Here is a 115,343-nt window from a genome sequence, read left to right as displayed (position 1 = left end):
ATGCTAAGAAGAAAAAGGGTTACCGGGTTCTCATCGAGAATCTAATAGTTTGACCATAAGGATGAGTGCGAAATGGGCAATAGCGAATAAATTTATGTGATAGTGGTTGCATAAGTCATGTGATTCCCGGCTCGAAGGTTCGCAAACGACCCTAAGCTGCCAGCTACATTAGATCTTGATGTTTCCTCGGACACATCTATAATGGATACACAAATGTGTTACCAATGTATGTCCAATGCCGAAATCATCCAACTACCGAATTAGGGTCGAACCGGACCTCCATCAGGAATTCTTGGTTGCTTGCAAGGCCGAGAATAGGCCTGCCGCGCAGATCATTAGAGAGTTCATGAGAGATTACGTAAACCAACATAGGAGTGCCCAACAGGCAGATCTTTTTGTTCCTGAAAAACGTCAACATTATAAAAGTGAAGCGAAATGAGCAAACGGCAGATAATCTCAATGACTGGCAATCAGAACCTCACAATGGTTGATTTATTTGCCGGGGCGGGCGGTCTTTCAGAGGGATTGCGGGAAGCTGGCTTTAAAGCTCTTTATGCTAATGAAATTCAGTCTAGGTATGCTGAAACTTTTGCTCTCAACCACCCCGACGTTCTTGTAGACCAGAGGGACATACGAAAGGTTGATGCCAGGAAGATCAGAAGCAAGCTTGGAGTCAAAAAAGGCGAGCTAGACCTTCTTGCGGGCGGGCCTCCATGCCAGGGCTTTTCTATTAATGCGCCAGTGCGTTCTAAGAAAGATGAAAGAAACCATCTGTTCAAAGAATTTCTGCGGTTTGTTGATGAGTTTTACCCAAGTGCCGTATTGATTGAAAATGTTCCGGGGTTGGTGTCTTTTGAAGAAGGTGGCACTCTAGATGCAATTCTGACCGCACTCCAAAAGCATGGATATACTGCCGATGTGAGAATACTTTATGCTCCCCATTATGGAGTCCCTCAAACGCGATGGCGAACTATCATTATTGGATTAAGGGATGGAGGCAACATTCAAGAAGCATTTCCTGAACCTATTTGCCATGCCCCGCTCAGGGTGAATTTCACTTCAAGGTTCGCTGGCCGCAATATTGTATCTCTTCCACAATCAGTTGAACTGCCTTCTTTTGTGTCTGTAAAGGATGCCATTGATGACTTGCCAGTACTAATTAATGGTGAGCTTGGCCGAGACCTAAAACTATATAGAGTATCTCCTCAAAACGAATTTCAGAGAATCATGCGCGCTGGGTCGGAGGGTGTTGCTAACCACCAAGCGGCCCGCTTGAGCAAGATCAACTTAGAGCGCTTGGCCCATATACCTGCGGGAGGGAATTGGACAGATATTCCGTTTGATTTATTGCCGAAAGGGATGCAAAGAGCTCGTCGCTCGGATCATACAAAGCGTTATGGGAGAGTTGACCCAGAGGGACTCGCTTCGACAATCCTTACTAAATGTGACCCTCATTGGGGGGCATATTTCCACTACAACCAAGATCGTGCATTCACCGTTCGAGAAGCTGCACGTATCCAAACATTTCCAGATACATTCTGGTTTTCGGGATCGCGTGTTGAGCAGTACGAGCAAGTGGGTAATGCGGTGCCGCCATTGCTAGCGGCAGCAATAGGCAGGAGTGTCTCGAATATGCTTGGTCGAGACACCAAAGAACTGACGAGAGTAATCTAATGGCGGGTATTATATGGGAGTTCTTTGGTTTCCGTACTGATGACATATCTGATGCAGCGAAAAATGCAGCCGTAACCAAGGAATGCCCAATAATCGACGAAGAGTGCGAGAAAAGTTTCAACGACGGAGTTACTTCTGGGGTATGCTCACTAAAGCCAATGACATCGGAACCTGTTATTTGCTGCCCAATCCGAATGTATGCTGATAATTATCGGATATTACGGGATGTTTCAGATAAGGCGTTTGGCGAAGGACTTAAACTTGTGCCCGGGCGCGAGGCGTTGGAATTTACCACTTCAAATAATGAAGTTTGTGTCGCTGTCTTTGGCAGGCGATGGGGTGGAGAGCTTCGTTTACCCCAGAAGTCTGGTCGAGGCGGCTACTTTGTGGATTGGGTGCTTGCAAAACTGGATGTTTCTGGAGAATTGGAAGAGTTCGTAGCTGTTGAAGTCCAAACAATAGACACAACAGGAACTTACCGAAACGGATATGAAGCATTGATAAATGATCGAAGCACGGTCAAAACTACGGCAGGGTTAAATTGGGAAAATGTATCAAAGCGAATACTCCCCCAATTGATATACAAGGGACAGGTTCTTCAGCGCGAAAGCTTGTGCAAAAAAGGGCTTTTCTTTGTATGCCCGCATCCTGTCTATGAAAGGATTATGAATAGGTTGGGTGGACAGGACGGACTAATCCGATATTCACTTCAGCCTGCATCAATTACATTCCTTGTGTATGGCCATAATGGTAGCGAACCGAAGATAGATGGGCAGCTTGTTCCGCTAAAACAAACAGTTTCGCACTCGACGACGGTGTATAAGTTACAGGAAGCATTTAATAACGTTACTCTACCAGAAGAAAACGTCTATAAGACTGCAATCCTTAAAGCTTTAGGAAAATAATAATCAGCCTTATTCGGAATTGGCAGTTGTTTTCGAAAGAGTTCCCGAGGAAGAAATAGCGCATAACGAATTAAGAAAGCATGACGACAGGGAGAGGGAACGCTGTTTCTTTATTTATACAGACAAAAACAATGTCACTAACAACAACGTTAATCTCCTTGTCTTTTAAGGCTTGAAAATAGCATTGAAGCATTAACTGGGAGTAATTTTGGCTCTTCCGGATTTCCCGTGGTAGTTCGACAAATTAGCGACAAAGCAAATTCGTAATGATAAATTTACATTTCTTATCAATTGCTTAAATAATGTTTTCTTTTCTTGTTCGGTATCGATACGCTATTACCACGGCAAATCCGGAAGAGCCGTAATTTTCAGGTTTCCCAAGCACGCACACCAATTATATCCATTTCTTCTTTTCTTTCATTTTTTACACTTATGTCAATTAAAAACGTAACTATCGGATCGGTTCAAGAGTCTATTTCAGCCGCATTAAGCGAGCTAACAAAATCAAAAGTTAAAGTAAACATCAAGTCAATGGATATTTCAGGAGAACTAACCGGAGAAATGTTTGAAGAACAAACGGTAAATCTATCCATGAGCATGGTACTTAATAATATCGAAGAAAGAGAGTCAGAAAACCCGTTTTTTCGTAGTAAAAAGCCTAACGAATAAGACTGACCGTAAGGATTCGTGCGAAGATGAGTAATAACGGATAGACTCATGTGTTTACGGCTCGAAGGTACGCAAACGACCCTTTATTTTCGGTCACGTTTCTCCAAACCGGACAGTCAGCTAAATTCAGATTCTGCAAACTGTATGGCCAGAAAGCAGCCGTTGGTGACCTCACAATAGGCCAATTAATGTCGCTTTATACGCGATCGGAAAGCGAGGGCAACCATTGCTAACTGGATAGGTCCTAGTAAGCGAAGGACAATATCAAACCAAGATTGTGTAGTGGAAACGTTTGCGAACTTCGGGTCTGGTGTCAATAGCAAGACTTTTATTGATCGAATCGCTTGTTCTGAAAATTGTTGCATCTGAGGTAAAGTACCCGATTGTAATTCAAGGTAGAACGAAGCGGAAAAATGCAATAAATAGAGCCAAACAAGCATTCTAATTGCTGTGGCCACACTTGTACCATAGTTACTAACACTTTTGTACAGCGCATTCACACTGAAGAAATGGCGCATAAAGCCAGGAAGTTGAGCTTGAGCAGCTTCCATTTCTGCAACGTAAAAATCCGATGCGGCATTAAAGTTCCTGTTCTCCTCAAGAGCGACTCTTGCATTTCTGCATGTCTCCTCGAGAATCGGTAGGGACAAATGCCGATATGGACCATCTGTCGATAACTGTATGGAAACTTCGTCATAGAGTCCATTTCGCTTGAAGTTTGGTTGCCACCATTTAACGCCGAGAAATCTGACGCCTCGAAGATTCGTTCCACTAAAATATACTTTGGACAAATTGACCTCAGAAAACAAGGTTTGATCTGGCTTCATGAAAACAACCCCCTTGAGTTCCCCTACACCCTCAAATACCCTATAGATTTGAGTATCGGGGTCGGCTTTAGCAAATCTACGATGAAATGCCATAAGGCGCCTGTGAATATTTTTGGCGGCATTTACCGTCATATTTTTAAAGCATTGTGCGAATCGGGATATCGAGTTCCTAGTTTGCACTAATAGATGACGAATCATTTGACCAACCGACGGCTTCGATCCTACAGATATAAACCCAACCGTATTCACTGATATTAAAGATGAGGCTCTAAGGCTTACGGTTCGCCATCCTGAAAAGATCGTTGCATCGTGAAAGACTACTTCATTGAAATTGACTGATGCAAGAAAGTTTGCCCTTAGAATCGTTCGACCCAAGAAGTCAGCCCGGTAAAACGAAGCAGACTTTTTACATTGGACGTAAAGAACGTCAACAGAACTTTCAAATCGGCAGCGGTCAAATTTAACGATATCTTCAAAAATGGTACTCCTCAGTGCAAAGGCACCTTTAAAGATGGCATCCGAGAAGTCGACTGACTCTTTAAAAACAACATCTTTCAGGTCAAATGAAGCCAGCCGACACTCGCGCGCATTTACCTTAAAGGTAATTTTCTTCGGTAATTTAATTCCATGTGGAAATATAAAACCACGCCAATCACCATCATGCGTCTCTAAAACAGCTTGGAAATCAGTAGCGAAGCGTGGATTATCAAGAATCTCATCGGTTATCTTGCGATCATAGCCGAAGTGTAGAGAACAGTATTGCGAGTCTTCATTTACTGATCGAGCACATGCCTTGCCATCAGTTGTACGAAAATTACATGCCTGCAATGAGTCACCCTGAGCCAATATTTTGCGAAATGAAATAAAAGATTAAATTATATGCTCAAACTGTATTGACGTCGTCTTATCGAGCCAATCCAAGGCATTCAAAATCTGGCTGGGTTCCTATCGAACTTAGTGGCGATTTTTCGAATGGAATGCCCAATAGTTTCGAAGTTGGAACAAGTGGCTGTATTTTTCCAATACTGCGCCCCCCTCATACCTCAAAACTCTCAATAGACCTTGATCTAATGATAGAGTCACAACCCCGCTTAAAAGCCTATCAATAGACCTTTATTTGCATTATGATAGACACTCTATCACAGCACTATAAACTCTATTGAGAGAAATATGATTATCGGTTACGCCAGAACGTCGACGACTGAACAAATTGCCGGGCTTGAAGCGCAACTTCGAGAACTCGAAGCGGCTCAGTGCAAAAAAATCTTCCAGGAACAGGTTTCCTCGGTTTCCGTCCGGGCGCAGTTAGAAGCGGCCTTGGAATTTACCCGGGAAGGCGATGTCTTGGTCGTGACAAAGCTCGACCGGTTAGCTCGATCGGTGGCGGATCTCATGGCCATTATTCAGACGCTGGAACAAAAGCAGGCCGGCCTGCGCATTCTTAACCTGGGCATGGATACGCAAACGCCCACCGGCAAGCTGATGCTGACCGTCTTGGGTGGCGTCGCTCAATTCGAGCGGGAAATCATGTTGGAGAGGCAGCGGGAAGGCGTCGCCAAGGCAAAAGCCGCAGGCAAGTATAAAGGCCGAAAGCCTTTGGCCACCGGACTGCGCCAGGAAGTCGTTGAACTCGCGGCCAATGGCGTAACAAAAACGCAGATTGCAAGACAGCTTAATATTGGAGAGGCGAGCGTTTATCGGATTTTGGCGGATAATAGAAAGGGCTAAATAGGTTGACCGTAAGGATTCGTGGGAAAATGGATACCAACAGGTAAACTCATGTGACGATGCTTCTATGTTTACTTTACGGGACGAGGGTACGCAACGGCCCATTGCGGACTATCACTCAAACTGATTTTATGGCGATTCGATAATTAACGGCTATTATTACCACCTGTCACTTGATATACAGAAACTTTTTAATTATTAGTTAGGCCAAAGAAAGAGAACCGAGGTGACATGAGAGTGGGTGGGACGGAAGCTTAATCGACCTTGTCTATCAACATTCAAGCCAAGTAGAAAAAAGCAGCCGTTCGGTGAGTTCAACTCTCATCGACAGTAAGAAAATTATCGTCAAGTCAACGCAAACAGAAACCAAGGAGAAGCGTATGAAATATTCAACTTTCAAACTCAATCTGAAGGCAAAGTGGGTTGTTGGGTTGTCCGTTCTTACTTCGCTAGGTATGTGCGGTGTATTCCTCACCCAGCCTCATGTCACTTTGGCTTAACTCTGAAGTCGAGCGGACCTACGTGAAAATGGATACCAGATGGATAACTATGGCTTTATTTATAAAAGCGGAATGTGACAGTTAATGACTACGGTCAGCAGGCAAATCCTGAGCGCTAACGAGGCCATCTGTCGTAATATCGAATCGCTCGCTGACCAACGGGCATTGCTCTCGCAGAACATCCTTTCACAGCTCCGTAATTTGGTCGAGGGAGTTGCGGTCCGTCTCCACACAGGATCACCTAATGCCGAATTCAACTACACCGCAGTAGAACCTGGACTCGCCTTCGTCAAGAGCAAGGCAAGTTTCAACTTCCTCGGCAAGTTCCACAAACTGATTCAGATAAGTGCATCCCACTATACCTTGGACGGGGATGCTTCCGAGCGTTTAATGCTCAAGTACTACGAGTACCTCCACCGCATCCGCAGCTTGCTTCGAGACAGCTGTGGGGTCTCGGTGTTGGTAAACCTAGAGGACTTCCCGGTCGACCTAGACCCGTCCCTGCGGGAGTACCACGAGAAGATAGCAGCAAGAATTGTGGCGGCCAGTTCATATCGACCGGACAGCAGTTCGCGCGATAGGTACTACATTCACAAATCGCGGCCATTCTTCGTCGGCGGGCGCATCTACTACGAAGTCACCTTCTACCGAGCTGCCAACAAGGTAAGCAAGTTCGACCGCATCATCGCCTTCACCGATATTGATATGACTGACAAGTACGCGGCCATGTTGACGCTCCGGAGAGACTCGATCGAAGTACTCGACCAAAGAATGCCGATCACCATCATCCGTGAGTGGGAGGTGTCGATCCGTCCATGCGAACTCAAAAACTTTGCGCTTCTCTTGGGCATCACCGTAGAAATACAGACCAACTCGAAGGAGTATCGTTACCTGATGAGCAGGCTGACGGCGGACTCGGGCAGTCTGCTCGAACTGGTTGATATGCCCGACGACAAGTACACGATGGTGAGGGCGGCAGGGACGGCTGATGTAGCCAAGCCGCTGATATTCCCCATACTGGATGAAGCGCGCCGCATTGTTAGGTTAGCCGCCCCAGGGCACAGTATCCTCCGATATCTTTTGCTGCGGATGCAAAATCAGATACTCAAGGCACAGTATGATAGGCAAGGCTGTAATTATCTCTCCGGGATGAAGCTTCAATACGCCTGCATCCCTTTCGATACCATGCCGTTCTGTACATCTTTACCAGGGCATAATCCCCGGTACTGGGACCTTGTCGAGAGCCTCGATACGACCGGGCGTAACCACGAACTTCTGGCTCGACGCGTAAAGAACAACGTGGAGCATCACGGGATCCTCTACACGCCCGTGGTCGACCTCGAGGAATTCGGAGATATCAACGGCTTGATCTCCACTTACAATAGAAAGCTCTACCGCAAGCATACGGAGCGTCGGCTCGTACACAACAAAGGACACGTATTCATCTGCGGGTATGAGAATGACACTGTCTCCATTGTTAAGAAGCTTCAGGACTATGCATCTTCCGGGATCGCCGGGTACACCCAAGCTGTCGAGCGCTGGCTCAATGAAACTCGTCGTTGCATTGACGACCCGGCGAAGGAGGATTCGCTCAAGCAGTTGTTCAGCCAATCACGCATTGCCCTGATTTACGGGGCAGCTGGCACTGGCAAATCAACGATGGTAGAACACATTGCACACTACTTCAACGACAAGCAGAAACTCTTTCTCGCGCATACCAACCCTGCGATCGACAACCTCAAGCGTAAAGTAACCGCTCAGAACTCTGACTTCCGGACGATCAGCAGCCAGATTGGCAGGAGAGCATCCAATCTAGTAGAGTACGACCTCCTCGTTATCGATGAGTGCAGCACCGTCAGTAACGCAGACTTGATCAAGGTGCTGGAGAAGACCTCCTTCAAACTACTCGTACTCGTCGGGGACGTCTACCAGATTGAGTCAATCCAGTTCGGCAACTGGTTCGGAATCATTCGCTCATTCATTCCGAGCACGTCGGTGTTCGAGCTAACAACGCCATACAGAACCACAAATAGCTCACTCTTGGAGTTCTGGAATAAGGTTCGAGACATTGAAGACGACATCGCCGAAGTCATGGCCCGCAATAGGTATTCGACCTTGCTCGACAAGACGTTGTTCGAAACCGAAGGTCAGGACGAGATCATCCTGTGTCTGAACTACGACGGCCTATATGGTATCAACAACATCAACCGATTCCTGCAGTGTAGCAACCCCGGAGCAGCAACTACTTGGCGTGTGTCTACGTACAAAATCGGCGACCCTGTCCTTTTTTATGAGACCGAGCGTTTCCGCCCTGTGATTTATAATAATCTTAAAGGGCGTATTGTGGGCATCGATTACAAACCTGGGCAGATCCAGTTCGATGTGGAGCTTGACCGACCGCTCACAGAGTTCGACGTCGCTGGTTTATATGGGCTCAAATGGATAGAGGGCTCGATTGTGCGCTTCTCAGTTTACGAAATTGACACCAGCGATGATGATGACGACTCCCTGAATACTACTGTGCCGTTTCAGGTGGCTTATGCCGTGTCGATACACAAAGCACAGGGTCTGGAATACAATACTGTTAAAATTGTAATAACCGATGCAAATGAAGAAGACATCACACACAGTATCTTTTACACAGCCATAACCAGGGCACGTAAGAAACTGCAAGTTTTCTGGACACCAGAGACACAGCAAGGTGTTCTAAAGCGCCTCAGTCGCTGCAGCAACTCTAAGGACGTCGCTCTTCTTGCTAAGCGTTGTAACCTTACGCCGGTCAGAGAATGGGTTACAGGGACAATCAATTCCAAACGAACGAATAAGCTATTGCGGATATAAACCGGCTACTCAGAAATCAATCTCGACGGTCTCAAATTGGCCAAAATCGCCTAATCATCATTCGCCGCCTCCGGCAACATAAATACCATCGGGCCATCTCTCAAAACATCCCCCCCCAAAACCCATGGCGTCTCCATCCTCCCAGCCTTGCCGGAAAAGGTCAAACCACCGCCGCATTCCCGTACTTATTCCATCACCATACAACCCCAACCAACATAATCGCCGATACCACCAACACCTTCATCCCCAAGGCGGTCGCGCAATCCGACCGGCAATCGCCCATAATCTCGGCCACCCGGTTTCTGACCTGATCCTGCATGTGAATTTTGCGTTGCATCGCGGCTCTCCACGTTTAAAGGTTTGTTGCTAATGCGCCCGGTAACTGCGCATTTGTCCGACCAAAATGCCCTGAATTTGAACTTGTTCGGGCGCATAAATTTGGGTTGTCATCGCTGAATTGGCCGGTATCACAGCACTTTGCCCGGCGATTGCTCGATATATTTCAATGTCGCTTCGTGATTATCGATCAACGCCACGACTATTTCTCCGTTGCGTGCGTAATCGCGCTGCTCGATCACCACCCAATCCCCGTCGAAAATGCCGGCCTCTTTCATCGAATCCCCTTTGACTTGCAAGACATAACACGGCTTGTCGCTTTTCAGCAGCTCCGGAACCGGCAGGTAATGCACATCGGCCAATGCTTCGATCGGTTTGCCGGCGGCGATTTTGCCGACATAGGGCAAGGCATGTTCGCACGCGGCATAATCCCGCTGCGCCTGGGCCGTCAAACGAATGCCGGTTTGTTTGCTGCTCGCGAACGGTTCGATCAGTCCGGCGTCGATCAAGGCGCTGATGTGCTTGTGTAACGATCCGCGCGAAGCCATGCCCAAGGATTCGCAAAGCTCGTCGAGCGTAGGCGGATAGGCAAAGCGTTCGTAGTTATCGCGCAAAAACTCGAAGATTTGTCGTTGTCGGCGGGTCAGTTCAGTCATTGTGTCAACATCATTTGCTTTTGGGATGTTTGGCAGTTTAGCAAAAAGCGCCTAAAATGAGAACAAAAAGAGAACATAATAAACGCCTTTCGACTTCGCCTCGCTCTCAACCCGCTATGCTCATTATGCCAACGAATTTTTATTCCGCTGCTTCAAACCCCAAAACTGTGACCTTGCCGCTGTTTTCCGGCAAAGTCTCGGCCGGTTTCCCCTCGCCGGCCGACGATTACATCGAGAAAACCCTGGACCTGAACGAGCTGCTGGTGCAAAAGCCCGCCGCGACGTTCTTCGTCCGCGCGCAAGGCGAATCGATGCTCGGCGCCGGCATCCATCCGAACGATATTCTGGTCGTCGATCGGTCGCTGGAACCGGTGCAGGGCAGGATCGTGATTTGCGCGCTGAATGGGGAATTGGTCGTCAAGCGCTTGAAGCGCCGGGCCGGCCAGTGGGTGCTAGGCTCGGAAAACCCGGCTTATAAAGATATCGTGCTTCGTGAAGAGATGGATACGGTGATTTGGGGCGTGGTGACCAACGTCATTCACCCGCTGTAATGTCCCCGCAACGGCTGATCGCCCTGGTCGATTGCAACAACTTCTATGTGAGTTGCGAACGCGTGTTCAGGCCTGACCTGATCGGCAAGCCGGTTGCCGTACTCAGCAACAATGACGGCTGCGTCGTCGCCCGCAGTGCCGAAGTCAAGAAATTGGGCATTAAAATGGGTGTGCCGCTGTTCCGGATTCAGCAACTGGTCAACCGGCACCAAATTAAACTTTTTTCATCAAACTACACGCTGTATGCCGATATGTCGGCGAGAGTCATGGCCACTTTGGAGGAATTCGCCCCAAATCTTGAGGTGTACTCGATCGATGAAGGCTTTCTGGATTTAACCGGCGTTTACGCTTGCGGCAAAGACCCAATTGCTTATGGCCAGCTGATCAGAAAAACGGTTGTTCGAGCCACCGGCATTCCGGTTTGCGTGGGGCTAGGACCGACCAAAACACTCGCTAAACTGGCGAACTTCGCCGCCAAAAAATGGCCGCAAACCGGCGGTGTTCTGGACCTGTCCGACCCGGTGCGCCGAGAAAAACTGATGCGCATTGTGCCGGTCGGCGAGGTGTGGGGCATAGGCCCGCGCACGGCGGCCAAGCTGAACCAGCTTGGCATTCATACCGTTTGGGATTTGGCGTCCCAATCCGGCAAGCGCATTCAAGCCCAGTTCAATGTTGTGGTGGCCAGAACCGTGATGGAATTAAATGGCACGCCTTGCCTGCAACTGGAAGAAATCGCCCCGGATAAACAGCAAATTGTCTGCTCCAGAAGTTTTAGCCGCCGCTTAACCGAATACGCCGAGCTGTCGCAAGCCATGGCCGAGTTCTGCAGCCGGGCCGCCGAGAAACTCCGGAATCAAGACTCGGTGACCGGTTGCATTACAATCTTTATCCGGACCAGCCCATTCAATCCGGATGAGCCGCAATATCAACGGGCGGCCAGTAGTAAGCTGAATGCGGCTACGCAAGACACGCGGTCTATCATTGCTACCGCTAACCGCATGCTCAAAGAGATATACAGGACAGGCTATAACTATCAGAAATGCGGCGTCCAGCTAAGTCATATCCAGCCGGAAGCCACGCCAGGGCAAATGGATGTATTCGACTTGATGGTTGACGGCCTATCTACTGAAAACAGTCACTTGATGAAAGCCATTGACCGGATCAACCGGCGCTTTCCGAGTGCCGTTTCGATCGCGGCAACTGGTTTTGATAAAAGCTGGAAGCCGAAGGCGGAGCGGATTTCGCAGCGTTATACGACCGATTGGGCGGAGTTGGTGAGGGTAAAATGAGGGTTGGAAAAAAGCTTAGCGTACGATTTTTTCCGAATTCTGCGACCATGCCAAAGTAGTTTAGCAAAAACCAAGATTGCCCGGCAGTTGAACATCGGGGGAGCTATCGTCTATCGAAGACTTGCAACCGCGAAAACACCATGAATTTTACGGCAGGAGAAATTTTATCAATATTCAATAAGATACCAGAAAACTGATTGGCAATTTTGAAACCGATATTTCAGCTGCAAGCCAGTAATACCAAGGGTACCATAGGTGTGTCGGGACAAAACGTTCTTTTGGTTAATTAACCCCTTTAGCATCCCTACTGGCAAAGCTAAACACCTCCCCGCCCGCCTCGCTGGCTTCGGATAAAAACTACTACTTATTGGGTGTTTATCGTTTCGGCAATTTCAAGATTTTTCTGCCAAGGTTAGGTGTACTGTCTGGAGAGGGCTTACTATGTTTTTCAATGATTCTCTTGATTTCATAATCAAGAGCCATTTGCTCACAAGCCACCTTCTCTATCGCATCTGCCCTCGCTCTATTTATTGCTGCGCCATTAGGATGATAATGTCCATCGACATAATTTGCAGGGTTTTCCTCGGGAAAATCTTCGAAATAATCTGACCAGTCACCCATTTTTAGCTCCTTTGAAAATATAACTTGATTAATCTTATGGCTTTAACACACAGCAAACAATATAGATTTTCTCATTTTGAGACTTTCAACAATCTTCAACAAAAACAAACCATCACTTTACCCACATAAATAGAGATAGAAAACTGGGTTTGATCAATCAATAAGCCTGCACCCCAAACTTCAACAACAATCTGGAGGACCGTAAGGATTCCTTCGTAAATGAGTAACATCCTAATCAGGTATGCTTCATTTTAATAGAATGCAGACCGATGTTTTACACATTCTAAAGGAAGGGAACGGCCAAAAGAAGACTTTGATACTTTGATTCCGAGTGACGGCAATGGACTATGTAGCGGCCTTTAAATTTTTTCTCCGCTTTACTCCTAAACGCTATTTACATGGTGTCGCCGAATAGCAGTAGCCAAATTTTAGCCCGTTAAGTCTATTGCCGATGGCTTATTTTCCAGTCAAGCATCTTGCGTATGGATGCTGTACGGATTCCCCCCTGAACGGCTTTGGCTCCTTTAATCTTCTATGTGCGAAGTTCTTTGATAGCCGAAGAAATGACGCGACCTGAAGAGCGTATCAGCAGCAACACCAAACCGATCGCCACCACAATGTCGGGCCAACCGGAACCAGTCAACCAAACGGCGCCCGCTGCGACGAAAACCGATAGATTGGCCGCAATGTCGTTGCGCGAGCACTCCCAGACCGAACTCATATTGACATCTTCGTGACGATGCCGCCAAAGCAGGAAAAGACACAGACCGTTGGCAATCAAACCGAGTAGACTGAAGCCTCCCATCACTTCGAAGATAGGCATCGTCGGAACATAGAACTTGTAACCAATCTGGGCGATGACGGTGATCGAAGCCAGCCCAATGAGCGCACCCTTGAACAAGGCGACCTTGGCCTTGACGGTAGCATCTTTCGTCACCGCATAAAGGCTTAGGGCGTAGGTCAACGCATCGCCCAGATTGTCGAGGCTGTCCGCCAACAGGGATGTCGACTTGCCGTACACCGCGGCGCCGGCGATGACGAAGAACATCGCCGCATTGATGGCAAGGACGATTTGCAAGGTGCCGCGCTGACGTTCGCGCATGCGGTCTAAAGAACAATGATTATCGCAACAACCGGCCATGGATTTCTCGCTAATAATTTAACAGATAGGTTTGAACTCTCGGTAAAACGACCTTTATTACTTACGGGGCGTTATGTAATTTTACGTATTTTCCAAACGTTTGAAATTGGCTAAACAGCATTGGCCCGAAGGATTTCTGATTTCACAGGCACATTCGCCGGATTGGGTTCGTTGAATGACGAAGTTTTTGATCGACTCTCCCTGACTAGTCGTAATCGCAGATAAGTACTCTTCCGCATCGATATCGAAACAATAACATAGCTTGCCATTTTGAATCGCCTGGAAGGTTCTTAATTGTTGTTTGAGAATAATGTCGCCCGCGATGGAAAAGTAGGCGATCGGGCATTGTATCGATGGACAGAAATAATAGTTATCGGGTGCTATCAGTTGATTTTCCGGGAATCGGACCTGATGGTAAAGCGTCGCCATGCCGACTTTTATGCATGTTGAACCACACTCGGGACAAGCTTGTTTTGTTTTTACAGAGGTTTTCGAACAACAATCGGACATGGATAGATAGTTACTTGCGACAGTTATTGACGGACAATGCGCGCGGTCGCTGGATAACCGGCATCGCTGCTTGCCTTGATTAAAGCCTGAAGATCGGTTTGCTGAGGATCGAAACCGACTTCCGCCGTTTTCGAATCGAAGTCGATTGTGACGCGTTGTACGCCTTCGACGTTCTGCAAGGCCTTTTTGATGGTGAACCTGCACAGCGGGCAAGTCATGTTATGGATGTCCAGCGTCACCACTTGCGTAGCGTTTTGATGTTCAACGGCTACGCCGGCATGAAGGATAGGCACGAACAGAACGATTAATGACATACTCAACATCAACCAACAGGTTTTCATCGTCATAGTGATTTATCTCAGAACAATAATAATGGTGCAAACCAAGGAAACGCCAGCAGCAATAGAATCAGGGTGGAGCCGATCCAAAAAATGATACGTTGTCGACGCCGAACATCGGAATGACCGCAGACATGGCCCTCATTACAGCGAGAAGGGAGCCAATAGAGCCGCCGAAAACCTAGGATGATAAAAGCCAATGCCAGGGTGACAAAGAAAGGGCGAGTCGATTCCAATGACGTCAGCGTGCTCATCCAGGCGCCGCCAATACCCAAAGAGACCAGCAAAAGTGGGCCGACACAGCAGGCCGAAGCACCGATCGCGGCCAATCCGGCACCTATGCCCAGCCAAACGGAATGTTTATTGGACTTTTCAGGATTTGTTTGCATGGAGACTCGTCCTAACTGAACGTTGGCCGGCAGTCTAAACCCTGTTCTCAAGAACAGGGTCAAGCGGGAAGCGATCTTTTCTAATCGGGACTTACCGTATCGTCATCGTTAAACGCGTCAAGAATGGCGCATTGCTCCTTTGCACTTGTCTGACGACAGCTATCGACCAGCTTTTCCAGTGTCTGCTTGAGCGTCATCAACGCGTTGATTTGTTGGTCGATTTGCCGACATTTTTGCTCGGCGAGCTGTCGTACACCGGCACACTGTTTGCCATCGAGCGACAGCAGAGCAGCAATTTCTTTTAACGTAAAACCGGCCTGCTGGGCTCGTTTGATAAACCGAATCTTGGAAACAGCCCCGGCCTGATAATGGCGATAGCCATTGATCGGCTTCTCTGGTTCGTCTAACAACCCGATACGTTGATAGTGACGAATGGTTTCTATCGTGACGCCGCTTTGCTTGGCCAGTTTACCGATGGTCAGTTTCATTCGCTTTTTATGAAATCTCTGATTGTGATAATCAATCGTTGTGCAGCCGTTGAGAATAACAAAGATTCAGTCGCGGTTGTTGGATAAATCGGCGATAGTCGATTCGAAAGGGCTTCATCTTATCGGAATTTCCAACTCTTCCAATAAGAATAAAGTGCCGGAAAAACGATCAACGCGACGATCAGCGTCGACACGATTCCGCCCACCATCGGTGCCGCGATGCGTTTCATCACGTCGGCTCCTGTTCCAGTCTGCCATAAGATGGGCGTCAGGCCGATCAGCGTCGTGATACCCGTCATCAGTTTCGGGCGAATGCGGCGGGCAGCGCCTTCAACGATCGCTTCGGTAAGATCCTGCTGTGTTTGCAAGCGGTTTTCTGTTAAGCGCTTTCGATAGCTCATGTCCAGATACAGCGTCATCAGCACGCCCATTTCGGCGGCGAGCCCAGCCAGTGCGATCATGCCTACCCACACCGCGACGCTTAAATTGTAATCGAGTAGATACAGCAGCCAGACGGCGCCAATCAGCGAAAACGGAATCGTCAGCATGATAATCAAGGACTCGCCGATGGAGCCGTGGTTTAAGAACAGCATCAGAAACACGATCGCCAGCGTCAACGGCACTAGCATGCTTAATTCGGCCTTGGCCTGCTCGAAATACTTGTATTGCCCGGCCCATTCCAAGCGGACGCCTGGCGGCAACGCAACTTCGCCCTGAACGACTTGTTTCGCCAAGTCCACGTAATCGGCAATGCCGGTGTCTTTAACATCGACCAATACAAAAGAAACCATAAAACCGTCTTCGTTACGCAGCATCGGCGGTCCGCTGATAAATTCGAGGCTGGCCAACTGGCTGATCGGGATTTGCGCGCCGCCGGGCGTCGGCACCAACACTCGGCTCAAGGCTTCCGGGTTGTCGCGAAACTCGCGGGCATAGCGTAGATTAATCGCATAGCGTTCGCGCCCTTCTATAGTGCGAGACACCGTTTGTCCGCCCACTGCGGCCGTCAGCACCTGTTCCACCTCATCCACGGTCAAGCCGTAACGGGCGATTTTATCCCGATCGATGACGAAATCGATGAAATTGCCACCGGTCAGGCGTTCGCTGAAGGCGCTACGCGTGAAGGGCCGTGTGCGTTCGTCCTGCTGCAAGGCCTGTTCGATGCGCAGCGCGGTGCTTTCTATCGTTTTCAGATCGTCGCCGAACACCTTGATGCCCAGATTGGAGCGCATGCCGGTGGCCAGCATTTCGGTGCGGGTCTGGATCGGCATCCACCAGATATTGGGCATGCCCGGAAAGCGCAGGGTCTTGTCCATTTCGGCGATCAGATCGTCCCAAGTCAGGCCGGCACGCCACTCGGCTTTAGGCTTTAACGTGACGACGGCTTCCACCATCGATAACGGGGCCGGATCGGTCGGGCTGGTGGAGCGACCGATCTTGCCGAACACTCGTTCCACTTCCGGAAATGCCTTCAATTGCCGGTCCATCGCTTGCAGCACCTTGCCTGCTTCGGTGATCGACATGCCCGGCAACGTGGTGGGCATGTAGAGTAGGCTGCCTTCGTTCAGCGGCGGCATGAACTCGTTGCCGAGCTTAAAAAACACCGGTAACGAACCAAGCAGCGACAGTAGTGCAATGCCGACCACCCAGCCGCGAAAGCGAAGCACCCAACGGACCACCGGTATGTACACGGACACGATTTTTTGCGACAAGCGGTTTTGCTCTCCGTGCAGTTTGCCGCGAATCAAATACACCGCCAATGCCGGAATCAGTGTGACAGCCAGCAAAGCGGCAAAACCCATCGCATAGGTTTTGGTGTAGGCCAATGGCTTGAACAAGCGGCCTTCCGTCCCGTGCAGCGCAAACACCGGCAAAAACGAGACCGTGATGATCAACAACGCGAAGAAGATGCTGGGGCCGACCTCCTGCATGGCCTGGATGATGATGCTGCGCCGTTCCGAGTCGCCTATGTTTTCCCGGTTTTCCAGACGTTTATGAATATTTTCGATGATCGTGATTGCCGCATCGACCATTGCGCCGATGGCCACAGCGATGCCGCCCAAGGACATGATGTCCGCGGTCAGATGCTGTGCCGACATCGGTATGAAAGCCAGCAAAATGGCGACGGGCAAGGTCAGAATCGCGATCAGCGACGAACGGAAATGCCATAAAAAGCCTACGATAACCAGCGAAACCACCAGCATTTCTTCGAACAAGGTATGCTTCAAGGTGGCGATCGCACGTTCGATCAAGTCCGAGCGATCGTAGACCGTGACGATTTCGACGCCCGGTGGCAGGGAGCGTTTGATGTTGGCAAGGCGTTGTTTGACCCGATTGATGACGTCCAGCGCATCTTCTCCGTAGCGCATGATGACGATGCCGCCGACCGTTTCGCCGTGGCCGTCCAGTTCGGCTAAGCCGCGCCGCATGGCCGGTCCCAAGCTCACCTTCGCGACCTGGCCGATGGTGACCGGCGCACCGGCCGGATTGGCCACCAAGGCGATGCGTTCGATATCGGCGATGCCATGGATATAACCCCGGCCACGGATAAAATGTTCGTGGCCTGCGATTTCAAGCACCCTGCCGCCGACATCGTTGTTGGAGCGGCGGATGGCACTGGCCACCTGGTTCAGGCTAATGCCATAGCCGGCTAATTTGTCGGGATCGACCGTGACTTGGTATTCCTTCTCGAAGCCGCCGATAGCCGCCACTTCCGCCACGCCTTCGATCGACTCCAGCCAATAACGCAGTTTGAAGTCTTGCAGACTACGCAGTTCGGCTAGGTCATTGCGTCCGGAGTAATCGACCAGCGCATATTGGTACACCCAGCCCACGCCGGTGGCGTCCGGGCCCATAGTCGGCTGCACGCCGCCGGGTAATTGTGTCGCTACGGCATCCAGGTATTCGCCGACCCGGGAACGCGCCCAGTAAATATCGGTGCCTTCTTCGAAGATCACATAGACAAAACTTTGCCCCATGAAGCTTTGCCCACGCACCAGGCGCACGTTAGGCGCGGCCAGCAACGTCGTGGTCAGAGGATAGGTTATCTGATCTTCGACCAAATCGGGGCTACGTCCGGGCCAGTCGGTGTAGATAATGACCTGGGCATCGGACAAGTCGGGTATGGCGTCCAGCGGTGTGGCGAGCAGTGACCTATAACCCCAGAAAGCGCAGATCGACACGATCAGCAGGGTCACCAGGGCATTGTTGGCGCAATAGGCGATCAGCCGCTGTATCAGGCCCGGTTGATGGTTATGCGTTCCGTCTACCATTGTTCCAACCCCGATTTGAGCTTGCTTTCCGCTGCGATCAGAAAATTACCGGAGGTGACGATCTCATCGCCCTCGTCCAGCCCCTCCAGTACCTCGATGTAATCGGCATTGCGCAGCCCGGTTTTGATTTTTTTAGGCAGCAAGCGGCCTTCGCCCAAATCCACAAACACCACCCTATTTTCGCCGGCATAGATCACCGCCTGTTCCGGAACCAGCAAACGCTTGCCTAAGTCGATTTGAAGATTCATGCGGGCATAGCGGTCGGGACGCAGCTCACCGTCCGAATTCGGCAACGTCATGCGCACCCGCGCGCTACGGCTTACATGATCCAGGCTCGGTTCGATGAAATCGATAGTGCCGCAAAAACGCCTATCCGGTTGATCCTCCAGCACGACTTCGGCGCGCATGCCGGGCTTGAGCCACGGCAAGTCGGATTCGTAAACCTGAGCGTCCACCCAAACCTTGGATAAATCGGCTATGCGTAACAGCGGCATGCCGGCCTTGACGGCGGAACCGGCCACGATATGTTTTTCGACCAGGGTGCCGCTGACGGGGGACGCTATCGTCAAATATTCCAAGGCCTTACCGCGACGGGCCATGTCTTGAATCTGAGCCGGCGCGATGCCCCACAGCGTCATGCGGCGCAGCGCCGCGTCGGCCAGATTGCCTAAACGCTCGTCGCTTCGTCGCAAACTATCGAGGTATTCTTCCTGGGTAGCGACCAATTGCGGATTGTAGACGGTCAACAAGGCTTGGCCTTTTTTCACCACCTTGCCGACATAATCCGCATTAAGCTCACCGATCCAGCCGTCGAACTTGAGACTGATGTCGGTTAGGCGGGTTTCGTCATAGACGATTTGCGCCGGCGAGCGGATAGTTTTAACAAGCTGACGGTATGCGACTCGGCCGGTGGTCACGCCGATCAGTTGCCGGCGGTGCGCATCGATCGTGAACGTTGCCGGTTGCGGAACGGTTTGACCGGCGACGACTTGTCTCGGCTGATGGTCACTGGCCGTGGCGGACGTCAACTCGACACCTGCACGGTCGGTACTCATATCGAAGGTCATCCGCGCACTGCCTTTGACATCGGATTGAATGGACAGCGTCAACGGCCAGTAGCCTGCCATCGGCAGTTCATAATGACCGCGATAATGGCCGGGACTGTCCATTTTCATTTCGATCGGCACCGGCATGGCCGGCATGGAGCCCATTGCCGGCATCTCCGACACGGCCTTGATGCGGGCATCGGAAACGGGCTGCAAGTCTTTGTCTCGGATAAACAAGCTAATTGTGTTTTTGCCTACTTTAGGTTTTTCAGGGATCAGCGTGACATCTATGCCGAAAGGTCCAGCCCAATGGCTGGGCGCATTGTTGGATTTTGGTACGGTATCGCCGGTTGAATGATGGCCAGTCAACGTCATCGCACTGAATACCGCCAGCAAAACGGCAACGCCTATAAAAACAACTTTTTGCCTGGTGTTCATAGCGCTGCCCCCTGCGTTAGTTGTATGGCTGAAAAAGGCGATACGCTGCCGACCGCCTGCTCCAGTTCAGCCAGATGGCGGTGCATATCCGCCAATGCCCGTTCGCTCTTTAATTGGATTTGAATCAGATTTTTCTCGCTGCTGAGCAAGGTCAGAAAATCGCCGTCACCGCTTCGGTAATTGATCATTGCCGTTTTTAGGGTTTCGTCCGCCAACGGTAATAATTTGTCTTGATATAACTGATAGACATGCAGGCTTTCAACGGTCAGCTCGTAAGCAATCTGCACTTGTTCTCTGATCTTTGCTATACGGTCGACACGACTCCATTCCTGTTGTTTTAGACGGGCCCGCGCTTCATCTTCAGCTGCCTGGCGTTTGTCTTGGTCCAATGGCAGATTGACTTCGACACCGACGATGAAGCGTTGCTCATCTTGCCGCCAAAAGTTGTTGTAACCCGCCGAAACCTTAAAATCGGGATAAAAGTCCTTTTCGGCTAAATCGCCACGTGTTTTGGACGCTTGGATGCGAGCAGCCAGTTCTTTCAATTCCGGTCGCGATTGCAAGGCAATTTCTTGTAATGCCGCCGGTTTGGGCAGCGATAGTGCAGTGCTTAGTTTGGCTGGAGGCTGCAAAGGGGTTTCCGGCAGGCGGTTCAGTAACGTATTCAAGCGAGCCAACAGCGTTCGCCTTTCCCGCTCCAATGCGATTTTTTGGTGGTCAAGCAGGGCAATTTCGACCTCGGCCTGCAATGCATCCTGCTTGCTGGCGAGGCCTGTTGCGTAATGATTGAGAGCGATGCCGTGAAATTCGTTTAATAAGCGCCGGTTGATTTCATTTACATTGAGCGCTTGATGAATGTAATACCAATCCGCAAACAATGTCTTCGCTGTCGCCATGAGCAGCAAGCGCAACGTGCCGACGTTTTCTTTGGCCGCCTCGGCGTCGAAAGCCGCCGCCTCAGCCTGTAGTCGCCTTTTTCCAGGCCATGGGAGCTTTTGTGAGATGACGGTATTCTGTGAAAAACCGCTTTGCTGATTGCCTATCGTCAGCGGTGCAAAACTGTGCGAAACCATTGGATCATCCAAGGCGGATGCTTGCTCTGTCACACTATTTGCGGCTTGCCATATTGCCTGGACAATTTCCAATTGCGGATTTGCGGCCAGAATATCGGCGACCAATTTGATGGATGATAGGGTTTCTTGAGCTTCGTTGTCAGACGAAGCATCATTACTGAAAATGGTTGGCTCATTAGAAGGAAGGACGGCATGGGGCACGTCGGCTAAGCCGATTGTCGCCCAAGTGAAGATCACAGCCAATAATTGCCATCGGCAGTCATAAAAGCATAATTTCATGAATATTCTCTAAATGAAAATCATCACAGGTGTAAACAAGCGCATACCCGGGTGACAGGAGGCTTGTTACGTTCATACACCAAAGCTAGGTGCTTGGATTTTTATCAGTAGAGACCGGCTTATAACCGTATGCGAAGAGTACGCAGATAGACTGGCCTGTTGCCGCTTATCGGCAACGGTTCGTGCGGAAAGAGTGCAAGGATGGGGTGGGCTGGCAGGAGAGTATTCGTTTCCCAAAAGCCAACAAGCGGTGGGGGTTGCGGGCTATCCAGCAATAAGGTTAGCATTTCAACCGTGCTGGAAGCGTGTGTTATGGCCATATCGGTCAATGAATCCTGACTGATTTCACAACACTGGCTTTGAGTTGAATTTGCCTGCATCGCGCAACCCTCGGTCATTGGACACGCTTCGGGCATAGCCTCATCGCAACAACACACCATTTTCGGTTTGCCATGCATGAATTCGCAGGCAAACAACAACTGGGTATGGGACAGCAAGGTTGCACCGAGAAAGATGCAACAAAGTAAGCGCTGTAATATTAAGTTGCGGAAAATAACCATGCCGCAATTGTAGTTGAATGATCTAGGCGTTCAAAGTTTATTAAGACAAAAAGCGTTAAAAATTGTCACTTTTCATTTACCGATATCTTAATTATGTTTGCTGATCTAGGGGTCAGCTCACGAAACGGAAAAAATCGTACGCTAAGCGTAGCATGTCCGATCCAGACGGACGACTGTCCGTTGTTCCGAGGAGTCTATCGAAAGAGCTTGCGTGGTATCCACCACAGATAGAACACCATTCCGAAGAGTTCGACCAGAGACTGTAAGACAATTACCACTGCCGCCACTTCCCAGCCATCCGGCAAAGAAAACGCAAAAGGAAGGACGACAAACGAATTGCGGGTGCCCAGGCTGAATGCCAGTGTTCGCCCTTGATCGGTCGGCAGCGCCATCAATCTCGCCAGCCCTTTGGCGATCAGAGCGGCCAACACCAGAAATGCCACGAACAACGGTACGACGACTGGGAAAAGACTCAGTGCATTCCGCACCGCACTGATTTGCACTCCGGCGATCAGGAAGACGACTAGAGCCAATAGTGGCACCGGCCACCAGGCCAACCGCTCACGCAGCTTTTCCCGTGTCGGTTGAGCCTCAAACCAGCGCTCCGATACGGCTGCTGCGATCATCGGCACGATGACAACGAGCAGCGCGGGCCATATTTCGGTGAAGCTAAGGGGTGCGGCCAGTTTGGTGTCGAGCATGAGCCATAGGTAGACTGGCAGAAGCAGGAGTTCCAACAGCAGGTTAAGTGGCGTCACTGCGATGGCTCGAGGCACGTTCCCTGCGCCCAGTTGACTGAAGGTAATGAACCAGTCGGTGCAGGGCACCAACAATACCAACAGTACGCCAAGACGCACAACCGGGTCGACAGGTAGCCATTGCAGAAGTGTCCAACTCAGCAGAGGCAAGGCAATGAAATTGCCGGCCAGTATCGCGGCAACAAATCGCCGGTCGCGAAAAGCTTCACGCAGATGGAGCAACGGCACTTGTACAAAGGTTGTATATAGTAGAAGCACCAACGCCGGCCATAGCAGTTTTTCAAAGAGGTGGGTAACGTCGGGCCAGGTGCTGCCCACCAGCAAGCCGCCGATGATAGTTGACAGATAAATCCAAACCTGTCGACGTTCGAGGGTTAGACGATCCAAGGATGCGCTCCAGTTGGTTAGTGATATCGAGCATCGAGGGCCGATACGCCTGAACTGTCATTTTAAGGCATACCCAAATTTGACAAAATAGAATATAGTGCGGAATCCGGTGAACAGATTTTTTGAAGATCACTTGACCGACTATTTTATGTCAGCCATTTGAAATTTGGCATAGACCGAACTGTTGCTCTGAGAAAAATAACGGTTTCTCAATTAAGAAACATTGGTTTAGCATCTTTTGGTTTTAGTAATCTGAGTCCATTGGCCACCACCAATAAAGAGGCCCCCATATCCGCTGCAATGGCTTGCCATAATGTAGCGACTCCGGCGAAGGCTAATATTGCAAAAGCAGCTTTCAGCGACAGTGCAAAAACAATATTTTGCCGGATAATTCGCAACGTTCTTTTTGAATGCTTGATTAGCCAGGGTAATTTGGATAGATCATCACCCATCAAGGCAATATCCGCTGTTTCTATGGCCGCATCCGAGCCCATCACGCCCATGGCAATGCCCAGGCTGGCTCTGGCCAATGCCGGGGCGTCATTGATACCATCGCCGATCATGGCGACATTTCCGTATTGCTCGACCAATTGACTGACTTTTTTCACTTTGTCCGCAGGCAGTAATTCCGCGTGAACTTCATTCAGTCCGATTTGCCGGGCGATATTTTCAGCCGTGACCTGATTATCGCCGGTCAGCATCGCTAGATGTTTTATGCCGCAATGTTTCAGGGATTGTAAAATCGATTGGATGTGAGGCCGCGGTTGATCAGAGACGGCAATGAGACCACAGACATGTTGATCATTGCCGATGGCGATCACGGTTTGTCCGGTCTTTTCCAATGTCTTTGCCTGTTCACTGATTTCCTCAGTTTCCTGCCCGCGTTCCAACAGATAACGCCTGGAACCCAGCCAGAAATCCGTGTCGTTAAATAAACCCGTTACCCCTTTACCCGGCAAAACGCTTACATTATCCGCATTGGCGATTTGAATGCCCTGGCTTTCGCTATAGTTTAAAATGGCTTTGGCGAGTGGATGGTTGCTGCGCGACTCTAAGGCAGCGGCTCGGCTGAGCAGTTCTTCCTGGGTATGATGATTGAAAGGATAAAGCCCTGTCACGACAGGATCTCCAAGCGTCAAAGTGCCGGTTTTATCAAAAGCAATGGCGTTAAGGTGTGCCGGGGCTTCGATGTAAATCCCGCCTTTTACCAGGATACCCTGTCTGGCGGCACAAGCTAATGCGGCAACGATACTGACCGGAGTGGAAATGACCAGCGCGCAAGGGCAGGCAATCACCAATAACACCAGCGCTTTGTACAGCCACAGCTGCCAAATTCCCGAAAAAAATAAAACCGGAATCGCAAAAACAGCTAAGGCCAATAGCATAACAATAGGGGTGTAAATACGGGCAAATTTCTCTACCCATTGTTCCGCTTCAGCGCGTTTACTATGGGCTTCTTCAACCATCCGAATAATATGCGCCAGCGTGGTATCGGAAGCGAGTTTGCCCGCTTTGACTTCTAACACGGCTTCGCCGTTGATACTGCCTGCGAACACTTCATCACCGCTTTGTTTGCTGACAGGTACGCTCTCACCCGTAATCGGCGCCTGATTGACGGAACCCATACCGGCTACCACTTCACCGTCCAGTGGAATTTTATCGCCGGATTTAACAATAAATGTTGTACCGACCGTAACGCTTGCCGCCGGTATCTGACGCTCCTGCCCATTCATATCCTTGATGGTGACATCGGAAGGCGCTAAATCCAGCAAGGCTTCTACGGCTTGTCGGGCGCGGCCGATACTCCAGCTTTCAATGGCTAAAGATAAAGAAAATAAAAAACTGACCGCTGCCGCTTCAAACCATTCATTAATGAACATGGCGCCAATAATGGCGACCAGCATCAATAAGTTCATATCGGCACGGAGCCGTTTTAACGCATAAAAGGCTTTTACAATCACATGACGAACGCCAAAAATAATAGCCAGACCATAAGCTGCCTTTTCGGGGAACGGCATGGTTTGTGAACTATGGGCATATAACAGGCTTTTAAGATATAAGGCCAAGTCCTGCCAGGAATAAGTCCAAGTCTCAGGGACTAGCCATAATTGTTGAATATCGCTAAAACCACCGGCAATGACAATATGCATCAATATCCCTATAACAATGCACAAACCACTGACGGTTGCGTAAAAGGTCTGTGATCGTTGCCGTTGCTTGACATCGGTTGCCGTTTGTCCCGGTTTCCAGCGTGTGGCTTTCATTCCGGTTGCAGCAACCGCCTTGACGATAGCCTTTTCTGGCACCCGTTTAGTATCGCTAAGAATCGTCATCCGGCCATTAATCACATCAAAAGCCAAGTTGTCTGCGCCACCCACTAAAGGGCCGATTTCTGATTTTAAAATCGTCACTTCCTCAACACAGTCGAGCCCTTCAATTTTGAAGATCATGCCATGAGTAGGCATAGATGCGGGCGGTTGATTCTCGGTTGGCTCGTTATGACAACAACAGGGGGGTTCCAATTGATTCGACGTGCTCATAATGCTAAGACCTCAAAAAGATTAAATCGCCATTTCACCGGTATCACCCGTACTAATCCGAACCGCATCCAGTACGGGAAGTAGATAAATTTTTCCATCGCCCCCGAGCCCCGTATGCGCACTTTCCTGTATCGCGGCAATGACCTGTTCGACTCGATCGCCGCAACAGGCTATTTCCAGTTTTAAGCGGGGAACCAAGCCATATGTTTCTTCATCAAAGATGGCATCTGAAGTTTCTTTACGACTACGTCCACAGCCTTGCATTTTTAGCACGCTGATTCCTGTTAGTCCTTCGATTTTATGTAATGCCAGCATGACATTCTCAAGTTTATGGGGTTTTATATAGGCAATCACTTGTTTCATAATACTTACTCATAGTTTACTGATTTAAAAATGGATGATTGCCCGAATCAAACAGTATCCAGATTCGGGCAATATTGACTATTTTGCTTGCCTGCCTTCTGTTACAAACCATTTATACAATGCCGGTATAACTAACAAGGTCAGTAATGTTGAAGTCACAAGCCCGCCAACCACAACAGTGGCTAAAGGTTTTTGCACCTCGGAGCCTGTGCCGGATGCCAGCAATAACGGAATCAGTCCCAATGCGGTGGTGACAGCCGTCATTAACACCGGTCTGACTCTCAAACACGCCCCCTGAACAGACGCTTCATCAATCGCCACGCCATCCCGGATCAATTGGTTCAGATAAGTCACCAGCACCATGCCGTTTTCCAGGGCAATGCCGAACAGCGCGATAAATCCCACCGATGCAGGAACGGAAAGATTTTGTCCGCTGATCCACAAGGCAATCACACCGCCGACTAATGCCAATGGAATATTCAATAAGATCAGGGCGGCGTTTTTAACCGAGCCAAAACTACTGTATAGCAGCAGTGAAATAATCACTAAAGTCACCGGAATCACAATGGCCAGACGTTTATTCGCTTCCTGCTGCAACCGGAACTGTCCTCCCCAGGCAGTAAAATAACCGGGAGGCAGTTTTATTTGACTATCAATCACTTGCTGTGCCTCTTCAACAAAAGACACAATATCCCGATCAATGACATTCGCTTGAATGCTGATAAAACGCTGGTTGTTTTCCCGGGTGATTTGTCTCGGCCCTACAATTTCTTCAATACTTGCAATTTGAGCTAATGGGACTTTGATTCCATCCGGCCCACTGATCAGTAAATTACGAATCGCTTCGATATTATCCCTATCCTGCTTTTGGTAACGCACCAGAATATCAAAGCGTCGAATACCCTCAAATACTTGTCCTGCCGTCGTGCCACCAATTGCACTTTTAATGACGTCTTGAACATCAATTAAATTAAGACCATAGCGGGCAATGGCTTGGCGATCCGGCGTAATCACTAATTGAGGCGTGCCGGAGACCTGATCCACCTGCACATCGGCGGCGCCCTCAACTTTTTTGATAACGGCAGCGATTTCATCCGCTTTGCTTTTTAGTTGCTGTAAGTCATCGCCAAAGAGTTTAACGGCCAGCTCCGCCCTAACACCTTCTAATAGTTCATCAACGGTCATTTCAATGGGTTGGGTCAGGTTTGCGGTAATGCCGGGCAAGTCGGCAACCGTTTGACGGATTTCCTTTTCGATAAGCGCCTGATCCCCTGGCTCTCTCCATTCATTCTTATCTTTAAGGATGATATACATTTCCGCTGAATTGATCGGGTCGGCATGGGCGCCGACTTCGCCCCGCCCAATTCGGCTGGTGACTTCAATCACCTCAGGAATTTTCAATAAGCGTCTTTCCACAATCAATGCATTTCGTTTACTTTCATTAATGGAGATTGACGGCGCCATGGTCAAGCGCACAACGATGGTGCCTTCCTGCAACTTTGGCGTGAATTCAGAACCCAGAAAAGGAAATACCGCCATCCCCAGCAACAAAAGTCCGCCAGACAGGAAAATCGCAACCTTACGATGGTTGACGAAGTATTCAACCAAAGGTCGATAAGGTTTCAGCAAGGCATTGAGGATGCGCTCATCCAGGCTGATTTTGCCATCAGCCTGTACGGATGCGCGTCTCATGAGTACATCGGATAAAACCGGTGCAATAAAAAGCGCATACACCAATGAACCCAACATCGCCAATGCCACGGTATAGGCTAACGGCCTAAAGGTTTTGCCTTCCACCCCTTCTAAGGTAAATAGCGGTAAAAACACGATAATAATAATGGCAATGGCAAACAAAATCGGCTTTCCCACTTCGCGGCAGGCTCTACCGACAACATGTAAACGTGACTCATCGTGATTGGATTCTCTTAACATACGGTCTACATTTTCGACCATCACGATGGTGCCATCGACCATCATACCGATGGCAATCGCCAACCCGCCTAACGACATTAAATTAGCCGACATACCCAGTAAGCCCATGGCGATAAAAGCAAACATCACCGAAAAAGGTATCGAAAGCGCCACCACCAGGCTGGGGCGAAAACCGCCCATAAACACCAGTAATACCAGAGTCACCAGAATAATGCCTTGCACCAACGCACTGCTGACCGTGTTGACGGCCGCTTCAACAATATCTTTCTGCTGATAATAAGGCACAATACTGACGCCTTCCGGCAAGGTTTTATTGATGTCCTGAATTTTTTGTTCAACCCGTTCAATCACCGTAGAGGCATTGGTGCCAAACAATTTAATGACCATGCCGGCAACCACTTCACCCTCGCCATTTCGGGTCTGTAGTCCGCGCCGGATCGCGCCGCCAATTTTTATTTCAGCCAGTTCCGATAAATAGACGGGACGGCCATCCACGGTTTTAACCACAATATTTTCAATATCCGTAATGCCTTTAGCCAAGCCCACGGAACGAATAATGAACTGTTCATTGTTTTTTTCCAGGTATTGCGCGCCGACATTAAGATTATTGGCGCGAACACGTCCAATCAATTCATCCATTGAAATGTTGTAGCGCAGCAAAGCATTCTGCTGAACCACGACATGGAATTGTTTTTCAAAACCGCCGATGCCCAGAACCTCGGTCACGCCCCGTACCGTTTGCAGATTGAATTTAACGATCCAGTCCTGCATGGTGCGCAATTCCTCCAGTGAATACTTGTGCGACTCATCCTTGAGATAATAAAAAAGCACCAATCCCATACCGGTTGAGATCGGTCCCATCGCCGGTTCGCCAAAACTGGCCGGAATCTGGTCACGCGCTTCCTGCAAGCGTTCGCCGACCACTTGCCGGGCAAAATAAATGTCTATATCGTCCAGAAAATAAATATTGACCACCGACAAGCCAAAATTGGACACTGAACGAATCTTTTCTATACCGGGTAATCCGGTCATCGCCGCTTCAACCGGATAGGTCACGTACATTTCAATTTCTTCAGGCGCCAGTCCTTCAGTTATGGTGAATACTTGCACCAGATTGGGTGAGACATCCGGAAAAGCATCGACCGGCAACTTTTGGTAACTGCGATAGCCCGCTGCGATGACCAGAATGCCAAGCACAAGCATCAACAGGCGGCTGCGTAAAGATAAATTAATTATTTGATTGATCATAAATTCTCCATAATAGGATGAGCTGACGATAGGAAGCGCACCTGTGATGTGCTTCTATCTGATGCGCTTCGTGCCTCAGCGCATCCTACATTTGTTTGTACACTCGAAATCAATGATGATGTCCTTCGCCAAACTCTCCTTTTTGCAACTGTGCTTTCAAGGAAAAGGCATTCTGGCTGACGTAAGTTTGGCCAGGCTTTAAACCTTGGAGAATTTCCACATTTTTAAAATCTCTACGCCCGGTCTGAACCGGCTGGGGTTCAAAATCCCCGTCTTCATGCCGGACAAAAACCACTGTTTTTCCTTCCAGGGTTTGTAAGGCCGATAAAGGGATAACCAGCGCGGCATCGTGCTCTGCTATAACGACATTGCCGCTGACAAACATGCCCGGACGCCAGCGTCCGTCCGCATTTTCCAACACCACGCGGGCTGTTGCGCTCCGGGTTTTTTCATCAAGGGTCGGACTCATCCAGCTTAGGGTGCCGACTGCGGCCGCTTCTGTTTCAGCCCCTCCAAAACGACTGCCGACCCGTACCGGTTGGCCCAAATGAATCAAAGCCAAATCCTTTTGATAGACGGTCAGATTGACCCAAATTTCAGATAAATCGGCAATGGTAAAACTACGGGTATCGGTTGTAATCAATTCACCGTAAACAGCATGTTTGTCGATGATGACGCCGTCCGCGGGCGCGCGTAATTCATAGCGGGTTAGATCTTTATTCACATCCTGTAAAACAGCGCTGATTGACGTTTCAGACAAGCCTAACGCCAGCAGTTGTTGTTTTGCCGCCTTCCGCTTGATCGACATTTCCGCCTGTTCTTGTTTGGCTTTAAGATAATTTCGTTTCGCGGTGATATTTTCTTTATACAGCTTTGTTTCCCGTTGTAGATTGGTGTCCGCCAATCGTAATAAACTGTCAGCGGTAACGTACTGCGCTTTAGCGGCGGCAAGTTCACGGCTTGACAAAATGGCCAAAAGATCGCCGTTTTTTACCTGTTCACCGAGATGTTTATAAACCTGGCGCACCACGCCGGATACCCAGGGAACGACATGATACAAACGCTCCGGCGCGACAATCACTTCGCCGGTCAATTCCAGTGATTTGCTGATTTTTCCGGATTTCGCCTGAGCCAGCTTGATGTCAAATTCTTGCAGTTCTTCCGCCGAAAATTCTAATGCGGTTTCCTCATGGCCTTCATGCTCATGATCGCCAGCAAAAGAAGCCGGTTGAAATGAAAAACATAGCCATAACACCGCTGGTAAGAGAGGGGTTTTCAATTTGACCTGTGTCCGCAGGTTTCGCTTAATCGTTTGTTTCATGGTAATGACTCGCTACTCGTTTCGGTCGATGGATTCAGTGAACCACCGAGTAATCGTTCAATGTCGGCAACATTCAGATGATAATCCGCAAGTGACTGTAAATATTGTATTTTTACGCCAAATAATGTTCGTTGCGCATCCAATACGTCGAGAATACCGAATTCGCCCAGCCGATAGCCACGATCGGCGACCTTAAAAGCCGTTTCCGCGCCGGGTATGACGGTTTCTTGTAATGCGACAATTTCGGCATAAGCGGCATGAAGTTGTTGATAAACGGTATTCAGCTCGGTAGTCATTTGAACTTCAACATGCCGGCGTTCATCTTTTGCTTTATTCAGCTGTCGTTCGGCCGCCATAACATTGCCCTGATTGCGATTAAACAGGGGTAAAGGCATGGAAATTCCGGCATTCAGGTTGTAGTTGTCGCCGTCGAGATACTTATTGGTGCCTAAACTCACGGTAATATTTGGAATCACTTTAGATTCCTCTACACGAACCAAAGCTTGCCGTTGACTGATTTCAGTGGCCCAACGCGCTAAATTCGGATTCAGTTTTATACGTTGCAACAATTGTTGCAGGGACGGGGGTTGTCGAACGGAAGTCAATTCCCCCTGGACGGAATCAAAACGCGCTTCGGTACTGCCCCAACTGGCGGCCAGGCGTTTACGTTTCGCTTGCAGCTCTCTTTGTGCGCGGTTCCATTCAATTTTGGTTGAAGCACGCATGACTTTTGCCTTGGTTTCTTCCAATGGCGTCACGCTACCTGCTTGCACCCTGGCTGTGGCTGATTTAACCACTTGGTCGGCCAGATCGATCAGTTGTTGTGCTAGTTGTAAACGGCGCTGCGCCGCCAAAACCTCGATAAAATCTTTGGTTACCTGAGTCAGAACGGCAATCCGCTGGGTTTCATAATCCCAGTCCGCCAATTCCTTATTCAAGGCCGCCGCTTCAGTCCGGGCAGCCCTTTTACCCCCTAATTCAATAAGCTGACTGAGTTGCAAGGTCACCACATCCGCATCGGCTCCTGAAAAGGTATTGTTGGCAAAATTGGATGCTTGAACACCCAAAACCGGGTTAGGAATCAGGCTGGCCTGCAAGGTTGCCGCTTCTCGTGCGCGAATTTCATTAGAAAAGGCCGCCAATTGTGGGTTGCGAGTGAGCGCCAGCGCCAGTGCTTGCGACAGAACCATAACGCCGACAGGTTCTTGGAGTGTGCTTGCATCAGCCGGGAGTCGACTCGGTTCATCGGCTGAATTTCCGCGATTCCGCAATTCAAGCGGATGGTTAGGCCGTCGTTTGACTTCCGCAGCTAATCCAGTGTCCTGGATGGCGGCGGCACGCGTTTGAAAAAGCATTAAACAGCATGCCAAACCGGCCAATATTTGCACGCATTGCTTAAAACAACGATTACTTGTGTGTGGGTCCATTGAACCTCCGAATCTTTAATACATCGATCATCCCAGATAAAAATCTGCGATATGGAAGAGAGGAGGCGTTAGATAGTTTGGATAACTTTGTTGCTTGGCAGAAATTCACCCCATTTTGTCATTGTCGTGCATAGGGTTATTTTTACTTTATGTATCAATAACCTAAAGACACCTATGACAAGGCGGCGTTACTATTCAGGCGCTATCCGCTCGGCAGGATTTGGCAAGGAGACCATCAACCGTGAACGATGCGCTTCACTTGGGTTCCGCACATCGACCGGAATGAGCGCTTTGCTAACACGTTATGACAGGAATAGCTTGTTAGCGCTGCATATGAGCAATCGCTACAGCTCGTGTCTCCTGAAAAAGGTTATCCATCAAACGCCAAAGCGCTCAGACAATGGGAGGACGGAGTTTAGGCGATATCTTTCTGGAATACCAGAATTCGGATTGAAGGGAGAATTGATGTGTGTCTTGTGCTGGAAAGCTTTTTGCTACTAAGGAGTGTGCAGCCAGTGTCTGCCCCATGTGTCCGCCATGGTCGTAACTACAAACTCCACAGTGCGGATTGTCGTCTGTTGTAACTGTTTGAATATCAGAGTCAGGGTGAGAGTGCTGCACAGAGAAAACAGGATGAGGCTGATTAGCATCAGCTAGCGACCAATCATGGATATCGGTCACCATCCAGGTGGACATCCAAAAAGTCAAAAATGCTAAAAAGCAAATACTCACTCGTTTCATAAATTAATATTATACAAAAATCAGTTAATGAGCAATGATCTTTATTAGTCAAATTTTCATATAGTCTCTGTTTTTAAGAGAGAGAACTTGGCTCGAACCCTGGAATTATTTTTACTTCGTAACATCATTCAGTGAGAGCGGTCTGGCAGCAAGCGGGTTAATCAATATTGCTTTCAACTAATGAGTCATCTTAGAGTCTGATGTATCCCCAGAACATTTTGTTTTATATCGATATTTTCTGGGGATACATCAGTCTTAGAGTACGATTTTTTCCGTTTCGTGAGCAGACCCCATCTAAGCTAAAACAAACTGTCAAAAAACTATCGTGGAAGTCGATTTTGGATCGATAGCTACAATATTTTTCTATAATTCAATGACTGCTTTTGTCAAAAATCAATTTATCCAATGATGGATTGACCTGCCTCTTTTAACGATCCATCGCCGTTGACATACATATAAAGGGTTGTGGTCGTGATCCCAAGTCTTTTGGCCACATCGGACGCATTGGCTTTAGGGTCGGACAACGCCGACATCGCCATCATCAAGGTTGGCTTGTCCATCTTGCGTGGTCGACCGCCTTTGCGTCCCCGTGCCCTGGCCGCAGCAAGTCCGGCACGGGTGCGTTCAGCGATGAGTTCCCGCTCAAATTCGGCAAGTGCGGCAAATATCCCGAAAAACAAGCGTCCGTTCGGTGTGGTGGTGTCAATCTGAGCTCCGGCACCGGCTAACACCTTTAGGCCCACATTACGCTTTCTGAGCTCGTCAATGACCGTGACCAAATGTTTTAAATCACGTCCAAGCCGATCCAACTTCCAGATCACTAGGGTATTTCCCGGTTGCAGCGCTTTAAGGCAAGCATTCAGTCCCGGTCTGTCATCTTTGCGGCCGGAAGCCAGGTCTTCATAAATACGGTTTTCCTCAACACCGGCGACCAACAAAGCGTCCCGTTGGGGCTCCAATGTTTGGCTGCCATCACTTTTGGAAACCCGAATATAACCCACCAGCATAATGATCAACAAATAGTGCAAGAAAAGATAAAGGCAAAGGTACAATATTGCTTTGATTTTCTCAATGGGTTTTCTTGTGGTTTTCCGCCCCGATTATTGTATGATTCTATCTATCAGATAAACGGACGTTTTTCTTGTACTAAATCCATTCCCGGTTTTCAACTTTGCAACCCAGCGATACCGCCTATCCCCGATTCAAAAGCCGACTTGCCCAATCGGAATTGGAGCGTTTCTACACAGTGACGGATGCCGAACGGGCCTATTGCGATACTGCCACTCGCTCAAGCACCACGCGCTTGGGATTTGCTCTGCTTTTAAAAACCTATCAACGACTGGGTTATTTTGTAACTTCAGAGCAAGTGCCGAATGCCATTGCCGAGCATGTCGCCTCTAGCATGGGCGAACCCTATGACCGGGAGAATTTGCGGCAGTACGATGTTTCGCAGGCCAGACGCAAACACTTGTCGGCGGTGCGTGAATTTTTGGCGGTCAAACCCTTCGGCGACGATGGCAAAGAGCTGATGCGACAAACTTTTGCCGAAGCAGCACTGACCAAGGAAGATGTCATCGATATTATCAATATCGGCATTGAAACGTTGGTGCGTCATCGTTACGAGTTGCCGGCATTCGACACCTTGCTGCGCGAAGCTCGCGTCTCGCGGATTGCAACAAACCAGGCGCTGCACAGGCAAATTCACGATGCACTTGGGGATGAGGGTCGGGCTTTTCTCGATAACCTTTTCGTGGTGGGAGATGATCCGCGCCGCGTGAGTCTATGGAACGACATTAAGCAAGATGCCGCCAAGCCTACGATAGACGGCATGCGGGAGTTGGTCGAACGCTATGACCGGCTGACTGAGCTGGCTTGCTACGCAGACCTATTAAAAATCATGCCGGTCATCAAAATCAAACAATGGGCGCTGGAAGGCAATAGTCTCGATGCTGCCAGTATGATGGATATGGTGGCCGCTAAACGCTACGCCGTTGCCTTATCCTTGATTAGGCAACGGCTGGCGATTGTGACCGATGATCTGTGCAATCTCTTTTGCCGACAGATGAAGCGTGCGTTGCACAGCGCCGAAGAAGCCCTTGAAAAATATCTGGCCGACAATCAAGAAAAAACCGATGAGATTTTGCGCCGGTTTGCGATGCTGGAAACACTCCTGAATTCCAGTCAATCGGCAGACGAACAATTGAAAGGCGTTCGCCAGGCGGTGACGGCTCGCCCCGATTTGTGCGAATTCTCGCGCTTGCATGCGGAATACGGCGGGAAGAACGAATTCCGTTTTGTCTGGCAGTTCTTCAAGCCACGGCGAGCGGCGATGCTACGGATTTTGAGTAAGTTAAAGCTGGAATCCACCAGTCAGGATGCCAGTTTTGAGCGGTCTCTGGCTTTTATGCTGGAAAACAGCCATCGGCAAAGCGAGTGGCTAACGCTCAGGGACAAAGGCAAGATTGCCTTAACGGCGGACGATCTGGGCTGGATTTCCGAAAAATGGTGGAAGTTGGTGACTGGCGAAATCAAGCGCGATACTGTTCCGACTCGAATCAATCGCCGCCAGTTCGAAGCATGCGTCTGTTCGCAAATGGTTAGGGAACTGAAATCTGGCGACCTTTGCGTGATCGGCAGCGATGCATATTCTGACCACCGGAACGAGCTGGTGCCGATGGCCGAATGCGAACGTACACGCGCGGATTATGGTGAGAAAGTGGGCTTGCCAGTCGAGAGCGCAGCCTTTATCGAGCATGTTCGCACCCTACTGACCGAGGCGGCACAACAGGCTGACAAGACTTATCAGGAAAATGCATATTTCAAGATCATAAATGGCAGGCCAAAGCTGGGCCGGCAACAGAAAAAAGAGATTCCGCAAGGCTTCAAAGAGATGGATGACGCGTTAAGAAGAAAACTCGATAGCATGGGTCTTTCGTTGTTGGATGTGCTTGCCGATACCATGCAATGGCTTGGGTGGGGCAAGCATTTTGGCCCGTTGAGTGGTCACAAAGGTAAGTTACTGGAGGAAGACCGGCGTAAGATTCTGACGGTGTTCGCCTATGGCACAGGTTTAGGGCCGACACAAATTGCCAAGAACATTGCCGATGTCAGTGCTCGGCAAGTGTCATTCGTCAATCAACGCCAAGTCACGACGGAAAAGCTGGAGGCCGCTATCTGCACGACGATTAATGCGTACAATCAATTTCAACTGCCACGCTATTGGGGCGATACAAAACGCGCAGCGGCAGACGGTACGCAATGGAATCTGTATGAAAATAATCTGCTGTCGGAACGGCATATCCGTTATGGCGGCTATGGCGGCATTGCTTATTACCATGTCAGCGATACATATATTGCGCTGTTTTCGCATTTCATTCCCTGCGGTGTCTGGGAAGCCGTTTACATCCTGGATGGGCTGACAAAGAACAAGTCGGATATTCAGCCCGATACTTTACATGGCGATACCCAGGCGCAAAGCGCACCGGTTTATGGCTTGGCGTTTTTGCTGGGTATCAAGCTGATGCCACGTATTCGCAACTGGAAAGATTTGAAATGGTTCCGTCCGAGCGCCGACGAAGTGTATAAACACATTGATGACCTGTTTACCAAGGATGCGATAGATTGGGATTTGATCGCCTGTCATTTGCCGGACATGCTGCAAGTAGCGCAATCGATTCGTGCCGGGCGTATTCAACCATCGACCATCTTGCGCAAGCTCGGCACTGCAAGCCGGAAAAACAAACTGTATTTCGCCTTTCGTGAGCTGGGCCGGGTCGTCCGCACTATTTTCCTGCTGGAATATATCAGCGACGACGCGCTACGCCAGGTCATCCAAGCGGCGCAAAACAAGTGCGAAGGTTTCAACAACTTTGCGCAGTGGGCGTATTTCGGATCGGACACCATCGAGGAAAATGTGCGCGAGGATCAGTTGAAGATAATCAAGTACAATCACCTGATTGCCAATCTGATGATTTTCCACAACTGTCATACGATGACGCAGGCATTCAAAGAGTTGGAAACCGAAGGAATGAAGTTGACGCCAGAGTTGGCCGCTGTGTTTAGTCCATTTCGGACGCATCACGCCAATCGTTTTGGCACATACGAACTTCGGGATCGGGATTTGGAGCCAATTGATTACGGCGTGACGTTCCAGATGTAACCAAGCCAGGGATGTTACTCATTTACGAAGGAATCCTTACGGTCCCCCAATCTGGGCAAGATGTCATCCAGATTGAGCACTTCGTCGTCGGTCAGCTCGATCAGGTTGAAGTTGTATTTCCGGTAAATGGCTTGTTTATCCTGCTTCCTGGATAGGTATTTTAGATGATTCTATAAAATACAGCTTTCCTAACCTTCCCCATGTCGCTGATCGCTTTTTTGATGTCTCGATCCACTTGCTCCTTGTATTTCTCTATCAACTCATCCTTCCTGTGATGATCCCTGCTTTTGTTAGCGGCCGTGCGCCCGGTGACAGCGAACCATTTGTTTAATGTCAAACGGTCAATGCCTCGTCCCATCCAGCCCTTCACCAGGTTCAGCGCCAAGGTTGGTGTCAGATCCACGCCATCATCTACTTCCGCCCTTTCCAGCCAATAGAAAAGCACGGTTTGTTTATATCGTTTCGACGCAGCCGCCGCCATCGCCCTTCGCTGTTCTAAATTCTCCAGATCCATAGCAATTTCGATATCGGCCTTGTAGTGATCCAATGTGTAAAAATAGATCGATCGCCCAGATTTAGCCATTGTTATTACCAACTTTATCTAACATATATATATTTTAGTCTTGACGGAAGTTTTAGGCTAATGGAAAATCGGTTATCTATAAATATAAATTGGTATTGATCAATTTACCTCCGCTATGGACGACAACGCACTACAAAAAGCCAGAGATGAAGCCATCGCCGCTGACAGATGCTTTACCAAGAGTCGGTTGCGGGACGAATTCAGGATGAAACCAAAACCGGACGCCATTCCCATAAAGCACTACAAAAACGACTATGGTCGAGAATTCGGGGTTTATCGAATAGCCGACTGCGTGCCGATCCGGACAATCCAACAGCGTGAGCCGACAGAGAAGCAAAAACGTGCCAGAGCGATCATGTCCTTGAAAGCGAAACTCCGCAGCAATGAAGCGCTTGCCGGCGAAATCGCCTGCGCTTGGCTTGCCGAAGACCCGCTTTTCCTCGACACGGAAACCACCGGCCTCGGTTATAACGCGCAGATTATCGAGCTGGCTCTAGCGGATGCGGCCGGTCATGTGCATTTCGAAACCAAGATGAAACCGACCATCCCTATCGAGCCGGATGCATCTGCCATTCACGGCATCGATGAAGCCGCCTTGACATCGGCGCCGGCCTGGCCCGAAGTCGCCCATCAGGTCAAAGAGCTGGTCGCCGGGCGGATTGTGGTGATTTTCAATGCCGAGTTCGATTCCCGCATGGTGTATCAGACGTGTACCGCGTTCGGCGAATCCACGGACTGGTGGAAAGCGGTCGAAACCCGATGCGCGATGTACTTGGCGGCCAAGGCTTTCGGTCCCACGAACCGCTACGGCTCAATATCACTGGAAACAGCGACATCGATAGCCGGCATATCATGGACAGGTTCCGCGCATTCGGCCACGACCGACACGCTGGCCACCGTCGATCTTGTAAATTCGATTGCATCGTACCGGCGTGACATCGAGCGGCAACTGAGCGAATTGGAGGCGGCATAAAAATGTTGATCCTTAATTTACAAATGTAACTAAAATATATATATGTTAGTTAACAAATAAATAATAAGAATCCATATTCACAGGGATTAAAAGTTTTGCAGAATGCCTGGAATCCGGTTCCCAGCATCGCTACCGCTGAATTTCAGATCCACCATCGCATCCCCCGGCCGCAGCCAAAACTGCACCACCACCTCGCCCCGGATCGCGGTCAGGTTCAAATAATCCGCCAAATCCCCGGCCTTCGCGTAATGCAGCTTGACCTTAGCCCCGCTCCAGCTGGCCGGATGGTAAACCTCCAATTGCGTGACATCGACCACCTTGTCGGCGTCGATGTGCAATTCGCCGAGCAAGTAATAAGCGTGGTTCGCCTGCAGGTTATCGACCAGCCAGCGGAGCGACCGGCCTTTCATGTCGACGCGCTGGGAAATCACGCGCAGCGGCTCGCCCTCGATCAACACCGCTTCGACCGGATACAGGTTGTGATGCAATTGGCTCTTGCCGACCGAACGGGCTTGGCCTTGGTATTCGACGATCAGCCCCTTTTGCCAGGCGCCGAGCACCGGGCAGGCGCATTCAATGTGTTCCAGCGTCAAATTGTCGATCGCTTTCAGTTCCAGCGTGTGCCAGGTGAGGCCTTGGACCTTGACGAACTCGCTGTAGGCGATATCGAAATCTTTCAATATCTGATGCAAGCCGCCGCGCAGCCCAAGATTGCTCATCGGATACAGCCCGACGCAGAATACCAGCATCGCGCAGAGCACGATCATTTCCGCCTTGCTGCCGACTTCCAGCCGGTATTTGACCTTGCCGGGCATCACCACGCGCAGCGGCGACGGCCAGAACAGGTCGACGCCCCGGATATTGGCCATGTCGATCTGGATATGCGACCAATAGCCGCCGAGGATCGCCCAAAAGCCCATCGGCCAGACGAGATACAACGGCGAGGCCAGCGCCGCGAGGACGCCGACGCCGATTAGGGAATGGGTAACGGTCCGGTGGCCGAAACGCTTCTCGAGCGGCACCGATATGAAGAACAGCGGCCGGCCGACGCGCGAAGTCGGGATGTCGATATCGGGCATGAACGAAAACAAGATCGCGAGGCCCCAGGCAATCGGTTCGGTCGGGTATTCGAAGACGGCCGCGCCGCCGAGATAGAGCGCGGTCGAAAAGGCGGCGTGGGTGGCAGCTAGCATAAGGTATGAAATGATATAGTATGATATTAAGTCATATCTTTTTGAGACTACGCATTGCTAATAAACATGGGTTAAGATTTATTCAATAATTCAACGAAAAGAGGAAACATCATGCTCTTTAAAATGCTGCCTCCAGTAACGAAAGACTACGCAGAGCGCATGGGTTACGATGCGGAATTCAATGGCGCAAACACGACCAATTGCCATTTCTCGCTGTTCGGCAAGCCAGAACTGACCAAAGCGTGGGAATCAGGCAAAAGGCTCGGTGCGGAAGCAAAGCGGAAACCCATGGAACATAAAGTCATTGATTGTAATTAACATTGTCGATCCCACACTGCTAATTCACCGCCCTACCCCCTTGAAGATGAAATAGCGGAAGGTCAGGAACAGCGCGGCCCCGATTCCGCCCATGATGTACAGCGTCTTGTCCCCGGTACCCATGCCGACATAGCGCATCGACACGATCAGCGCCCCCAATACCATTACCATCGGCGTGAAGTCGAGATATTGCACGCCGGCCTCGTGGCGCATCTCCCGCACCTTGCGCTTGTCGATGATCCTTTCCTTTCCGGATTCGTCGAGCATGTCGTAGATCGCTTGCGGTACCCCGCCCGACTGCTTGACGACGTGGCTGATGTACAGCTCCGGCGATTCGATCAGGATGCCTTTGGTTTCGATGTAGCGTTTGACAATCGCCCGGATCGTGTCCGGAGGCAGCGGCTTGACCGGAATCTCGCGCATTTTCCACCACAGTTTCCGGACCCGGGCCTTTTTCTCGGAGGCGCAGCCGATCACCTGGGCATGGTCGAAAATGGCCAGCCAGAACGCCATTTGCGTCGGCGTCAAACTGGTCAGGTCGTCGACCGCGAACACCGGCTTGTCTTCGGCGCGGGCCAAAGCCGGTATCACCGCTTGCGTCAAATCCCGCATGCTCATCCGGTTGACCTGGCTTTTGATCTCTTTCCAGTCGATTTCCGATCCCGGCGTATCGTGATACTTCGCCGGCAATTCCAACTCTTGCGGCGTGACCAGATCCAGCGCCAGCATTTGCCGGGCCATGTCGACGAATTGCCCTTTCGCCTGATGATCGTGCAGCCGGATCAACAGCGGAACCTTCGCCCCGAGCCGGTCCAGCGCGGCCCTCAGCACCGCCGATTTGCCGATGCCGACCGGGCCGGTCAGAATGACGTGCTTGCCCTTCTTGATCTCGGCGACCAAATCGCCGACCACTTCTTCCCGGCCGATCAAGCCGACAATCTCATCCATCGGTGCCTCCCAAGGTTTCAGTCTTGCCCTCCAGATACGCCAACAGCGTCCGCCATTCCGGGCCGGCATAGCGGGCCAGCTTGTAGCGCTGCGTCTTGATCAGCAGCGTGTCTTTGGCCACCAGGGCGTCTTCGGCGTTGACCTTGCTGCCGATTTGCCACAGCTCGTTCATGTCCGAGGCGTAGCCTTGGTCGATGCGGTCCTTGACCCACGCGGCCTTCTCCTTGAGAAACGTGCGCTTCACTTCCGAAGCCTCCAAATCGGCTTCCAATTGCCGCAATTGCACGATATCGGCGACCACGCGCGACAGCATATCGTCAAACGCCTTGGCTTCGGCGACTTGCTTCAAGGCCGCCTCCCTTTCCTCCTTGACAGACGACAGCGGGATGTTGATCTGCAGGCCGCCGAACACAGTGTAGGGATCGTCCCGGAACTCGGTGCCGCCGATACCGACCCGGCCGGCCAGCGAAGTGTTCTGCAACGCCCAGGTCAAGGCGTCCGGCTTGGCATAGGCCTTGGTGACGTTTTGCTGCGCCAGAAGGGTCGGATTGACCCGGCCGATGAACGACAACACGGCGTCGTCATCCCAGGCCGCTACCCGGAAAGGCAAGAATAAGGCTACAATAAAGGCTATTCGCACGATCATGGATTCACTTTTATCATACAAAAGTGTAATTTTGTTTTAACTTAGTCTAGCTTTTGTAGCCGCAAAAGTGAATATGAATATTAAAGAAGCCGACATTTTATTTCAGGCGGGCGCTTTAGAGGCGCCCGTCATCCAAAAACACGCCTCCGGAGACGGTTGGACCGCAACGCTGTCCGGCAAGCACAAGCTGAATCCGATGCTCGAAACCGCGCGTGGCCAGGTTCGCGTGTTCAAGCGCCTGGACGCGGCGGTGGGGGTTTTGTTTGATATAGGGTTTGAGGAAATCAGTGTACAGTCACCGTTGACATAAATAGGTACCCAATACGCCCTCTTGCATGCTTTTGTGCTTGACGACAAAACCGGAACGCTCAAGTAAACCATCCATGACCCATTCGTAAGTGGAATACTCGTCCCGAAAATGCCCTTCGGCATCTTTTCGCAAAAAGTCTCCGCCGACCGCCGCTTGTTTGTCGATGAAGGCGGCGATATTTTCCAGCGCGTGATTTTCAGACAAGATCACGTCATGCAAATACAACCGGCCTCCCGGTTTCAAGAAGCGATACAGCCGATCGAGTGCAACGCCTTTCCAGAAATCGGGCAAATGATGAAAGGCAAAGGACGTGACAATCGCATCGATACTTTGTTCTTCAGGGGCATAGGTCAAAAATCCTGCATGGTGGAAGCTGATATTGGAAATACCGGCTTTTTCGGCTTTTGCTTTCGCAAAAGACAACATCGCCTCGGAAACATCAACAGAATGAACGTGTCTACAACGTAAAGCCGCCTGCAATGCAAACTCGCCTGTACCACAACCAAAATCTATCACGTTATCACCAGGGCTTATTGCAATAGTGTCCAGGATTGCATTGTTCTCGCCCGCCACATCGCGAAATTCGGCATGGCTGGAGTCGTATCGGTCAACTTCAATTGGCTCGCCGTAATCTCTGCCGACTTGCTTAAATTCATCGTATTGCCAAGATAAATAACTTTTCGTTTTCATATTGTTCTGTTAAAAGTTTCCACCCTCTAAGCGCTATAGAATCTAACATAAAAGTTAATCTATATGTACCGAATAAAAAGCCAGCTCTGCGAGGTATTTGACTGCACCGGGCATCAACTGGAAAACAACGGCGTACTCGAAGAGTTTAACGCCTGGCACCGGGCGAACCCGGACCAGCGTATCAGCCATAGCCTGGAATACGGCGAAATGATCAATGGGAAATTCGCCGAAAAATTCTGCGCGTTCTACAAATCCCGAATACGTCATGGAATGGCTAACAATCCCCTTTTTTGTTGTACGTCTTTGAACTAATGGTAGTGCACCGACCTGAATTTTTATCGCACCGCAGCGTCGTTCTTTCGTAAATTTCGGTTTTCACATGATCTTTACAAACGCTGCCTTTATAGACGTCTTGCGTTTTAAACTGGTAATTGCTGGCGTTTGCCGGCCTATAACCTGACGGCAATTTTTTTAGATCGTCTCCGCTTTTGCGGGTTTCATGCTCAAGAGTCGTCAAGCGTTTCTGGTTCCCCGCCTTCAATTCGTCCATCCAATACCGCTCCCGGATTACGTCAAATCCTTTCCAAACCACTATGCAAGCGATAACGCCGATAAAAAAATAAAGCAGCAGCCTTTCGTTGTTTCTGGCCTTGATTTTGTTGTCGCCAAAAACCGGCTCCGTGTAACGTCTTGGTATATATTCGCCCGATGAAACTTTTTGTTCGCGTTGCTTTCTTTGATCCGTTTCTTTTCTTCGGCTTCTTTGTACAGCCAGTTCGTTATTCCATTTTTCGGCTTTAGCAGCGGTACGTTTTTCCATTGGTGTTCTCTTTACAGTTAGATCATTGCCATGCCGTTTCAAGCCTGGTCGGCTTCGGCCCGTAAATCATTTATCGCATGTTGCAGCCAGCGATTCGGAACAATCCAGTTCTTATAATCTTGCCGCCATCTGCCGTAATAACGTTTGGCAATGGCTTTCACGATAGCGTTGACTTCCGGATTGTAAGCTATGACTTTTACGGCCAGATCACCAAACGGTAACATTCTGAGGGAAACCCACATTCCCTTAATGGTTACGATCTCTTCGGTAAAAGCCGGTTTTGTCTCGACCACGGCAGGTTCCGGAAAGTAGAGCCACTTCTTCAAATCGACGCCGTTTAAAATGGCTTCCTTAGTGGTTTCCACGTCGAAATATTCCGGGTCGAAAGCACGCAAATCGATCTCCAGAGCCAAAAGATCGCGTGCCTCCAATTTCGCCATTTTTTCATCATCGACAAAAGAACTGTAGGCAACCTCGATTAAAACTTGCGCGTCTAAAGTGTATCCAATCAAGTCCGGCCTAATGTCGTCTAACTGTTTCTCTTCTTCCACTCGATCCAGCATCAACCAAGTCGGGTTATTTTGACTGATCTGAAGCGAACCGGTTATTTTACGGTTGCTGTCCGGCGGAACGACAAGCCCCCCGGCATCCTGTATGACGCGCTTGGCGAACTGGTGCAACAGCGTTTCATGGTTGATGATACAAGCGGCTTTATTCGATTCATGGGCGAAATGGTGTTCCCTTTCCTGCCCTTTCTTCGCTACCATCCGCTCGTTACATACCATACAGTAACAATTACAGATTAATCCGCGTTCAGCTTCGGAAATATGGATAAGACGATTTTTATGATCTATTGCGAACTGAGTGCTCATAGTTATTAACCTCAAAGTTTTAAGTTAGGAGAGCTCAGTTTTATGTATTTTTTCCCAGCGAAAAAGGCTTTAACCACCATAAACCGGTTTAGGGTGATTTATGCGTGAGGTAATTCAATGCCTTATGGATTGGGTAGACAGTATCCCAAGTGATGAAAAACCGCACCAAGTCCTTCGAGCGCTAGCGAAGGAATCGCTTACTAAGGCCCATATGGAAGAATCTCAAAGGCGAATTACTAATAAGGACATAGTGGCAGCTGCTGAGGTAATCACTAATGAACCTGCGAATAAGTGGGTCAATTGGAATAAAGCGGTTTTGCCCTATTGGAATTCAAGAAAAGAAGAAGTGATCGCGCTTGCCGAAAAAAGGAATCTTGATTGCTATCCGGAACTTGATTTCTATATCTCGAAAGGACGTGGCCACGAATCCCTATATTGGATCAAAGCCGAACCAATTCCTGAAATCGCCGACAATGATAACAAACAAAATTCAGTAGCTGAGCAGGATAAAACGCAAAATCAAACCCGAATTAGCTTCCAGTATGAATTAGCTGAAAACGGTGAAGTAAAAACAACTTGGTGGGCAAAATGGCTATTCCATGATGGTCGTATTTGCCTAACGAGCTGGCATATCTGGTTAATCATCGGTTGGTTAATCACCATTGGCGGCAGTGTAGTTGCACTCTCTTTATTCGCCTGGCTAGGCCTAACCATTCCAAAACCGGTAACAACCCGAGAGTTGACGGCATTTATAGGCATCTTTGCTTTTCCATGTGGAGTTTGGATCTTTTTCATCAGGCCTTGGCTCCGTTTATTCGAAGATCGCCTTGTCGTCGCTCCCGAGTTAATAACCGCTATAGAACAAAAATCGGCGCAACTGGAGTTGTTCAGAAACGGCGACTTAAGGATTATCCGCCTTGTAAGCTATACCGCGCCCTGTCCGGTCTGCGGAGCAACAGTCCACCTCGATAACGGTGAACCCGACTTTCCCAGACGCTTAGTTGGTCGCTGTGCCGACAGTCCAAGAGAACACATTTTTAGCTTTGACCGGGTTACAAAAAAAGGCTCCGTTTTGAGAAGTCCAATACTTTAAATTAAGTTCAAATATCGAACATCATCATAAGCGGTTAGGGAAAATAACGATTGTTCGGTAAACGGAGACAACACAATGACCGACATACCAAACCACTGGGCGCAAGGCTGGGCGTTTTTTAAATCCGGCGGCAAAGGCTTTGTGCCGAACGAAGACGATCCGGAACTGATCGAATGGGTTAAAGGCTTCGGGGCGGCGATGGCCGATTACGACTTGGCAGGCGAATATCCGAGCCTTCAAACCGCCCTACTCGATCACGGCATCGATGCCGATTTGCTGGCTGAATGTTTGGACGCGGCCGAAAGAATCCTCGCGGAACCGGAATTTAACCGCTGGCCGTCGGTGCCGGTGCGGGGTTATGGCGAGAACGTGTTGCGGGACGCGCCTGTGGTGTTTGTGCTGTCGGAGGCGGCGAATGATGAGGAGATAAAATAACAATACCTAAGAAGTTACATAGAACGAATTTTTTCAGACTCTAAATAAACCTCGCGCAAATGTGCCGGCAACTGTTCAGCTGGAAAAGTCTTATCGCGGATTTTTCCGAGATGCCACCACCAGTGGGAAAAGGGTTGCGTGTCGTCGTCAACGAATAGCAACTCTGCTAAATCATCGAACAGAACCGACTCAAGAATCTCCTCGTCCATTGCCAACGGAACCGACAATCCGGATTTTTCCATATCTTCGCGCACCTCTCGAAGACCAAAGCCGCCTCCATCAAACAGCCCATAAACCACTACTTCGCGCAATGCCGTTATCGTATCAATTCTGTGATCGGCCATACCTTCTCCGCAACTTCTGGCTATTCATTGTCCCGTATAGCCATAGGGAGAGCCAATCACCATTTCCCGCCAAACAACCATTTGAGCAGATCCGCCAAACCAAATGTCGTTCTCGAATAAACCCGATTGTACGCGGCTTTTTTGGGGTTGGTTAGCCAACCGTACCCACGTGGCGCTTTAACGCCGAGGGAATGGCGAACATGACGCTTAACCGATGTTCGCGCGGCTAAACGTTTTTTCAATGACGGTTTCCGGAATCCAACTTTCATATTTTCACCTCAGTTTTCTTTTAACATCCGCCAAATCCCGCTTACGCTGCAGCGCCTGCTCTAACGTCTCGCCCGGCTTGGCGTCATTGGTCACTTATGTACAGGTCAAACGCGGGTGTTCAAGCGACTGGACGCGGCGGTCAGGGTGGGGTTTGGAGAGATAACGATTGTGAAAACAAATAAATCGTTATTGATGTGAAAGTTTTATATTGCTGCTCGAACAATCACCAGTATTTACAACACCTAAAAACGCATTGAGTTCAACTTTGCATTTCTCGATATTCAATCCGTTATTGCCGTCACTTGAAATGTTAGTGACGTAAGGGCCGGCTGTAGTACAACCAATCAAGAAAATAACCGCTAAAAATGTTAATAAAAATTTCATTCAGGTTCCTTTTTCGTTATTTTAAAAATACAACTAAAGCATAGTAGCCATGTACCGAATCAAAAGCCACCTTTGCGAAGTATTCAATTGCACCACCCCCGAACTGACCAGCAAAGGCATCCTCAATGAGTTCCGGGCATGGCTCAAGGACAATCCCGATGTCGTGGTGAACGATTGGGACCCTTATGCCGGCGATATCGCCAATAGCATTGCCGCGAACAAATTCTACGATGACTACATTAAAAAGGTAGGTAAACAATGAGCGACATACCAAACCACTGGGCGCAAGGCTGGGCGTTTTTTAAATCCGGCGGCAAGGGCTTTGTGCCGAACGAAGACGATCCGGAACTGATCGAATGGGTCAAAGGCTTCGGGGCGGCGATGGCCGATTACGATCTGGCAGGCAAATACCCAAGCCTTCAAACCGCCCTGCTCGACCACGGCATCGATGCGGATTTGCTGGCTGAATGTTTGGACGCGGCCGAAAGAATCCTCGCGGAACCGGAATTCAACCGCTGGCCGTCGGTGCCGGTGCGGGGTTATGGCGAAGGGAATCTTCGCGCTGGGCCGTTTGTGGTGGTTATGCTGGATGCGGCGAATGATGGTGAGATGTAAGTGGATTTTACTAACAACTTAATGTTGCATCGTTGATAAAAAACCATCAAGCCCAACAAACCGGTCCCAAACAACCAAACTGCACCCGATATAGGAATAAAGGCAACATCACCGGAGCGAACTGCCCAAGGATGAAAGGCATTATATTTATAAAAGTAATTATTCTGGAATCCAAAACGAGTATAGAAAGACCATGCGCTATCAGCCCTATATATATTCTCTTCACCAAGCCAGTATGCGGAAGATCGGAAAGTTTGAAGATTGTCGAATAAAGCTAAGTTGTCGGTGTTACTACCATCCAAAATAGAGTTTTCAGCAGTTGCCCCCATGTTTATATAAAACATATAACCTAATTCGCTGTCAGTACAATTCCAATTTGAACACCTTGCAATTCCTGTAAAGCCTGGCAAACGCCAATTATCATAGCCGAGATAATTTGCTTCGTTCATCGCGTCTATCCAAAGATTTGCTGTATCCCAATCCATTCGGCCATTTGTATATGCGGGGAAACTAACACCAAATGGCTCAGTTGCTGCCAGGTTGGCATTTTTCTGCCAGGTAATATCAAGTACATCGTCATAAACCAATCCGTTATTTAAGAACGGTATACTTCCTCTATCATGTAATACCGCTTGTGCGTTCCCCAATCCCACAACGCTCATAACCAAACCGATTACAGTAAACAGCATTTGTTTTGTTTTCATAAATCTTCATCTTATTTTTTAATTTAAACAGTAATTCTGACGACTATCGTACTTGCTCGAGGAAAAGCCGTAAGAGTCCACAGCAACCAAGAGCGATCACCTCAACTTCCGCTTAACCTCAGCCAACTCCTGCTTCCGCTGCAACGCCTGATCGAACGTTTCCCCCGGCTTGGCATCCTTAGCCACCGAATTACCGGTCAAACGCGCGATCACCGTTCATTTCAGCGCCTGCTTAAGATCGGACAAATGCTTTTTATTCCGCTTTGTCTCCACTGGTGCCTTGTTTTTATCCTCAGTTGCCTTTGGCTTTTTTGCTCGCTTCAAACGTTCTTCGACTTGGCTGTACGTTTCCCCCGGCCTTGCATTGGCGGTCACTTCGGATTTCGTGAAGTGCTTCGGCAACTGTTCCGGAGGACTGAGTTCTTTCGGCGGTTCTTTACGGGTAAACGTGATAACATCGTCTTCCAACGAAATATTGTATTCAGGCAGATGGTTGGTTTCGGCTATTTTTTTGATGTTGAATTTCAACTTGGTCAGCGGCGAATTGGAGCCGATCTTGTACTTTAGCTTGTCGATTCCGATTTTCCAGGCTATCTGGTTGCCGCAATGTTTCCTGGCTAGTTCATATAACCTGCGTTCAGTGGGCTTTCTCAGGTTGAAATAATCTTTATCAATGCTAAGCACCGCATTGCCGAGGATCGAATTATAGAACCATTCGGAAAGCTTTACCTCAACGGCCACCATTCTTCCGTCCTTCCCTTCCTTGATGATATGCCAGCTATCGACTAACCCAAACTCGGACTGTATCTCTTTACCGCCGGTTGTTATATCGGTTTCTATCCTGGTACCGCTCAAACGCTCCAAACCTTCCTTTAATTGCAAATAGGACTTGCCGTTAATCGATTTGTTGGTTGAGGTTAAGTAATCATAAGCGGTAAACCTGACGCGGCTGGATATTTGCTCGCCATTGTTTTTGGCATTCATTAGGCAGGAGGTTAGATATAACAAGATATCCTTGTCATGAATCGTGGCAAGCCCTGTATAACTGGGTTTTATCTTTATCGAATTACCATTGTACTGATACACCAGCATTCTGTGATCAGGCTTGGTTGAGAGACTAAAAACAGGATGTTCCATGGAGGCGGAATCATCTTTAAAAGTCTCAAAAACATCACAGATAAAAAAATCAGTTTGTTTACGCTTATCCGATAACGAATCGTCCATCGCTATTGTGGTATCAGGAATAGAAAATGAGGCTAAACTATACATCACTATTGTGGTATCAGGAAGAATTTAATTATTTTCATGTTTTGTTGGCTTACTGCCCGTCGCACGCAGCCTAAAAATGACATTGTGACTTTGGGAACGGCATTTTTAATAAATCCGTTACTAAACAATAAGTAATAAGCTAATTTATACCCTGTAACTTAAATTAACTTATTCTTTAACTTATCTAACTTAGTCGTTTCACTTTTTTTGAAAAAGATAAACCACTACCCGAACATACTTCACAGCCTTATCAAGCGTACCACTTCAAAACCGATCGAACTATTGCCTCCATAACTCCGCACGCTTTACCCCCACGTTTCGCTGTCGGCCCCGTCTGGCCGCAGGCCAAGACCTGTTCACTAGACGCGGTGAAAGAAACGGTTGTAACGGATTGACGGATTAAAAATAAATCAATACGATTAAAACTTAATCATTAATTAGCGATAGGGAATCAACATGGCCAAAACCGAAACCAAGGTCCTAACCGCGCATGTGCCGCTTCCACTGGCCGAAAGAGTCGACCGGATGGCCGAGCGACTGGAGCGCTCGCGCGGCTGGATCATGAAGCAAGCGCTGTCGGCATGGCTCAGCCAAGAGGAAGAACGCGAACGCTTGACCCGAGAGGCGCTTGCCGATGTGGATGCCGGACTGGTCATCGACCACCAAGCCGTGCAGGAGTGGGCGGACAGTTTAGGCACCGACAAGCCCTTGCCGATGCCGCGCTGATGGAATTGAAATGGACCGGCAAGGCGCTTTCCGATCTGGAACGCCTGTACGAGTTTCTGGCACCGGCGAACAAAAATGCCGCCGCGCGGGCCGTTCAGGCGCTAGTCAAGGCTCCCTCTATCCTGTTTGACAATCCGCGCATCGGCGAACAGCTCTTCGAGTTCGAACCGCGCGAAGTGCGGCGGTTGCTTGTCGATCAGTACGAGATACGCTATGAAATTCAGGGATCAACCTTCTATGTGCTGGTTGTGGCACACCCGTGAAAATCGTTGATATTGCCTGCCACAGGCCTTCCGAAAGCGAAAACGGCGGCGACAAGCCAACAAGCCACTGTCACAGCCTAACCGGGACCCACGGCGCTGCCTCATCTATACCCTGTTCAGCCCAGATCCTGCGCAGCGATTGAGCGCATCAAAATTGCCGGCATGGATGCCGGCAACAGGAATCATGAATGATTCCTTTTCTCAACTGAAGTAGGGTTTTGAAGCGCAGTGGAAAGAAAAACCGAGTTGGCGTCCGTCCTAATGCGCTTCTTGATTGAATGCTCTGTCCTTGCTTCACTCAAAGCATTCGTGAGTGCTGGAATCACTGGCTTTACTTATATCTCCCTTGTTCCTGATCTCACTTATACACTTCTCGGCGATTGCTGATCTTCAGTACTAAGACGCACAACACGCCGTCCTGAATTTCACAAATTAATCGATAGTCGCCCACTCGATAACGCCACAAACCGCCAAGTGGACCTGATAAAGCCTTGCCTGTATTGCGTGGATTGTCGGTAGCAGCCAAACGCTCCCTCAAAAATTTCGTGATACGCCTCGCTTCGACCTTATCGAGCTTTGCTAGTTGCTTATTCGCCGTCTCTGTCAGTTCAATCCGCCAAGCCAAGCGCGTTCTCCACTTCATCCAATGAATAAACGCGTTCTTCACCTTTGCGAACCCGTTCTAACACATCGGTGGCCAAATAATAATCTTCCATATCATCCAGTCCTTTCTCGATGATCTCTCGTAAATAAAATGCCTTTGTACGGCCGGTTTGACCTGCCAGATAATCAAGCCGTTTTTCAATTTCCGGAGAAAGTCTTATGGAGGTGGCCATGTATAGTCCCCTTTACGTCAAATATTGAATACATGTAATCAATGTATCACAAATTGCTTTTACCCGGAACAAAGAATAAAAAGCCGACAACCCGCTAGAGCTAGCCAATGTTCATTGGTCTTTATATTTTTGGCTACCTTATGAAAGTCGCTCGTATCTACCTCTGCGTCAGTACCGAAGAACAAGACTTTACCCGCCAAACCGACATTGTGCATAGTGCCCGAGAGGAAGGATATTACATCGCCGGCATTTACCGAGAAAAAGCATCGGGGGCACGAGCGGTTTTACCCGAGTTGTTACGAATGATTGTTGATCGTTCATTGCTACACCTAATATTCCACCTTAAAACTCGGGCTATCTTCCGGACGGCTATGCCGCTTGTCGTAAAGCCGGGTGGTCGACACGTTGGCATGGCCCAGCCATTCCTGGACTTTGGCGATATCGGCTTTATGATCGAGCGCATTGGTCGCAGCAGTTGCTCGCAGCGAGTGCACGCAAAAGCCGTGGGTATCGAGCGTAATGCCGACTTGTTTGGCGTAACACATGACCACATCCCGATACACCGAACGCGGATTGAGCGGTTTAGTGAGATCTCCAGTCGAGTTGTTTTTCACCGGCCGAAACAAAGCACCTTCCAAATCCGCACTATGGCCAGCCGTTTCCAGATATTCGGCGATCAAACGTTGGGTTTTCGGCTCCACCGGCACGAAGCGCTCTTTTTTCCGTTTACCGTGGACATGAAACATCATCACGCCACTGCGGCGCTGATAATCTTTGACGCGTAGATTACACAGTTCCTGCCGGCGCAGACCATGATAGAGCAGAGCGGCTAAAATCGCCCGGTCGCGTTGTCCTTTTATTGTGTCTTCCGGCGGTGCTTCCAAGAGCAATCGAGCCTGGTCGTTACTCAAAGCCGGGGTTTTGCCTTCGTTGTTATTGGCCATCGGTCGCTTCACGCCTTTGACCGGATTATGGGTCACGGCGTTTTTCTCACATAAATACTCAAATAAGGAAGACAGAGCAGAGAGCTTACGGCGGATGGTGGCGTCGGAGAATTTATTCTCTTCAATGGTTTTTCGCCAGGCAATGACATGGGACCGGGTGACGATACGAAACTCAGCCGGTTGGCTGATGCCGACAAATTGCGCGAAATCGCGAATGTCATTCTGGTAAGCTTTTCGGGTTTTCTCGGAATTGATGTTGGCAAACCATTCGAGTTCCGGCGGCACGTCGGATAATTGCTGAAACTGTTTCGCGGTCAGTGCGCGTTCGGGATTTTTCAGCAGCAAGTCGGTCATGGTGTTTATACCTTATATATAGGTGCAAATGAGGCGGGATTTTGGGGGGTGTTTTTAGGTCCTATAAAATAGATTATAGGACGTAAAGTGAGCAGAGCAAAAGCCAAAGCTGCACTGACATTTCATTGGGAAAATGCTAGGCTTTCATGCTAGAGTATTCGAAGGTACTACCTTTTAATAACGAGGCGATCACTATGGCAACATCCGTTAAACTCGATGCGGATTTGAAAAGTCGAATTCAGAATTTGGCTGATCTGCGGCACCGATCATCGCACTGGATTATGCGCGAAGCCATTCGCGATTACGTTGAACGCGAAGAAGCTCGAGAAAGTTTCAAACAAGAAGCCTTGTCAGCTTGGCAGGCTTATCAAGAAACGGGCAAACACCTAACGGGCCAAGAAGTGCGTCATTGGCTCAGCACCTGGGGTACAGAGCATGAGCAAGAGAGCCCAGAGTGCCACGAATAATTATTACCGAAGGAGCGACTCAAGGCTTGGAACGCTGTCGCCTATTTTTAGCCGAAAAAAATCCTTTGGCTGCGGCAAGAGCCGCGCGGGCAATTGCACAGCAATTTGAGCTCCTAGAAACAGAACCCGAAATCGGCAGGCCGTGGGAAGAACTTCCAAAATTGCGTGAATTACTCATTCCATTCGGCGATTCCGGTTTTGTTGCACTCTATCGCTATGAACCGGATGATAATGCTCTTTATGTAATTGCCTTTCGACACCAGAAAGAAGCGGGCTACTAATGAGGACTAACGAGAGCATGTGAACAGAAGCTACCGGTTTCGACCCAGAGCACATCCTGTCGGCTATGATTTTGCACTTCCCTAAACCTGTCTCTTAATTTAGATGTTTGACTTTCGCTTGAGTTGGTAATTGCGGTTATTCAGAACGAGGCTTTAGAATTATCCCGATCGGTTTATCATGAATGAAATATAGGTTATACTATATAAAATATTTAGCGTTGAAGCAGCATTCTTGACAATAAAGCAGGAAACTCCGTATGTTAGCCAGATCGGGACAATAACCTGTTGGCTGCTGGATGACCGATGGTGCACGAATGAAATATTCGATCCGTCCCGCCTGCGATGCAGACTATCAGTACTGCTACAGGCTCACTAAGCGGAACATGTTTGATCTATTCTGTCGCCATTGGGGCGGATGGGCTTCGGGTGAATTTCGCAAGAGTTTCAATCCTGACCATATCTCCATGGTGGTCATGCACGGGCGACGAGTTGGCTATCTGAGCGTGAAGCGCGATGATTGCGGCGTATACATTGAAAATATCCAATTGTCGCCCTTCCTGCACGGCAGGGGTATCGGCACTGAGATTCTTGAGCAACTGTTGAATCGACATTGCGAAGAGGCCATTCGGCTTACGACATTTTCGGACAACCCCGCAAGGCGCTTGTATGAGCGGCTAGGCTTCATCGTTACAGAACGCGAGGAGGCGACCCTTCGAATGGCAAGATTGCCCAACAAGGCTAATGCAGCCGACGCAAAAAGCCGCGCGGCTGATTAGCAGCGTTGGGCATGACAAAGATCATCCACGCTTCCATGCAAGCCACCCTGCCGACGGTATCGCTTCCGCCGCTTACGATGGTTCCTCCTACGGAGGCTCAAAGCTATCTGATTGCAGCGCGTGGACTATTTGAAGGAGCCGAGGCATTGGCAATATCCACTTCGCCAAAACTCCTCTCCTGCGCCTTTCTTTCTGCGCAAACGCTCGAATGTGCGTTAAAGGCATTTCTTGCCAGTTCAGGGTCGACGGAAAAGAGATTGCGGTCACCCTCTATCCGTCACAACCTCGAAGCATTGTGGGCGGAAGCAGTGGCAGGTGGGCTGGCGATACCAGCGCAACCGCCTCAGTGGTGCACGCTGTTGAATTCGGCGCACGATAAGCCCTATTACTTCCGATACCCGATGAGATTGAACGGCATGAGTCTGCCGGCGCCTAGACAGATGGTCGATGAGTTGAGGTCTCTTCTCGCGCTGATCGGGGGTGCCGTCAGATGACGCTGAATTTTCGATCAAGCAGACATTTGATGCCCAACAACACGGAGTGCCCAATGGGTCAACAATTTAAGGAATTATCCGATAAACATATCCAGTTCATCAAAGGACAAAATATTTTCTTTGTCGGGACAGCAACCGCAGATAGTCACGTGAATATCTCACCAAAAGGTATGGACTCGTTTAGGGTGCTAAGCAATTCGCGTATTGCTTGGCTAAATGTAACCGGTAGCGGTAATGAATCGTCCGCTCATGTGCAGCAGAACCCACGAATGACCATCATGTTCTGTGCCTTTGATGGTCCGCCTCTGATCTTGCGGCTTTATGGAACGGCAAAGGTTGTGCACAGGACTGACCCCGAGTGGGATGATCTTTTTGGTCGATTTGTCGCATTGCCTGGCGCTCGACAAGTTTTCGACGTTAGAATTGACCTCGTGCAAACTTCTTGTGGGATGGCTGTCCCCTATTTTTCGTATGCCGGTGATCGAGAATTGCTCTCTGATTGGGCAACAAAGAAAGGTGATGACGGTTTGAAGCAATACTGGGAGGAGAAGAACCAAATGAGCATTGACGGCATCCCTACCCACATCGTCGCTAAAAATGGCTAACACATTGCTCCAGCCGACGTCAGGCCGCATCGCGGCCTTCCTCGGCTGAGCTTGGCGTTATATGAAACTAAGTGTGGGTGACATATGAGAATAAAAGACATCCTTAAAGGCTATTTCGATGAGCCAGATGAGGGCGCAGACGATGATCAGATAAAGCATATATTTGTTAAGGTTCCAGAATCACTACTTCAGAGTGATTGCCTAGCATTAGAGAGTTACTGGAAACCTTCAAGCTATAAAGACTACATGATGAGAATCGACCCAGAAGACCCTAATATTCCTCAACAAAGACATGTTCATATCGCGAGGAAGAAGCATACGAGCAGTAAATCTAAACAGGTGTCATGGAATGCTGATGGCTCTAGGCATGACAGAGGCTCCTTTGATGAAAAATCTGTGACGAACACAGTACGCGATATAGCCAGGAAGGCATTAAAGCTTGATGCTACGATCACATTAGAGTCGTTCAGCGCAGACGACCATCCCTGCGTATTTGAAGAGAGTGTTGTTTCTATTGTTGACGAATCAGCGCTTGTAAAAGTCTCAATCGTATAACAATCGCAGGCACAGCGACGGCTTTTTAGATAATCACGATGCAAAATATTCAGCCTCCACCTGATGTAATTTTTTCGATTCCTCTAGATTTGCCAGTTCCTTTGGATGATGGCGCATGCGAGCATTTGGAAAACATGCTGGTACCGAATGTTTCCCTGTGGTCAACCGATGATCAAGAAATCAATCTATCCGGCTTGTCTGGTTGGAATGTAATTTTCTGTTATCCAATGACAGGTCGCCCCGGAGTTTCCATCCCAGAAGGCTGGGTTAAAATTCCAGGTGCTGCAGGATGTACGCCTCAAGCCTGCTCATATCGTGACAATCACACTGAACTCAAACGCAATGGCATTGGCGTTTACGGTATAAGCAGTCAATCAACGGAGGAACAAAAAGAAGCCTCTAGTCGCTTGGAGTTGCCTTATCTGCTTTTGAGCGACGCTAATCATTCTTTTTCATCTGCTTTGAAGCTGCCCCTGCTTGAAGTTGGCGGCTCAAAATTGATCAAAAGGCTGACGCTCATTCTTAAAGATGGGGTGATCAAAAAGTGCTTTTATCCTGTATTTCCGCCAGATAAAAATGTCGTTGAGGTGATGGCTTGGCTATCCGAGAATCAAGCCTAACTCGGCATTCGAGCGGGACAGGCCAAAAGCGGCCTGCCCCTAAATTTTACGTTATCACACAAGAAAGTTGCACAAATGAAGCAAACGGGTAGCTGTCTCTGCGGAGGCATTCAATACGAAATCGACGGGCCGCTGACCGACGTTCTAAACTGTCACTGCTCAATGTGCCGAAAGCTCCATGCCTCTGCTTTCAGAACCCGCGCGAAGGTTCAATCCTCGGATTGGCGTACTCTCAAAGGTCAGGAGTTGCTGAAGTTCTACGAATCGTCTCCTGGTGAGCACAAAGGCTTCTGCTCAAACTGCGGCTCCAGCCTTTACACGAAATTCGACGCAGCTCCTGAAGTCTATGGTTTTCCACTCGGCACACTCGACACCGACCCGGAAGTAAAACCAGGGCGTCATGTATTCGTGGCGAGTAAAGCTCCTTGGTTCGAGATTACGGATGATCTGCCTCAGAATGCTGAGTATGACTAAGGCAGTGATAACAAGTCGCGTAAGGCCTCACTCGTTGACCGAGGTAAATTAGGATAAATACAGAATGTTTGAAATAGACCATCTTATGATTGAAGTCGGAGACCCTTTGAAAGTTGCTAATAATGTAGCGGAACGGCTAGGTTTGCCTTTTGCATGGCCTTTAATGAAAAAAGATGAGTACACCAGCATTGGTGTGAATTTTGGTGATATCAATATCGAATTCATAAATTTTAGAGTCAGATTTGGAATTGAAGGTACGGCATTCAGAGGTTTCAGTGGTATTGCATTTAAGGCCGCGGATTCTCTAGAAGAGTCCATAAAGAGACTGAACGCTTCTGAAATAAGTTATCGGATCGGAGAGGAATGCCAAGCCCACACAACTCTTCCTATCGAAGAACACCAGGTGTTTCCCACGGTTTTTCTTGTTAAATATCACTTTGATACTAGCGGCTGGATTGAACGTCTTAAAAATGAATTTGCCGAGTGTTCTGGTGGAAAATTTCATATCGGACGTTTTAAATCCCTCTCCATTAAACAAAGAACTCCAGCCAATTTGACAGATGAGTTTCAGATTAACGTCGGTGATAAGAACCAAATTTTCTTTGAATCGCGCACTGGGGAAAATGCTGTTATTTCTGATTTGATTGACAATTTGGAGATAGTAATTGCCTAACACAACGGTCAAAGGGACGCGCCGTCCGTTGGCGGTTTTGAAGGCTTCCTTTTTATCGGGTTCAATGGCTTCGTATAGCTTCCTTCAGCGGCGCGCCCCTTACCTTTACGTTGAATGGCAGCTAATTGAATCCCTGCCGACATTGAGCGCAAAGCTTCGAATGTCAACTAGGGGTCGGTTTTGATCGTTCAAGGAGGACATCCGGATTTGAACGGGCGTTACCGGATTTCATTTGCAGATAAAGTGAGCCTGAGAAAATCAAACGCGAGCCGGCACTGATAAATGCAAGCTCATTTGCATTTAATCTGAGCTCGGCAGGATTTTTATTTGCAGTTAATTCGAGCTGAAACCGGCGATAAATGCGAGTCCGACCGTTTTCAAATGCGAGCTCTTACATGTACTCGTTTTAGTTCCTTAGTTTGCTCTATATTCTGTTTCCGTTCCTGGCGTTGTTTTTGGGCTTGTAGAGCTTGGCTAAGTGCCGCCCTAACCTGGCGTTCCAATCCGTTTCGCCCTAATTGGCTCCGTGTGGCAAGATCATTAAAATCTGTATGTGCCTTCATTTTATCAAGAGCATCAATTTGCTCAGAGCTGAGCAAAGCATTTTGCAGTTTAATCACTTCCTGATTCGAAAGTTTTACCGTTTCCGGCTCCTTCTGAGCAGCTTCGAGACGGCGCATTGCACGATCATGCTCTCTATACTGTTGGGGAGTAAACGCTTCAAGATTAGGTGGATAAACATTTTCACCCGGCGCAAAAATTGGAAATATCGCGGTGCCATTAACAGCCTTGGCCGCCTCTTCGGCTTTACTGCGACCTGGATTAATACCATCCGTGAGGAGCCGGTTCCTATCGTCGTCGCCGGCGATGATGACAGGTTTATTCGGAAACTTTTCGTGCAACGCCTTGGCCACAACCTGAAGATTTCCGGAATCAAATGCGGCTACCGTGGCGAAACCCAATGCCTCGGCATTAGTGGCGGCCGTCGCGTAACCCTCGGAAATGACCAAGGCCGGTGCTTGATCCAGGGATTCAATCCCACCAATCACATGGAAACAACCTTCTTTACGGCTATCTTTGGCGAACCGCTTAGTTCCATCTTCTTGAATATACTGCATCGTCCATTGCTTGCCATCGACGTCAGTGGCCGGAATGTACGTTTTCTGGCCCCCGGCGTCGGTAAGTGTGCCGGCATGTGCCTGAATGCCTTTATCACGTAGATAGGGGGTTGACTCGAATACCGGCACTAAATTAGCCGTTTGACGGCTTACCCGTTGCGCAGTAGCCTCATGGACGCGTTCCTGTTCAGCCGCCCTGGCTGCCAATTTCTCGGCAGCCTCGGCCTGCAATTTTGCTTTTTCCTGTGGATCGAGCAAATATCCCTTTGATTTCCATTTCATATCAATGCCGGTGCGGTTGTTCTTAATGTAGCCGGCAGGGTGACCATCCAAGTGACCGACATAGAATCCGGATTTCTCTCCGGTCTTATCGCCCCCCACTTCGATTCGGTGTTTTTTGCCGTCCATAATTGGGTGTCCGTCGGCCACAATAAAGTCTATCGATCGCATGGCGTCTGCGAATTCCTCCATGGGGGATATTGCCGGACTTTGTTGATTAGGGACATTATCAGGTTTCCAGCGCTCTAACTCATCCCTCTGTGCATTAGGGCCAACGTACCACGACTTAGCAACTTTATCCCATAACGCACCGGCGGCTTTGGCGGCGTTACGTTCACCATACGGCACTGCTAAATACTCGCGTTTATCATTTTGGATCGGGCTTACGGGTTCGTAATCAATGGGTCGATCAACCGACTCGTCGCTTTTATGTGTTGTCCAGTTAGCAAATGGTTCGGGATCAACGCCAAGGGGAATAAACCAAGATCGCTCTTGCCGGTCCCACCGAGCACCAAGCTTTTTCGCGTCATCCTTTTCCTGATAGGGAACATTGATATAGGTCCTGGAATTAGACGTTGAATCAGTATCTCCCTGCGTAATGTTTTCGGTATTACTGCGTTCTGTTTTAGCCGCTAAAACATCTTCCGGACATGCTTCACCGAAGTGCTTAATCCATCGATCTCTTAAAGCCGGTTTGTTGCTCATCAATGCGGTTGTTACTGTTAGATTGAACGTTTTTGCATTGTGATCGTGCTCATAAAGCATAACCGCACTCTCTTCCAGATAATCGCGCTCACTTTCCTCTAAAGAAAGGGCGTCTTTGAATGCTGTAGTAGGATCGTTGTAACGTTTGGCTTCATCGAGTCCACGCCATCCATCACCGTTCCAAAACGTAAATTGATCGCTGGCGAGAATAAATTCTTTGCTATTCGTTTCCGGGGGTTCCATTGACACAATCTCATTCAACAATTCTCGTTTGCTTAATGATTCGGAGCGGGCCAATGCCGACAACTTTGGTGTCGATGTCGAAAGTTTTAGCAATCGTGCAAGCTCGTCTTGGTATTCTGTCATCGCTTTATCCTCGTTGGCTTGGGATACATTGCCTCCATCTATTGATTTCCGTGCGTCATTAATTGCGTTGTGCCATGCTTCAGATGCGGCAAGAAACGCTTCTTTGGAGGCTTGAACAATGGGATCCTCATGGCTTAATTGGTAACGGGCCTCATTTGCGCTGGATTCACCGTACACACGGACTAACTCCTGATGATAATTTTCCTCCGCAGCTTGCATGCGCTGGTATTCCTTCGTGGTAAGATCGGCAAGTGTTGCAGTGTGTGTCTGCGCTTTCTCCTGCTCCTGGATGTGCTGTTGTTCAAGACCAAGAATATAGCCTTGTATCTTTTCGGCATCAGCGGCCGCTCGGAATATCTCTAATGGATCTTCCTTAAGCGCCTTGATCCACGATCCAACATAAGCCGCATGTTGACCTGGATCATGCCCAATCCCAAGATCATCACCCAAAATCATGCTGGAAATTTCCGCCCGAAGTTCTTCCTTGGCGTACCCCTCGCTGCCGAAAGGATGTGCCAGGTCTCGGTCCAGGCGTGATGAGTGACCAGTCCAGTGGCCCAACTCGTGTAATGCCGTCGAGTAATAGCGATCTGCGCTTGAAAACATCCCCTTATCCGGCAAGTGAATGCTATCGGTCAATGATCGGTAAAATGCTCTTTCACCGCCGTTATGCTGAATATTGGCACCGGATGCGTTCAATATAGTCTCCGCCCGCTCAATCGGATCCCATGTTTGTTCTTTTTTCTCAAGCTCCGGCAAACCATCGATTTGTTCACCGTTGAATACGGTCGCGAAAAACACCCTAGGACGTTCAAGCTTAACAGTCACTTTAACGGGCTTTCCTTCGGCGTCTAAAACGGGTTTGCCATACTCATCTTTCTTGGTCTGTTCTTCGGTGAACTTCCAATACTGAATACCCGTGCCCTTCTCGCCTTTGCGGACTTGCGCTCCTTCGGCCGCCGCTTGGTTATAGGTCATCCAACGCTGATCGACGCGATCCTGAGCCATCAGGTGCAGCGCATTGATCCCCTTGTAGCGATTCCCGGTAGTCGGGTTATACGGCAAGAAAGATCCTGACGCTCCGGCCTCCCAAGGTCGTTGCCACGGCGCTGTCCCGGCTTCGAGTTGCTTGATTAAATTCTCGGCGACTGTCTCGTGATACGGTTTCTTCTGATTCTTCTGACTCATTGAAATAACCCCACTTTGGCTTTGTACGTCTGCGGTATTACTGACATCATCAGCTTTGACGACCAACTCACTACTCACAGGGTGAATGGCCGATTCGTTTTTTACTTTGGGAATGCCATGTTCTTGCTCAACGTCATCGTTGTCCTTGTTCCGGCTTTTCTTGATCAAATCAACAACAGGTTTCGATGCGGTGATCCGTTCAAACACGCCAACTCCGTTGCTACCCGTTGGAATAAATACCCGATCCACCCAACTGATACGCTCGACAAATGCGCCCTGATCTTTCAGAAGACGTTTTTCGGCATCGGTTAGATAGCCTCGCCCTTTGATCTCGATCCGATCCTCGCGATTGACCTTGGCGGTTGTAATTTCCCAGCCGTTTGAAAGAATGGCCTTGTTGCCGTTCTTGATTGAATTAAATAAATCGCTGGCCGACATATTGGACAAACCGGAATCCAGCCCCAAATTCTTGAGCGTTTGCTTGGCGGCCTTTGGTCCCAACATGCGGCCCAGCAGCTGTTCGCCGTCATCGGTTTGCAACCGCTTGATGGTTTCCGATCCCTCGACACGATCCCAAATAGGCAAGATCACGCCGACTATCATCCGCTCTGTTTTGGTTTCAGTTTTCGGCGCATTGGCCAATTGTTCATTCCAAAGCCTTTCGGCTTCCTTCTCATCGATCGCCCTGGTCAGCGTCACTTTCTGATAACTACCTACGCCATTAGAGACAACGGACCTGTAGTCATAGCCGCGACTAATCGCATCGGCATTATCGATGTATCGATGATCGTTTTTTCTGATCGTATGCACGACGCCGCGGTGTACCGTCTTGCCTTCTGAATTGAGTCTTTCGCCTATATCCGAAAGAAAAAAGACATCGCCTTTGTTTTTTCCGAACTCAGCGACAAACCATCCGCTGATGTCGTTATCCCTTGGATTTTCGCGCACGAACTTTTTGGCATCTTCCCATGCGTTATATTTAATCTCGTTGGTAACAGCCAACTCGACATAGCGGGTCTGTGCTCCGGTATTTTTATCTTCATAAGCAACATCATCGCGCGTCTTGACTATGCTCAGAGCGGTCATGGTCTGCAAACCAACATCATATAACCCCCGCTGCTTGGCATATTCCACGGCCTCTATGAGCCTGTCCTCAAACTCGCCAAAAACAGCGTTCTGCATATCCGTTTTCAGCGACAACAACCGATTCAAAAACTGCGGTATTGCCGGGATCTTGCTTTCACTCAACGATAGATTCTCATCAAGCAGGCTTAACCCCATCTGCTTGGTGACCTCATGAAATGACAGGCCGGTTTGACCGCGATAAAGATCACTAAAGAAATTCTTCAGCGCAGTCGAGGCATATTCGCTTTCAAGATTATCGGATGCCGTAAACATGCCTTGACCGGTCGCTTCACGTTGGCCGCGAGTTAATGCGCCTAACTGATCCAGTCTGCGGGCAATGGATGATACGAAACGCTTTTGCGCCTTCAGGTTGGTCGTGGGCAACACATAATGCGGTTCTTGCGCCTGGTTAGTCCTATGGGTTCGGCCGAAGCCCTGTACCGCTGAATCGGCCCGCCAACCCGGCTGCAAAATGTAGTGAACCCGTTTACGCTGATTTTCCGCGGTATTGTCGGCATGGAATGAGTACCCGGTGCCACCCGCTCCGGAAAACACCAAAATATCCTTTTTGTTGTTTTGGAAGGCTTCGGCATCGGCCCTGGACGCGTTCTTACCGCGCTTCTCTTCAACAACCCTTAGATTGCCTTCATCATCACGAACCTGGACAAACCTGCGGCTACGGCCGGTGACTTCGGCTACCGTGTCAGAACCAAAGGCATTGATGATGGAATCGAGCGGATTCTCAGGCACCCGGATTTGATGCAGCGTTTCCAATAAAGCGTCACGCAAGGCAATCGCTTCGCGATCAAAGACCTGATTACCCTCTGCATCACGGACAGGGATATAAACAGTATTACCGTTACTGTCTTGAGACGCTTCGTAGGCCGCCACCGGAAAACCGTTGCGCACGTAGTCCATCAACATCTGTCTTGGCGTAAAATCCAAGTCGTCAAGGGCTGCGTCATTGGCCGCCGCATCGGCAATGATCCGTTCTTGGGACGCCTCGTTTGTGTTGACCAACTGAATGACGGCAACATGGCCGGTATCCAGCTGTTCGCGTATATCGTCAATCACACGAGGCGTTTGCATCGCTGTGATGATTTGATTGAAAAAACGCTGATGAGCGCCCCAGAATTGCGACATTGCCGCACTCTTCCCGGCGCCGCTCTTACCGGCTTGGGTGATTTCCAATGCCTGATCCACATTGTCTAAAACCACTTGCCAAGCGCCGGCGAGTTCGTTGTAGATGTCTTCCTGCAAATCTGAAAGCGTATGCTCCAGCCGTTCATAGCTCACGCCGTCATACGACAGCGAACGGGCGAGATACATGCCCATCGCCTTCATATCACGGCTAATCAGTTCCATTGAGGCAATACCGCCTTTAGACACATTATCGATAAACGCAGTCGTGTTGGCGAATGGCGTGCCTTCACCCCACAGACCCAGCCGATCCGCGTAGCTCAGGTTGCTAATTTCCGTAGCGCCGGTAGCCGACACATAGGTAACCCGCGCATTGGGCAGCGCTTTTTGCAGATTGATACCGGCAATCGCTTGTTGCGAAGGCTTTTTAACGCCGCGTTTGCCCTTGACGGCAATAGCGTTACCCATGCTATGCGCTTCATCAAATGCAATCACGCCATCAAAATCTTTGCCCAGCCAGTCAATGATCTGTTGAGCACGGGTCTTGCCGCCCTTCTGCCCTAAGTCATTGGCTAATTTTTTCTCGCCCCCGCGAAGTGTTGAATAAGTGGTAAACAGAATGCCGTCTTTTTGAGTGATTTCATTACCGGCCTTGGTTTTGCCCTGAAAGAAAATCTTGCTGGGATCGCCGCCTACGCCTGCGAAGTCCCGTCTCGCATCCTCAATCAATCCCTCGTTGAACGAAACCCAGACGGCCTTGCTTCGACCCTGCATCAGGTTATCGAGAATAATGCCGGATATTTCCCGGCCTTTGCCGACGCCGGTGCCGTCGCCAATGAAAAAGCCCTTCCGTGATCCATTCGGCAACAATTCAGAATGTGCTTGTCCTGTGTAAACAATAGACTCAAGTTGCGCAATAGACAGTAGGCCATCTTGTATTACATTCACGGGCAAAACCGGAGCATAAGTCGGCGTTAGCGGCTCAACGGCCGACATTGCCGCTGACTGCACCAGCTTTCCGGGGTGTGGTTTTGCGCCTGGAATAGTGAGGCGTTGCGGGCTGTAAGATGCGAATACGGAATCGGTGAACTCGCTGACTTCTCCGCTCTTGACCTCTATTGCAACGGCGCCGACAGGGTTGCTTTCGCTGATGCCACTATTTCCTCCAATATCTGCGCCGCCGCTTCGGCCAGTGTCTCCGACAGTTCCATTTGAAATTCCACTCCCGGTTCCGATTCCGTCATTAGCATCATCGCCAATTCCGGATTCGCCTCCAACTTGGCTATCAGTAACAGAGGCTCCTGAATCTCCCCCGTGTCCAATAGGTTCCGTTCGAGAGCTTCCCGTATCAGAACCAGTGCCGCGAGCTCCGTCGCTGGGTTGTAAACTATCCGGGACTGTTGGAGTATCTTCATCGATTGCTGGTTGATTGAAGCCTCGTTGTATGTGCTGACGTTCATTTCTAATACCTTCTAATAATATGGGTAAATCGGCGACCGAATCGACTCTACCCGTTAAGACGGGCTGAGTCGTCGGTCCGGTTTTATCGATAACCAAGAGTTGGTTATCGAACGTCGTACCGTACTTCGCATACTCCTTGCCGGCTATGCCGACATTCGCACGCACGGTGTACTTTTTCTCTATCTCCTTCCACCAGTTGGCGAATGCCGGTCGATCAGCGGCCATTCCATTGCCGACCACAGCCACCAGCCGGCCGCCGTCTTGTAACCGTTTTAAGGCCTGTTCGATATGTCTAGCGCCGTTCGATGTGTCGCGTTGCCCCTGCACTCGGCCAGCGGTCGAAGAAAACGGCGGATTCATGACAATGACGGTAGGTTTGATGTCGGGCGGTAATACGTTGTCCAGCTGCTCCGCGTTTTCCTTGAACAGTCTCGCCTTTGGAAACAATGAGGAAAGTAACGCCTGCCGGCGTGGCGATAATTCATTTAAAACAATTTCGGCCCCGGCAATCTTTGACCAGATCGCTAAATCGCCAGTCCCTGCGGAGGGTTCGCCCATCACATCATAGGGCTTGACGTTCGCCACCCAATTGGCAACAAACGACAAAGCAGGCGGTGTGCTGAATTGCTGAAACTCTTCCATTTCCTCATCCCGCCGCGTCTGCGTGGGCAGTTTCCGGATTCGGCTGGTGAGTTCTTTAGTTTTGCGGGTTGCCCATGTGGCATCCTGTTCAGTCCAATCGGCTTTCTCGGTGTTGCCTAGATGGATGTTGAATGCCGTTTCCATCGCATCATAGGCGTCTTTCGTTGAATATACCCCTTCGGCCATCGTTCCGCCGAAAGCGCGATTGGCCTCATCAGTTAAGAATTTTGTCGTGATTTCACCGTCCTTATCGAGCTTTTCAGCGAGTCGTAACGCGAGAACATAACGAGACTGATCTTTCGATATCGGTGATGGATCCGCCTCTTCTTTTGAATGAACAATCGGCGATATCGGCGCATCAGCCACGACCAGCCAGTCGTTAAATAAATCCCATTGATCCGGATTCGATTTCTTCGCCATATTTAGCTACCCGAGATTAAGTCCGCGCTACTGTCTAACGCGTCTGATTCACCGATAGCATCCTCTTCAAATGCGCCGGCTTTCTCAGCCTCATCCGGATCAAACTCCACTTCAAAGCCTGGCGCCGTTTCTGCGTCGCTCAGCTTTTCAATCAGTGCGTCAGTCGGCTTGACCGCTATCTCGATTTCGGTGTTTGAACGGCTATTAGTTTCATTATTCATGATGGTATTACCCCTTAATGACTGTCTGATTGTTGTCGCGGCCCTTGCTATAGTCAGGTCGTCCTTTTAGCTCGGGATAGGTTTGTTTGCAGGTAGGGAAGTTGCTGCATCCCCACCAAAAATGCCCTGGCTTTTTGCTGGGTCGACGTGAAAGACCGCTACCGCACGCCATGCACTTGTGCAGCGAAGATACCGGAGTCCCCTCTTTACCGCCGGCAATGCGCACGGCTCCCGCGTTCGCCTTCGCCACTTGTTCGCGGATAAAATCCTCTTGCCGGGCTATAAATGCGCCCATCTCGGTATTGCCTTGCTCGATACCTTTCAACATTCGTTCATACAAGGCAGTCAAAACCGGACTTTTCACGACTTCCGGCAAAGCATTGATGACGCTGCGACCCAATGTCGTGCTAATAATATGTTTGCCCTTGAGTTCTAGGAACTCTCGGCGTTTTAACTCCGAAAGAATGGATGCTCGGGTGGCCGATGTACCGATGCCATCGCCATCACGCAACACCTTCTTATGATCCGGGTCCGATACAAATTTATGTATGTTCTCCATTGCGCGGGTTAACGTGCCTTCGGTAAACCTGGCCGGCGGCTTCGTCTTGGCATCCCGTCTAGTGGCCTGTCCGCAGGTCACATCGTCGCCTTGTTTCATGGCCGGCAAGCGTTGCCCGTTGCCTTCTACCGAATCGTGTTTGTCGTCCTCGTCGGCTTCTTGGAATACATCTCGCCAGCCGTTGCGCGTGATGACCTTCCCGTTCGCAGTGAAGGTTTCGCTCTCGACTTCTGCACTCACGGTTGTTTGCCTGTACTCGTGCAACGGATAGAACTGAGCGAGGTAAGCCCGAACAATCAGCTCATAGATAGTGCGCTCTTTGTCACTAAGGCCGGACTTTCCTCCCTTGTGCAGCGTCGGGATGATCCCGTGGTGCGCGGTGATCTTCGAGTCGTTCCACGTTTTGGACTTGATGCGTGGATCGGCACCGTCCACGATCCCGCCCAGCTCGGGATTGACGTATTTGATCGCTGCCAAAATACCGGCTGCATCGGCGTGTTGAGATTCCGGCAGATAGGCGCAATCGGTACGCGGGTAGGAAGTCAATTTGTGCGTTTCATAAAGCGTCTGGCAGGCTTTCAGCACCTCTTCAGCGCTATAGCCGAATTTATGGGAGGCTAATAGCGTTATGTCGGACAGCGCAAAAGCCAGCGGCTGGCTTTGTGTCTTGGCCTCCTCCTTATACTCGGCAATGATGCCGGGCTTACCGGCTATCTTCTCGACCAGCGCGTTGGCAATAGCGGTATCGACAAGTCGGCCTTCGGAATCAAGGCCGACTTGATCTTCTTTAGCCTTCCACGCGGCGAAAAAGGAACCCCCAGCGTGCTGAATCTCGGCTCGGATAGTGTGGTACGGGACCGGCTTGAAGCCTTCTATTTCTCTATCCCGCGCAACAACTAGGGCCAAGGTGGGCGTCTGTACTCGGCCAACGGTCAGCAGCGCTCGAGAACCGCCACGTTGCGCCCGTAACGTGTATGCGCGGCTAAGGTTCATACCTATGAGCCAGTCGGCACGCTGCCGTGCCTTGGCGGCATCGGCCCAGCCGGCAAAATGGGTGTTATCCTTCAAGGCGGCCAAGCCACGTTGGACTGAAACAGAGTCTTGCGCAGACACCCAGAAACGACGTACAGGCTTGGTATTGTTGAAGTGTTCAAGGACCTCATCTACCAGCAATTGTCCTTCACGGTCGGGATCGCCGGCGTTCACAATGACGTCGGCCTCTTTGAGTAGCTTACCGATCGCGGTCAATTGTTTCTTTGCATCCTCCTTGGGCATGAGTATCCAGGTCGTCGGAATGATAGGCAGTTCATCAACTCGCCAGACTTTCTTGCCATTGCGGCCGCGTGGTACTTCACTCGGTGTGTAATCATCCGGTTCGGCCTGCTCGAGCATGTGTCCAAAGCACCAGGTTACTTTGTTGCTCCCACACTGGATAAAGCCATCGCCTTTGCCTGTCATTCCCAATTCCCCCGCAATGGCTTTTGCCACAGAAGGCTTTTCTGCAATAAATAGATTCATACCCGCTCCTTACAACGTCATTACCGGCCGTATCACGGTCTTAATTTGTGAACGATCGACAGGCCCGAAGTAGCGGCCATCAAAGGACGTGCCGCTCACATCGGACATCAGCAGTAATTCGTCATCGCCTAATCTATAGTGCTCTACATGGAAATGCGGCAATGCCCGCCCGGCACTATCAACCTTGCGGGGTACACTAAGAGGAAGAAGCTCGCCATTGACCCTTACACCCGCTTCATCGATCACTACGATGTCGTTTTTAGCCGCTAAAATGCGTTTCATCAGGTAACCATATCCACCCGGGCAAAACCCGGCCCCGATATACCCTCTTTCCTTCGCCATTGTGAACACTTCATTTTCCGGCGGACAAAACAGCACATAGGCGCCTTTAGCTACTTGAGCATTGCTGGCCAAATACAAGCCAACCGGAATGCTTTTCGTTGTGTTAATGCGTACTCCGGCAGCATAAGCGCATCCACTAACGATCAGAGCGGCAATTCCTGCTCTCGCAACACGATCCGTAAAGCGTTTCAAGCACTTCATATCGTGATCTCCACTTCGTCGTGCACCTGAATAAGCTTGTCGCTCAACAGCGGAGCCGGGATCGAAGCCCGCGCTTGAAAAATCGAGTCCTTAAAATAGAGCGGTTGTTTTCCATAGATGGCGGGATACCCGGCTACATAAATGACCATATCCCCCGCTTCTTCAATCTCACCCGCCGCATTCTTACGCGGCCCCGGCATACGTAAGCATTCATCGGCCGTCAATAAGGGCCTCTGCACTTCCTGAATGGTGCGTGAGACTTGCCCCATCATGGCGGCCGTTCGGCGTCCGCTGGTGGTGATCTGCTCTTTAATCACAGTGGTTTGCCCGGTTAAGCGCGAAAGGTGCTCGGCCGTCTCAATGCGATTGGGTGGATAAGCGTTCTGAACGTGGCAATTCGAGGTAATCTGTTCATCGTGACCGTATCCTGTTTCACGGCTCTTGAGCTGGTTAATGTCCTGACAGATCAGATAACACTTGATACCGTAACCGGCTACGAAAGCCAGAGACTCTTGCAGGATTTCCAGCTTGCCAAGACTTGGAAACTCATCCAGCATCAAGAGCAAACGATGTTTGTAGTGCGCCACCGGGCGACCGTTCTCGAACTCCATCTTGTCGGCCAGCAGACGAACGATCATGTTGACCATCACGCGCACCAGCGGCTTCAGACGGGACTTATCGTTCGGCTGAGTCACGATGTACAGACTCACAGGGTCATCGTGATTCATTAAATCTTTGATGCGAAACTCTGACTGACTGACATTCTTGGCTACGACGGGATCTCGATACAGGGCCAAGTAGGATTTGGCCGTGGAAAGGACCGACCCGGCTTCTTCTTCGGGGCGGTCCATCATGTCGCGGGCGGCTGAGCCAATGGCCGGATGGTTCTCGCCGTTCTGGAAATGGCCGTAGGTCACCATTTCCATCCAGAGCTCGGCAATGTCACGATTAGGATCGGCCAGCATGGCGTCGACCGATGGCAACGTGGCCTGCGTGCCTTCCTGTTTTGCCTTGTAGAGTGCGTGCAGGATGACGCCAACCAGCAGCGCAAAAGCGGTCTTCTGCCAATGCGATTCGAGACCCTTGCCGTCCGGATCGACAATGAGGGCGGCAAGGTTCTGTACGTCGCCCACCTCGTATTCCGTTCCGGTGCGGATTTCATCTAATGGATTCCAGCATACGCCGCCGCTGACCGATGCCGGCGCAAAGTTTAGAACCTTGTTTTTAGCGTGCTGCTTTCTCCAGCCCGCTGTCAATGCCCACAGCTCGCCTTTCAGGTCGGTGATAACCGCGCTGGCCGGCCAGGAAAGCAGGGTCGGCACCACAAGTCCGACACCCTTGCCTGAACGGGTCGGCGCATAGGTCAAAACGTGTTCCGGCCCGTTATGGCGCAAGTAGTAAAATTTACCCTTATTATCTTCCCATCCACCGACATACACCCCGGTAGAGGATGGCGAATCTTTACCGGTCACCGCTTCAAGAAAAGTGCGCGGCCGTGGCAATAGACCCGCCGCCTGAATATCCTGCTCCCCGGCCCATCGAGCCGAACCGTGCAGGTGCTCAGTGGCCTTCGATGAATTCGAAGCGATAACTTTCGCAACGGCTACGCCCAGCAGACCCGTCGTTGAAACCAATATCCCCACACTGCCGGCTTGCATGAATTCATTCGGATATTGGTTGAACCATGCCGCCCCCCATTGCAAAATCGACCAGGGCGCATACACATGATTGATGTGAGCGCCCAAACTCTCTTGATAGTTGAATGCAGCAGCGAAATACTGCGTGGCCGCCTGTAGCCCGCCGCCCAGCGAAAGCACCCCTAAAGCCGGCAACAGTTTATTGCCTTGCTTTTTTCGCCGTATCTGGGGACCCACTGCATTATGGTGTTTTGTACTCATGTAGTCATCGACTCCTGCCTGCTGTTGTTTTAATCGATCCTATCGAGGTAATCGTGACGAAATCGCCTATCCCGACACGTTTCAATCGCCTGGTCGTCGCTTGATCGATCGGCATAACCATAACATCATCGCCCTGTTTCAATAATGCCAAAGCCTGACCATCGACAGTTCTGATTCCTGCATAAGCGAAGGCTCCTTTTTGTCCATTATATAAGTTATGATTCGGTATATCGTTTATTTTAAGCCTCTTTTGCTCTCTTTCGTCAATATATTTTTTAGCGGCAGTGATTTGTTCAGGACTCACGCCTGCCCCAGAAACTCCCCGTCGCAATGCGTTATCTGGTTTGGCTCCTTGCTGCTCCAGGTGACCAAAAACATCACGCGGCAATAGCACTTCACTTCCGCCGGCGATGCGAACCATACCGAGTTGGGACAGCCCTCGCAAACGGTGCCGGCTTTGGGGCGGCGGGATTCGTCCAATGCCTCCAATGTCGGACTTCCGGCTGACGCCGGCGCTAACATTCCCCCCTGTTCCTCGACCGCCGTCTGCTCGGCCATCGGATTCTGATCGAGTAGAGTGCCGGTCGGCAGCGACGCCTGATCCAGAGCGGCCAATGCCGCGTCCAGCTCGGCCTCGATGTTGTTCTGTTCGTTTGTCATGACTGTTCTCTTTGATTAAAAGCGCTTGCCGCCTACTTTCCAAGATCGGATCGGCAAAGGTGATGGGTAAACGCGAATCGACGGCGGCTCGGATAATCTGCGCCTTGAACTCGGCGGCGCCGTTGACGGTGATACGGCTCCCGTAGCGTTCCATTGCCAACGTCAAGGCTTGTTGCAATCCTTCATGGGAAGCTTCTCGGGATATTTGCAGGCGATCGCCATCATCCCGGACGGCCGACCTGCCTGCTCGGAAAATGATCGTGCCTTTTTTGGTGATGTTGTCCAGGGTAGGCGCTTGACCGGCACCCGGCCTGGCCTGTCCATCGCCTTTAACAGTGTTACCTTTGAGCCCCTGCGCGGCCTCACGGGCACGCAAGGCGGTCAATGCCTCGGCACTGCCCTGCATCGCCTCCTGCTTGAGCCAGTCGGCCCATGTCCGTCTCCGGAACGCATCATAGAAACCTTGCCGCTCCCGCCGGTACTGCTTATTGATCGACTGTATTTCGTTACGAAGCGCTTGACTGGCTTGCGCATACAGCAACTTCTTAACCAACCGCCCTTCGGTCAATGTTTTGATGGCTGTTCGACGCAGCCGACTCGACTGCTTGGCGGCCTCTATCCGCCTCTCCTTACGTTTTCGCGCCTTGTCCAACTCGGCGGCACGAGCCGCCGTCGACGTTTGCTGCTCAGCCTTATACTTGGCGTACAACTCAACCGTATCAACCCGTAGACGAATCGGGCTTTTTTGATAGTGTCGCTTGGTCTGGGCTTGTCGCTGAGGTGATGCCTCGAATGTTCCCAGACGATCCTCGAGTTTCGATTTTGACAACTCGCGCGATAAGGTACTGGCCTTAACCCTCGTACCGTCGCCCGCCTCAATGACAAAGCCATTGCCACGCTCTCGCAATTCCAGGCCGTTTTCGTGCATCACTCGATGCAAGTCCGTCCACGTCGCGGCGCTTCGGATCTCGTCCAGACATTCCCGCTTGATCCAACCCAACAGGCTTTCAACGCCTGCATGGCGTTCCATGTCGGCGGCTCTATTTTCGGAACCGCTCTTGCGCGGAATATGATTGTCGGGCTCAAGCCGGTAATCTCGCTCAAGAATTGTGCATAATTCGGCCAACGTTTTATGCGGATAATACGGTTCGTGCATGGTGTGGCGTGTCGGATGAATCTTATTGATGGCAATATGCATATGCAGATTATCCGTGTCGTAATGCACTGCACTGATTCGCTGGTGTTCGCCATAACCAAGCCCCATACAAATGCGCTCTTCAATGGCCCTTAAGGTATCTACGCCGGGCTTCTCGCCTGTTCTAAAGCTGACCAGTAGATGGTAGGTTTTATCGCCCTTGGCCCGCGTGTTGAGATGCTGGGTTGCCAGTGCCTCGGCAATTGCGGCTTGAACCGTACCGGCCTCGCAATTGGTGACCTGAACCGCCCCCAATCTCTCGGTTTTTTCTTGCGCATCGGTGATGTAATCCGCTAAGCCTGCAAAGTCACTTTTACCAGGCGACCGCATGGGGACATGCTTGGCAATCAAGACACGATCCTTAGAATTTTAGCCGCTAAAAAAATCATGACTCAGCTCTGGGTTGAACGATGGACTTCATGACCCGCCCCATTTCATTTTGCGTCGCCTCAATCCGGTTCAGCAGGGCCCGAATAGTGGCATCGCTAAACTGAGCGGTACGCACGTCATCGGTCAACCAGAGTTTGAGTAAGCCGCCCAAACGGCCGAGATCACCGTTGATACGTGCCAATTCGCGCACTTGTTCGTAATCGACAATACCTGTGATTTTATAACCCTGTCCGACCGTCATCAAAAAAGAAGACAGACTCATCCCTGCCGATCTAGCATTGCCTTCAATCAACTCCCGCTCTTCCGGAAGGCAATACACCTTAATGGGTGGCGTGCTTTTCCGTGTTTTCTTTTTATGTTCCATGGTTTCCTCTCAATTTAAAGCCGGCGGTAGCCGGCCAGCCTCGCAGAGCAGGATGTCCGTTGAGTGCGTAGCGCGAATAAGGTCAGTGAAGCAGGAACATCCCGCTTGCGGGTGGGCCTACTTCACACATCCTGCCCTGTCCTAACGGACGGTTACGCCAAGAATAGGAACCCCCTGAAGTTTCGATTTATCATACATAAAGACTGGAAAATATCCTAATTTAATTTCGATATAGAGAATTTTTAGTATAATTGACGTATAATCGAACACAACCGGATTGAGATGACACAAAGTTGACAATTAATAGGAAAACGATGGATGAAAAATCGATATGGCTAACAGCTATCCCGAACAACTTGGCGAATGGGTCAAAAAACGGCAATCAACAAAACGAGACAAGAACTTAGTGGCATTCTTGGCCGTTAAAAACGATGTGCAGGCCGCATTAGATGCGGGTTACGCAGTTAAAACGATATGGGCCAACATGCTCGATACCCAGCGGATCGAATTTGGTTACGACACATTCTTAAACCACGTAAACCGCTTGATACGCCGACCGCAGGAAGCCCGTCCAACCGAGACCGAAACAACAGCCACAGCCAACAGCGATACGAAATCAAAAATAAGCAAGACACAAAAAACAACGACACCGCCTTCTGCTCAGGCTGGCTTCGTATTCAATCCAAAACTCAACAAAGAGGATTTATTTTAATGGCTAAAATTCATATGGTTTTACAAGGCAAAGGGGGGGTCGGTAAGTCGATGATCGCGGCCGCAATTGCTCAATACAAGGCAAGCAAGGGGCAAGCGCCTCTATGCATTGATACCGATCCTGTCAATGCGACGTTTGAGGGCTACAAGGCATTAAAAGCGCGTCGTCTGAACATCATGGATGGCGATGAAATCAACACCCGCAACTTCGATGCCCTGGTAGAACTGATAGCGCCGACCCAAAGCGATGTCATTATCGACAATGGGGCCAGCTCGTTCGTCCCGCTCTCGCATTACCTCATCAGCAACCAAGTGCCGGCACTGCTCAAGGACATGGGACATGAGATGGTTGTTCATACCGTCATCACCGGCGGCCAGGCCCTTCAGGACACGGTAAGCGGATTTGCTCAATTGGCCGGCCAGTTCCCGGATGAATGTGTGTTTGTCGTCTGGCTGAATCCTTATTGGGGACCTATCGAGCACGAAGGCAAGGGATTTGAACAAATGAAGGCCTACAAAGACAACAAAATTCGTGTATCGGCCATTATCCAGATTCCGACGCTCAAGGAAGAAACCTACGGACGGGATTTCTCGGAAATGCTGCAAGCCCGGCTGACCTTCGACGAAGCCCTAGCCATGCAATCGCTAACCATCATGACCCGACAGCGGCTCAAGATCGTGCGCACCCAGATTTTTGGGCATCTTGAGAACGCGGCGGTGCTGTAATGGCGACTGACAAAATTGAGGAAACCATCAAGGAAATTGCAGTTAAACATGGCATCGCTGTGGGCCGCGACGATCCAATCCTGATCCTTCAAACCATCAATGAGCGATTGATGCAGGACAGCGCAGCCGCCCAGCAAGAGATCCTAGACCACTTCAAGGAAGAGCTTGAGGCAATTGCGCACCGATGGAGCGATGATGCAAAAAATAAGGCGGAAAGGACGCTCAACGCGGCCCTGACGGCCAGCCGCGAGACTATGACCCAGACGATGCAGGAAGGCGCCAAGTCGGCGGCGGAATTGATTCGCCGCGAGATTAAAGCGGCATCCGCACAGTTCGCGGCGCCGATCCGCGAAGCAAAGCGCGTGGCCCTCATGAACCTGATCGCCGCCGGCATGACGATCATAGCGGCTGGACTGGTCCTTTGGGCTGCCTCGATGTGAAGACAGCATACATAACCCGGAGGACCGGGCTATCGTTTATAGGGGCTTTGACAGTCCTAAGGATTGAGAGCGGCCTTGCCGCTGCTCATGGGTTTGTTTGCGCTCCCTCTCCTGCTTGCGCATGAGCGCTTGATGACGCCGTGCCGCCTCACGCATGGCATCCCAATCAGACGCAAGCTCGGGATTCTCCGCCCGCATCTTACGGGTGGCCAGCTCTTCAATTTTTGGGGCATGAATCCCCATCCCTTCCTTGATTTCGCGCACTGTCTCAAGACGATTATGCAAATTGTGCAGACGTGCTTGCTGTTGTGTTTGCCGGGCCTGCCATGCCCGTTTCGCGCTAGGCATAGACAACAAACCGGGCGTATTGGCCTGCGTGTGTTGTAGACGCGCTTGCTGACGATCGATCAAGTTTTCAATCCGATCCTCGATCTGTTCAACCTGGGCGTGTTTAGCTTGAGCGTACAGCGCCAATGCTTCTTGATACGTTTGCTCAAGGGGAGCGCCCTCCAATAGAGCTTGTTGTTCTTGCTCCAAGCCCTGAGTGCGCTCTAACAACACATCGCCGACCAAACTGTTCCCGGCAAATCTTATCCCTGTCGCCTTTCTCGTAGATCCCGGCGGCGCTTGAGTTCCGCCCTCTTCCAATCGCTCGACCCGACCCACTGTATCGTCGGTTAAAGTTCCTAAATCACCGTTTCGAATGACCCTTGGCAAATTGCCCCAAGGACCGCTTTCACCAACTGACTTGTTCAAAGACGCCTCCAAATTTTTAGCAGCTAAAAATTATCGGGAGCGTCCTCGACTTAGTTTGGCAGTCTCGGACGATATGACTGCTTTACCATGATCGTTGTAACTAATGCTTTTTACACTCCCGTAAGTAGGCACTATATCGAAATCTTGCCGAGCATGCATAACGAATTTTTTACCTATTTGCTGATACACACTATTTTTGTCCGCATAAACGATGACGCCATCATATCGCTGCAACTTATCTACCGGCTCCGCCGTGTAAATATTGTATATACCAGGCTTCAGAGTGCCCGCTTTGTCTACCTTCTGACTCGTCCATGCCCCATCACTTTCGCCTTGCAGTATCCGTTGGCCATTCATTACTAAAAGACGCTGTTTCATGCCTATCCTGTTTCAGATAACTAATTGATTCATCCGGCACAACAAAAGGCCAATATTTAGATACTGGCTTTTTGTTGATGTTCCGAATAGGCATGCAATTGTAGATGAAGAGCAATAACTACACCAATAGCCAACTTAATAAACTATTTGGATGACCGTAAGAATTCGAGAATGGGTATTAGCGGATAAAATCATGTGACGCGTGTTTTATAGAGTCATCTATTCATGATTCGCCAGGTCAAGTCCTACCTCACTGCCCCGTAATTCGTAAATACAGAATCGACTGGGGTGCTGTCGACACGGACTCAACGCCCACAAAATGTATGGCGTCAATGCTATGCCATCATTCTGCATTTCCAAGTATATTGCGACAGATCGCAATCGGCCAAAACCGGCCACTGAGGATGCTTGCGAAATTTTCCATTCCTAAGTTCAGCGAATGGCAGCTTTTCGGCAAGCAACCTTGAGTGGTCTTTGGCTCGACCCGGCCACTTTGCAACATTCAAGTATTTCAGCGTATGGCCGCTACAGAACACTTAGCTGGCGATCAACTTAATAATCAGGCGCCAATTGGTGCGAAATGTTATGTGTTGAACAGCCTTCTTCTGAACCTCCCCAGTTGCATAGCCCAATCTTTAGAAACAAGATGGAGCATCTTAGCAAGTTCACGGCAACACTCGGGCGTTAAGAAAGCATTGTGTTCTCCTAATTCACTATTAATATATTCAAGAATATTGCCATGGCAAAGATTGTGGCGAATACGAACAACCTCGACATTAATCTGATTCGAGCGTTTCGTTTCCAATTTTGCTAAAAAATCATCCTCGCCAGGGAAGGCTAATGCCTCTACCGGTAATCCAGATTCCTTTGCGGATTTTAAAAGGCTATTGCTTAAAGTTTTGATGGAATCAAGCTCAGTGACTCTAGCGGGCTTTTCAATCTGTGCCATAGTGACCCTAAGCGAAGCCTCAATTCCGTTGAGAAAACTTGTACAGGCAGGTAAGTAGAGCTCATTTTTCAAGGCCTGAGATGCTTGTGTAAAGAACCAATGAATTTCAGAACCTAACTCTTGCTCAATAAAGAACACCTTCTCTCTATGTTCTTTAAGGCCTTCATCTATAAAGTTTTGTATTTCGTCTTCCATGTTATGACCCTTGGATGATGTTAAGGGGCTGACGCGATAGTATCCGTCCCGCTTGAACGCAATTTTAGCCATTCAGCAAAAGTTGTACGCTTTGGGGGATAGCAACGAAAGAACCAAGGTTTTGCCTCAAATTTTGCGCGCTCCCAATCGTGCTTTAGTAACAATGCTACTCTCTCTGAAAATTCAGCGAGTTTAATTTCTCGATTTTCAGATACCTTTAAATTCACAATGGCTCCAAGGATGGCATTGTCTTCATTATCAAATGGATTAAGGTTAAGGGAAAACTCCAATCGAAGTTCCAAAAGTTTTGCCGATTCATCGGCTTCCGCGGCTTTATAGACCTCATTAGATTTGATGCGGATTTTCTCTCTCCACTTTGCTCTTTCTTTGGTTACATTTTCAATCAGAATTTTTCGTTCGCTATTTCGAAGCGCGACAAAACCAGCAACAAGACCACCAACCACTGAAGATGAAAGAAAAACTGCGAAGTCCAAAATGCCTCCTAAAAATGGCTAACGTAGAAGTCACCGGCGCTGCGCGGCTTTATCGCGCAGCGTCCGTGTGGACTGCCGGGTTGGGCATTTTCGCCGTCTCGCCAGCACCGACTTTTCTTACCGTATTCAATTTCGATTGAGCACGAGTCAAAGATTTTCTTTCCCTGCCTTGATTAGTGATTTCTCAGCAGCTTTCTTTGCTTCGACAGATGAAGCGGAATCAATAACAATGCGTCCTTCATTGACCTTTGCGTAAATCGATTCGACTGTAATTCGTGACCCACGACTATCTGTCCAAGTAAAAATCTCTTTGTCGAATTTGGTTCCAAATCCATTGGTAACCTGCTCAGTGGTTTTGGCTGGCTTTCCATACTTCGCGGTTAGGGTTTCAACTTGAGCCAACATTTCCCCTTTCGTGCCCGAAATTTCAATTTCGACAAGCGAGTCATCCTTGCCAAGGGTAACCCATGCCAGTTTGTGCGAAAGCACACCATAGCTGACCCACATTAGCTCACGAGGTTCGTTGAAGGAGCATCTATCGTCTTTGTTGTTTTGACTTTCTTGGCAAATCTTCTTGAGAGCATCTTTCACGCCAGGCTGATCAAGAGGTACGCCCTTGAAGGAAATAGTCTCGCCAGTACCGCAGGCGGCAAGTAGTAAAACAATTCCGAGGATGCTGAACGCGTTTCTTTGACTCATTCGGGTTATTCCTTTTAATGGCAGAAACATCTGGATTCTTTGCTATGTAGATGACACCTACTTGACGGGTTGCTTTCCAGCGCTTTTTAACGAAAAGGTCGGAACAACTGTACCGTTCCATTCACGCACGGTGGCACCACAAATTTCGCATTTGAATTTATCGTTATCTCGCAATGGAAAGCGTTCGATCGTTACCGCATAGACAGAACCGCATTCCGTGCAAGTGATGTCATTACTTTCTTCGCTGGACCATGTTCTAGGCATTGCATATTCCTCTCTGTGGTTTTCAATGATTGATCATGCAGTCTCGACCCCAAGGCCCAACAAGTTATTAAGCTGTTAACAGTATATCTACGACGAAACTTGGGTTGCAACAATAAATTTGTGAACTGCAAGGGTTTTTCCCTTCCGTATATCATCCAAACTGAGCCAATAGATGTAATTGGAGGTTGTCATGTTGACTGTTACTGCATCCTTAAATCATGCGTTCGAGTCGCAGCTTAGCTTACGCAACATTCCGGACCAGCAACGCCGAGATTTTCATAAGTGGCTTAGGTTTTAACTGGATTTTTGACCCAAGCCAAATCATTGACGGCAATGAGCCAGTTTGCAGTCAGTGATCAATGATTTATTTTGGCCGCTTTTGGCCGTTTGGGTGAGGTCGCTAACGTCGGCTTTATAGACCTCCAGTTCCAGAATTTGGTTTCGGCCCACTGGCCGCTTTGGAGAAGTCCGGCCGGCAAAAATGGGACCGAACCTGACAATTTACCTCAATTTCCGCTTAACATCCGCCAATTCCTTCTTCCGCTGCAAGGCCTGATCGAACGTCTCCCCCGGCTTGGCGTCCTTGGCCACCGAATTACCGGTCAAACGCGCGATCACAGCCGCCCTCGTCTCTCCCGGCCTCGCCTCGCGTTCGATATCGGCGTCGGTCAATTGTTGCCTCGACTTCGGCTGGCTTTTCAGGCCGAATTTAAACTGAAAATGCGTCACGGTCCGGCCGGATTTGCGCTGGCCGTATTCGACCCAGATATTAGAATGCTCGTTGATGTCGGCAAGTGAAGGCTCGACGATGTATTTCTTGAAATCCTTGATCGCCTTGTATTTGTCCTCGACCTGGAAAATCTTTCTTAACCAATCGACTTTAACTTCCCTTTCGCCGGCCGATGCCCATTGCACTAAGATTTCGTAAAGGCGTATCGAGTAGCTGCTTTTGAATTGGGTAACGTATTTGAGCTTGTAAGCGGTGAATTTATCGGATAGCTGGGAAAGGTACGGAATGATCTCGGGCGAGAAGTACAGCGTTATTTTACCTTCGTTCTTGACGTATTCCTTGCGGTAAATCCAGCGCATTTCGCCGTCTTCGCCATCAATCTTAATCGTGCGGTTATATAGCCTTTCAACGGCCATCTTCATATCGCGGTAGGCATTGCTAGAATCCAGCCCCATGAGGTCGACGATTTCGCTGGCCATCACATGAAATTTATTGTCGGGTTGCAAAGTGCTTTTCGAATCGATTTGGCTAATACAAGCGAGCAAAACCCTCTGTTCCGATAAGGACAGCGTATAAGAAGCCTCTATAATTTTGTTATCTTTGACGACAACGAGATAGTCTTTGCTCAAGCGGCGATATGGGGAAAATTAAAATTTTTTTTCCCTTTATACCGTCAATTTCTCCCTTTATCAATCAAAAAAATTCTTTGCCAGGCACGAAGAGTTTTATCGACGACAAAAGCAAAGACCTATTTTACAAATAAAAGGAAACTGAAAAAATACTTTCCTTAAATACAGTCAATTTCTCCCTTTATTGACTTTCAACTGATGGATTTACGACAGTCAATTACTCCCTTAATACTCGTAAGACGCTAATTGCATAACTCTCTAACCCCCAAAGAAAAAACTCAAAGACAATCAATTTGTCGACATATCATTCAGGGAAAAAGGCGAAAAATTTTCCTTTAATACAGTCATTTACTCCCTTAATGACAGTCAATTACTCCCTTTATAAAGGTCATTTACTCCCTTAATGACAGTCAATTACTCCCTTTATAACGGTCATTTACTCCCTTAATACGCTTGCAACATTTTGATTTACAATCGTTTAAATGCTCTTAAAAAAGAAAAAATATTAAAAAATAAAAAAATAAAAAAACAGGGTAGTAACGATCAAACTGCACACCCATCATAGAATTGTAAATCGAATGTTCGGCAAACCAATAAATTTGAAGAAATGGTATGACTATGAAAAGTCGTCATATTGACGTACAATATCAACCAATATGAAGAACACGACCGATGAGGTTCCCCATGTCCAGCAAGAACTTGCAGTTAGCACAAAACCCAGCACGCAAAGAAAGACTTGGTTTTCGTTTGGATGAACAAACCAAGGACTTAATCGAACGCGCAGCCCATCTGGAATCACGAAAACTGACTGACTTTTGTATAGCGGTACTTACCGATGCTGCACGACGAACCATTGCGGAGCATGAAACACTGATACTTTCCGAGCTTGACCGAAAGGTATTTTTCGATACGCTCATGAGCCCACCGCAAGCAAGTGAACGACTTGTTCGCGCACTGACCGAGCACAAACGGCGGATCATTTCATAAATGACTGAGGCGATATCGCCAGACTTAAAAATCGAACCATTCGGCTCCCATCACAACCGTGCTGGCTTTGCCTGCGGCGTCGATAGCCTGGATCGCTATTTCAAAACACAGGCCAATCAGGATGTGAAGCGCAAAATTAACGGCGTATTCGTTCTCGTCGATCCGCGCGAACCGACTGAAGTACTTGGCTACTACACCTTGTGTGCGACCGCGCTCGCGCAAGGGGACGTACCAGTAGCGGCCCGCAAACACGTCCCGCGCTATCCTTTGGTCAGCGCAACCCTTATAGGCCGTCTGGCCGTCGCAAGTTATCAACAAAGACAGGGGTTGGGCGCACTGTTGCTTGCGGATGCGGTGAAGCGGGCTTATGCGAGCGCAAGTTCTATTGGATCTTCCATGCTCATCGTAGATGCCATCAGCGAACAGGCGGCTACCTTCTACGAGGCTAACGGCTTTATTTGCTTACCAGACTCTCTTCGACTGATACTGCCAATGCAAGCGATTGCAAAGTTGGTGGAATCGTAATCGCTAATAATGCCCATTTTTGAGCCGGAGCCATCCCTAAGCGCCGCTGGCATGCCCACCGATCCCATTCTCGGTTAATGTGGTCCCGAAAAACAGATGTAATCGGTTCCTATGCTTCATGTCATCGGGCCGCGACACCTAAATACAGTCAATGACTCCCTTAATAATTTACAGCTTTCGAATATACGACAAGGCTTCATCAAGCATTCCAAACCTCTTATACTCGGTACCAGTCTTTACTATCCGGCGTTCTTTCCTTTCTGTTTCCCTGGTTTTACGGTCTTTGAGCTTGATGTCTCCCCTAATGCTTATTTTTCGCACAAAGCCTTACGGTCACTCTATTTAGGAGAATTTGTATTTATATCCTTCGATAGGGTAGCCATTACTTCCTCCAACGCCTGAATGCGTCCACGAAGAGAAGCGGTTTCCTCGCGAACTTTAGCAGCATCCTTAACTGCCTCATCCCGCTCAGCGCGAACCTTGGTGTAGCGCTCGGCCTGACGAGAAGCTTCTTGAGCACTTACTTTACGCTGTTCCTGCTGAACCTTCTGTTCAGCGACCATCTGAGCCTTAAGTACAGCAAGCTGCTCGGCTACTTGGTTCTTCTCGGTCTGAGCGGCTTCCAGGGCGCTATTCAATTTACTCGCCTCTGCCTCACTCTTCTCGGCCGCCATCACAGCACGCTGCTCGCTTGCCGCCAGTCGCTCGCGCAACTGAGCCAGCTCTACAGCATGCGCATCGTTCTCACGCTTCAACTGCACACCTGTCGATTGAGCGGATTCCAAGGCGCTATTCAGTTTACTTATCGCTGCCGCATTTTGCTCGGCAGCCGCCCTAGCGCTTTGCTCGGTAGCCGCCAGTCGCTCGCGAACCTTGGCAAGCTCTACGGCTTGTACCTGATTTTCTCTAGACATATCCGCAATGCGTTCCTGAGCAGCTTCCAGCTCAGCCCGTAGCTCATCAAGTTGTTCTTCCAGGTCATCAACCGTCTGAGAGGCGTCAGCAAGTTCGCGCTCGGCCTGTTCGCGCTGCTCGCCAGCGGTCCTAATGACTTCTGCAACGCGGCGCTCTGCGGCCTTAACGGCCTTATCGTTTAACTCTACTGCCAAACTTGCCAATCGATCAGTAAGCGATTTAGTGACGGCCGCCACTTCGTCGGCAACTTCAATAGGCAGTTCTGCCACCGGTTCAGTTTTAACAACGGACTGACTACTAACGTACTCATCCCAGACCTGTTTCAATCTGCTTGGATTGCCGCCACCAACCTTGGTGCGGAGGGCAAATCCGGTGATATTGCGACCGGATTCTTGCAGTTCTTGGCCGGCTGTGATGATGTCTTCTTGGGCAAATTCTACGGGTCTCATGGTGGCATTCTCAACAGTTATTTGACGCTTTTAGTATAGCAATAAATAGAATAATAAACAAATAAATTAACAAACAAACTAATAAACTAACTTACAAACAAATAAACTATCCTAGCAAATAGGCAAAAAAAACCCCGCACAGGGCGGGGTTGGTGGGTTTATAAGGGGCGAGTGAGTTATCCTTCTAGCACTGCAATAAGCTGCACACTACCAAGGTCAGTTTCGAACTCATTCCCGTCATCATCATATTTCACCCATGCGTAACCGTCTTGAGTTGGTCGTCGCGATAGAACCAATCGGGCTATGCGGCCGTCATGCAGTACCCGTACAATCGCTTTCTTGAGCTTGTCCGAATCGTTCTCCCTCTCTTCCCTCTTATGTTTGGGCTCTTCTGTGTCGTGTTCCTCTTCTCTATCGACTGTCTCGGAATAAGTCTTGACGGTTTCGGCATCGGTCTTGTCGGTTAGCGTATCCTCTGTATCTGGATAATACTCTTCGTCACTGTCTTGATCCTCTAGTTGTTGACGTTTCTTGTCATCGAGGTATTCACGCAACAACTTAACCGATCCCCGCGTCAAGTCCAGGCTGTCGTCGTCCAGCCATGTTTCCACTTCAGAGGGATTCTTTTTGTAAACAGTCACCAGCTCATTGATGACGGTTACATCCCTGACGCGACCGGTGTTGAATATCAGTGCAATCGGCTCCGGCAAATCCAGCAATGTGACATGCTGCGTCACAAATGCCGCCGATTTACCGATTTCTTTGGCAATTGCGCCCTTCTTCTTACCCATCGCCAGCTCGCGACCGATAAAATCAGCGATCTCGCGCGGAGTCAGCTCATTTCGTTGCAGGTTCTCAATAACCTGGTCTGCGTGATTGTAATCGTTGTCAATGAAAACCGGGATGGTCTTCTTTCCGGCCCACTTGGAGCCACGGTAACGCCGCGCACCGTGATTGATAATGTAGCGGCCCTCTATCTCGGGATGCTCCCTTACCGATATGGGGGATTTCACGCCACGGTCTTTGATCGTTTGCCCTATCTCTGCAATACTCTCGGATGAGAAGCCGGGGTTTTCGGCTGTTCGAGGCTGATCCGGATCTTCATCAATCAGTTCTAGCGCCAGTTCCAGCGGGCCGAAGCTCTTAGTTATTTCCGGCTGGTCCAAAAGTTCTGAAAGATCGCCTATGCTCTCCAGGCCCAAGCTCGATTTCTTCTTGGCGTTCATTGTGTCATCTCCATTTTTTCAAAAATATGTGTTGCAAACGCACGAACTTCCTGTGCGGCCTTGCGCGCGGCGGTTTTCTTAATTTTCCAGACGGGCATGCCTGACGCTAACGCATCGGCAATACTGCTTCGGAGGCCAATACCGACAGGGATCATCAATTGTGGATAAGCGCGCTTCAATTCTTCGAGGTGTCGACCGTGGCGTGGATTTCGGCCATCGACCTTACTCGGCACCATGCCCAAAAATTGCAAACCAGGATTCGATTTGCGGATGTTGACAATTGTCGTGACCATCTTCTTGATGCCCTGGATGCTATACGCTTCAAGTTCAATAGGCGAAAAAACATAATCGGCCGCAAAAAGAGCGGCGGCCATACTGACGCCAAGAGACGGAGCGGTATCGATTAAACAGACATCAAAACCACATTCAGCCAATACTTTGATATTCCGCTTAAAGCTCGTTGCCGCTTCCGTCATGGTGAGCTTTTCCATGTTCGCCATAGCCGCATCGGAACTTATCAAACATAGTGCCGGTTCGGCGGTCAGATTGTTGAAACAAGCACGCAATTTGTCATCGTCAGCCGTGAACATCTGACTGGCAAGAGAGCCGCTTTCAAATTCTTGCAGCGTATAAGACGCGTTTGCCTGTGTATCAAGGTCGATCACAGCAACTTTCATACCTCGCTCAAGGAAGTCAAACGCGAGATGCACCAGGGTCGAAGTTTTGCCAACGCCCCCTTTTTGGTTCGCTGTGACCAGTGTTTTCATTTCTTTGTCTCCAGTTTTTTGGTTGCGTCCTCTGCCCATTTCTTGACGATAAACGCTTGATGTTTCGGTAGGACCGCCGACACCCGCTCGAAGCCCTCCGGGATCTTCTCTTGTTGGACCGCCGCCTTTACGCGGCTGACTGCTTGCGACACGGCCCCCTTCGATATCCCTAGTGCCGCCACAAACTCGGACTGCGGTCTTCCTTCCACCAGCACCCCCCGTGCAATATCGATGGTCTGCCGACCGACATTCAAGCCCTTTATGGCCTCTTCGAATTGAGCTTCGGTTAATCTCTCTATCATGGAATCCACGCATATATTCGCCACCCTGATGTTGAACCATGACGGTTACAGCCGCCAATATTTAAAAGTTTTGCTAAACCACTATTGCTTATCAATTTTTTTAGCGGCTAAAATTTATCGTTGCTTCATGCCTTGCGGTCTATAAAAATCGACAAACCAGGTCAGCACTACCAATACAGAGAAATGCAACAGAAAAGTCAAACCGGCATAAACGCCGGGCGTGTTCCAATGGTAGATCATGCGCAGCATCTGGAAGAAAATCTCGATTGACAGCACCCATTTAACGAATGGCCAGACAAGCACTGTCATCACCCAAACAAAACTCAATATGTTGTCGAGAACGATTTTTACTCTCGTGGGTTTAACCGGCTGACGAGTAAGATCAGGAGTCGGAACCGCCGCTTGTTTGCCGGCCGGTCTCCCCTTTTGAGGAAACTTGATTATGTTCATGCTTGACTCTCCACGCTTTAACGTGTCCAATACCGACGACTTCTCCCACCCTGGGAAAGTAAGGCTTCGGTGTTACAGCGCCAAGCCAAACGCCCCGGATTACTCCGGGGCAATCTCCACCCGGCCCCAACGATTAATACGCATCTGCTTTGTACTCACAGCAACCCATCTTCCAATGGGTTACGCCCTCGCTCCCCTGTTCGCGAATTCTAGCCATTCACGAAATTCTGCACGTTCATGATTATCGTGACTCGGCAATTTTACGGGAGTGACCGGAACGGAATTCCCGGCCTTCAAAAACGATACTAAATGAAATATCGTTGCTAGTCAATAAGTTTAGCTATACGAATTTCAATATAACGAATAATATATTTTTATTATGCCCCTTCTCTTTCTTGGCGTTAAAGCTTTTTTGAGCCAAAACAAGATGCTGTCTATGAGTTAAGTGTTGTTCCAATCATTAAAAGTAGAATAATGGGGAATCGAGAGGGCTAAGCCCCTTTAGGCATAAAGCAGTTATGTTGCAGCATCACTGGAGAAGTCGGGTTTTAAGAGATTTAAGAGTATTAATAAGTTTTAGGCCAAAAAATCGCCTATTTATTCCACATAATCAATATCTTACTGATTGTATTGGTTCCTAATAGACGGATTTGGGTTCCTAAAAGACGGGTTCCGGTTCTTAATAGACGGATTTCGGTTCCTAATAGACAGGCTATACACAGTTTAAGGCTTGTTACGGTCGAAACAAGTTTATATCGGAGATTATGGCTTAGTTTAGCTTTGCCGACAGGATGCAAAAGCACGCAATAACAACTTTCGTCAGCCGCAGTGGTTTTTATGCCGTCTATTAGGAACCCTACTAATTTTCGATTAATGAATCTCTATGTTTTATGACCAATAACGGGCCTTCCTGCCCGCTTTCCTCTGCGAGTCGGTATTCAGGCAGGTCGTTAGTTTCGATCAGCTTGCGTAAGGTGAATGTGAACTTCTTGAACGTACCCGTGCTACCGCTGCGCTGGTAGATGAGTTGAAACGACCACTTAGCCACGCTTTTGCCTGCGGCCCGGCGTGCCAAGCGATAGATGAAGCGGCCGATGCCGGGTTCTATCAGGAAATAATCAGGGTGGACAGTCAATACGTCCGGACGCTTCCGTTCGGTAACTTCGCGGTGCAGCCATTTCGGGATCTCTATTTCAACAGACGCAATCTTGCCTGTTTCGGTGTAGGAGAGCACCGTGTAATCGCCGATTAAGCCTTCAGCCTTGATTTCGCGTAAGCCGCGCTTTCCTCCGATGCCGGGTCGCTCGCGCACACTCTTGATGGTCGTTCCTCTCAGACGATCCAGTGCTTTTTCGACTTCTTCAATTTGTCGGCCACCGTCGCCTTTTCGGCAGAACTTGAGAATTTCGCTAACGTGTGGACGGAATGTGCGGCTTGGCTTGTCTTCCTTCCCTTCACAATAGCGGTTCATGGCATCGGTCAAATGAGAGATCAACATCAGCACGATGTCGTAATCCCAAATCGACGCCATGCCGTCCGGACCGGCCTTGACCTCGACATATCCGTCCGGCAGATCGTATCGGATAACCTCTCCAGCGCGCTTCTCTCGCTTGGACAGCCGGAATACTGCGACGTCCATGATGCTTCGGCTGTCACGCGTGCCAACGTCATAGCGTGTCGGCACGAAAATGTCAGCCTGTCTGTCGCTTGAAGGTGCTCGATGTGTATGTGATTTATGAGGAATGGTGTTTTCTTCGTTTTGCCGAATTCTAGCCGCCGCTTGCTCATAAGTTTCGCCTGGCCTGGCAACGGCCTCTATCTTGCGTCGTAGTGCGGCGCTCTCAAGCGCTTTCAGCTTGACCGCGGTCTCGTCAACCATGGCAATTCCCCGTCTTTTGGTGTTTAATGACTCGCATTTTGTGGGTCCTTCGTGGTGATCGATTATTTTGACTTACAGAGAGGCATCTTATTTATCGAATTGAAGTTTAGCTAAACCTTTAATTATCGTCAATATTATTTTAGCGGCTAAAATAGGCCAAACTTAACAAGGTAAACTCAGTGTACAACTACATATTTTTTACCAACATTCTTCGTATTTTGGACGAGCGTGGAATGTCTAAAAAAGAATTACATGACCTATCCGGAGTGTCGAACTCATTTTTATCCGATCTCACATCGGGTACCGGCAATCCATCGCTTAAGGTAATGGAGGCGATAGCTAAAGCGTTAGAAGTTCCGTTGCCTCTTCTGCTCGAATCCACTGACTTGGACAAGGCAGCGCTCGATGAGCTGGCGGGCGGTACGGCTATGCATAGTCTGCCACCGGGATACGAGCGCGTGTCTGTCATTCTTCCGGAAGTCAAAGCCTTTATCGTCAAAAAATGGGGCGAAGAAACAAGAGCTAAAATAAGGCAATCTTAATATAACGCCCATACAATAAACCTTCATCCAAAGCTAATTAAGGAAACTTTAGCCGCTAAAATTCGCATTTCACCGGGATGACACCATCCCGGTTCATGACTATATCCAGACATCTCAAAGATACCACAACCTAAAAAATTTTCGCTATACTGTTGCATTTTTTATTTTTTCGGTATATCGTATTTATCAAAAGACATGACCTAAATCCGCAGATCTGCAGGATAACGATGACCTCATTAAACGATAACCCTGACAGCACCCGTGATCGAGCCAAACGTAAGTTGGAACGCGACATGGGGGCGACACTCTTGTCGGCTCTATACGATCCAAAAACCGTTGAAATCATGCTCAATGCGGACGGCAAGCTTTGGCAAGAGAGGCTGGGTGAACCCATGCAGTGTATCGGCACCATGCGCGTTGCACAGGCGCAAGCCGTCATCGAGACCATTGCCGGTTATCACGGCAAAGAAGTGACTCGTCAAAAACCAATCCTTGAAGGAGAGCTGCCGTTAGATGGTTCTCGCTTTGCCGGTCAGCTTCCCCCGATTGTTCCGGCCCCGACTTTTGCCATCCGTAAGAAGGCGGTTGCCATTTTCACGTTAGAGCAATATGTCGAGGGCGGAATAATGACCCCTGGACAACGTCAAGCCATTATTGAGTCAGTTGCCGCACACCGAAACATTCTGGTTATCGGTGGCACAGGCTCAGGCAAAACGACGCTGGTCAATGCGATTATCAATCAGATGGTGGCGAACGATCCGACTGAACGCGTCTTCATCATTGAGGACACCGGCGAAATCCAATGTGCTGCGGAGAATTACGTCCAGTACCACACCAGCATCGACGTCACAATGACGGCGCTATTGAAAACCACGCTGCGTATGCGCCCGGACCGGATTTTAGTCGGTGAAGTGCGCGGCCCGGAAGCGCTCGATTTGTTAATGGCCTGGAATACCGGTCATGAAGGCGGGGCGGCAACACTGCATGCCAATAACGCCAGAGCCGGACTTGATCGGTTGGCCATGCTCATCAGCATGCATCCCGATTCCCCCAAACCCATCGAACCGCTCATCGGCGAGGCGGTTCATGTTGTCGTGCATATCGCCAGAACCCCGGAAGGCCGTCGTATTCAGGAAATTATTGAGGTTTCCGGATACCACGGCGGCCAATACAACACAAGATCACTTTAGGAGAAACATCTATGCAATTCGCAATTCCATCGCTTCAGAACGACCGTCATAGCGTTTTGTACCTGAGCCTATTCGTACTGCTCATGGCCATTATCATTTTGCCGCAACCGGCCTTTGCGTCGGAAGGCACCGGCGGCTCGCTACCCTATGAGAGTTGGCTGACGAATCTGCGCAATTCCGTTACCGGTCCGGTGGCATTTGCGCTATCGATTATCGGCATTGTGGTTGCCGGCGGCGTGCTTATTTTCGGCGGCGAACTGAACGGTTTTTTCAGAACGTTGATTTTTATCGTCCTGGTCATGGCGTTACTGGTCGGCGCCCAAAATATGATGGGTACCTTCTTTGGTCGCGGCGCCGAAATAGCCTTACTGTCTGACGGTTTAGTCAATTACGCTCACAACGCGGCATCTATCGCCAACGGAAGGGCTGTGTAACATGGCCGGTCGCACGATACCCATTCGTCGGGCCGGCAATAGAGACAACCTATTCATGGGCGGGGATCGGGAATTGGTGATGTTCTCAGGACTTCTCGCCGGAGCGCTGATTTTCAGTGCTCAGGACATGAGGGCTACGGTATTCGGCGTCTGTCTTTGGTTCGGCGCACTCTTCGTGTTCCGACTCATGGCAAAGAGCGATCCTAAGCTGCGCTACGTTTATCTGCGGAGCCGTCGCTACAAGAAGTATTACCCGCCGCGTAGTACGCCGTTTCGTGACAATACCAATACCCAAGGGGAGCAATACCAATGATGATCGAAGTGCTCGCGATTATGATTGCTGTACTCGGTGCCGTCCTGCTACTTATGCTGTTCGCCCGCATTCGGTCGGTCGATGCGGAGCTGAAGCTCAAAAAGCATCGATCCAAGGACGCCGGGCTGGGCGATCTGCTTAATTATGCCGCCGTCGTCGATGACGGTGTCATTGTCGGTAAAAACGGCTCATTCATGGCGGCATGGATATACAAAGGGGACGACAACGCGAGCAGCACCGATGCGCAGCGCGAAATGGTGTCTTTCCGCATCAATCAAGCCCTCGTCGGCCTTGGCAGTGGGTGGATGGTACACGTCGATGCTGTGCGCCGCCCAGCCCCTAATTACGCTGAATTGGGTTTGTCGCATTTCCCCGATCCGGTATCTGCCGCGATCGATGAAGAGCGACGCAGGCTATTCGAGCGCCTGGGCACGATGTACGAGGGTTATTTCGTATTAACGCTGACCTGGTTTCCGCCGGTTCTAGCGCAACGTAAATTTGTCGAGCTCATGTTCGATGACAACACGCCGGCGCCGAATCACAGAGCCCGCACCACGGGGCTCATCACTCAATTCAAACGTGAAATAACGTCGATAGAGGAACGCCTATCAACAGCTATTACGATGACACGGCTCAGCGGTCAGAAGGTCGTTACCGAGGAGGGAGTGTCTGTGACGCATGATGATTTTTTGAGCTGGATACAATTTTGCGTTACCGGCAAGCATCATCCCGTGCAGCTCCCCAGCAATCCCATGTATCTGGATGCTCTCATTGGCGGACAAGAACTGCGCACCGGGGTCGTGCCAAAAATAGGCCGCTCCCTGATCCAAGTCGTCGCGATCGAAGGCTTCCCGCTGGAGTCGACCCCCGGAATCTTAAGCGCTCTGGGCGAATTATCCTGCGACTACCGCTGGTCATCCCGGTTTATTTTCATGGATCAGCATGAGGCGGTTGCCCACCTGGACAAATTCCGTAAAAAGTGGCGCCAAAAAGTGCGCGGATTCTTCGACCAGGTTTTTAATACCAATACCGGACCTATCGATCAGGATGCTCTGTCGATGGTAGAGGATGCCGAATCCGCGATAGCCGAGGTGAACAGCGGCTTTGTCGCAATGGGCTATTACACCAGTGTCGTTATTTTGATGCATGAGGATAGAACGCGACTTGAGGCAATCGCACGGCAGGTAGAAAAGGCGATAAACCGTCTCGGTTTTGTCGCGCGTATAGAGACCACCAACACGATGGATGCGTATCTAGGCAGCTTACCGGGTCACGGTGTCGAGAATGTTCGCCGGCCCCTCATCAACACGATGAACCTCGCCGATTTGTTGCCTACGTCAACGATCTGGACGGGTAGCGCAACAGCCCCTTGCCCGCTGTATCCGCCCATGTCTCAGGCACTGATGCACTGTGTGACTCACGGCGCCACACCTTTCCGACTGAATCTGCATGTCCGCGATGTCGGTCATACTTTCATGTTTGGACCCACTGGTGCGGGTAAATCTACGCATCTAGCCATTATCGCCGCACAATTACGACGTTATGCCGGCATGTCGATCTACGCATTCGATAGGGGGATGTCAATTTATCCGCTTACCAAGGCCGTCGGTGGGCTGCATTTTTCAGTCGCGGGGGACGGCGAATCACTCGCATTTTGTCCACTGCAATTCCTCGAAACGCGGGGCGACCGGGCTTGGGCAATGGAATGGATAGATACGATCCTGGCGTTGAACGGTTTGATCACCACACCCGAGCAGCGTAATAAAATAGGCCATGCCATCCTGAGCATGAGCGGTACCCAATCCCGCACACTATCTGATTTCAGCACGACCGTACAAGACTTACCGATTCGTGAAGCGCTACAGCAATACACTATCGGTTCATCTATGGGCTATCTGTTGGACGCCGAAGAGGATGGACTCTCTCTGTCCTCATTTACGACGTTTGAAATCGAGGAGCTGATGGGATTAGGCGATAAATTCGCGCTCCCCGTGCTGTTGTATCTATTTCGCAGAATAGAGCGATCACTCCACGGCCAACCGGCCGTCATCATCCTGGACGAAGCCTGGTTGATGCTTGGGCATCCGGTGTTTCGCGACAAAATCCGCGAATGGCTCAAGGTCTTGCGCAAAGCCAATTGCCTTGTCTTGATGGCGACGCAAAGCCTGTCTGACGCGGCCAACTCGGGCATCTTGGATGTCATCGTTGAATCGACAGCCACCAAAATCTTCCTGCCCAACGTGTATGCCCGCGACGAAGACACGGCAGCCCTCTACCGTCGTATGGGCCTCAATGCCCGCCAAATCGAAATTTTGGCGACCGCCATTCCGAAACAGCAGTATTACTACGTTTCCGAATATGGCCGCCGTCTCTACGACCTCGCTCTCGGACCGCTTGCCCTGTCACTTGCCGGTGCCTCGGACAAGGATTCCGTTGCCGCCATCAAGAATCTGGAAACCCAATTCGGCGATCGGTGGGTTCATGAATGGCTCGCCGGGCGTGGACTGAAACTCAATGACTACCTGGAGCCCGCAATATGAGTCTGATTCTATCCAAGAAAAAACCAGTTGACTCTCGGCCTATCAATAAACCCAAAAACGAGGATACTAACCCGTACCTGACTGCCCGGCGTACATGGAATGAGCATGTCGGTTCGGTCGTGTCGTCACGGCAGACCTGGCAAGTTGTCGGTATTCTCTCGTTGTTGATTGCGCTGGCCGGTGTCGGCGGAATCATTCATATAGGCAGTCAATCTAAGTTCATCCCTTATATTATCGAGGTTGACAAGCATGGCCAGACCATTGCCGTCGGGCCGACGACAGCGGCTTCTACCGCCGATCCTCGCGTTATCCATGCGTCTATAGCCGATTTCATCGCTAATGCCCGCATGGTCACGCCGGATGTCGCATTACAGCGGAAAGCGGTATTTCGCGTGTATGCAATGCTATCGCCAAATGATCCGGCAACCCAAAAAATGAACGAATGGTTGAACGGAACGCCCGATTCCAGCCCGTTCAAACGTGCCGTGAAGGAAATGGTCAGCACCGAAATCAAGTCCGTGCTGCCGCAATCGCCGGATACCTGGCAGGTCGAATGGGTAGAAACCCTTCGCGATCGGCAAGGCGTTCTAAAAAGTCAGCCGGTCAATATGCGGGCATTAGTTAATGTCTATATCGCCTCGCCTACATCCCAAACAACAGACGAGCAATTACGCAACAATCCGCTCGGTATCTATGTGCGTGATTATTCCTGGTCGATCATCACTGCCTCGAAATAATGATAATGAGACTATTCACCATGAAAAAACAAATGATCACCATTCTGGCCGCCGCTATGGCGGTGTCAGAACCCATCCTGGCCGTTCCCGGCGACGATCTGGCCGACAAATATTTTTCGAAAAACAACCCAAAGCTAACCGCACAAGAAAAGGCGGCTCTCGCGATTGCCAAACGCTGGGAAGCCGGAAAATCCAACGGCATAAAGCCAGTATCCGGTGCCAATGGGGCCATCCATTTCATATACGGCGCACAACAGCCCAGCATCGTTTGCGCGGTTCTTCAGGTCTGTGACGTAGCCCTACAAGCCGGAGAACTGGTCAATTCGATCCATCTGGGCGACACGGCACGCTGGACTGTGGAACCGGCCATCACCGGCAGCGGACCGGCCGAAACGCAACATCTCATCATCAAACCGATGGACGTGGGATTGGAGACCAGTCTGGTCGTGACGACAAACCGCCGCACTTATCATTTCAAGTTGCGCTCGCACCGCACCCAGTACATGCCGCAGGTTGCGTTCACCTACCCGGAAGACGCTCTCGCAAAATGGGATGCGATCCAAACGCGGGAAACACAAGCGCGCGAACAAAAAACCTTCCCGCAAACAGGCGAGTACCTGGGCGATCTGAATTTCAACTATGAACTGGACGGTGATGCCGCATGGCGTCCGATTCGCGTCTTTAACGATGGCAGTAAAACCATATTACAAATGCCGAAGGCGATGGCGCAGACCGAAGCGCCGACTCTGTTGGTCTTGCGTAAAGAGGGCGGCCTGTTCTCGGATGATGAGACCGTCATAGTGAATTACCGTGTTCAAGGCGATCGCTACATCGTGGACACGGTTTTTGACCAGGCCATCTTGATTTCCGGCGTTGGCAGAAGCCAAGACCGAGTAACCATCAGACGGGAGCAATAATCGTATGCGCAGAATATCTCTAGCGGCTTTGGCCGCTCTATCTCTCGCAGGATGCGTGACATCGCCATACGGCAACCATCTACGCCATGTTTCAGTAGATCAACAAAAACTGGCTGACGATGCAGTCAAGCAACTCGCCACGCTATGGCCGCCGGCAAAAACACAATTTGAGCTAAAACAAACGACACCGGATGTTTTCGGGAATGCGCTGGTAAAAAACTTGCGCGAAAGCGGCTATGCCGTCATGGAGTTCAGCCCAAACACGACAGAGGACAATACCCTACTGCCATTGCGCTATGTACTCAGCCAAATCAAGGGAGAAAACGGCAACTTATACCATTTGACCCTATGGGTCGGTACTGAATCCATTACTCGCCCGTACATCGAGCAAAACGGCATGGTAATGCCGGGCGGCTATTGGACGCATAAGGAGTAAATGATGACAGACGATATCGACAACATGGAACCGGACGCATCGCCAAGCGCTGGCGTGCGCCGCGTCAACAATTTACCCATGTATCTACTCGGCGGGGTATTGACGGCGTTTTTAATTATGATGGGGATTGTCGCGGCGGATCGCGCAGCCCAGCAGACTGATGCGGAGGATCGGCATCTAAAAACCGGCAACACGTCGATGTTCGCTAAGGAAATTGCCGGCGATCACATGGACGGATTAATCACGCCTTTGATACCGCCCGCTGAAGAAACCATGCTGAAACCCGAACCGGTACTCATTGCGCGTCCGGAAACATTGGACAGGCCACCGGCTCCCCCTATGCAGCCGCAGCATGATGATGAAGCGGAGCGTATCCGTCAGGCAAAGCTGCAAATGTTTCAAGAAGCGGTGAAAGCAAAAACCGGCGTGCAAGTCATTGCGCCAAAAAGCTCCGGCTCGTCATCCAGTCATGCCAATTTGGGCGCGAAAACGCCCAAAACGCGCGAAGCCATGCTGGCTAGGTTATCCGCCGTGCGCCAAGAAATAGACTCTATACAGCATGAGGACCCATCAACGGCGTATCAAAAGCGATTAAATCATCTTCGCAGTATGCATAGCCTGAATAGTGGTGCAGGGATGCCGGCGAATGTATCCGCTTCACCACAAACCGGAACATCAACCGAAGGAACCGGTAATGATTACGCGCAATTTGCGGATAATGCCGGTGATCGTTGGCAACTCGAATCGACTACGCAAGCCCCCCGTTCACAGTATGAACTGCGAGCCGGGTTTGTGGTGCCGGCAACGCTAATATCCGGAATCAACTCCGATCTACCGGGACAGATCATGGCGCAAGTGGCGCAGAACGTGTACGACACACCCGTCGGAAAATACCTCTTGATTCCGCAAGGATCGCGTCTGGTCGGCACGTATTCGAGCGATGTGGCCTATGGTCAAGCCCGTGTTCTTGTCGCTTGGCAACGCATTGTCTTCCCCGATGGGAAAGCGCTGGATATCGGTGCGATGCCGGGTGCCGACAGCGCGGGGTACGCTGGATTTAATGATCTGGAAAATCATCATTACGTCCGACTCTTTAGCTCGGCGCTGCTAATGTCGGCCGTAACGGCGGCCACAACCTACAGCCAGCGACAAAATCAGAGTAGTGCGACATTTGGCCGGCCGGATGCCAGTAGCGCGTTGAGTGAGGCGTTAGGCCAGCAACTTGGCCAAGTCACCGCACAATTGATTGCCAAAAACATGAACATAGCGCCAACCCTGGAGATTCGTCCGGGCTATCGATTCAATGTGATTGTCACGAAAGACATGACGTTTTCAAAACCTTATCAACCGTTTGATTACTAACCCTAACGCTAACCGCCGAGCGTAGCGGGTCGGGTTAAGCGGCCGGCTATGCAAAACACTGGAGAATAGAATGAGAAAGAGTTCTTTGACAACATCGATGCAGCAGAAAATTTTAGCGGCTAAAAAAAACCTTTTAGTCGCAATCGAAATCACTTTGGTGGTTTCGATTACGCAGCAGGCGCACGCACAAACGGCTGTAATTGACATGACCAATTTAACGCAAAATATAGAAACTGCGATTCAATCAGCTATGTCAGCGGGAGAGGAGGTCGCGCAAACACTGAAACAAATTGACCAATATGCGACTCAATTGCGGCAATATGAGGATCAAATACGGAACACGGTAGCGCCGGCGGCTTATATTTGGGATCAGGCACAATCCACGATTGATGGTCTAATAACCGCCACCGACACACTAAATTATTATAAGAATCAAGTCGGCAGTCTCGATAGCTACCTGAGTAAATTTCAAGACGTTTCTTATTACCGTAACTCGCCGTGCTTCTCGAATGAGGGATGCAGTGACGCCGAGTTCGCGGCAATGAGCGAAAACCGGCGCTTGGCATCCGAATCACAAAAAAAGGCAAACGATGCGCTTTTTCGTGGACTGGATAAACAACAAGATGCGCTCAAGTCGGACTCAAGACGATTAGAGCAACTGCAATCAGCAGCTCAAAGCGCCGGTGGACGAATGGAAGCCATTGGCTATGCCAACCAGCTTGCGAGCCAACAGGCGAACCAGCTATTACAGATACGCGGCCTGTTGATCGCGCAGCAGAACGCAATTGCAACCAGGATGCAGGCGGAGGCTGATAAGGAGGCTACAACCGCAGCAGCCGATGAGCAATTCCGGAGAGGCACGTTTCGAGCCAGCACCGGACGGACATGGTAAGAGGAATAGACGCTATGAAACACATTAATCTAATAAGCATTGCTGTCGTTGTTGTGATTGGTCTCGTTGGTTGTGATAACGAATCGAGTACATCCCCACAGCCGATACTGATGCCGGAAGTAAACGATAAAAATTGTGCGCCTGAAAATATTACCCAGCTTGATGTGAGCATTCGTACAGAATTTGCGGATGCATGTTTACGACGCGGCACGTTCAAGCCTAGCCCAGGTAAAAAATGGTGAGGTGTTGATCATGCGCATATCTGCCAATAGTCGATCCGCCGTACTGCTTTTGTGGCTGGCATTCTTCGCGCTAGACGCGCGTGCCGCTATTGACAGCTCGGATGTAATGGACAGCGTTCTGACACGCTACCAATCAGCCGTGGTCGGCTGGGCCGGGGTCATCACAAGCAGCGCGACCTGGCTATTCTGGACGCTTGTTTTGATCTCCATGGTTTGGACTTTCGGCATGATGCTTCTTCGTAAGGCCGACATTGGCGAGTTCTTCGCGGAATTCGTTAGGTTTACGATATTTACTGGTTTTTTTTGGTGGTTGCTCATCAACGGACCGGCATTTGCCGACTCCATTATGGCCTCATTGCGACAGCTCGGAGGCAACGCAACCGGTCTCGGATCGTCGTTATCGCCATCGGGGATAGTCGACGTGGGGTTTGCTATTTTCGATAGAGTGGTCGATCAATCTTCGGTTTGGTCGCCAGTCAATAGTGCGGTTGGTATTATCATCGCCGTCGTGATACTTGTCATCTTGGCCTTGGTTAGTGTGAATATGCTTGTGCTATTGGTGGCAGGCTGGATATTGGCTTATGCAGGCGTGTTCTTTTTAGGATTTGGTGGATCACGCTGGACTTCCGACATGGCGATCAACTACTACAAGACTGTCCTCGGCGTTGCTGCTCAGCTTTTCGTGATAGTTCTCATCGTGGGTATTGGTAACACCTTCCTGGATGATTATTTCAACCGTATGAATGTCGGTATCACTATCAAAGAAATGGGCGTAATGCTTATCGTTTCTGTGATTTTGTTGATGCTAGTCAACAAACTACCCAACCTGGTAGCAGGGATTATCTCCGGCGCGAGCATAGGTGGTGTCGGCATTGGTCAATTCGGTTCAGGAGCTGCAATCGGTGCGGCTGGCATGGCCACGGCAGCAGCGGCAACAGGAGGCGCTATGATTGTAGCCGGTGCGGCTAATGCCGCCGGAGGTGCGCAGGCGGTCATGGCTGCGTTCTCCAAGGCCAATGAAAACGTCTCGTCGAGTTCTGACGTGCTCTCCAGTATGTGGGGCGGTGGTGGTAATTCGTCCGTTGGTGATGGCGGGGTAAGCAGCGCTCTTAGCGCCGGCAACACCCCATTTGCTCAAGCAGCAGGCTTCAGCAACAGCTCGGACAGCATGTGGAGCCGCGGCGAAGATAGAGATGCCAAAAGGCAAACCGAAAACGGCACCGATCAAGCCAAGAGTGACGGCAAACAGAATAGCGGCTCGACCGAATCGACCGGCACGGCCAAAACCGGGCAAGGCGGTAACCGGCAATCAACAAGCACGCAAAACGGCGGCTTCATGACGGCAGCGGCAACGTCCGGAAAAATTGCCGTCGATGCCGGCGTTAATCTGGCCAAGGGTATTGCCGATGTAGCCATGGCCAAAGCCGGCGAGCGCATTGCGGATACGACACCGGGCAAGATTGCCGATGCGATAAAGGGGAACGGCAATTCGTCCGAAACCAACATCGAATTTGCCGGCAACAGCCTAAGCGGGGAAAGCGATACCCATTCCGAAATTGCAGCCTTCGTGAACCGTGGTAATAGCGGCACATCGACTTAACCCAAAAGGATATAATGCCGCCCTTTATTGCCGACCTTACACCGATAGCACAAGAGCGCGTCGTGTGCGCGATCTCCGCTGCCGTCAAGTATGAAATCCCGGCCAACATCGTCTTGGCCGTGGCGGAAAAGGAAGGCGGCAAGCCGGGGCAATGGGTGCGCAACTCGAACGGCACCTATGACGTTGGCTCGATGCAATTCAATACCGCGTACCTGCGCGACTTGGCACGATATGGAATCACAGCGAACGATGTGGCGGCCGCTGGTTGTTATTCGTTCGATCTGGCCGCTTGGCGGCTGCGGATGCACATCCGCAACGACCAGGGCGATCTGTGGACCAAGGCTGCTAACTACCACTCGCGCACGCCGCGATACAATGCCGTGTACCGCGCCGATCTCATTCTCAAGGCATCGAAATGGGCCGACTGGTTGGAAGTCCACTTCGTGACGCTAGACGTGACCAAAGCGGATACAGTGCCTTCGATGCCGCTTCAACCGATAGAAGTCCAGCGCGTAACCCAGCAAACCCCGGCTTCGCCAGCGGCGAAGCAGGCCTCGGCCAACTCCCTGAGCCCGAAAAAATATGTGCCACGCTCAATTTCCTTCAAAACCGATGATTAAGAAAACCTGCAATAACCCTCAAGACTCTCATTCCGGCAACCGACGGCGCTACGTTTACAAATAAATCGTCACGGCCAAAAGCACATTACCGTAAAGCTCAACGCAAGTGCCTTGAACGCCGAACAAGAGCAGAAGCTAAAGGATTTCCTCGAAGAACTGGTCCAAAGCGAAGCGTAAATATTTTCTGAAGCGCTATAAAAAGTGTCGCAACTTGCGACACTTTTTATATCTCCATGCCTCACCAATTTGCCGAAGGTAAGCGCAGATAGCATCCGGTCGATTAGTGGATTCAACAAAAAATACCCTCATCATTCGCCGGCCGGTGAATAAATCACACAAACGGCGTGACTCGATCACCGCCTTTTCCTCCGGAAATCGGGATACTGTACCCAAGTTCAACGCACCGCTTGAACGAACCATACCAACAAAAACCAAGGGGAAACCGCCATGAAAACAGTATCTTTCGCAGCAGTCGTATTAATGTCAATCGTCGCCGGCACAGCCATGGCCGAAGGCTCCAAAATCGAAAAATCCACATTGATCAACGCGTCCAAAAACACGTTGACTAATACTCAGGCGATTGGCCGCAACAGCGCCGCCAGCACCGGCTCAATCAACGTGGTCGGCTCGAAAGTCGAGAAATCGACGTTGATCAACGCATCAAAAAACACATTGACCAACACGCAAGCGATAGGCCGCAACTCGGTCGCGAACACCGGTTCGATCGACATCCGCTAAAAAACGCATGAAAGCACAAGGACGTGCGCTACTGGGACAGCAGGACGCGCAGGGATAGCGACGCTTGGGTACCGGCGTGCGATAAACAGAGCGACAAGACTTCGGGCGGCGATGACAGGGATGTCTTCGCCGCGAGGCCATGGAAGGCTAATACCCGCACACGTTCGGAAAAGGAAAGACTGAGCCATTCGTTTGGCCATTGGGGCAATACAGGGACGTATTGCGCTTGGCCAAACGAGTGGCGGATTTGACGCGGCCAAGGCTCCCGGCGGGCGATGGTCAAGTACCGGGGGCGTTGAACCGTGCCGGCCAAAGGTGGAGCGGCACTCCACGGACGTGTGTGCCGCGCGGCCAGGGAAGGCTTATGCTCGCGCGTTTCCGGCTCGGGGGCGTGAGCAATTCGGGCGGGCCGAGTTTAAAAGCGTACAGGGAGGTAGGCTTTTAAGCCGGACTGGCCGATTGGCGGATTATTTGTTCTGTCGGTATCGGTTTTCGAAAACTTTGTGACATTCAAGTATTTCAGCGTGGCAGCTGCAAAGCAAAAGCTGCCGTTCAACGTTTGAGTTATGTATCAGCCTTGAGCGTTGACCACGGGCCTACAAGAGCTTCTGCATATTCAGTTTTTGGCGGAAGTTTTACAAAACTCTGAAATGTTAATTCGACAACCTTTCCCGGTGGCTGAGTTGACTGTTCAAGTCTCAGAAATGTGCTATGGCCGCGTCTTGCCTTTTGGCCGTTGTTTTGGCGTGCTGAACCTGAGTTGCAGAACGTGACTTTAAATCGTTCTACTCCATTTGTTTCCAGTAGTTTGGTAGTTGGGATCCTAAGGATATACACACTGCCTTTATTTTGGTACTTTCGTATATGATTTCTCCCGGACTTGCATGGGCCAAGCTCCGTTCCCGCCCATAGAAAAACTCTAGAATTGAGTTCCTGAATGAAGTCATTAAATGTGCAGGAGTCAATTAATTCAATGTTTGCTTCGACTAGAGGTTTGTGATCCCGTACCTGTATTACTCGTCCATTGATGTTGATGTTTTGAGTTGTTAAACGCTTGCCCAAAAGTAGGTGTTGAAACTGCGTATTTTGAAGAAGTTCACAAGCTGACTGCAGCGTAAGAGAAGCCCGAATTGCCTCAAAGTTCACTTCACTACAGACATGGTAAGCAAATTTGCGGCTTTTGGTGAGTGAGGCGATAGTGAGTGACATTGTTTCTTTGACGGATAACGTTTGAAGTGAGGCGTAATGAGATAGCAATCGAAGCTTGCAGGTATAGCGACCTCTCGACGCGATTGTTGCATTATTTCATCAATTACTTAAATTGAACCAGGCACCTTTTCGCTCCTCCTACATTCTAAAAATGACCCAATTATCATATATTGCCACGCCGAGGCAATCTCAATAGGCCTAACAAGCCTGAGCCGAATAACCAAACTGCGCCTGGTATTGGAATCACGGTAACATCTCCAGGGCGAACCGGCCAGACGTAACCCTTTTGTGCCTTATTACCTAAGCCCTGATAGTAGCCATGGGTAATGAACGACCACGCGCTATCAGTATAGGGTTCGAGCATATACTCGACGCCAGACCAGTAAATCCAAGGTGATCCTGCTTGGAGATTTTCGAACGGACCGGTGTTTTGTAAGCAAATTGGCCAGCATCCGATAAGACCGCCAGAGGTATCGTACTGACCCACATTATTAAGATTCACATTAAACATATAAGCCAGTTCGGAGTTTGAGCTGGTTATGTTGTAACCAATGTCGGTTGAACCGTCAACGCTTATACTAAGATTGAATGCTATACCGTTCACAGGACTTATCGTCGGCAGGCGCCAATCGTTGTAGCCCAACCAACCTGCATCATTATCGTATGCATTCATTGCACTTATCCAACTATTCGCAGTTTCCCAGTGCATAGATCCATTATCTACACCTAAGGCATTGATACCACTTACACCGAAGGATTCGGTAGCAGCCAGATTTGCATTCTGCAGCCACGTTACGTTCAATACGTCATCATAGACCAAACCGTTACCTCTATCATGCAACGCCGCCTGTGCGGTCCCGTTTATAAGTGTAAGCGTTAGAATTAAGCTGGCAGCCGCCCAATTGCTTTTTTTCATGTTCATTTATTTGCTCTTTTGATAATGTCAATATCTAAAAGTATGTGTCTGCGTAGCTCAGATTAGCGATAACGGAATTGGAGGAATGTTAACTTTGAAACGTGCGATTACGCAAGCTAATCGCATCAACGATTGAGTTGCACAAATTCGATCTGACCTCCCCTACTCCGGAATGTGACGAATCGCCGCGTGGCGGACTGTCGCACCCCCACACGATAAACCCGTCCACCACGCCCTCGGCCGATATCGCCGGTTTCGCGTTGAGCAACGATAACAAGCTTTCGTTGAGAATAGTCGCCGCCTCCGGATCAGATGCACCGACAAAGCGATGCTGCCGGATGGAGTTCCCCGGACATTCCCCGGGTATCCAGCGTTGAGGAAACGATTTCACGCGAAAGCCCTTTCCGGCCAAAATTTCAGCAACCGAAGGTTTGCCGGTTGACACCGTCCAAGCGACTTTTTTGAGCGTATGCAATGCGCCCACCAAGACGATGATTGGCTTATCTTTCGGCAATCCGGCAAGCCGAGCTGCCATCCATTCGTTACGTTCAACCTGGGTATCGGCCCCGGCGTCGATCGCAACCACGTCGAGGCAATAACCGTTCGATTTCAGCTTGGCAAAGTAAGCGATGACGGTCCGGAATGGCTCATGATCGATGGTCTCCGATATCTCGATCGCTCCGACCGGTTTCTCATCCGCCATCACTTGGTCGATCACCGGCTGTTGGTCGCTGCCAATCTCTAACGCCAGAATCTGGCATTTTTGCCTGCCGACAGCGCTGTGAATCAATCGTTTGATCAATAATGGCGACTCGATTCGATGATGGCTTTCGCCGATGAAGGTGATTGTGCCAGGTATGATGTTTGTTAGAACAGAATCTAACTGTGCCGCCGAAATAGATGAAGCGAAGAGCATGAAGGCCAGGAGCTTTAGGTATGGCATATTCATTTCCAGGTTTATCGTTCGAAAAAGTGTCGCAACTTGCGACACTTTTTCGATAACAATGAATACGGTTTTTTGTCGACCGTGCACGTTGCAGCGAGAAAACAAAATCGATATCAGGCTAAATTATGTCAATCTACAGGTATTTATTGGAAAAAATGGTTTTTTAGATTTAAAGGCGTGATTTGCATTACCCGCTATAATCTTTATACTTAACACGAAATTAAATAAATCGAACACAAATGACAAGTAGAACAAAAGTAATCGCTGTCGCAAATCACAAGGGCGGGTGCGGAAAAACCACAACAGTCGTCAATCTTGCGTCAGAGCTGGCGAAAATGGACCTGTCAGTTCTGGTGATCGACCTCGATCCGCAAGCCAACGCCAGCCTGCATATCGGCAAGAAGCACCCGAGCGAAGTTCCGGTTACCTGCGCGGAACTGCTGTTGTCGGAGGTCGAGAAACTGCCGCAATCGATCTACGATGACACTAACATCGAAGGCGTTTCTCTGATCTACGGCTCGCTCAATCTCGGCAAAGCAGAAGACGAATTGAAGGATGAAGCCCCACGGCCCTCCGAAGAGCTGCGCGAAAAAATAAACCACCTTCACGGCATCTACGACGTTATCCTGATCGATTGCCCGCCCAGCCTGAAACTACTCACAAGTAACGCACTGGCCGCCGCCACGCATTTAATTATTCCGATCGAGTCCGGTTCCCAGTACGGGATGTACGGCGTTACTGATTTAATAAGGCTAGTCGAAAAAATCAGGCGCATCAATCCTGAGTTGGAATTGATCGGCGCTTTATTGATCCGACACGACGCACGGCAAACGGTTTGCAAACTGATCGAAGCTTCGGCCAAGGAGCAAATCGGCAAACTCATCGATGTCCGCATATCGACCAGCACTAAGGTAAATCAGTCCGCGATAGCGCAAACGAGCGTTCATGACATAGATCGAACCTGCAAAGTATCTCGGGAATTTAAACGGCTGGCCGACGTGATCGCCAAACAACTCAATCTTGTATAAGGAACCGGCTAAGTGGCTAAAGACATCAAAAAAATGCTGGAGAAAAAGCTGCAGGAAAACACGCAGCGTCATGCCTCGGCGGAACAATCCGTCAATTTTGATCAAGGCCGGGAATTGGTTTCGGTTCTAGTCGGAAAGATTGAGCCGAACCCGTACCAGCCCCGCCGTATTTTCCCGCAAGACGAATTAGACAAATTGGCCCAGTCGATCGCCGAAGTTGGTTTGCTGGAGCCGATCTTGCTCAGGAAAACCGGCGACGGCTATCAAATCGCCGCCGGTGAGCGCCGCTGGCGGGCGCATAAGCAAATCGAGCGGCGCCATATCGATGCCGTGGTCATGGAGATATCCGATAGCGATATGGCGGTATTCGCGCTGGCAGAAAATATCGACCGTGAGGATCTGAGCGATTACGAAATCGGCATCGCCCTGAAGCAAGTCGAAAAAGCCTTTCCGACCAAGAAAAAGCTGGCAGAGTCGCTAGGGCTTAACCGCCAGGATATGTACCGCTATTACGCTTATGACGACCTACCCGCATTTATTATAGAGGACCTTAACAAGAATCCGCGTTTATTGTCGAGATCGGCGGCCAATGACATCAAGCGGCTTTTGAACGAGAACAAGGATCATCCGGCCGTCAACGATTATTTGGCGGAAGCGTGGGACTTGCTGTTGAGCAGCGACCTGGACCAAACCAAGATAGCGGCCTATGTCGCACGCAAGCTCAAGGGTCACGAAACCAGAGACAGTCATATCCAGGACGCGCATAACTTGATCAGGGACGGCAAGAAGGTCGGCAATATCGCCAGGACCGAAAAGCACATCACCGTAAAGCTAAATACAAGCGTCTTGAACGCCGAACAAGAGCAGAAGCTGAAGGTTTTCCTCGAAGACCTGGTCCAAAGCGAAGAGTAAAATTTTCCGAAACGTCATTAAAAGTGTCGCAACTTGCGACACTTTCCCCCATGCTTCTCCCAAATTTCTGAAGGCAAGAGCCGACGACATCCGGCCGCCAAAGCCCCTGCAAAGAACGCTTGGAAAAGCGAAGAAACCAAGCCCGAAAAGAAACTCTGGAAAAGGATGGATCAGGGCTTTGGTGGGTGGGAGAGGTGGCGGACTTTAAATACTGGTGCCAACGGCACGCCTCATTGGGATTGCGAAGCGCAGGGAAAGCAACTTGTCGGGTGCTAAGAACGATATTAAGCGCAATGAACGTTTGGGCGGCACTCACACGGACGTGTGTGCCGCGCGGCCAGGGATGGCTTATACCCGCATGCTACGGGATGGAAAAGACTGAGCCATTCGGGAGGGCGTAGTGCAATACAGGGACGTATTGCGCTCGCCCGGACGATTGGCGGATTTGCTGAATTGTTCGCCCGCCTCAAGATGTGAAATTGGGTGACAACACTTCTATGAGGAGCCAGGAGCCAGGAGCCGGGTTGCTTATGTTACAGGTCGAGGGTTCGCAAACGAACCGTTGCTGCCGATTACCATGTCTGCAATTCAGTTTAACCGGCCATCAATCCCTCACATTTACGAGAATAGGCTAATCAGTCAAAATGCCTTGCTGACACGTTCAAACAGTTTCTCAAAAATCGTAAGATCTTCTGGTTTAAGCGACTCAGTAGTCAGTTTTGGTAAAGCGGCTTGAGCAACACGGTAATGATTGAAGCCACCATCTTTAAGCAAAGCAATTCCATTTTGTTTTAGCCATTTATTAATGCGTTCTACAACTCTCGGATGCTCATCAAGCTCTGCAACTGTAAGTGTTTTGCATTTTAATTCATTAGCATAAGAGACATTGAAGGCATCAATATAAAGCTCTATAGGGAGTAAATCCTCTATATCAGCTTCATTCGTGGACTCACCCAAGAACATCGAGAAATCGAGCACTCGTTTTCTCTCAATCAACCGCTGTCGAATCAAATCTTCAAGTTTCTGATGAGGTGTACTTGCTCGATCATGTAGTACAGCAATTTTGAGTTTGTTTGCTCCAAGTAAGGCTACAAATGTTGCAAGTTTGTCTAACCCACCTACAGGTACTAAGATGGCGTCATCAAGTCCCTGCTTACCATTTGCTTCCAATAGTGAACCCATATGCTGCAACAAAATCAAATCGGCAGGACCTTCGACTAAAAGATTCTTCTTAGCTATAAATAGATTTTGTGCAATCGAATAACCAAGAGCTGCCTGCAATGGGAAAATACTTTCGTCTGATGAACCAGCCAACTCGCGGGTAATCTTTGTTCCCTCTTTGAGTCGATCCTCAACCACACGAACATCTTCAAGATGAGCACTATCGACCATAAAAGGAGAGTGCGTCGAGTAAATTATCTGGTGTTGCGTGGATAACTCTCGAATGTAAGCAAGAAAATCGGCTTGAGCAAGCGCATGTAGGTTCAAGCCTGGTTCATCCAATAATAATATCAGGTCATTATTTGTATTTACGCGTGACTGAACAGCATCAAACCAAACCAGGAAGCTAAAAAACCAGATAAATCCCTTGCTTCGCTGATCAAACGGTACGGTCACACCATGCCGTCTGTTTTTGATACGTATGTATAGATTTACCCCGTTGTTGTATGGCGATGTGTCCTTTGGATCAGCTTTAAGATCGAATTCAACATCAAGATCTTGGTTCTGTTTCCAAAATTCGAAAACCTTTTGGGTGATGTCTAAACCTATGGCTTCCAGTTCAGCCTTAGCAGTCTCATAACCTTCGTCGCTGATCAAGTCTTGCAGTGAAGTACCGGCTAATTCCAATAGGCCAAGTGCCGTCTCATCGGCATCTGTCAGCTGTCCAGAGGATTCGCGATCTTGTAATGAAGGTAGGTTTATTTTGCCTTCGAGCAATTTGTAGTCATCAAAATACAAAAACTTGGGTAATGCTGGGGACAAATAGGCTTTCCAAATATGCCCATCTATCAAGCTCCAATTATTAGCTTTATTTTCCCGGCTTCGCCATTCAGCCGCGAAAATAGCTAACTTGTTGTCGGGAGGTAGGCCTAACTCTTCAATCTTGGTTAGTACATCTGCTAGCGTCTCAGCATCCTTAAAAACATCAGTTGCATGTTCCAAATCAATTAAAGGCTTTTGAATTGCAGAAAGTGCCGATTTTTGATCGATATGTAAATCAATGGTATTTGTGTTTCCGATAGTCGTGCAGCGTGTAAAGGTTGTATGTGGATCTACAATTGCTACCCCACCAAAAACCTCTTTATTAATTTTATCCGCTAAAACTTTCTCTATCCGAAAAGTAAGCTCAACAACTTTCTGATATTTTTTACCTTCATGTTGTTGACGGTAACGGGTGAATTCTTTGCGTGGATAGTCAGCTACATAATTGTATTTTGCTGTACCTAGTGACAGTGATTTGTGCAGTGCCTCAAGAAAGGCAGTCTTACCAGACTCATTCTTACCGACGAGTACTGTTACATGATTGCTAAGATCAACCGGTGTTGAATCGTCGATCGATTTGTACTTCCAAACTTGAGCCTTGATGAGGGTTAGCTTCATTCTTCATTATCCATTGCAATTAGGCGACACTGAATTTTGTTCTACAGACCTGCATCCAGACTAAGTAGACAATCAAAACGGACTTTTGGAATCTGGTTTTAGATAAGAATGCCATTCGATGATCTATGGGCATTTGTATCAATTTCAATAGCTCTATTGTTCATTTTTACATGGATCCTTATGGTCATCATTATTCTCCTGTAAGATGGCCCGTTTTTTCCGGTTAACGGGTAACAACAACATTGAGCAACACAGCCAGAACCATCGGCATTCTGCTTTTCTTTTCCGCTCTCCAGGCTTTCGCGGCACCACAAACTTTCGATCAAGCCAAAGCCGAAGCCCGGCAATACGTCTACCACGATCGAACCCAAGCGGGTACCTTCTATTGCGGTTGTAACTGGCAGTGGGTCGGACGATCCGGCGGCCGCGTTGATCTCGAATCCTGCGGCTACAAAATACGGTCCCAGTCAAACAGGGCAATCCGGACCGAATGGGGAGCATATCGTACCAGCCTCAAACTTCGGTAGGGCCCGGCAATGTTGGCAGAACGGCGGCCGGAAGAACTGTAATGCCACCGATCCGGTGTTCAACGCGATGGAAGCCGATTTACACAACCGGACGCCATCGGTCGGCGAGGTCAACGCAAACCGCAGCAATTACAATTTCGGCATGTTGCCGTCAACGCCCAAGCAGCACGGCGCTTGCGACTTCAAAGTCGATTTCAAAGATCGTGTGGCCGAACCCCGCGATGAGGTCAAAGGCCAAATCGCGCGTATCTATTTCTACATGCACGACCGCTACAACATGAGGATGTCCCGCCAGCAGCAACAGCTATTGATGGCGTGGGACAAACAATTTCCGGTCAGCGATTGGGAGCGGGAACGGGATAGACGCATTGCGTCACGCATGGGCCACAGCAACCCGTTCGTGACTGGCCAACGCCAGTGGTCGCTTGGACACAAGAACACCGCCGACGGAATTGTCAGCAAGATTCCCGCAAGTCACCCGGCATCTCCGGAGAACAAACCTGTTTCCGCTTCCGGAAAGATCCGGGGGAACCGCAACAGCAAAATCTATCATCTGCCAGCCGGCTGCCCGAGCTATGACGCGATGAAGCCGGAGAATATCGTCGAGTTTTCCAGCGAGACCGAAGCGCAAGCAGCCGGGTTCCGGAAAGCGGGGAATTGCCGGTAAGCGGTCGATTTTAGCGAGGGCAGGGATGCCCGGAGCAGGGATTGCAGGACGCGCAGGGATAGCAACGCTTGGGTACCAGCGAGCGATAAACAGAGCGACAAGACTTCGGGCGGCGATGACAGGGATGTCTTCGCCGCGAGGCCAGGGAAGGCAAATACCCGCGCACGTCCGGAAAAGGAAAGACTGAGCCATTCGTTTGGCCATTGGGGCAATACAGGGACGTATTGCGCTTGGCCAAACGAGTGGCGGATTTGACGCGGCTAGGGCTCCCGGCGGGCGATGGTCAAGTACCGGGGGCGTTGAACCGTGCCGGCCAAAGGTGGGGCGGCACTCACACGGACGTGTGTGCCGCGCGGCCATGGATGGCTAATGCTCGGGCGCTTCCGGCTCGGGGGCGTGAGCAATTCGGGCGGGCCGAGTTTAAAAGCGTACAGGGAGGTAGGCTTTTAAGCCGGACTGGCCGATTTGCGGGTTTTGTGCGTTGAGTTTCAGATTTCGGCTATCAAGAGACAGTCACCGGTTTCGTATGGGTGGCTGGTCGTCCTTGTAAAGCGGTTATTCAGAGAAATCTAGCCACGCACCTAAACTGACAATGAAGGAAAGTTCAACGCCGCAAATAACCGGAGCAATGCGAGCGTTAGCGAGTACTGGTGCGACTGGCATGGTAGTCAGCAAGCTGGTGAAAGTCCAGCCATTGCCCTGTGAGAAGGGAAGGTGTAGGCGAAGGCAAGGGTGTCCAAAGAAACTGCCGGTAGCTACCCAACAGGGAAGCACGGTTATCGGGAGCCAATGCGGAATCTGAAGGAAGCTGGAGCCAAATCGGTCACCTAAACGCAAGTGAACCTTCGTAAGGCAGCCACAGTGGGTAAGGTGCCCGGAGCCACCAAAGCCCGATATTCTCACCGTAACCTGTGGTTGTATTGAAGGTAGGTGGATCGAGACAAGGTTGACTACCTTACCCAGTGAAGGGCCGTCGGCTTGGGTCGGAATAACTGCGATTCCTTAAGCCCTAAGCGCAGCAGTAATGCGGACGTGATGAGTCGAGGGTCTGCAGATGAAGCCGTAGTAGTCGTAAAAGTCGATGCCGATGATTTCATGGTGACATGGAAGAGGGTAAAACATCGAACCAGAGACAGGACGTTGGAGGCGAAGGGTGGAACACGTAAGTGGTTCAATCGTTAATTAAAGACCGGAGGGTCGAGATCAGCCAACTAGGAGCGGTGGACTATTCACGACGTATAAAGTGAACGAATCCACCGTGCGAGATTAGTGAAAACCTTCTGCAAAGACGAGTGAAATGAATGATTTGAATCAACACATTGAGGAAACAAGACTTTTCGAAAACCTGTGTTCAACGTTATACCTGAACGTGGGATTTGAACAGGTGAAGAAAAACAAAGGCAAACCCGGCATAGACGGAGTGACGCTTGCGGATTTCGATGCCCGTTTAGACGAAGAGCTAAGCCGGTTGCAACAGGAATTGATCAACTGGACTTATCAACCCGCGCCGGTACGCCGAGTGGAAATACCCAAGCCGCATGGCGGGGTCAGACTGCTGGGCATTCCGACGGTGCGAGATCGGGTGGTGCAAGCGACACTGAAGTTGCTACTGGAACCGGTATTTGAGCCGCATTTTTCGCCGCACAGTTATGGCTTTCGCCCTGGGCGGAGTCAACATCAAGCGGTACAAGCGGCACAAACTATCATCACCGGTGGCAAACCGTACGTGGTGGATATTGATTTATCGAAGTTCTTTGATCGAATCCATCATGACCGGTTGATATCCCGAATGGGCCAGCGAATCACCGATAAACGGATACTGCGCCTGATCGGACTCACACTGCGAAGCGGTATTATGATCAACGGCATAGTGGTCCGGAGCGAAGAAGGCACGATGCAGGGCAGTCCACTAAGCCCTTTGCTGAGTAACATCGTGTTGGACGAACTGGATACAGAACTGGAAAAGCGCGGCTTGGCATTTTGCCGGTTCGCCGATGATTGCAACATCTTCGTGAAGTCGCAGAAAGCGGCGGAACGCGTGATGGGAACGATCAGCCAGTTCATCGAAGGGAAGCTCAAGCTCAAGGTGAACCGGGAGAAAAGTCAAGTGGCGAGATCAGAGAAGGTAAAGTTTTTGGGCTTTACGGTAGTGAACGGGACGATCGCGATCGCGCGAAAAGCCCTGCAAACGGCCATGGATAAAGTCAAAGCCCTAACGCCACGAGGAACCCACAAGGATCTGGAAACAACCCTAAAGTCGATTAACCAATGGTATGAAGGCTGGGCAAATTATTACAGTCTAAGCCAATACCCTGCGCAATTAGGCAAGATAGAAGCCCATATCCGGCGGCGACTGAGAGCGAGGCTGGTTGACCAGCAAAAACGGAGGAGGTTTCTCTACCGGACACTGATCAAGAGAGGGGTATCACCGAAAGCCGCAGCCGTAGCCTTTACCCACCGGAAGCGCTGGGCACTGAGCAAGACAGTAGCGGTGTCCAGAGCTTACCCTAATAAGTGGTTTATCGAGGCTAAAGGACAAACCATCCGATCCGACCAAAAGCTCGCGCACTGGTTTGACGTGACTCAATGGGTCTATCTTACGTGAGGAGCCGTGTACGGACCCGTATGCACGGTTCTGTGGGCAGACGGAGGCTTCGGCCTCCTCTGACCCGATCGTTCGTGTTGATTTGCCTTGTTAGGCAATTTTGATCTCCCCTATGTGCTCCGTAACCTCTCTATTATCTAAATCACCTTTGTATACTCGGTAATGAAATAAGAAGTTTTCACCTTTACGCTCTAGCTTGTGTGCATAGTAAGCATTAAACATTGGATCGTGCCCATGGCTAATTGTTGTGTCATTGATCATGTAACGCTCGATTCGAAAAGGTGATTTCTTTTTGTCTTTCTTGAACACAATTTTTTCATCGAAACTGGCATAGCGATCAACATAAGCCTGCTCGATGTACTCTGCGACATAGGCTACTGTTTTTCTTGGGCTAAGTACTGTAATTAATCGTTTTTCCTCAGAATGATACGATTCTTCCAATACAACCCAGGCTTTTCCTAGATTCTTCATCTTATTTATTACCTAACGGGTCACATAAGGAGCGCCTAAGCGCCTGCTTGATGGCGTTACGTTTAATACCGTATATCGTTTTGACATGCTCAAGTTCCTTATCTGACCCGATGGCTCCGCGAAGCGGCGGAAAATCGGTCACTGTGCAGCCGATTGTTATATGTGTCGGCGATCATTAACTGCACAAATCATTATATTAAGCTCGCGAATTATTGCTTGTGGTGTTCTAGCATCTACATCCTTAAATAGAATTTCATCCACTTCGGCTAGCAACTGTCTGGCATCTGACATGAGGTATTCGCCAGTCTCTGTAAAGTGAATCTCCTTTTGCTTCCCAGTGCTATCTATTTGCTCAAGATATCCCAAGTGGCAGAGCTCTTTCACAGTTTTCGCGACCATTTGTCTTGTTACGCCTAAATTTCGAGCTATTTCTGATCCATAGTTCACTCCGCACTCGAGAATACTGAGAAAAGAAAGAAGTGACGGCGTGAGCGACGCATAACCCTTTTCCACTAGGCGCTGAGAAAGATATTTTGTAATTACATCGTTTAGCCTTGATGCGCTTTGAATGAGCTGCAATGACTGAGATTCCACCAATGGAACCCCTCTTTTTGTAAACCTAGTTGACATGAAATTCCTCAGCAATTATGCTCTATGTCAACCAAGTGTACATAGGAGAAGTAATTATGTTAAGTCTAAAAAATGTTATGCGAGCAAACGCTATTAGCTGTTTAGCTTTCGGAGTGGTATTTGCTCTGCAACCTAGCCTGGTGGCAAATTTCTTAGGTGGCGCGTCACCAGCCCCTCAATTATACATCCTGATTCTAGGGATTCTATTGATACTGAATGGTCTCCATCTGCTTTGGGCGTCAAGGGTTCCTCTGCCACAAAAAAAACTGATATTGTATTTTTCAACAGGCGATTATATTTGGGTAATCGCATCAGTAGGGCTAATGGTCTCAGGAGTGTGGATTACGACTACCGGTGGGGTATTGGTCGCCAGCACTGTTGCAGTCATGGTTGGGCTTTTCGGGATCCTTCAAATGACGAGCAGAAAAACGATGGGACACTGTTAGACATAATTTAGCATGAAGGGACACACGTTTAGTTGAGGGGCTGACGCGGGCTGCTTCGCGGCAGTCCCGCTCGAACGTTAGGTTAGGCTTTGTTTTCGGAGAGCCAAGCTATCACCTCAACAACGTTTTTATCGGGCGGAAATACAGGGTAAAAGCATTTTTTTATCACTCCATCTTTAAGAATGAGCGTCAGCCTTTTGATCAATTTTGAAACGCCAACTTCAAGCATAGGCAATTTCAAGGCTGAGGAAAAAGAATGATTGGCATCGCTCAAAAGCGGATAAGGCAACCCCAAACGATTAGAGACTTCTTTTTGTGCCTCCGATGTTTGAGTGCTTATGCCGTAAATGCCTACGCCATTACGTTTGAGTTCAGCGTGATTGTCACGATATGAACATGCTTGGGGCGTACATCCAGCAGCACCGGGAATTTGAACCCAGCCTTCGGGGATGGGAACACTGGGGCGACCTGTCATTGGATAACAGAAAATTACGTTCCAACCGGACAAGCTGGAGAGATTGATTTCTTGATCATCGGTTGACCATAGGTAAACGTTGGGCATCCGCATGTTTTCCAAATGCTCACATGCACCATCATCCAACGGAATTGGCAAGTCTGTAGGAATGGAAAAAAATACATCTGGTGGAGGTTGAATATTTTGCATTGTGATTATCCTAAAAGCCTAACAAGTTATTAAGCTGTTAACAGTATATCCACCCATTAACGCTCTTCTATACGATAGTTCTTTGATTGGCATGAGATTTTTCTTTCCGTATATCATCAATGATAGTGCGTAACGGCTGCTAATGATCTAATCGCCGACATTGAATCACTTCGAGCGACAGACAGCAGCGGGTCGGAAACAGTCTACCAAATTGGCTAATTCACTGTTCCGGCTCCGCCAAAAACACATAATCGCTGAAGCTCTGCAGCTCCTTCGCCCGATCTCCGATCACCCGCATTTTCTTTTCGGCGAACATAAAAGCGTCAACTTCTTCGCCGGCCTGCATCGCATTATAAAGAGCAAATTCAGCGTCATGGTATGCCTGCCATGCCTTTTGGGCATTCTGCAATGTCGAATGGTCTTTCGGTTTTAACCGGCTTTGCAGTTTCCCATAGATCGAAGTCATCTCCGTTTGCCATTCCGAATTGGCCGTTTCAACGCAAGCCATCATCGCCGGATAATCGTTTGTCTTTTCCATGCAGGCCTCGTATTTGAGGTCGATCGGATGAGGCTCGGTTTCGATATCGGCCATTGCCGGGCTTGTTAGGCCAAAGGCCATCAAGCCGAAAATGATCTTGTATGTTTTCATGCGTGTCCTTATCGGTCGCTGTAAGACGTTTTGCAATTCTGGTTTTCGTCGCAGATCAGTCTTTTGATGATTTTTTCCGGACTTCTCGCGGGCTGTTGTGCCGAAATGCTGTCAAAGTTGACGGTCGGCTCGATAGGTAATCTGTCTGTGACCTGATTGTTGGCCGTCAGTGTCAAAGTATCCCCATTTTGCGTCATGCTGAAATGCTTCAAAGTGTTCATCCCGATCAGCACTTGCTCTATATGGTCGTTGATATGAGCGTCGAGATTTCTGATTTCGGCATTGCCGATTTTCAGGCTACTTATTTGTGTCTCACTGTCATAGACTTTTCCGCCGGCCGTGCTTGTTTGAATGGGGCGGCCGAAAGGCAAACCCGCAGCGGTTGCCATTTTTGCGGGAATCACGGTTTTGGTCGCGCCGGTGTCGATCATAAAGGGCATGGGAACATCATTGATCAGAGCAACGCCCCTGAAATGCCCCTGCCGGTCCGATTTCAGAACGACGCCGCCGGTTATGGGCTCAATGAGGAGGGAGGCTTTGATTCGCTCTTCGGTTTGATACTTCAACAAAGCGTCGGCACCGAACCAAAGCGTGGCCAGCATAAGCGCAGGGATAATCAGGTATTTCAGGCTTCCTCCGCCTTTTTTGGGAGGCTTCTGATAACGGAGTTGTTCCCTGTAATAGTCTCGATCCTGTAATCCCAT

Annotated in this window: 109 protein-coding genes and 5 pseudogenes (1 of these 114 running past the window's edge); 51 read left to right on the top strand and 63 right to left on the bottom strand. The window is 49.6% G+C overall.

What is annotated here, in order from left to right:
- From ACINK7_RS23075 to ACINK7_RS23060, 4 genes are all read left to right on the top strand, one after another.
- A protein-coding gene (locus tag ACINK7_RS23075; protein WP_404361565.1) for a WGR domain-containing protein crosses the window boundary here: on the top strand, nt 1-7 show its 3' end. 194 nt of this gene lie to the left of the window's left edge; 7 of the gene's 201 nt are visible here — the last part of the coding sequence; its start codon lies beyond the left edge, outside the window; it ends in the stop codon at nt 5-7.
- Nucleotides 8-435: 428 nt separating this feature from the next.
- Nucleotides 436-1,674 carry a DNA cytosine methyltransferase gene (locus ACINK7_RS23070; RefSeq protein WP_404361564.1) on the top strand — a complete coding sequence of 413 codons (1,239 nt, stop codon included), beginning with the start codon at nt 436-438 and terminating at the stop codon, nt 1,672-1,674.
- On the top strand, nt 1,674-2,579 hold the full coding sequence (locus ACINK7_RS23065) for a NotI family restriction endonuclease (protein ID WP_404361563.1): 906 nt from the start codon (nt 1,674-1,676) through the stop codon (nt 2,577-2,579). The genes ACINK7_RS23070 and ACINK7_RS23065 overlap by 1 nt, the downstream gene beginning before the upstream one ends.
- A gap of 432 nt (nt 2,580-3,011) precedes the next feature.
- Nucleotides 3,012-3,248, top strand: coding sequence for a hypothetical protein (locus ACINK7_RS23060; RefSeq protein ID WP_404361562.1), 237 nt, complete (start codon nt 3,012-3,014; stop codon nt 3,246-3,248).
- A 185-nt stretch (nt 3,249-3,433) separates the two neighbouring features.
- Here the strand turns inward: ACINK7_RS23060 and ACINK7_RS23055 are convergent, their stop codons facing one another.
- Nucleotides 3,434-4,921, bottom strand: a complete 1,488-nt coding sequence (locus tag ACINK7_RS23055) for a pentapeptide repeat-containing protein (protein ID WP_404361561.1) — start codon at nt 4,919-4,921, stop codon at nt 3,434-3,436.
- Nucleotides 4,922-5,245: 324 nt separating this feature from the next.
- Here ACINK7_RS23055 and ACINK7_RS23050 point away from each other — a divergent pair, with 324 nt between their 5' ends.
- Nucleotides 5,246-5,803, top strand: coding sequence for a recombinase family protein (locus tag ACINK7_RS23050; RefSeq protein WP_014133132.1), 558 nt, complete (start codon nt 5,246-5,248; stop codon nt 5,801-5,803).
- Nucleotides 5,804-6,387: 584 nt separating this feature from the next.
- On the top strand, nt 6,388-9,144 hold the full coding sequence (locus ACINK7_RS23045; protein ID WP_404361560.1) for an ATP-dependent RecD-like DNA helicase: 2,757 nt from the start codon (nt 6,388-6,390) through the stop codon (nt 9,142-9,144).
- A gap of 193 nt (nt 9,145-9,337) precedes the next feature.
- Here the strand turns inward: ACINK7_RS23045 and ACINK7_RS23040 are convergent, their stop codons facing one another.
- Nucleotides 9,338-9,481, bottom strand: a complete 144-nt coding sequence (locus ACINK7_RS23040; RefSeq protein WP_404361559.1) for a hypothetical protein — start codon at nt 9,479-9,481, stop codon at nt 9,338-9,340.
- A gap of 29 nt (nt 9,482-9,510) precedes the next feature.
- Nucleotides 9,511-10,136: pseudogene (gene lexA / locus ACINK7_RS23035) on the bottom strand (transcriptional repressor LexA).
- Nucleotides 10,137-10,261: 125 nt separating this feature from the next.
- Here lexA and ACINK7_RS23030 point away from each other — a divergent pair.
- Together ACINK7_RS23030 and ACINK7_RS23025 are read left to right on the top strand one after the other, a co-directional pair.
- Nucleotides 10,262-10,687 carry a LexA family protein gene (locus tag ACINK7_RS23030; RefSeq protein ID WP_404361557.1) on the top strand — a complete coding sequence of 142 codons (426 nt, stop codon included), beginning with the start codon at nt 10,262-10,264 and terminating at the stop codon, nt 10,685-10,687.
- The gene (locus ACINK7_RS23025; protein ID WP_404361556.1) at nt 10,687-11,976 is read left to right on the top strand and encodes a Y-family DNA polymerase; all 1,290 of its coding nucleotides are present in this window, start codon (nt 10,687-10,689) and stop codon (nt 11,974-11,976) included. The genes ACINK7_RS23030 and ACINK7_RS23025 overlap by 1 nt, the downstream gene beginning before the upstream one ends.
- Before the next feature lie 375 nt (nt 11,977-12,351).
- Here the strand turns inward: ACINK7_RS23025 and ACINK7_RS23020 are convergent, their stop codons facing one another.
- The 15 genes and pseudogenes from ACINK7_RS23020 to ACINK7_RS22950 all read right to left on the bottom strand — a co-directional run bounded on the left by ACINK7_RS23020 (nt 12,352) and on the right by ACINK7_RS22950 (nt 33,855).
- Nucleotides 12,352-12,597 (bottom strand): hypothetical protein, encoded by a 246-nt coding sequence (locus ACINK7_RS23020; protein WP_404361555.1) that lies wholly within the window; start codon nt 12,595-12,597, stop codon nt 12,352-12,354.
- A gap of 532 nt (nt 12,598-13,129) precedes the next feature.
- Nucleotides 13,130-13,738 (bottom strand): cation transporter, encoded by a 609-nt coding sequence (locus tag ACINK7_RS23015; protein ID WP_404361554.1) that lies wholly within the window; start codon nt 13,736-13,738, stop codon nt 13,130-13,132.
- Nucleotides 13,739-13,819: 81 nt separating this feature from the next.
- Nucleotides 13,820-14,248, bottom strand: coding sequence for a putative iron-sulfur cluster-binding metallochaperone (locus ACINK7_RS23010; protein WP_404361552.1), 429 nt, complete (start codon nt 14,246-14,248; stop codon nt 13,820-13,822).
- 23 nt (nt 14,249-14,271) lie between these two features.
- Nucleotides 14,272-14,975: pseudogene (locus ACINK7_RS23005) on the bottom strand (mercuric transporter MerT family protein).
- A gap of 80 nt (nt 14,976-15,055) precedes the next feature.
- Entirely contained in the window at nt 15,056-15,463 is a 408-nt protein-coding gene (locus tag ACINK7_RS23000; protein ID WP_404361550.1) for a MerR family DNA-binding protein, read from the bottom strand.
- 119 nt (nt 15,464-15,582) lie between these two features.
- A complete protein-coding gene (locus ACINK7_RS22995) occupies nt 15,583-18,735 on the bottom strand; it encodes an efflux RND transporter permease subunit (protein WP_404361548.1) in 3,153 nt (1,050 codons plus the stop codon).
- Nucleotides 18,729-20,219, bottom strand: a complete 1,491-nt coding sequence (locus ACINK7_RS22990) for an efflux RND transporter periplasmic adaptor subunit (RefSeq protein ID WP_404361547.1) — start codon at nt 20,217-20,219, stop codon at nt 18,729-18,731. Before ACINK7_RS22990 ends, ACINK7_RS22995 begins: the two co-directional genes overlap by 7 nt.
- Nucleotides 20,216-21,571 (bottom strand): TolC family protein, encoded by a 1,356-nt coding sequence (locus tag ACINK7_RS22985; RefSeq protein WP_051954238.1) that lies wholly within the window; start codon nt 21,569-21,571, stop codon nt 20,216-20,218. Before ACINK7_RS22985 ends, ACINK7_RS22990 begins: the two co-directional genes overlap by 4 nt.
- Before the next feature lie 754 nt (nt 21,572-22,325).
- Nucleotides 22,326-23,276, bottom strand: coding sequence for a bile acid:sodium symporter (locus ACINK7_RS22980; protein WP_036293968.1), 951 nt, complete (start codon nt 23,274-23,276; stop codon nt 22,326-22,328).
- A gap of 209 nt (nt 23,277-23,485) precedes the next feature.
- Nucleotides 23,486-25,726, bottom strand: a complete 2,241-nt coding sequence (locus ACINK7_RS22975) for a heavy metal translocating P-type ATPase (protein ID WP_341328788.1) — start codon at nt 25,724-25,726, stop codon at nt 23,486-23,488.
- A 111-nt stretch (nt 25,727-25,837) separates the two neighbouring features.
- The gene (locus tag ACINK7_RS22970; protein ID WP_341328787.1) at nt 25,838-26,179 is read right to left on the bottom strand and encodes a P-II family nitrogen regulator; all 342 of its coding nucleotides are present in this window, start codon (nt 26,177-26,179) and stop codon (nt 25,838-25,840) included.
- A gap of 78 nt (nt 26,180-26,257) precedes the next feature.
- Nucleotides 26,258-29,359, bottom strand: a complete 3,102-nt coding sequence (locus ACINK7_RS22965) for an efflux RND transporter permease subunit (protein WP_404361544.1) — start codon at nt 29,357-29,359, stop codon at nt 26,258-26,260.
- Nucleotides 29,360-29,468: 109 nt separating this feature from the next.
- Nucleotides 29,469-30,680 (bottom strand): efflux RND transporter periplasmic adaptor subunit, encoded by a 1,212-nt coding sequence (locus ACINK7_RS22960; protein ID WP_404361543.1) that lies wholly within the window; start codon nt 30,678-30,680, stop codon nt 29,469-29,471.
- Complete coding sequence (locus tag ACINK7_RS22955) at nt 30,677-32,107, bottom strand: TolC family protein (protein WP_341328784.1); 1,431 nt, start codon at nt 32,105-32,107, stop codon at nt 30,677-30,679. Before ACINK7_RS22955 ends, ACINK7_RS22960 begins: the two co-directional genes overlap by 4 nt.
- A 1,139-nt stretch (nt 32,108-33,246) precedes the next feature.
- The gene (locus tag ACINK7_RS22950; RefSeq protein WP_404361542.1) at nt 33,247-33,855 is read right to left on the bottom strand and encodes a recombinase family protein; all 609 of its coding nucleotides are present in this window, start codon (nt 33,853-33,855) and stop codon (nt 33,247-33,249) included.
- A gap of 164 nt (nt 33,856-34,019) precedes the next feature.
- Between ACINK7_RS22950 and ACINK7_RS22945 the strand changes: the two genes are divergently transcribed.
- Nucleotides 34,020-37,007: a Tn3 family transposase gene (locus tag ACINK7_RS22945; RefSeq protein ID WP_404361541.1), complete on the top strand. Its 2,988-nt coding sequence runs from the start codon at nt 34,020-34,022 to the stop codon at nt 37,005-37,007.
- Nucleotides 37,008-37,167: 160 nt separating this feature from the next.
- On the opposite strand, the gene ACINK7_RS22940 is transcribed toward ACINK7_RS22945, so the two are convergent.
- Nucleotides 37,168-37,590 carry a hypothetical protein gene (locus tag ACINK7_RS22940; RefSeq protein ID WP_404361539.1) on the bottom strand — a complete coding sequence of 141 codons (423 nt, stop codon included), beginning with the start codon at nt 37,588-37,590 and terminating at the stop codon, nt 37,168-37,170.
- Between the two features lie 115 nt (nt 37,591-37,705).
- On the opposite strand from ACINK7_RS22940, the gene ACINK7_RS22935 reads away from it, so the two are divergent.
- Entirely contained in the window at nt 37,706-38,563 is an 858-nt protein-coding gene (locus ACINK7_RS22935) for an exonuclease domain-containing protein (protein WP_404361537.1), read from the top strand.
- A gap of 86 nt (nt 38,564-38,649) precedes the next feature.
- Here the strand turns inward: ACINK7_RS22935 and ACINK7_RS22930 are convergent, their stop codons facing one another.
- Entirely contained in the window at nt 38,650-39,756 is a 1,107-nt protein-coding gene (locus tag ACINK7_RS22930) for a metal-dependent hydrolase (protein WP_404361535.1), read from the bottom strand.
- A 111-nt stretch (nt 39,757-39,867) separates the two neighbouring features.
- On the opposite strand from ACINK7_RS22930, the gene ACINK7_RS22925 reads away from it, so the two are divergent.
- Nucleotides 39,868-40,074 (top strand): hypothetical protein, encoded by a 207-nt coding sequence (locus tag ACINK7_RS22925; protein WP_404361533.1) that lies wholly within the window; start codon nt 39,868-39,870, stop codon nt 40,072-40,074.
- Nucleotides 40,075-40,098: 24 nt separating this feature from the next.
- Here ACINK7_RS22925 and ACINK7_RS22920 read toward each other — a convergent pair whose 3' ends face one another.
- Entirely contained in the window at nt 40,099-41,022 is a 924-nt protein-coding gene (locus ACINK7_RS22920; RefSeq protein WP_404361532.1) for an ATP-binding protein, read from the bottom strand.
- Nucleotides 41,015-41,668: a hypothetical protein gene (locus ACINK7_RS22915; RefSeq protein WP_404361530.1), complete on the bottom strand. Its 654-nt coding sequence runs from the start codon at nt 41,666-41,668 to the stop codon at nt 41,015-41,017. Before ACINK7_RS22915 ends, ACINK7_RS22920 begins: the two co-directional genes overlap by 8 nt.
- Nucleotides 41,669-41,741: 73 nt before the next feature.
- Between ACINK7_RS22915 and ACINK7_RS22910 the strand changes: the two genes are divergently transcribed.
- Nucleotides 41,742-41,978 carry a hypothetical protein gene (locus ACINK7_RS22910; RefSeq protein WP_404361529.1) on the top strand — a complete coding sequence of 79 codons (237 nt, stop codon included), beginning with the start codon at nt 41,742-41,744 and terminating at the stop codon, nt 41,976-41,978.
- On the opposite strand, the gene ACINK7_RS22905 is transcribed toward ACINK7_RS22910, so the two are convergent.
- The 4 genes from ACINK7_RS22905 to ACINK7_RS22890 are packed head-to-tail and all read right to left on the bottom strand — an operon-like array spanning nt 41,964 to nt 44,360.
- On the bottom strand, nt 41,964-42,668 hold the full coding sequence (locus tag ACINK7_RS22905) for a class I SAM-dependent methyltransferase (protein WP_404361528.1): 705 nt from the start codon (nt 42,666-42,668) through the stop codon (nt 41,964-41,966). The two genes, ACINK7_RS22910 and ACINK7_RS22905, sit on opposite strands and share 15 nt — an antisense overlap.
- A gap of 54 nt (nt 42,669-42,722) precedes the next feature.
- Nucleotides 42,723-42,935: a hypothetical protein gene (locus ACINK7_RS22900; protein ID WP_404361527.1), complete on the bottom strand. Its 213-nt coding sequence runs from the start codon at nt 42,933-42,935 to the stop codon at nt 42,723-42,725.
- A 7-nt stretch (nt 42,936-42,942) separates the two neighbouring features.
- Nucleotides 42,943-43,488 (bottom strand): hypothetical protein, encoded by a 546-nt coding sequence (locus ACINK7_RS22895; RefSeq protein WP_404361526.1) that lies wholly within the window; start codon nt 43,486-43,488, stop codon nt 42,943-42,945.
- Nucleotides 43,489-43,526: 38 nt separating this feature from the next.
- Entirely contained in the window at nt 43,527-44,360 is an 834-nt protein-coding gene (locus ACINK7_RS22890) for a competence protein CoiA family protein (RefSeq protein WP_404361525.1), read from the bottom strand.
- Nucleotides 44,361-44,484: 124 nt separating this feature from the next.
- On the opposite strand from ACINK7_RS22890, the gene ACINK7_RS22885 reads away from it, so the two are divergent.
- Both ACINK7_RS22885 and ACINK7_RS22880 read left to right on the top strand, forming a co-directional pair.
- On the top strand, nt 44,485-45,453 hold the full coding sequence (locus ACINK7_RS22885; protein ID WP_404361524.1) for an NfeD family protein: 969 nt from the start codon (nt 44,485-44,487) through the stop codon (nt 45,451-45,453).
- Nucleotides 45,454-45,528: 75 nt separating this feature from the next.
- A complete protein-coding gene (locus tag ACINK7_RS22880; protein ID WP_404361523.1) occupies nt 45,529-45,888 on the top strand; it encodes a hypothetical protein in 360 nt (119 codons plus the stop codon).
- A 14-nt stretch (nt 45,889-45,902) separates the two neighbouring features.
- On the opposite strand, the gene ACINK7_RS22875 is transcribed toward ACINK7_RS22880, so the two are convergent.
- From ACINK7_RS22875 to ACINK7_RS22865, 3 genes are all read right to left on the bottom strand, one after another.
- Nucleotides 45,903-46,232 carry a hypothetical protein gene (locus ACINK7_RS22875; RefSeq protein ID WP_404361522.1) on the bottom strand — a complete coding sequence of 110 codons (330 nt, stop codon included), beginning with the start codon at nt 46,230-46,232 and terminating at the stop codon, nt 45,903-45,905.
- Between the two features lie 56 nt (nt 46,233-46,288).
- Complete coding sequence (locus ACINK7_RS22870) at nt 46,289-46,501, bottom strand: hypothetical protein (protein ID WP_404361521.1); 213 nt, start codon at nt 46,499-46,501, stop codon at nt 46,289-46,291.
- Nucleotides 46,502-46,688: 187 nt separating this feature from the next.
- A complete protein-coding gene (locus ACINK7_RS22865; RefSeq protein ID WP_404361520.1) occupies nt 46,689-46,886 on the bottom strand; it encodes a hypothetical protein in 198 nt (65 codons plus the stop codon).
- A gap of 49 nt (nt 46,887-46,935) precedes the next feature.
- Here ACINK7_RS22865 and ACINK7_RS22860 point away from each other — a divergent pair, with 49 nt between their 5' ends.
- Nucleotides 46,936-47,148 (top strand): hypothetical protein, encoded by a 213-nt coding sequence (locus ACINK7_RS22860; RefSeq protein ID WP_404361518.1) that lies wholly within the window; start codon nt 46,936-46,938, stop codon nt 47,146-47,148.
- On the top strand, nt 47,145-47,501 hold the full coding sequence (locus tag ACINK7_RS22855) for a hypothetical protein (protein ID WP_404361517.1): 357 nt from the start codon (nt 47,145-47,147) through the stop codon (nt 47,499-47,501). Before ACINK7_RS22860 ends, ACINK7_RS22855 begins: the two co-directional genes overlap by 4 nt.
- Here the strand turns inward: ACINK7_RS22855 and ACINK7_RS22850 are convergent.
- Together ACINK7_RS22850 and trfA are read right to left on the bottom strand one after the other, a co-directional pair.
- Complete coding sequence (locus ACINK7_RS22850) at nt 47,426-48,205, bottom strand: DUF1566 domain-containing protein (protein WP_404361515.1); 780 nt, start codon at nt 48,203-48,205, stop codon at nt 47,426-47,428. The two genes, ACINK7_RS22855 and ACINK7_RS22850, sit on opposite strands and share 76 nt — an antisense overlap.
- Before the next feature lie 216 nt (nt 48,206-48,421).
- Complete coding sequence (gene trfA / locus ACINK7_RS22845; RefSeq protein ID WP_404361514.1) at nt 48,422-49,429, bottom strand: plasmid replication initiator TrfA; 1,008 nt, start codon at nt 49,427-49,429, stop codon at nt 48,422-48,424.
- Nucleotides 49,430-49,930: 501 nt separating this feature from the next.
- Between trfA and ACINK7_RS22840 the strand changes: the two genes are divergently transcribed.
- Together ACINK7_RS22840 and ACINK7_RS22835 are read left to right on the top strand one after the other, a co-directional pair.
- Entirely contained in the window at nt 49,931-50,200 is a 270-nt protein-coding gene (locus tag ACINK7_RS22840; protein WP_404361512.1) for a CopG family ribbon-helix-helix protein, read from the top strand.
- Nucleotides 50,200-50,473 (top strand): annotated as a pseudogene (locus ACINK7_RS22835) (type II toxin-antitoxin system RelE/ParE family toxin). The gene ACINK7_RS22840 and the pseudogene ACINK7_RS22835 overlap by 1 nt, the downstream one beginning before the upstream one ends.
- A 348-nt stretch (nt 50,474-50,821) precedes the next feature.
- On the opposite strand, the gene ACINK7_RS22830 reads toward ACINK7_RS22835, so the two are convergent.
- Both ACINK7_RS22830 and ACINK7_RS22825 read right to left on the bottom strand, forming a co-directional pair.
- The gene (locus ACINK7_RS22830) at nt 50,822-51,088 is read right to left on the bottom strand and encodes a type II toxin-antitoxin system RelE/ParE family toxin (protein ID WP_404361511.1); all 267 of its coding nucleotides are present in this window, start codon (nt 51,086-51,088) and stop codon (nt 50,822-50,824) included.
- A complete protein-coding gene (locus ACINK7_RS22825; protein WP_090415455.1) occupies nt 51,072-51,299 on the bottom strand; it encodes a DUF6290 family protein in 228 nt (75 codons plus the stop codon). Before ACINK7_RS22825 ends, ACINK7_RS22830 begins: the two co-directional genes overlap by 17 nt.
- A gap of 140 nt (nt 51,300-51,439) precedes the next feature.
- Between ACINK7_RS22825 and ACINK7_RS22820 the strand changes: the two are divergent.
- Nucleotides 51,440-51,613: pseudogene (locus ACINK7_RS22820) on the top strand (resolvase); the annotation flags it as partial.
- Nucleotides 51,614-51,628: 15 nt separating this feature from the next.
- Here the strand turns inward: ACINK7_RS22820 and ACINK7_RS22815 are convergent.
- Nucleotides 51,629-52,597 carry a tyrosine-type recombinase/integrase gene (locus ACINK7_RS22815; protein WP_404361510.1) on the bottom strand — a complete coding sequence of 323 codons (969 nt, stop codon included), beginning with the start codon at nt 52,595-52,597 and terminating at the stop codon, nt 51,629-51,631.
- A gap of 194 nt (nt 52,598-52,791) precedes the next feature.
- On the opposite strand from ACINK7_RS22815, the gene ACINK7_RS22810 reads away from it, so the two are divergent.
- From ACINK7_RS22810 to ACINK7_RS22770, 9 genes are all read left to right on the top strand, one after another.
- Entirely contained in the window at nt 52,792-53,064 is a 273-nt protein-coding gene (locus ACINK7_RS22810; protein ID WP_404361508.1) for a CopG family ribbon-helix-helix protein, read from the top strand.
- Nucleotides 53,052-53,345, top strand: a complete 294-nt coding sequence (locus ACINK7_RS22805) for a type II toxin-antitoxin system RelE/ParE family toxin (protein ID WP_404361506.1) — start codon at nt 53,052-53,054, stop codon at nt 53,343-53,345. The genes ACINK7_RS22810 and ACINK7_RS22805 overlap by 13 nt, the downstream gene beginning before the upstream one ends.
- A 314-nt stretch (nt 53,346-53,659) precedes the next feature.
- Nucleotides 53,660-54,121: a GNAT family N-acetyltransferase gene (locus ACINK7_RS22800; protein ID WP_144053598.1), complete on the top strand. Its 462-nt coding sequence runs from the start codon at nt 53,660-53,662 to the stop codon at nt 54,119-54,121.
- Between the two features lie 11 nt (nt 54,122-54,132).
- Nucleotides 54,133-54,615, top strand: coding sequence for a hypothetical protein (locus ACINK7_RS22795; protein WP_404361505.1), 483 nt, complete (start codon nt 54,133-54,135; stop codon nt 54,613-54,615).
- 53 nt (nt 54,616-54,668) lie between these two features.
- Complete coding sequence (locus tag ACINK7_RS22790; protein ID WP_017842789.1) at nt 54,669-55,220, top strand: pyridoxamine 5'-phosphate oxidase family protein; 552 nt, start codon at nt 54,669-54,671, stop codon at nt 55,218-55,220.
- Between the two features lie 84 nt (nt 55,221-55,304).
- Entirely contained in the window at nt 55,305-55,775 is a 471-nt protein-coding gene (locus tag ACINK7_RS22785; RefSeq protein WP_017842788.1) for a DUF6367 family protein, read from the top strand.
- Between the two features lie 38 nt (nt 55,776-55,813).
- Nucleotides 55,814-56,395, top strand: coding sequence for a peroxiredoxin (locus tag ACINK7_RS22780; RefSeq protein WP_017842787.1), 582 nt, complete (start codon nt 55,814-55,816; stop codon nt 56,393-56,395).
- A 75-nt stretch (nt 56,396-56,470) separates the two neighbouring features.
- A complete protein-coding gene (locus ACINK7_RS22775) occupies nt 56,471-56,869 on the top strand; it encodes a GFA family protein (RefSeq protein WP_017842786.1) in 399 nt (132 codons plus the stop codon).
- A gap of 64 nt (nt 56,870-56,933) precedes the next feature.
- The gene (locus ACINK7_RS22770; protein ID WP_005372857.1) at nt 56,934-57,542 is read left to right on the top strand and encodes a hypothetical protein; all 609 of its coding nucleotides are present in this window, start codon (nt 56,934-56,936) and stop codon (nt 57,540-57,542) included.
- A gap of 377 nt (nt 57,543-57,919) precedes the next feature.
- On the opposite strand, the gene ACINK7_RS22765 is transcribed toward ACINK7_RS22770, so the two are convergent.
- The 7 genes from ACINK7_RS22765 to traJ are packed head-to-tail and all read right to left on the bottom strand — an operon-like array spanning nt 57,920 to nt 73,334.
- Nucleotides 57,920-65,986: a strawberry notch-like NTP hydrolase domain-containing protein gene (locus ACINK7_RS22765; protein WP_404361616.1), complete on the bottom strand. Its 8,067-nt coding sequence runs from the start codon at nt 65,984-65,986 to the stop codon at nt 57,920-57,922.
- Nucleotides 65,987-65,988: 2 nt separating this feature from the next.
- Nucleotides 65,989-66,207, bottom strand: coding sequence for a conjugal transfer protein TraD (locus ACINK7_RS22760; RefSeq protein WP_404361615.1), 219 nt, complete (start codon nt 66,205-66,207; stop codon nt 65,989-65,991).
- Nucleotides 66,208-66,214: 7 nt separating this feature from the next.
- Entirely contained in the window at nt 66,215-68,284 is a 2,070-nt protein-coding gene (locus tag ACINK7_RS22755; RefSeq protein WP_404361614.1) for a DNA topoisomerase III, read from the bottom strand.
- Between the two features lie 9 nt (nt 68,285-68,293).
- Nucleotides 68,294-68,827, bottom strand: a complete 534-nt coding sequence (gene traF, locus ACINK7_RS22750; protein WP_404361613.1) for a conjugative transfer signal peptidase TraF — start codon at nt 68,825-68,827, stop codon at nt 68,294-68,296.
- Nucleotides 68,824-70,725: a type IV secretory system conjugative DNA transfer family protein gene (locus tag ACINK7_RS22745; RefSeq protein ID WP_404361611.1), complete on the bottom strand. Its 1,902-nt coding sequence runs from the start codon at nt 70,723-70,725 to the stop codon at nt 68,824-68,826. The genes traF and ACINK7_RS22745 overlap by 4 nt, the downstream gene beginning before the upstream one ends.
- A gap of 4 nt (nt 70,726-70,729) precedes the next feature.
- A complete protein-coding gene (gene traI / locus ACINK7_RS22740) occupies nt 70,730-72,931 on the bottom strand; it encodes a TraI/MobA(P) family conjugative relaxase (RefSeq protein ID WP_404361610.1) in 2,202 nt (733 codons plus the stop codon).
- A 34-nt stretch (nt 72,932-72,965) separates the two neighbouring features.
- Nucleotides 72,966-73,334, bottom strand: coding sequence for a conjugal transfer transcriptional regulator TraJ (gene traJ / locus ACINK7_RS22735; protein WP_404361609.1), 369 nt, complete (start codon nt 73,332-73,334; stop codon nt 72,966-72,968).
- A 331-nt stretch (nt 73,335-73,665) separates the two neighbouring features.
- Here traJ and ACINK7_RS22730 point away from each other — a divergent pair, with 331 nt between their 5' ends.
- Genes ACINK7_RS22730 through ACINK7_RS22720 form a run of 3 tightly spaced genes read left to right on the top strand, consistent with a single transcriptional unit; the run spans nt 73,666 to nt 75,211 of the window.
- Nucleotides 73,666-74,046 carry a TraK family protein gene (locus ACINK7_RS22730; RefSeq protein WP_404361608.1) on the top strand — a complete coding sequence of 127 codons (381 nt, stop codon included), beginning with the start codon at nt 73,666-73,668 and terminating at the stop codon, nt 74,044-74,046.
- On the top strand, nt 74,046-74,771 hold the full coding sequence (locus tag ACINK7_RS22725; protein WP_404361607.1) for an ArsA-related P-loop ATPase: 726 nt from the start codon (nt 74,046-74,048) through the stop codon (nt 74,769-74,771). Before ACINK7_RS22730 ends, ACINK7_RS22725 begins: the two co-directional genes overlap by 1 nt.
- Entirely contained in the window at nt 74,771-75,211 is a 441-nt protein-coding gene (locus tag ACINK7_RS22720; protein ID WP_017842776.1) for a conjugal transfer protein TraM, read from the top strand. Before ACINK7_RS22725 ends, ACINK7_RS22720 begins: the two co-directional genes overlap by 1 nt.
- A 36-nt stretch (nt 75,212-75,247) precedes the next feature.
- Here ACINK7_RS22720 and ACINK7_RS22715 read toward each other — a convergent pair whose 3' ends face one another.
- The 7 genes from ACINK7_RS22715 to ACINK7_RS22685 all read right to left on the bottom strand — a co-directional run bounded on the left by ACINK7_RS22715 (nt 75,248) and on the right by ACINK7_RS22685 (nt 80,305).
- Nucleotides 75,248-75,805 (bottom strand): IncP plasmid survival protein KfrC family protein, encoded by a 558-nt coding sequence (locus ACINK7_RS22715; RefSeq protein ID WP_404361623.1) that lies wholly within the window; start codon nt 75,803-75,805, stop codon nt 75,248-75,250.
- Between the two features lie 192 nt (nt 75,806-75,997).
- Nucleotides 75,998-76,345: an IncP plasmid survival protein KfrB gene (kfrB, locus tag ACINK7_RS22710; protein WP_404361606.1), complete on the bottom strand. Its 348-nt coding sequence runs from the start codon at nt 76,343-76,345 to the stop codon at nt 75,998-76,000.
- A 583-nt stretch (nt 76,346-76,928) separates the two neighbouring features.
- Nucleotides 76,929-77,489, bottom strand: a complete 561-nt coding sequence (locus ACINK7_RS22705) for a hypothetical protein (RefSeq protein WP_404361605.1) — start codon at nt 77,487-77,489, stop codon at nt 76,929-76,931.
- Between the two features lie 20 nt (nt 77,490-77,509).
- On the bottom strand, nt 77,510-77,983 hold the full coding sequence (locus ACINK7_RS22700; RefSeq protein WP_404361603.1) for a hypothetical protein: 474 nt from the start codon (nt 77,981-77,983) through the stop codon (nt 77,510-77,512).
- Between the two features lie 147 nt (nt 77,984-78,130).
- The gene (locus ACINK7_RS22695; protein ID WP_404361602.1) at nt 78,131-78,682 is read right to left on the bottom strand and encodes a hypothetical protein; all 552 of its coding nucleotides are present in this window, start codon (nt 78,680-78,682) and stop codon (nt 78,131-78,133) included.
- A 57-nt stretch (nt 78,683-78,739) separates the two neighbouring features.
- Nucleotides 78,740-78,946 carry a hypothetical protein gene (locus ACINK7_RS22690; RefSeq protein WP_404361601.1) on the bottom strand — a complete coding sequence of 69 codons (207 nt, stop codon included), beginning with the start codon at nt 78,944-78,946 and terminating at the stop codon, nt 78,740-78,742.
- 501 nt (nt 78,947-79,447) lie between these two features.
- Entirely contained in the window at nt 79,448-80,305 is an 858-nt protein-coding gene (locus tag ACINK7_RS22685; RefSeq protein WP_404361600.1) for a RepB family plasmid replication initiator protein, read from the bottom strand.
- A gap of 684 nt (nt 80,306-80,989) precedes the next feature.
- Between ACINK7_RS22685 and ACINK7_RS22680 the strand changes: the two genes are divergently transcribed.
- Together ACINK7_RS22680 and ACINK7_RS22675 are read left to right on the top strand one after the other, a co-directional pair.
- The gene (locus ACINK7_RS22680) at nt 80,990-81,292 is read left to right on the top strand and encodes a DUF1778 domain-containing protein (protein WP_404361599.1); all 303 of its coding nucleotides are present in this window, start codon (nt 80,990-80,992) and stop codon (nt 81,290-81,292) included.
- Nucleotides 81,293-81,817, top strand: coding sequence for a GNAT family N-acetyltransferase (locus ACINK7_RS22675; RefSeq protein ID WP_404361598.1), 525 nt, complete (start codon nt 81,293-81,295; stop codon nt 81,815-81,817).
- Nucleotides 81,818-82,155: 338 nt separating this feature from the next.
- Here ACINK7_RS22675 and ACINK7_RS22670 read toward each other — a convergent pair whose 3' ends face one another.
- From ACINK7_RS22670 to ACINK7_RS22645, 6 genes are all read right to left on the bottom strand, one after another.
- Nucleotides 82,156-83,181 (bottom strand): DNA-binding protein, encoded by a 1,026-nt coding sequence (locus ACINK7_RS22670; protein WP_404361597.1) that lies wholly within the window; start codon nt 83,179-83,181, stop codon nt 82,156-82,158.
- 176 nt (nt 83,182-83,357) lie between these two features.
- Entirely contained in the window at nt 83,358-84,407 is a 1,050-nt protein-coding gene (locus ACINK7_RS22665) for a transcriptional repressor gene korB (RefSeq protein ID WP_404361596.1), read from the bottom strand.
- Nucleotides 84,404-85,174, bottom strand: coding sequence for a ParA family protein (locus ACINK7_RS22660; RefSeq protein ID WP_404361595.1), 771 nt, complete (start codon nt 85,172-85,174; stop codon nt 84,404-84,406). The genes ACINK7_RS22665 and ACINK7_RS22660 overlap by 4 nt, the downstream gene beginning before the upstream one ends.
- The gene (locus ACINK7_RS22655; RefSeq protein ID WP_404361594.1) at nt 85,171-85,476 is read right to left on the bottom strand and encodes a TrfB-related DNA-binding protein; all 306 of its coding nucleotides are present in this window, start codon (nt 85,474-85,476) and stop codon (nt 85,171-85,173) included. Before ACINK7_RS22655 ends, ACINK7_RS22660 begins: the two co-directional genes overlap by 4 nt.
- Before the next feature lie 114 nt (nt 85,477-85,590).
- The gene (gene kleE, locus ACINK7_RS22650) at nt 85,591-85,926 is read right to left on the bottom strand and encodes a KleE stable inheritance protein (protein WP_404361593.1); all 336 of its coding nucleotides are present in this window, start codon (nt 85,924-85,926) and stop codon (nt 85,591-85,593) included.
- An 859-nt stretch (nt 85,927-86,785) separates the two neighbouring features.
- Nucleotides 86,786-87,805, bottom strand: coding sequence for a replication initiator protein A (locus ACINK7_RS22645; RefSeq protein ID WP_404361592.1), 1,020 nt, complete (start codon nt 87,803-87,805; stop codon nt 86,786-86,788).
- Between the two features lie 179 nt (nt 87,806-87,984).
- Here ACINK7_RS22645 and ACINK7_RS22640 point away from each other — a divergent pair, with 179 nt between their 5' ends.
- The 14 genes from ACINK7_RS22640 to ACINK7_RS22575 all read left to right on the top strand — a co-directional run bounded on the left by ACINK7_RS22640 (nt 87,985) and on the right by ACINK7_RS22575 (nt 100,368).
- Complete coding sequence (locus tag ACINK7_RS22640; RefSeq protein ID WP_014133095.1) at nt 87,985-88,347, top strand: transcriptional regulator; 363 nt, start codon at nt 87,985-87,987, stop codon at nt 88,345-88,347.
- 227 nt (nt 88,348-88,574) lie between these two features.
- Nucleotides 88,575-89,537 (top strand): P-type conjugative transfer ATPase TrbB, encoded by a 963-nt coding sequence (gene trbB, locus ACINK7_RS22635; protein ID WP_404361591.1) that lies wholly within the window; start codon nt 88,575-88,577, stop codon nt 89,535-89,537.
- An 11-nt stretch (nt 89,538-89,548) separates the two neighbouring features.
- Complete coding sequence (trbC, locus tag ACINK7_RS22630; RefSeq protein ID WP_404361590.1) at nt 89,549-89,971, top strand: conjugal transfer system pilin TrbC; 423 nt, start codon at nt 89,549-89,551, stop codon at nt 89,969-89,971.
- A 1-nt stretch (nt 89,972) separates the two neighbouring features.
- Nucleotides 89,973-90,284 carry a conjugal transfer protein TrbD gene (locus ACINK7_RS22625; protein ID WP_017842844.1) on the top strand — a complete coding sequence of 104 codons (312 nt, stop codon included), beginning with the start codon at nt 89,973-89,975 and terminating at the stop codon, nt 90,282-90,284.
- Nucleotides 90,284-92,824: a VirB4 family type IV secretion/conjugal transfer ATPase gene (locus tag ACINK7_RS22620; RefSeq protein WP_404361622.1), complete on the top strand. Its 2,541-nt coding sequence runs from the start codon at nt 90,284-90,286 to the stop codon at nt 92,822-92,824. Before ACINK7_RS22625 ends, ACINK7_RS22620 begins: the two co-directional genes overlap by 1 nt.
- A complete protein-coding gene (locus tag ACINK7_RS22615; RefSeq protein WP_404361589.1) occupies nt 92,821-93,561 on the top strand; it encodes a conjugal transfer protein TrbF in 741 nt (246 codons plus the stop codon). The genes ACINK7_RS22620 and ACINK7_RS22615 overlap by 4 nt, the downstream gene beginning before the upstream one ends.
- 20 nt (nt 93,562-93,581) lie before the next feature.
- Nucleotides 93,582-94,478, top strand: coding sequence for a P-type conjugative transfer protein TrbG (trbG, locus tag ACINK7_RS22610; protein WP_404361621.1), 897 nt, complete (start codon nt 93,582-93,584; stop codon nt 94,476-94,478).
- Nucleotides 94,479-94,482: 4 nt separating this feature from the next.
- On the top strand, nt 94,483-94,914 hold the full coding sequence (locus tag ACINK7_RS22605) for a conjugal transfer protein TrbH (RefSeq protein ID WP_404361587.1): 432 nt from the start codon (nt 94,483-94,485) through the stop codon (nt 94,912-94,914).
- A gap of 3 nt (nt 94,915-94,917) precedes the next feature.
- Complete coding sequence (locus ACINK7_RS22600) at nt 94,918-96,276, top strand: TrbI/VirB10 family protein (protein WP_404361620.1); 1,359 nt, start codon at nt 94,918-94,920, stop codon at nt 96,274-96,276.
- 97 nt (nt 96,277-96,373) lie between these two features.
- Entirely contained in the window at nt 96,374-97,168 is a 795-nt protein-coding gene (gene trbJ / locus ACINK7_RS22595; protein ID WP_404361618.1) for a P-type conjugative transfer protein TrbJ, read from the top strand.
- A gap of 14 nt (nt 97,169-97,182) precedes the next feature.
- Entirely contained in the window at nt 97,183-97,410 is a 228-nt protein-coding gene (gene trbK, locus ACINK7_RS22590) for an entry exclusion lipoprotein TrbK (RefSeq protein ID WP_404361586.1), read from the top strand.
- Between the two features lie 10 nt (nt 97,411-97,420).
- Nucleotides 97,421-99,010 (top strand): P-type conjugative transfer protein TrbL, encoded by a 1,590-nt coding sequence (trbL, locus tag ACINK7_RS22585; RefSeq protein WP_404361585.1) that lies wholly within the window; start codon nt 97,421-97,423, stop codon nt 99,008-99,010.
- A gap of 14 nt (nt 99,011-99,024) precedes the next feature.
- On the top strand, nt 99,025-99,630 hold the full coding sequence (locus ACINK7_RS22580) for a transglycosylase SLT domain-containing protein (RefSeq protein ID WP_404361584.1): 606 nt from the start codon (nt 99,025-99,027) through the stop codon (nt 99,628-99,630).
- Nucleotides 99,631-100,077: 447 nt separating this feature from the next.
- Nucleotides 100,078-100,368 (top strand): hypothetical protein, encoded by a 291-nt coding sequence (locus ACINK7_RS22575; protein ID WP_404361583.1) that lies wholly within the window; start codon nt 100,078-100,080, stop codon nt 100,366-100,368.
- 564 nt (nt 100,369-100,932) lie between these two features.
- On the opposite strand, the gene ACINK7_RS22570 is transcribed toward ACINK7_RS22575, so the two are convergent.
- From ACINK7_RS22570 to ACINK7_RS22560, 3 genes are all read right to left on the bottom strand, one after another.
- The gene (locus tag ACINK7_RS22570) at nt 100,933-101,577 is read right to left on the bottom strand and encodes a DUF7002 family protein (protein ID WP_404361582.1); all 645 of its coding nucleotides are present in this window, start codon (nt 101,575-101,577) and stop codon (nt 100,933-100,935) included.
- Between the two features lie 163 nt (nt 101,578-101,740).
- Nucleotides 101,741-102,499 (bottom strand): DUF1566 domain-containing protein, encoded by a 759-nt coding sequence (locus ACINK7_RS22565; RefSeq protein WP_404361581.1) that lies wholly within the window; start codon nt 102,497-102,499, stop codon nt 101,741-101,743.
- Nucleotides 102,500-102,581: 82 nt separating this feature from the next.
- Complete coding sequence (locus ACINK7_RS22560) at nt 102,582-103,442, bottom strand: hypothetical protein (RefSeq protein WP_404361580.1); 861 nt, start codon at nt 103,440-103,442, stop codon at nt 102,582-102,584.
- Between the two features lie 236 nt (nt 103,443-103,678).
- Here ACINK7_RS22560 and ACINK7_RS22555 point away from each other — a divergent pair, with 236 nt between their 5' ends.
- Both ACINK7_RS22555 and ACINK7_RS22550 read left to right on the top strand, forming a co-directional pair.
- Nucleotides 103,679-104,467: a ParA family protein gene (locus ACINK7_RS22555; RefSeq protein WP_404361579.1), complete on the top strand. Its 789-nt coding sequence runs from the start codon at nt 103,679-103,681 to the stop codon at nt 104,465-104,467.
- Between the two features lie 12 nt (nt 104,468-104,479).
- Nucleotides 104,480-105,379, top strand: coding sequence for a ParB/RepB/Spo0J family partition protein (locus tag ACINK7_RS22550; RefSeq protein ID WP_404361578.1), 900 nt, complete (start codon nt 104,480-104,482; stop codon nt 105,377-105,379).
- Nucleotides 105,380-106,018: 639 nt separating this feature from the next.
- Here the strand turns inward: ACINK7_RS22550 and ACINK7_RS22545 are convergent.
- Entirely contained in the window at nt 106,019-107,980 is a 1,962-nt protein-coding gene (locus tag ACINK7_RS22545) for an AAA family ATPase (RefSeq protein ID WP_404361577.1), read from the bottom strand.
- Nucleotides 107,981-108,243: 263 nt separating this feature from the next.
- On the opposite strand from ACINK7_RS22545, the pseudogene ACINK7_RS22540 reads away from it, so the two are divergent.
- Nucleotides 108,244-109,174, top strand: a pseudogene (locus tag ACINK7_RS22540) (endonuclease).
- A 1,297-nt stretch (nt 109,175-110,471) separates the two neighbouring features.
- A complete protein-coding gene (gene ltrA / locus ACINK7_RS22535; RefSeq protein WP_404361576.1) occupies nt 110,472-111,779 on the top strand; it encodes a group II intron reverse transcriptase/maturase in 1,308 nt (435 codons plus the stop codon).
- 90 nt (nt 111,780-111,869) lie between these two features.
- Here ltrA and ACINK7_RS22530 read toward each other — a convergent pair whose 3' ends face one another.
- The 5 genes from ACINK7_RS22530 to ACINK7_RS22510 form a co-directional block, all read right to left on the bottom strand.
- On the bottom strand, nt 111,870-112,250 hold the full coding sequence (locus ACINK7_RS22530; RefSeq protein ID WP_404361575.1) for a hypothetical protein: 381 nt from the start codon (nt 112,248-112,250) through the stop codon (nt 111,870-111,872).
- A gap of 156 nt (nt 112,251-112,406) precedes the next feature.
- On the bottom strand, nt 112,407-112,880 hold the full coding sequence (locus ACINK7_RS22525) for a MarR family winged helix-turn-helix transcriptional regulator (RefSeq protein ID WP_404361573.1): 474 nt from the start codon (nt 112,878-112,880) through the stop codon (nt 112,407-112,409).
- Nucleotides 112,881-113,408: 528 nt separating this feature from the next.
- On the bottom strand, nt 113,409-113,990 hold the full coding sequence (locus ACINK7_RS22520) for a peroxiredoxin (RefSeq protein ID WP_404361572.1): 582 nt from the start codon (nt 113,988-113,990) through the stop codon (nt 113,409-113,411).
- A 220-nt stretch (nt 113,991-114,210) separates the two neighbouring features.
- Nucleotides 114,211-114,639 carry a lysozyme inhibitor LprI family protein gene (locus tag ACINK7_RS22515; RefSeq protein ID WP_404361571.1) on the bottom strand — a complete coding sequence of 143 codons (429 nt, stop codon included), beginning with the start codon at nt 114,637-114,639 and terminating at the stop codon, nt 114,211-114,213.
- Nucleotides 114,640-114,647: 8 nt separating this feature from the next.
- Nucleotides 114,648-115,343 (bottom strand): TIGR02281 family clan AA aspartic protease, encoded by a 696-nt coding sequence (locus ACINK7_RS22510; protein WP_404361570.1) that lies wholly within the window; start codon nt 115,341-115,343, stop codon nt 114,648-114,650.

This window comes from Methylotuvimicrobium sp. KM1, from assembly GCF_044788715.1.
Classification (GTDB): Bacteria; Pseudomonadota; Gammaproteobacteria; order Methylococcales; family Methylomonadaceae; genus Methylotuvimicrobium.
This window is presented reverse-complemented; position numbering and strand designations above follow the sequence as displayed.

What these genes read in the sequence shown, in the direction of transcription:
- ACINK7_RS23070 (WP_404361564.1), top strand. Translation starts at nt 436, where the DNA reads ATGAGCAAACGGCAGATAATCTCAATGACTGGCAATCAGAACCTCACA.
- ACINK7_RS23065 (WP_404361563.1), top strand. Translation starts at nt 1,674, where the DNA reads ATGGCGGGTATTATATGGGAGTTCTTTGGTTTCCGTACTGATGACATA.
- ACINK7_RS23060 (WP_404361562.1), top strand. Translation starts at nt 3,012, where the DNA reads ATGTCAATTAAAAACGTAACTATCGGATCGGTTCAAGAGTCTATTTCA.
- ACINK7_RS23050 (WP_014133132.1), top strand. Translation starts at nt 5,246, where the DNA reads ATGATTATCGGTTACGCCAGAACGTCGACGACTGAACAAATTGCCGGG.
- ACINK7_RS23045 (WP_404361560.1), top strand. Translation starts at nt 6,388, where the DNA reads ATGACTACGGTCAGCAGGCAAATCCTGAGCGCTAACGAGGCCATCTGT.
- ACINK7_RS23040 (WP_404361559.1), bottom strand. Translation starts at nt 9,481, where the DNA reads ATGCAACGCAAAATTCACATGCAGGATCAGGTCAGAAACCGGGTGGCC.
- ACINK7_RS23030 (WP_404361557.1), top strand. Translation starts at nt 10,262, where the DNA reads ATGCCAACGAATTTTTATTCCGCTGCTTCAAACCCCAAAACTGTGACC.
- ACINK7_RS23025 (WP_404361556.1), top strand. Translation starts at nt 10,687, where the DNA reads ATGTCCCCGCAACGGCTGATCGCCCTGGTCGATTGCAACAACTTCTAT.
- ACINK7_RS23020 (WP_404361555.1), bottom strand. Translation starts at nt 12,597, where the DNA reads ATGGGTGACTGGTCAGATTATTTCGAAGATTTTCCCGAGGAAAACCCT.
- ACINK7_RS23015 (WP_404361554.1), bottom strand. Translation starts at nt 13,738, where the DNA reads ATGGCCGGTTGTTGCGATAATCATTGTTCTTTAGACCGCATGCGCGAA.
- ACINK7_RS23010 (WP_404361552.1), bottom strand. Translation starts at nt 14,248, where the DNA reads ATGTCCGATTGTTGTTCGAAAACCTCTGTAAAAACAAAACAAGCTTGT.
- ACINK7_RS23000 (WP_404361550.1), bottom strand. Translation starts at nt 15,463, where the DNA reads ATGAAACTGACCATCGGTAAACTGGCCAAGCAAAGCGGCGTCACGATA.
- ACINK7_RS22995 (WP_404361548.1), bottom strand. Translation starts at nt 18,735, where the DNA reads ATGGTAGACGGAACGCATAACCATCAACCGGGCCTGATACAGCGGCTG.
- ACINK7_RS22990 (WP_404361547.1), bottom strand. Translation starts at nt 20,219, where the DNA reads ATGAACACCAGGCAAAAAGTTGTTTTTATAGGCGTTGCCGTTTTGCTG.
- ACINK7_RS22985 (WP_051954238.1), bottom strand. Translation starts at nt 21,571, where the DNA reads ATGAAATTATGCTTTTATGACTGCCGATGGCAATTATTGGCTGTGATC.
- ACINK7_RS22975 (WP_341328788.1), bottom strand. Translation starts at nt 25,726, where the DNA reads ATGATCTTCAAAATTGAAGGGCTCGACTGTGTTGAGGAAGTGACGATT.
- ACINK7_RS22970 (WP_341328787.1), bottom strand. Translation starts at nt 26,179, where the DNA reads ATGAAACAAGTGATTGCCTATATAAAACCCCATAAACTTGAGAATGTC.
- ACINK7_RS22965 (WP_404361544.1), bottom strand. Translation starts at nt 29,359, where the DNA reads ATGATCAATCAAATAATTAATTTATCTTTACGCAGCCGCCTGTTGATG.
- ACINK7_RS22960 (WP_404361543.1), bottom strand. Translation starts at nt 30,680, where the DNA reads ATGAAACAAACGATTAAGCGAAACCTGCGGACACAGGTCAAATTGAAA.
- ACINK7_RS22955 (WP_341328784.1), bottom strand. Translation starts at nt 32,107, where the DNA reads ATGGACCCACACACAAGTAATCGTTGTTTTAAGCAATGCGTGCAAATA.
- ACINK7_RS22950 (WP_404361542.1), bottom strand. Translation starts at nt 33,855, where the DNA reads ATGCTGGTGGGTTATATTCGGGTTTCCAAAAGTGATGGCAGCCAAACA.
- ACINK7_RS22940 (WP_404361539.1), bottom strand. Translation starts at nt 37,590, where the DNA reads ATGGCTAAATCTGGGCGATCGATCTATTTTTACACATTGGATCACTAC.
- ACINK7_RS22935 (WP_404361537.1), top strand. Translation starts at nt 37,706, where the DNA reads ATGGACGACAACGCACTACAAAAAGCCAGAGATGAAGCCATCGCCGCT.
- ACINK7_RS22930 (WP_404361535.1), bottom strand. Translation starts at nt 39,756, where the DNA reads ATGCTAGCTGCCACCCACGCCGCCTTTTCGACCGCGCTCTATCTCGGC.
- ACINK7_RS22925 (WP_404361533.1), top strand. Translation starts at nt 39,868, where the DNA reads ATGCTCTTTAAAATGCTGCCTCCAGTAACGAAAGACTACGCAGAGCGC.
- ACINK7_RS22920 (WP_404361532.1), bottom strand. Translation starts at nt 41,022, where the DNA reads ATGGATGAGATTGTCGGCTTGATCGGCCGGGAAGAAGTGGTCGGCGAT.
- ACINK7_RS22915 (WP_404361530.1), bottom strand. Translation starts at nt 41,668, where the DNA reads ATGATCGTGCGAATAGCCTTTATTGTAGCCTTATTCTTGCCTTTCCGG.
- ACINK7_RS22910 (WP_404361529.1), top strand. Translation starts at nt 41,742, where the DNA reads ATGAATATTAAAGAAGCCGACATTTTATTTCAGGCGGGCGCTTTAGAG.
- ACINK7_RS22905 (WP_404361528.1), bottom strand. Translation starts at nt 42,668, where the DNA reads ATGAAAACGAAAAGTTATTTATCTTGGCAATACGATGAATTTAAGCAA.
- ACINK7_RS22900 (WP_404361527.1), bottom strand. Translation starts at nt 42,935, where the DNA reads ATGACGTATTCGGGATTTGTAGAACGCGCAGAATTTTTCGGCGAATTT.
- ACINK7_RS22895 (WP_404361526.1), bottom strand. Translation starts at nt 43,488, where the DNA reads ATGGAAAAACGTACCGCTGCTAAAGCCGAAAAATGGAATAACGAACTG.
- ACINK7_RS22890 (WP_404361525.1), bottom strand. Translation starts at nt 44,360, where the DNA reads ATGAGCACTCAGTTCGCAATAGATCATAAAAATCGTCTTATCCATATT.
- ACINK7_RS22885 (WP_404361524.1), top strand. Translation starts at nt 44,485, where the DNA reads ATGGATTGGGTAGACAGTATCCCAAGTGATGAAAAACCGCACCAAGTC.
- ACINK7_RS22880 (WP_404361523.1), top strand. Translation starts at nt 45,529, where the DNA reads ATGACCGACATACCAAACCACTGGGCGCAAGGCTGGGCGTTTTTTAAA.
- ACINK7_RS22875 (WP_404361522.1), bottom strand. Translation starts at nt 46,232, where the DNA reads ATGGCCGATCACAGAATTGATACGATAACGGCATTGCGCGAAGTAGTG.
- ACINK7_RS22870 (WP_404361521.1), bottom strand. Translation starts at nt 46,501, where the DNA reads ATGAAAGTTGGATTCCGGAAACCGTCATTGAAAAAACGTTTAGCCGCG.
- ACINK7_RS22865 (WP_404361520.1), bottom strand. Translation starts at nt 46,886, where the DNA reads ATGAAATTTTTATTAACATTTTTAGCGGTTATTTTCTTGATTGGTTGT.
- ACINK7_RS22860 (WP_404361518.1), top strand. Translation starts at nt 46,936, where the DNA reads ATGTACCGAATCAAAAGCCACCTTTGCGAAGTATTCAATTGCACCACC.
- ACINK7_RS22855 (WP_404361517.1), top strand. Translation starts at nt 47,145, where the DNA reads ATGAGCGACATACCAAACCACTGGGCGCAAGGCTGGGCGTTTTTTAAA.
- ACINK7_RS22850 (WP_404361515.1), bottom strand. Translation starts at nt 48,205, where the DNA reads ATGAAAACAAAACAAATGCTGTTTACTGTAATCGGTTTGGTTATGAGC.
- trfA (WP_404361514.1), bottom strand. Translation starts at nt 49,429, where the DNA reads ATGGACGATTCGTTATCGGATAAGCGTAAACAAACTGATTTTTTTATC.
- ACINK7_RS22840 (WP_404361512.1), top strand. Translation starts at nt 49,931, where the DNA reads ATGGCCAAAACCGAAACCAAGGTCCTAACCGCGCATGTGCCGCTTCCA.
- ACINK7_RS22825 (WP_090415455.1), bottom strand. Translation starts at nt 51,299, where the DNA reads ATGGCCACCTCCATAAGACTTTCTCCGGAAATTGAAAAACGGCTTGAT.
- ACINK7_RS22815 (WP_404361510.1), bottom strand. Translation starts at nt 52,597, where the DNA reads ATGACCGACTTGCTGCTGAAAAATCCCGAACGCGCACTGACCGCGAAA.
- ACINK7_RS22810 (WP_404361508.1), top strand. Translation starts at nt 52,792, where the DNA reads ATGGCAACATCCGTTAAACTCGATGCGGATTTGAAAAGTCGAATTCAG.
- ACINK7_RS22800 (WP_144053598.1), top strand. Translation starts at nt 53,660, where the DNA reads ATGAAATATTCGATCCGTCCCGCCTGCGATGCAGACTATCAGTACTGC.
- ACINK7_RS22795 (WP_404361505.1), top strand. Translation starts at nt 54,133, where the DNA reads ATGACAAAGATCATCCACGCTTCCATGCAAGCCACCCTGCCGACGGTA.
- ACINK7_RS22790 (WP_017842789.1), top strand. Translation starts at nt 54,669, where the DNA reads ATGGGTCAACAATTTAAGGAATTATCCGATAAACATATCCAGTTCATC.
- ACINK7_RS22785 (WP_017842788.1), top strand. Translation starts at nt 55,305, where the DNA reads ATGAGAATAAAAGACATCCTTAAAGGCTATTTCGATGAGCCAGATGAG.
- ACINK7_RS22780 (WP_017842787.1), top strand. Translation starts at nt 55,814, where the DNA reads ATGCAAAATATTCAGCCTCCACCTGATGTAATTTTTTCGATTCCTCTA.
- ACINK7_RS22775 (WP_017842786.1), top strand. Translation starts at nt 56,471, where the DNA reads ATGAAGCAAACGGGTAGCTGTCTCTGCGGAGGCATTCAATACGAAATC.
- ACINK7_RS22770 (WP_005372857.1), top strand. Translation starts at nt 56,934, where the DNA reads ATGTTTGAAATAGACCATCTTATGATTGAAGTCGGAGACCCTTTGAAA.
- ACINK7_RS22765 (WP_404361616.1), bottom strand. Translation starts at nt 65,986, where the DNA reads ATGGCGAAGAAATCGAATCCGGATCAATGGGATTTATTTAACGACTGG.
- ACINK7_RS22760 (WP_404361615.1), bottom strand. Translation starts at nt 66,207, where the DNA reads ATGAATAATGAAACTAATAGCCGTTCAAACACCGAAATCGAGATAGCG.
- ACINK7_RS22755 (WP_404361614.1), bottom strand. Translation starts at nt 68,284, where the DNA reads ATGAATCTATTTATTGCAGAAAAGCCTTCTGTGGCAAAAGCCATTGCG.
- traF (WP_404361613.1), bottom strand. Translation starts at nt 68,827, where the DNA reads ATGAAGTGCTTGAAACGCTTTACGGATCGTGTTGCGAGAGCAGGAATT.
- ACINK7_RS22745 (WP_404361611.1), bottom strand. Translation starts at nt 70,725, where the DNA reads ATGAGTACAAAACACCATAATGCAGTGGGTCCCCAGATACGGCGAAAA.
- traJ (WP_404361609.1), bottom strand. Translation starts at nt 73,334, where the DNA reads ATGGAACATAAAAAGAAAACACGGAAAAGCACGCCACCCATTAAGGTG.
- ACINK7_RS22730 (WP_404361608.1), top strand. Translation starts at nt 73,666, where the DNA reads ATGGCTAACAGCTATCCCGAACAACTTGGCGAATGGGTCAAAAAACGG.
- ACINK7_RS22725 (WP_404361607.1), top strand. Translation starts at nt 74,046, where the DNA reads ATGGCTAAAATTCATATGGTTTTACAAGGCAAAGGGGGGGTCGGTAAG.
- ACINK7_RS22720 (WP_017842776.1), top strand. Translation starts at nt 74,771, where the DNA reads ATGGCGACTGACAAAATTGAGGAAACCATCAAGGAAATTGCAGTTAAA.
- kfrB (WP_404361606.1), bottom strand. Translation starts at nt 76,345, where the DNA reads ATGAAACAGCGTCTTTTAGTAATGAATGGCCAACGGATACTGCAAGGC.
- ACINK7_RS22705 (WP_404361605.1), bottom strand. Translation starts at nt 77,489, where the DNA reads ATGGAAGACGAAATACAAAACTTTATAGATGAAGGCCTTAAAGAACAT.
- ACINK7_RS22695 (WP_404361602.1), bottom strand. Translation starts at nt 78,682, where the DNA reads ATGAGTCAAAGAAACGCGTTCAGCATCCTCGGAATTGTTTTACTACTT.
- ACINK7_RS22690 (WP_404361601.1), bottom strand. Translation starts at nt 78,946, where the DNA reads ATGCCTAGAACATGGTCCAGCGAAGAAAGTAATGACATCACTTGCACG.
- ACINK7_RS22680 (WP_404361599.1), top strand. Translation starts at nt 80,990, where the DNA reads ATGTCCAGCAAGAACTTGCAGTTAGCACAAAACCCAGCACGCAAAGAA.
- ACINK7_RS22675 (WP_404361598.1), top strand. Translation starts at nt 81,293, where the DNA reads ATGACTGAGGCGATATCGCCAGACTTAAAAATCGAACCATTCGGCTCC.
- ACINK7_RS22670 (WP_404361597.1), bottom strand. Translation starts at nt 83,181, where the DNA reads ATGAGACCCGTAGAATTTGCCCAAGAAGACATCATCACAGCCGGCCAA.
- ACINK7_RS22665 (WP_404361596.1), bottom strand. Translation starts at nt 84,407, where the DNA reads ATGAACGCCAAGAAGAAATCGAGCTTGGGCCTGGAGAGCATAGGCGAT.
- ACINK7_RS22660 (WP_404361595.1), bottom strand. Translation starts at nt 85,174, where the DNA reads ATGAAAACACTGGTCACAGCGAACCAAAAAGGGGGCGTTGGCAAAACT.
- ACINK7_RS22655 (WP_404361594.1), bottom strand. Translation starts at nt 85,476, where the DNA reads ATGATAGAGAGATTAACCGAAGCTCAATTCGAAGAGGCCATAAAGGGC.
- kleE (WP_404361593.1), bottom strand. Translation starts at nt 85,926, where the DNA reads ATGAACATAATCAAGTTTCCTCAAAAGGGGAGACCGGCCGGCAAACAA.
- ACINK7_RS22645 (WP_404361592.1), bottom strand. Translation starts at nt 87,805, where the DNA reads ATGGTTGACGAGACCGCGGTCAAGCTGAAAGCGCTTGAGAGCGCCGCA.
- trbB (WP_404361591.1), top strand. Translation starts at nt 88,575, where the DNA reads ATGACCTCATTAAACGATAACCCTGACAGCACCCGTGATCGAGCCAAA.
- trbC (WP_404361590.1), top strand. Translation starts at nt 89,549, where the DNA reads ATGCAATTCGCAATTCCATCGCTTCAGAACGACCGTCATAGCGTTTTG.
- ACINK7_RS22625 (WP_017842844.1), top strand. Translation starts at nt 89,973, where the DNA reads ATGGCCGGTCGCACGATACCCATTCGTCGGGCCGGCAATAGAGACAAC.
- ACINK7_RS22620 (WP_404361622.1), top strand. Translation starts at nt 90,284, where the DNA reads ATGATCGAAGTGCTCGCGATTATGATTGCTGTACTCGGTGCCGTCCTG.
- ACINK7_RS22615 (WP_404361589.1), top strand. Translation starts at nt 92,821, where the DNA reads ATGAGTCTGATTCTATCCAAGAAAAAACCAGTTGACTCTCGGCCTATC.
- trbG (WP_404361621.1), top strand. Translation starts at nt 93,582, where the DNA reads ATGAAAAAACAAATGATCACCATTCTGGCCGCCGCTATGGCGGTGTCA.
- ACINK7_RS22605 (WP_404361587.1), top strand. Translation starts at nt 94,483, where the DNA reads ATGCGCAGAATATCTCTAGCGGCTTTGGCCGCTCTATCTCTCGCAGGA.
- ACINK7_RS22600 (WP_404361620.1), top strand. Translation starts at nt 94,918, where the DNA reads ATGACAGACGATATCGACAACATGGAACCGGACGCATCGCCAAGCGCT.
- trbJ (WP_404361618.1), top strand. Translation starts at nt 96,374, where the DNA reads ATGCAGCAGAAAATTTTAGCGGCTAAAAAAAACCTTTTAGTCGCAATC.
- trbK (WP_404361586.1), top strand. Translation starts at nt 97,183, where the DNA reads ATGAAACACATTAATCTAATAAGCATTGCTGTCGTTGTTGTGATTGGT.
- trbL (WP_404361585.1), top strand. Translation starts at nt 97,421, where the DNA reads ATGCGCATATCTGCCAATAGTCGATCCGCCGTACTGCTTTTGTGGCTG.
- ACINK7_RS22580 (WP_404361584.1), top strand. Translation starts at nt 99,025, where the DNA reads ATGCCGCCCTTTATTGCCGACCTTACACCGATAGCACAAGAGCGCGTC.
- ACINK7_RS22575 (WP_404361583.1), top strand. Translation starts at nt 100,078, where the DNA reads ATGAAAACAGTATCTTTCGCAGCAGTCGTATTAATGTCAATCGTCGCC.
- ACINK7_RS22570 (WP_404361582.1), bottom strand. Translation starts at nt 101,577, where the DNA reads ATGTCACTCACTATCGCCTCACTCACCAAAAGCCGCAAATTTGCTTAC.
- ACINK7_RS22565 (WP_404361581.1), bottom strand. Translation starts at nt 102,499, where the DNA reads ATGAACATGAAAAAAAGCAATTGGGCGGCTGCCAGCTTAATTCTAACG.
- ACINK7_RS22560 (WP_404361580.1), bottom strand. Translation starts at nt 103,442, where the DNA reads ATGAATATGCCATACCTAAAGCTCCTGGCCTTCATGCTCTTCGCTTCA.
- ACINK7_RS22555 (WP_404361579.1), top strand. Translation starts at nt 103,679, where the DNA reads ATGACAAGTAGAACAAAAGTAATCGCTGTCGCAAATCACAAGGGCGGG.
- ACINK7_RS22545 (WP_404361577.1), bottom strand. Translation starts at nt 107,980, where the DNA reads ATGAAGCTAACCCTCATCAAGGCTCAAGTTTGGAAGTACAAATCGATC.
- ltrA (WP_404361576.1), top strand. Translation starts at nt 110,472, where the DNA reads ATGAATGATTTGAATCAACACATTGAGGAAACAAGACTTTTCGAAAAC.
- ACINK7_RS22530 (WP_404361575.1), bottom strand. Translation starts at nt 112,250, where the DNA reads ATGAAGAATCTAGGAAAAGCCTGGGTTGTATTGGAAGAATCGTATCAT.
- ACINK7_RS22525 (WP_404361573.1), bottom strand. Translation starts at nt 112,880, where the DNA reads ATGTCAACTAGGTTTACAAAAAGAGGGGTTCCATTGGTGGAATCTCAG.
- ACINK7_RS22520 (WP_404361572.1), bottom strand. Translation starts at nt 113,990, where the DNA reads ATGCAAAATATTCAACCTCCACCAGATGTATTTTTTTCCATTCCTACA.
- ACINK7_RS22515 (WP_404361571.1), bottom strand. Translation starts at nt 114,639, where the DNA reads ATGAAAACATACAAGATCATTTTCGGCTTGATGGCCTTTGGCCTAACA.
- ACINK7_RS22510 (WP_404361570.1), bottom strand. Translation starts at nt 115,343, where the DNA reads ATGGGATTACAGGATCGAGACTATTACAGGGAACAACTCCGTTATCAG.